Source organism: Candidatus Brocadia sp., from assembly GCA_021646415.1.
In the GTDB taxonomy this organism is placed as follows: Bacteria; Planctomycetota; Brocadiia; order Brocadiales; family Brocadiaceae; genus Brocadia.
Map to the genome: position 1 here is coordinate 57,672 of SOEU01000006.1, position 115,343 is coordinate 173,014.

Consider the following 115,343-nt stretch of genomic DNA (forward strand, 5'->3'; position numbering starts at 1 on the left):
ATCCCTTCTTTATTTACCAGATAAGCTTCTCCGGTCTTTCCCAGTACAACATTTTTCATGGCTTGATTCAGCATCGAGGTGTCCATCCATAACACAACGGCGCCAATTACATCGCGATTTTCACCTTTAATGGGATAAGATAAAAACAGGGAAGGTATTTCATGTTCTATGTTATCTTTGTTGCTGTTACTATAAGAATAGTGGATTACATCTGAATAATATGTTTTCCCATCATATAAGGTTTCCTGAATATTGCGAAATGCCTTTTCCTTCATAATATTTGTGCCGATCATAGATTTTTCAGTTTCTGTTGCCACGTGAATAATACCTGCACCATCGCAAATGAAAATTCCTCTATATCCATAATCCGCCTTTGTGCATTCCAACTGTGTTTCTAGTCTGAGATATTCATGCTCGTTTTTCCCATTTATGAGATTTACAAATTTTTCATCACCATGAATCAATAATGTGCTGAGAATGGAATCTGAAATGGCCCTGGCATGCGATTCCCTTTCGTATCGCAAGAGCATGAGCATATCTTTTTGCTTATTGAGTATACCCTCCAGATTATTTTTTATTCCGTATTTTAACTCTGTACTCGCCTTTGGAAATGCAAGCATTCTGAACAATACCAGCGGAAGCAGCCCAAAAAAGAGAAACGTAACAATGACTATGACAATTCTTTTTTTTAATATATTCATCATACTTGTGCCCTTTCGAAAGTAAAATTACATCCCAGGATAATTATTCATCTCTGGTAAATTATTTTCATAATTGATTATACCTTTCTATTCTATGTATACGATTATATACTTGACATATTATAATTCACAAAGTATCTTATGTCAATAGATAGTATACCATTGTTTACATAATATAGTGATGAGGTCTGAATACAAACGCACCGGAAGTAAGCAATCTCCCGGGAAAATTCGCCCGTTTGGCCTGAATATCCAGATATTATGACAGAGATGAATAAGGTGATATACCACACAGCGAGATGAGACCTTTCTCATCGGAGGGAATGTTATTTCATGAAAAAAATAGAGGCAATAATCCGGCCCGAAAAATTTGAAGTTGTGAAAGATGCTTTATTAAAGATGGGCTATCCGGGAATGACCGTTACGCAGGTTAATGGACACGGTAATCAAAAAGGTATAAGTCAGGTATGGCGTGGAAGGAGATTCCGGATTGATCTGCTCTTAAAGCTTAAAATTGAGATAACCGTTAAGGATATTGATGTAGAAAATATTGTAAATACTATTATCAGCGAATCTCAGACGGGAAGCATTGGCGACGGAAAGATATTCGTCTCTCAGGTGGAAAACGTTTACCGTGTTCGTACAAAGGAATCAGGCGAAGCCGCAATCTAGAATGAAAAGTATAGAAAGATTGCATTGGTATTTTCATTTTATTTATATCGCAGATAAATTTCGCTGGTTTTTTCATCAACAGTGACATGAAACTTTTCAGAAAGACGTTTTTTTTGTCTAACCCATGATGCCTTCAAAAAAGAAGGACACAGAACGGACGTAAACACAATTACCATAATAACCGAGGAAAATACAACATCGTCCAATATCCCAATATCCCTGCCTATCCCGGCAAGTATTAAGGTCCCCTCCAGTTTCATCGCCATCCCTATGCCTATGATTGTGCGGTTTATACGCCTTTCAATCGGGCAAACAGAACAAAACATCTTTCCAATAATGGCGGCGCCTGTTATAGCAAGACCGAGGAGGACTGCATTCAGATTCAAAAAGCTTTCCAGTTCAACCTGTGCCCCTACCCGAACAAAGAGTATTGGCACAAGGATCGTGTAATACGGTCGTATTATCCGTTCGATGGCGCCATATTCCATGTAATGGGAATCATTTAACTTTACATTCCGGAGTAATAAACCTGCAACAAAGGCTCCTATTACCGTATGGAGTCCGATTGACCCTGACATAAAGGCTAGCAAAAGAGCAGAAATTACCACAATCGGTATATTCAAACCCTCTGTTACTCTTTTTGTTAAAAAATTCCCGAATCCCTCACCATACCGCAGAATGATTACCAAAATAATGGCAAGGAATGATATAGCTATACCAATGGTAACCAATATGTGTGGTACAGAAGTCCCGCCCCGAACAACAAACCCACTGATCAGGCCAAAGGTTAGAATTACGATAATTTCGGTAATAACGGCTGCGCCTGTTAAAATCCTGCCCTCAGGGGTATTTATTATCTTTAGCTCACCCAGAACTGCCATTAATAATCCCATACCGGTATTACAAAGAAGAATGGCAATAAGAAGTTTTGTGCCGGTAGAGGCATCAGGGAGCAGAAAATGGCCCACGATAAGCCCAAGCCATGCAGGCACAATAATACCGCCGATGGCTACCAGAAAGGAAGAAGCACCCACCTTCAATAACGCCCTGATGTCAGTATGAAGACCGGCTGTGAAAAGAAGTAGCAACGTTCCGAAGTATGAAACCATTTTTAAGAACGGCATAGTCCTGAGAAAATGGAAAAAATCCCATCCGGTAAAGGTAAAGATGTTACCCAAAAGCATCCCTATGATCAGATTTCCAACTACAGCAGGAAGTCGCAACATCCTGGCGATCCATTCTGCTATCTTGGCAGCAATAAGAGTAATGGCAATGGCAAGGATCACACCGTGAGTTGGATCGTGATGCCATATGTCCCAGGCTGGTTTTGAATCTTCTGCCTCTTTTCCTGTCTCTGCTGCAGGCTCAGGTGAGGATATTCCTTTTTCAGGTTCTTTTGCCTCTTTAATCAATACGTCTGGACTCCCTTCCTTCGCAATATATGAAGATTCCTCTGCAGGAGTGAAAGTCGATCTGTTCTCATCTGTAGTCTGGTGGGATTTATCTTCCTTTACAAGTGTTTGAGTTCCCCTTGCCTCTACCGGCAGGGATTCCCTGCCAGCAATAGTTTCACTCTGATGTTCAGGTGTGGCTATTGCCATTGGTGCGCTTCCTTCTAAAGTTTCTTGCGGGGTCTCTGAAAAAGAGGCACCCGGCCGGTGGCCTTCGCCACGCAGATATTTTTCCAGATAACCCTTTTTCTCCGTAAAGGCAGGAAATAAGAATTCTTCCCCGGTCAAAGGCGGGATTGGCTTGTTATCCTCCAGGTACCTTTGAGCCAGGCTTTCATCAACTGCAGGAAACTGTTGTTCAGCGGTAAACGTGGTCGCAGAACCCGGCATAGTTGGTGTTGAACGGACATCTGTTTTTAGATTGTCAGCAGATATTTCCTTCTCTGTGGCCTTTGATTGGGAATCTTCGGCAACTAGGGTGTCCTCATGGACACCTATTTCCTCCACAACAGACGGAGGAGAAGGAGATTTCTGCCCTGTAACAGCCTGGAGAGATGCGTTATTCATAGCCGGGGTTTGTGTGCCCTTCGCCTCTCCGATGAGGGATTGTTCTTCGGTAACAGGCGTGGTGGTATCTCCCGCCGGGGAAACAGCCGGGTAGGCAACATTTTCTGCGTCGGTTGAGGGTATCTCTTTCTCCACGATAATTTGCGGATGTTCTTGATCTGGAGATTTTTCCGGGAGATATTCTTTCCTTGCAGTCTCCAAATATCTCATTATGTATTTCTTTGGAGAAAGTATTTCCTCAATAGTAAAAGACCCAGGTTCCTTTTTAATAACAACAGAAGATGGTTTGGAAACTTGAGAAAACGATGAAGTCTCTTTTTCTAATGGAGGTGATCCAATTACGACATGGCAATAAAAGGAAATGAAGATGATTCCGAAGATCAGGCTATAATTGAAAGTACGCATGATATATGAAAATTTAATGTTTTTAAAATGAACTTATTACAAATTAACCGCTATTATACACCACGACAAACCCTTTCACGCTATTCACAGATTTATTTATGATACTTTGCGATACCATCTTTAGTCAAATCATTTCAAACCCGAAAAGTGCTTGTGCATTATTTCTCTCTTTATCTCTGACTTCATATAAGTTAAACAAGAGTGACCTTTAATTGGTTCCTGATTTCGGAATTTTTTCCCATACCTTTTTTCTTTCAAGAAACCACTTTATAAACCATTCCGATTCTTTCATCATGATGCTGCCAAGAATTGCGCTGAGCAATACATAGACCCCGGTAAGTGACTGCAACGGGTAAGCATGGGAATTCATAGTAATGGCCCCTGCCAGGATAATGGAAAACTCTCCTCTTGGAACAAGACTAAATCCAAGTCTTAGCCCAGCTCTTTTGTTCAAATCGTATTTTTTTCCAATGAAATAACCGCAAATAATCTTACTGAAAGAAGAGATAATAAATATGATTATCCCTATGGGGACAAGACTTCCTAAATGCTTATAATCTATCGACATTCCGAATGCAACAAAGAAGATTGCTGTGGAAAATTGTTGAAAGGGTTTAATTGCATCTGAAATCCTGTGTTTTTGTTTTGTTTCTGACAATAAAAGTCCTGCTAGAAATGCACCAATCGCCTCAGAAAGTCCTATTCTGGATGCTGCGCCTGCTGAAAGTACGATAATTGAAAGAATCAATATCACGAATAATTCTGTGTGTTCAATATCAATGATCTTTTCGATGTATTTCTTTGAAGTTCTGGCAAGTATGATAAAAAACAGAAAAAATGCCGAGGTCTTTAGCATAACGAAGAAGGCGCCCATTGTATCCATGGAACCGTAATTAACAATGCCAATAATAAATGCAAGGAACACGGCAATAAACATGTCCTCGAAAAGAAGGACGTTAAGAATATATTCGGTTTCCGGATTTGCCGAACGTCTCAAATCAATGATAGATTTGGCCACAATTACTGAACTGGTCACGTAAATAATCCCTGCAAGTAAGATTGACTGTATTAAACCATATCCCAAAAACCAGCCTAAAACCAGACCAACCGGGAAATTAAACAACAAGTCATACATTCCTGTATTGAATAATTTTCTTTTACTATTAATCAAACTCCCGACTGAGAATTCAAGGCCGAACATAAATAACATAAAGATAATCCCTAGTTTGGCGATAAATTCTGTGATGATCGTAACAGGGAAAAAATTCTGAAGGATAATGCCGACTACGATAAAAATGGCAACGAGGGATTGGTTTATTTTGGCGCCTAAAAAGCCTGCTAAAAATAAGGCGATGAGGGAAATGCCCAGCGAGAATACGCTTTCATTGACGATCATTTTTCATCACCTTAAGGAATTAAAAAAACATTTACTTGCCGTATGTTATCGTCGACATACGTCTCTCCAGGTATCTGCTCTAATTCTGCCCGTATCGTATAAGTATCTTCCTTTAGCCCGCTGGTATCCCAGCCATAAACGATTTTTTTTGAAGACAGGCCGTCCAGCGTTTCAGCCTCACGCCCTATGAGTTGATTTGCTGTAGGACAATCTACTGTCAATATTGTCGTCACCTTTGTTGTCCTCTCGTTGCCTATAACAACTTCAACATTGATTCGATTCCCGATAGTTTCCAGCAAAGGGACATCCATAGATACAATCATTACCCCATGTACTATCGGTTCGTATTTTTTCTTCTCGTCAGCAAGACTATCCGGTACCCCACAGAATAATATATATCCAAAAAAATAAATCATACATAACTTCCAGCCATTTGTCTTGTATATCTTCATAACGGCCTTCCTTCCTTTTAACGAATACTTCATAAACAAATTCACTCTGCTTTAAAAGGCAATTTCGGCTCTCGAATGGTAGTCAGTGAGCTAACAAATGTGGGTATCCATCTGTTAGCTCACTTTTGACTTATCGAAGAGCTTAATCCTTCTCTATCTTTATTAATTCACCATTCAGGTACCTCCTCATGAAATCGTTCTCATTTCCTGCGGTATAACCCGTTTTAGCAGGATCCCATAATCCCTTTCCACCAATACCGCCATCTTCTGCCTTGGTAATCTTCACCAGGGTCTCCTTAGGAACTGTATTGATGCCATGATTATCAGCTTCATAACCAAAAACAAACTTCATGCTTGTCTTTGATTTGTGGAATAAGCTATCCAACTGATGCATCGGCATGGACCAGTCCCGCGTGATACTCTGCTGGGAACCATAACGGAAACTGGATTGATATCCCGTACCAGCCGACAGTGCTCTGCCATCCGGTCTTGTCTCATGAGCCTTTACACTTCTTTCCGTTGAAATCCATGCAGAATGTTTCATCATTGTTACTCCATATGGGTAAGCTGGATTATACTTGCACCGTAACATGAGCCTTGCCACCTTATAAAATGGATCGTTTGGTTTCCAGCCTTCATATGGTCTATCGGCTGGATTTGCATCGACGTAGACATAATCACCATCATTGATGCCTAAATCCTTAGCCGCCTGCGGGTTTATATTAATTTGATGCTCACCAACACCCGGCATCCTCTTGTCCATCCTATAGGGATCGCCAAAATTGTTATTCCAGATGAAGTTCCAGTCTGTTACCGCCCATTGTGAATGCACCGTATGTCTGGATTTCGGTGTCACGCAATAGAATTTATAGCCTTTTTCCCACAGGAAGTTCTTCGTCTGCTTAATTTCTTCCCATGACTTCTTGATATTCCTGACAGTTCTTTCATCCCAATGTTCTGCACTCTCAGGGATTCCATAATCATCAGGACGGATATAAGGATTAGTGCTGGCGATAACGTTCGGCAGATACGGAGTAGCCTCAGGTCCTTCGCGATGAACGATGAAATTCTCGCCATACTCAACGATCTCTGATTCATCATTGTAAGCCTGTAACCTTCCCGTTGGAGTATAGAATGGCAGACTCTCGTGTACCTGCTCCCAGAATGGATGCCTTGGGTAAGTCCTGTAGAGCAACAAGGCAACGCCCGGTTCCCCATATTTCCCATTCACAATATCCTCAAAAGTATAACCTTTTAAGGTCGTACTTCCATCCAGCAGTCTCTGGATATACACTTCGGGCCTGCCTTCTAAGGCAAACTTCCAGTAATCTCTAAACCTCATATCCCTGAGTACCCCCCCCAGCTTCGCTGCCATGCCCGCAAGGATCATCACATCGTCTTTTGAATCATTAACCGGCCTTATGCCGCCCTTCCATATCTGCACAAATGGATTAGAACATGAGCTTGTAATCTCATGGGTTTCAAACTCTGCCCAGGAATTTGCCGGGAATGCAAAGTCTGCATACTCAATAGAACCAGTCACCTCAATATCGGTGGACATAATTTGTTCGATATTTGGGTTCACGTTCTTCAGCATTTGGTACACATGCTTTGCGTTGTTGACCAGGTTCACGTTGGTAAACCACATGATCTTGGTTGGTGTCGGCATATGTGTTTTCCCCGTAAAGCATTTACGTCCGTACTTGGGTGTATTAACAATCAACGGCCTGTCATTATGATTCCAGTAAGCCACCTCTTCGTCATAGGCGCGACCTTTTACCTTCAGATCCATTGCAGGCGCGTCTGGATCAAGGTTTGGATTGAATACATCTTCCGCTACCCATCCATAAAATCCCGGACCACACCATTTTGCAGACTGAAAATTGCCGGCCTTGTAGTTACCTGACCAGGTATGGGAACCAGAACCTTTATAGCCTACATTGCCAGTTAGCATAAGAGGTAAATACGTCGACCTGTTAAATAACGTTGCATGAAACCAGTGATTGATGCCTTCACCATAATGAATCGCTACAGGTTTTATCGTGGCAATATCATGTGCCAGCCTTACGATTAATTCTTTTGGTGAATTGGTTATTTCAACAACTGTATCAAGATCATAATCTTTCAGATGGATCTTATACATCTCAAAGAGTGGCATGACCTCGACCTCTTTACCATCAACAGTTTTTACCTTAAAAGTACCATCGAGCACAGGATCAATTCCTTTAGCCACCAGTTTGTCACCTACATCATCTCTGGTAATTGGCTTCGGACTGTCGGTCTTTGCATCCCATACAACAAAGTCACCAATCATTTCTCTTTGATCATCATGCAAACCTTGAATCTTAAAGCTCGGACCATGAGAAATATCTTCCGGTTTATAATCCGGGAAGATGTCCTTCGCCTGTAATCTTTTCAGAGTATCCGTCCTGACAAGCAAGGGGAAATCAGTAAACTTCTTCACATAATCCGCGTCATACAGCTTCTCGTCCATCAATATTTTCGTTAAACCCAGGAAAAGCGCCGTATCGGTATTACACCTGATCGGTATCCAGTAATCAGCCTTTTGAGATGATGGACTGTATTCCGGTGTGATGACAACCAGTTTCCCGCCCCTTTCCATTACCTCCGTAAGCCAGTGTGCCTCTGGCATCTTGTTTTCGATGAGATTTTTCCCCGTTTGGATAACCAGCTTTGAAAACCGGATGTCGTTCATGTCAACATCTGATGTCTGCAGCCCGTGAACAAATGGATGGCCAGGGGCCTGATCTCCATGCCACGTATAGTTGGACCAGTTTCTTCCACCTAATGCCTTATCCGGGCCTACTCCTCTGTTGTGACTGTCAACTAAGGCGAGGGTATTGTTAAACCGGTACATGCCATACTTCCCTATGACACCCAAAAGACCCATCCCACCACGCCCCTTGAAGGTACGGGTGCCAGCACCCTTCATGGCATCCACCATCTCTTTCGGATAGCCTTGCTCTATAAGTTTCTTTGCACCTTCTTCTCCGCTGTACTTCTTGGTTATATGGATAATCCCCTTTGCCGCATATGTCCAGGCATCATCCCAGGACGCCTTTAAAAGCTCGTCCTGCCCGCGGGCATCAAACAGATATTTTGATTTATTTTCTGGTGTCAATTCCGGAAATCCGTCATCTGCCCATTGCTTCCACCCTTTTCTGATAAGCGGGTACCTTAACCGGTAAGGTCCGTACACCCTCCGATGGAAGGTATAACCCTTGAGGCACATCCTGGGGTTCCAGTTCCTTGTGGCCTTGTTTCCATACAGGTCTGAATAATTCTGGTGATCGTAGTTTTGCTCGACCCTCATAATCACTTCATTCCTTACAAATGCCCTTACCCTGCAGGCATGGGTATCATTCGGTGAACACGTATAGGTAAATGTGCGGTCGTACCTGTATTGATCCCGGTACACACTTTCCCATGCACGGTCAGGATAGGCGTCCAATGGATTTCCTACCTCAACAGCGGGTTTTAAGAGCCTAAATGCCATTGCTTTATTGGCAAGGGTAAAGGTCGCTCCCGTTGCACCTGCCACCTGCAGGAAAGTCCTTCTTGTAAGCTTCATATTTCCTACTCCTTTCTCAATTTAAAAACCATTTATATAAAAAGTATTGCCTAATTATTATAAAATATTAACAAACAGTTTTCCTAACTTTGTAAGCCTCGATGCATTGTCCACACACGCCATCTTCCGGTTCCCATCCGGGAAAATCCTTTTTTATTGCATTCACAAGATAAGCATCTTGTTCAATATTTTCTACCCAATGATACGTGCGAAATTGGCATAAGGGACATTGAGCACCAGGCAGGATGGTTTTTTTCTTCTTAAGAGTATGCTTTATGGGCAACCCTTCAGAAATTTTTATTACTTCATTCACATCTTTTGCCAGCCTCAGTATCTTATCATGCGTTAAATTCTCATCTTGCCACAGAAAATCAAAAATAGCGATTTTCACTTCATCGGGAATCTTTTTATAAAGAGCTTCAAATTCTCTATATCTTCCTTCTTTATCAGAAAGCGTTTCTTTCCCTTTCCTGATCAATCTGCTATCAACATAAACATCCCAAAAAGTACAATATCGCTCCTTGACTATACTTTCTTCCATAGGATTGCCGCCGAGGCGTTCATCACGATAGCCGTATGTTTCACTGAGCATATCGGAGGCATGCATCAATTCATGCCTGACTAACTTTCTTAAATAGGGAATTTCCCGGAAACGGTCTGGCATTAATTTAACAACTATCTTTTTTTGACCAGACTCCTGATTCATCCCTTTTGTAAGATAAGCACCTTCATCAAAATTATTCGCTGCCTTTGCAATCACCCCCCCGCAAGCCTTTTCTTCCAGCTCAGGAAATTCATCAAAAATCTCTTTTATTAGCTTCGGAATCTCAAGTTTTTTAAAGAAGTCCCACTCAATCTTTTTAAACTGCGAAGGCCTCTCATCCATGGGAAAATTTTCGTAAACCGGATCAATACAAGAATGATATTCGAGAGTAAAAGAAAAATCACCCTTTTCCTCCCTGGCCCTTAACTCTCCAAATATTACTTCCTCAATCAAACCTGGATCAAATTCCAACTTCATAATCATTCCTCACTAAAATCTTCAGAAGATGCGCAAGACAAACATTCATCCGCAACTCCAGCCACCGCCTCTTGATTGAGATCAGATTCCTTATACATCTCTGTTTTAACATCCATGAATTTCATTTCCAATCGCAAGAACTCTTTTGTCAAAGCAGATACGGCACAATAAAAACCTTCTCCTGCCTTCCTGCCAAAGAGAACCGAGAAAAGGGGCACCCATTTCCCTAGATGCTCTTTCAAGAATTTCTTTTGCGCATCTACGCATATCTGCGCTTTTTCATCTCCATGATTTTCCAAGGCGTAGGCCTGCTTGTACAACAGAAAGTGCATAAACTCCAACTCTACACTAATGTGGTCGCACCGTTCCTTCTCTAAGTCAGAAATATCAAGCCCAAAAGCTTTATAAAAACCTTGAATATCACCTAACTCATGCACTTGCTGATAAACATGAGCTGCACCATATTGAGTTTCGTACAAAGGACACTCTTTCGACATGGTGTGTCCGACAATGCGTTGATATATACCTTGCAAGGTTTCAATGTTTGTAACTCTAAACAAATCCTGAACCTCTTTCAAACATCTCCTTAACTCCACACCATCGTCTATACCTTCGTAACATAGTATCAGCTCGTTCTCGTGTTCCTGCAAATCAGGACTTTTCAGTATTGACAAATTCTTCTCTGTTGGGTAAAGAAAACAGGCAGACAAAACCTGATACATTGCACTCCGTACAAGCAAGCAACCCACTCTGGATGCAACTTGTTGATTTAAATGACTACTACTGTCGACTTCCATAATAAACCTCAATTCTAAATTGAATTGTAATGTTTTGGGTCTCTGATATGAACAGGCTCTTCTATTGTTGTTCTTACAATCTCCTGTCCATCCTCACCATATCCAATAACGGTATCATTGTACAACTCAAACTTCTTACCGTGAATCGTCGTTTCAAACACCTTCGGCCCTTCCTCAATCTTGTACTCAAATATAATTGATTGGGTCATCCTGAATAAAGACATCACCGCCAATCTTTCTCGGGAAGGTACCATAAATTTATCAATCGCCTCATCAACACCGGGACCAAACATCTGTCTCAGATAAGACCTTGGCGCCCACCTCGGTGGTATATAGTATATGTTAGGCTCCGTTCCAAACTGGGGATAAAGAGGTAATGCTAATTTGTCGTGCCTAATTAACCACGTGACTGGATTCTTCGGATTATCATCCAGGAATCCCTGCAAACGAATCTGCCCTACACACGCAGCCATACACCTCGTTTCCATCGGGCGCCCCTTCGTTAATGGATCTCTCCCTTCAACTCTGGGATAACAGGCGATGCACTTTTCACTTACCCTTGTTAAACCCCGGTACATGGGTTTTTTGTACGGGCATTGCTCTACGCATTTCCTGTATCCCCTACACCTTTTCTGGTCGATAAGAACTATTCCGTCTTCTTTCCTCTTATAAATAGCCTTTCTTGGACAGGCGGCCAGACAACCTGGATACGTGCAATGGTTACAAAGTCTTTGAATATAAAAGAACCAACGACTATGTTCCGGCAACGATGAATATTCGTCGGGCTTATTACTCTTTGCTACATCCTCACCAAAATTTGGCGCCCTCCATTCCTTATCCTCCGGAATGTATCCTACCGCCCACTGATTAATATTCTTCTTCGAGGCCGCCTCAAATATCGTGTCACCTTCATATACTCCATAGGGAGACAGCTTTTCATCTTTCTCATCGGTATACCAGGTATTTTCACCATTATCAATTAACTTTAACGTTTTAACGTCCCAGGATTGCGGATACCCACCATACGGTTTTGTTTCCACATTGTTCCACCACATGTGCTCCTGCCCTTTGTTATAAGTCCACGCACTCTTGCAGGCCATGGTACACGTCTGACAGGCAATACACCTGTTGATATTAAATACCGCAGCAAATTGTCTTTTTGGTCTGGATTCGAAATAGGGATACTCCATACGTCTCCCTAAATGCCAGTTATGTACTAACGTCATTTTTTAATCCTCCTTAAACTTTATATCCTGCAGAATATCCTACAAAGTAAATTATTGCCAGGCAACTCTTTCCAGCGTTGCGGGATGCCATTGAGAAGATATGTTCTTTTGTCCGTTCCTATCTTTTTCACCACCATTCCATACCGCCATGTTGAAATACGTAGTTCCACCAGGAACAAATTGCACATCATGGGGATCCTCTGTAATTAACGAACGATAGATAATCACTGTCCATACCCCATCCTCATATTTGCTGCATCCGTTCACGTCCTGATGAGCCTGCGTAGTAAGGGTACCAAAACCCTCTGCATTTAAATCTTCTACCGTTCTCCCCCTTCCTGGCTGAGAAAGCAAATTATTTGCAGCCCTTCCACCCGATAAAACCTCTACGCTGGTTATTAGTTCCCGATGATAATACGCACTGTAAGGATTCAAATTAAAATCGTCGTGCATATTTGGGTACTGTGCTTCGACATCTTCCAACTCGCCCTTTACCAGCAAATCCGCCTCCCAGTCTGCCTTCCAGTGCCAGAGGTTCGTGGGCTTTTCCCTGTCTCCCATCCTTGGACTAAAATGTTCCGCCGGTGTTATCTCAACCGCCCCCAGAGGAAACATCAAGGCCACCGCATCTCTGAACTCCTGCACGGCTATTGCCCTGGCATTCTTTGTTGGATCACTCCAGGTAATCTTGAAATAAATCGCAAGACCATCATGAATAGCCTTTACATCCGCACTCTTCACCGAGCCACCCCCATTGGGAAATGCCTTATCCTGCATATTAAGGGGCACCGTAACGGCCTGCGCATCGTTAAAAAAACCTTGCAATGATTCCACATCCATATGATACGGCTTGGCTACCTCTACATATTTCACTGTTAACACCTCTTTGGCCGGAGTAAATTCCTCTTCAGACATCCCTTTAACCCCTGGCGCCGTCTCCTCCGCTGCAAATAATGTAGCGCTAAGAAACGCACAGCTTAGGAGGGCAACACCATACCTTTTAAACAACACATAAGATTTCATCATTCTCCACTCCTCCTCATAATAACCATTACTCGTATAAAAATAGTTACAAAACAACCAAATTATATCATATAATATAACATTAACAAAAACAAATTAACCGCCACACCTTCCTATCACCGAATGTACATCTCTACCAACCAGAGAACTGTTTACGGCGCCACAAATTATCCCTTGCACACAACTCCCTTTCAGCAAATTCAATTCCATTTCCCAAAAACAATTCACACAAAAATATGCATGGCGTAGTGTTTTTATTTTCATTATATTACAAATATTACTAATTTTTGCCTCTGCATTTAGCAAAACATTATGACAACGAAGGCATTTCTTCCTTGAAATGAGTAGTGCGCAACTGAAATGGGCATTAAAGCATCGATACAAAAATGAAATGGATACTTAATATTTCTTAAGATAAAAAATGGTAAGACGGTACAATTTCTTCAGTTCTATACCTTTAGCAAGTTCAGAACAAGTTTGTATTCAAATATATAGTAATCTGATTATCAAATCCTATGAAACGAACCGTCATTCATAAATGCAGTTCTTGCTTCATTAACTATCTGTGTTGTGATTTCTCTATAACCCTTCCCAGAAGCATACTCCTCGATTTTTTTCCTAACCATGTCTCTAACAAAAGAAGGAATACGCTCTGTTTGTATCTGTGCCTCCTGCGTCCAAACAGGGATTTGTGTTCTTGTATGTGGTTTTTGGTCACTCTTAACAGTTCTCAAAAAACCATCTTGATTATGCGAGTGATCATGCGTGCTCTTTGCTATTTCTTTTTCCTTTCCCGATACCTTCAGATATTCTTGATTATCCACGGAAACATCAAGCATTGCGTCCTTGTTTCCCCCGGTAAGTAATACATTACAAGGCGCCAACCTCATTAAATTTTCTGTTGTACTGCCAAGATCCAATCCATTGGTGTTATGCACGCCCGTGCGTCCCATGATTACCGTTGTTGGTTTTTCGTTCTGTATGTATTTTAATATTTTATCATACGGTTTACCATCCATCAGAACGATATCCGTTTCCACCCCGGCATCTATTGCCATTCTGTTTACCCGATCCAGATGACCCTGATATATCTTTGCAAGACCTTTATCAATAATCTCCTCATGGAGCGTTTCTTGTTCCTTAAACCTGAAAATTTGCCCTGCTTCCTTAGAAAGGACATTTGCAATACTTTCAAAGGCGACTCGATGATAATGCGGATCAAATACAGATACTGCAGTAAGTTTTAAGTTAAACAATTTAGCGAAGGAAATGGCCGATTTAACCCCTGCGAAAGATGGTGCACTTCCATCTACTGCAATTACCACCTTTCCCTCTAAACGCCTATTTTTTGCCACAAGGACATCGGTCTTGATGCGCCTCACCACACGCTCACAAACACTCCCAATTATATTCTCATTTACAGCGGCCAAACCAAGCGCCCCCATAATCACAAGATCATATTGATTTCCCTGTACTTCCCTAATGATCTCGTAATAGTTTTTACCTTCTAACAAAAGACCTTCGTGTGGAATAGTTGCTTCATTGCACTTATTTTTAAACACATCCAGGTAAGATTCAGAAATCAACTTAAGCCCAAGGTTGATCAATGAACTATGAAGGTCACGCTGCCTTTGAAGAACACTTTCGTCCTGATATTGTGGTGGCAACCCCTTTTCCATATCGCGAAACCGTCTTTGATGCAACGATGCATCATAGACATGACATCCCACCAGCAGGGAGCCAAACTTTTTGGCGAGGTCAATACCAAGGTCAATACAAAAATTAGAGTGGCATGAATTATCAATAGCGATAAATATTTTTTTATACATAGGGACGTTTGATTAGTTATTCTCTAACTCTGAGACGATTCTTTCCTCAGTTTCTTCCATTCGTTAATTGCCCCTCCAGCTAATGCGAGGGTAATCACACCAATGAATAACCATCTCACCGATGATTTAAACACGCTGTCCTTTTTATCCTCAACGGTAGTTTCTTTTACCGCAACTACTGGCTTTGCAGTTTCCTGCACAGAAAAACTTCGTATATAGGCTACTAGCTCCTTGATCCTTTTCTCTGAAAGCGTCTTTCCCCATGGAGGACAAAGATTAGATTTATCAACCGCCTTCGAACCTTCGGTAATGGACTTCACAAGCTGATCATCCGTCCTCTTCTTCATGTATTCTACATCGGTAAAATTTCTAGGCTTCGGTTTTAAATCAATGGTAAAGAATGTACCATCTCCCTTTCCTTTCATACCATGACAAGGTGAACAATAATATTCAAAGGTCTTTTTGGGTGATAGTAAAAAAACTTGCTCCCTCGGAGAAACATCTAATCCCTTTGCCGTTGAATAGGCACACAAGATACTCACCACAACAAATGAGCTTATAATTAATTTTTTACCAGATAAAAAATATCCCATTATTTACCCTCTTTCTTCTGCACATGATCTACCAAGAAACCTACCAGTTGCTTCAACTCATCTTCCGACAAACCATAGTTTGGCTCTACACCCTGAGGGTTTACCAGCTGCGGATTTTTCAGATGGTAGAGAATATATGCAGGCTGAAGCCGATCACCCACAGTTGCAAGGTTAGGACCAACAACACCACCCCCTTTTGCAATACTTTCTGAATGGCAAGTATTACACCCCTTCTCATAAAAAACCTTCTCCCCGGCGGCAATTATTTCAGAGGATGGGGCCCCTTCCTTATAAATATCCGGAAGAGACTCTTTGGTAATAAGATTTTTTTCAATATAATCAGTAGCTGCCGTTGCTTCCTCTTCGGTCAAATTAAACTTCGGCATCTGCTGGCTAAGCGGCCGGATAATATCTGGTGCCTGCAAAAACTCACGCTCCCACCCCATCTTTATCTTACTACCCGCAATGGTCAGGTTGGGTGCATAGGTACCGCCCTTGTTTTGTATCCGATGACAAGTCAAACACCGAATATCATATAAAAGTTTTTCAAATCCAGCTAATCCCTCACGCTTTTTCTCTACCACAGGCATTAATTCGGGAATTCCTTTTATATCATGACAAACAAAACACCTTGCTTTTTCAACCACATCCCTTCCTTTTTCAATAAGGGCATTATCCTTTCTTATACTGCTAAATTCTTTTTCAGTCAGCACCTGAACTTCTGGTTCTGCGGGTTTGGCTTCCCCGCCCTCTTCCTCTTCCTCTTCTTCTGGCATGAATTGCGTATCCCGCAAGACAAACTCAACGATTCCCCTCACATCTGCATCGCTAAACCGGTACTGCGCCATCATTGTATCAGGAAAATGACTTTTCGTGTTGCTTAACCAGTCATAGAGCCAATTCCTGTTTATTTTTGTTGTAATCTCACCTAAATCTGGTCCGACCCCCACATTTCCGCCAATCCCTTTAATCGGGTGGCAAATCGTACAGCGGGCACGCCCCCATACACCTTTTCCATTATTGTAAATTTTATCCATCTTGTCATACTCATCATCCGAAAGCTCTTCCTCCCGCTTCAATAAAAAGTCATCCCATGAAACCTGGGGCACTTCTTTTTCGGCAATACTGCCAAGGTAAGCAATAACGGCCTTAATCTCCTCAAAATCCAATCCGAGATTTGGCATTTTCGCGTTGGGTACTACCGCTTTTGGATTAGCAATCCATCGCGAAAGCCACTCTATCTTTGCCTTGTAGATTATATTAACCAACGGAGGCCCATTTTTAATTCTCTTATAGGGATCTTCGAGTTCAAACGGCAGGACACTCCATTGTTCAGGAATACGATACTTTTTATCTAATTCCAAATAAAGGGCATCTATCTTTCGCTCCTGTCCAAAAGAAACCTTGTCAAACACTGGCAGAGATAGGCACACCATGGTGATTACAAACGTTACTTTCCGTAAGCTAACTATAGACCTTAACCTCATTCAAGACTCCTTAACAAGATATTTTTATTGTTCTTCTTCTAATTTTGGAGGGAATCTGCGCAGTCTGGCGATAAACCACATTTCAACACTTGCGCCCATGACAATGGCAACCAATACATACGCAAAAACCGTCTTAGGAACTTGTTTTTCAAGCATGATATAATACCATGCCGATATTGACTTCTGACCGGCAACATCGCTATTTGAACCATCCCATACCGCAAAGGCCACAGGAATTAGCTTCCCAATCTCAAATTGGATATCTCCCTTTGCATCTTCAGTCTTCAGTGTTCTCTTCAACACAACTTTCCATCTTCCGTTTTGGTATATTCCCCGTCCCGTAACATTCTGACTTTCTGGTGACTGTATCGTAACGCTTTTAAATCCCCTTGCATTCATTTCGCTTACTAGCCCAGGTTCCGTAACAGGAGCTTCCACAATCTGGCCAAAACCCTCTTGCCAGTGTGCCTTCCAAGACCATAGATTTACAGCCCCACCAGAGTCACCCATTGCAAAATATGGTTTCTTTAGAGATTCCGGAATCTTAGTCGGGAACTGAATGGAAACGGCATCTCTGAAGACATCCTCTTGTTTGTTAGTGGAATCATCCCATTCCACCAAGAAGGCAATTTCATCCTTGTTATACATCCCCCTAATCATGATTGCATCCACGGAAGGAGTCCAGTGTCGAGGACTTGCGATAATTTGACCTGCCAGTGGAATTTCCACAGGAGAAACCTTATTCCAATTCTCATCTAAAGGTTCAGACGGTAGTTGATCACCTTCAAGCAACTTTACTTTTACTACAACGTCTGATGCCATATCCTTTGCCAAACTTTTTACAAAGTGTACGATATGCCAGCGGTCTTCATCAGAAAGCTTTTCTAAATAAGAGCCCATAGGGGTTTCATTAAATCCTGTTGAAATCGTACGATAGATATCTCCCATCGTATTGCCACCTTTAAAATTCCATCCCTTTGTCAAATCCCGTGCTCGATAAGGCATGTTCCACTCAGTTTGCAAGGCAACCGTCAAAGGCCCATTTCCCCTGCCATCATCACCATGGCATTCAAAACATTTCATTTCCTGAAATAACTCCTTGCCCCTGTTTACACTTTCCGGGGTCGAAGCCACGCTTCCCACTGGGATTACTTTAGGCGCAACATCTTTTTTAAACTGCTCATTAAAGGTCTTGAGATAATAGAGCACCTGCCACCGTTCTGCCTCGCTGATTGTGCTCCAGAAAGGCATGGCCGTTCCTTCTATGCCGCTCGTAATAATTCTGAACAAATCTTCATCCGTCGGGACTGACCCAAAAGTAGTGGAACGAACCTTATATTCATTCCTGGTAAAGTTCCTTGGTTTTGGGAACATTGTTATAGAGGCTGGACCATCACCCCTTCCCTCAATTCCATGACAATACCAACATCTCTTTTCGTAAACTTTTTTTCCTTCAGCAATTGCTTCTGGCGTTTCTGGCAGCTTTTGAGGCACTTCATGTTTATACGTTCTAAATAAATGTGATGCTTGCGCAGATACCTCCTCGCATATCCAAAAGACACTTCCACATACGCCGATTAATCCAAAACCAATCAATCCTTTTTTAAACGATTTTATCATAGTATTACTTGCTCTTTTTCCTTGCTGTTTATAAATTAATCTTTAAAAACAGTGAAGACAAATCCTGTTTTTACACAAACACGCATTACTCAAGTTTTTCTCTTTGCCGTGGCATAACACCAGCTGTATCGTACTCACCCATGATAATCTTCCAGATCTCATCATCCTTCAGATCATCTTTCCACGCAGGCATCGCCGAATCCCAAGGCGTAGATTCCGAAGGAAGACCAGGTCCGCCTTCTTTAATTCGCCAGAAGAGATAATTATCCACCACCGTTGCAATCGTACCAGGATCCTGAAAATTTATCGGCCTTAGACGGAACGAATTCGCAAACGGCCCATTACCATCTGCCTTCGAACCGTGACAGGGACGACAATACGTTTGGAAAAGTATCTTTCCCTCTTCGATAGATTTCCGCTGGATATCTGCATCCGCCTGCCTGAATGGATTTTCAAGTTTCTCAAAATCTTGCGGTAATGTTGGGTGCTGAATCCTCAGCTCTACAGGTGAGGCAGCACCGGGAATCGACCATGTGTACACAAACCATCCGACAAGAACAGGAAAACCAACAAATAGCATCTTTTGTAATAAAAACTTAATCTTTGGTCCCTGATTGGGAAGCAAAAAACTTAAAAAATCTACAAACTTCTGATTGCTGGTAGTTGCATACACCAAGCCAGCCAAAACCCCCATAATCATATACCACATCATCAGGGTACTCGGGGTGGGCATGGGATGCCCTTTTCCCATTAAGACCTGAAAAATCTTTGGCGAAGCATATTTAAGAAGCAGAAACAAAAAGACAACGGCTGTTATTATCCAGATAAACAAAAAAGTCTTGCGTTTATTAGCCATTCATACACTCCTAACTATTGTTCAATCGCTATGCACCACATAATCTATTTCAAACTTTGCAAAAAGGACACGATACCATAAAAGTCCCTTACACTCAAAAGTTCACCAATATTGCCAGGCATGATGGACACCTCTTGTTTTTTCATTTCGGCGATATCAGACTTCGGAATTACGACTTCTTCGATCTCGCCGCTTTCTTCCTTTAACAATACAAGCTCTTCCTCTGTCTCACTTTTGATTAACCCATTGTAAGGTATGCCGTCAGAAGTTATCACATACATCGTCTCGTAGCCTTTCACAATCTTTGCACTGGGTTTAAGGATAGATTCCACAAAGTATTCAGGCGTTTGAATTGCACCAATTCCTGTAAGTTCCGGCCCCACCTTCTGCCCCTTACCGTTCACAACATGGCACTTACCACAGGTAACCGGACGCGTTTCATCAAAAAACACCTTTTCCCCTTCTTTTGCATCAACCACTATCGGAGGTACCCAAGGTTTTACCTTCTTCTTTGAGGCCTCAGGTATCTTATCTTTATATTTCATGAGTGCATTGATGTCAGGTTCTCCACCCAGCGTTTGAAGGTAAGCCAAGACCGCCAGTATCTTTTCACGCGACAACATAATGGGAGGGTCATACACCTTGGGCATAATTTTATCATAACCTTTCACAATATATTTTTCCGGTTCTACGATGGATTCCACGAGATAATCCAACCCGGAAGGCATACCCAACTCCTTTGCGCGCTCCTCAGCCCTGCCTGCCAATCCATCTTGATCAGGACCCCTTGTAGCACTCCCACTTGTCCCTATCTTGTGACAGGTACCACACTGCCCGTCTCCCCAGAATATCTTTTCACCAGCCTCCGGGCTGACACCTCCAGCAGTCTCACCCTCACCCGTGCCAGAAAGCCCCGCCACATATATTGTGATATAGATATAAAATCCTATAACTGCAATTCCAAAAGCTGTAATTTTTAACATGCTCTTATTCATAAGTTTTTCCAGGCCTTCATTTTACCATAGTAAAATTCAATCATATTAATTACTCCGCTAACTTACTTCTAATTTACGAACCACTCATCACAGTTTTCACAATGCGTTTCATCCTTCAGCTTTTTACTTATTGTTAATTCAGATTCCGCTTCGGTATTTAACCCTTATTATCAAGGTGCTACGTATAGTGCTCCGGATGCGGCTCTGTTAATTCAAACTCTTCTTTCAATACCCCTTTCTCCTTCTTTTCACCCAGGTTAGCCAGCCAGAATACGAAAGTAACCAATCCCAGGAAGAGCGCGACAATCAAACCAACAACCCTTCCCATAAATGACAAGGTTGGAGTGTATGCCCACTGCGAGGTATCCTGCAACACACCATAAATGTGCCAATCCATCCTCAGCCCAGAACGTATAAAGCCCATAAGCCCCATCAGTATAACGATAACCACGCAGAGGAGAAGCAATGCATATTGGGATCTCACCGGCATCTTTCCCCACACAATACCACCCACAAGTTTTGCTTTGCGGAACATAAAGATATCGATAACGGCATTCATGATCAGGCAGCTCATCACAATCGAAACCTGCGTTACCGACAAGTATCTCAGCACCAGGTTGGCCTTCTGCATAACCTCGAAACCATAATACCAGAAATAGAGCACGGCAATGCATGCAGTGACCGCAAATAGCAGCGCCTGCGCCAGCTTCCCTTTATTCTTAAACGTCAAGAAGGCCGCCAGACATACCGCAAATGACTGGATATAAAGTGCACGTATAAGCGGTTTCACGAAAACCTTTATATTTGCCTCTAATTCCACAAAATTGAGCGAAATTGCATAGGAAACCAACATTAACAAACAAAAGATCAGGACAGAAAATATTCCTATCTTGCCAGCCCGCCCCTGTTCAGAAAATGGCACGGTCTCCCCCTTGTTGCTCCTCCTGTAAATTAAAAAAGAGAAAAAGGTTGAAAGGATGATCAGATTGACCACTGCATTTTTCGCAGCCATAACTCCAAAATATTTGGAGAAAGGGTGGTACTGCTCGCCGATCATCGCCCTTTCTTCCCCGCTCAGTGGTAAATTATGAGGGGTAAGCCACACAGCAAAACACATGAAGATAACAAAAACAAGATATTTGATGAATTTCGTGTAGCGTTCAGACCCTTTAATCCTTCCCATTCCAAGCCACAGGTAATAATTAGCGCCAATAAAGAGCATACCAATCAGTATTGCCTGGATAATAAATGTCCAGGAGAACGCCCCACCCATCATGATATTACCCATTACAGGGCTGGCACTATACACTTCCCGCCCCAGCCAATATCCCGCAAAGGGCAGTGGTATCAGCGCCCCTACCCCAATGAAGTTTCCGACATAACCCATCCAGTCATAATGCGCCCTTTCTTCTTCCGTCTTTGCACCCAAGAATTTTACTGCCGCATAAGCACCAACTACAAAACCACCAAAACATACATTGGCAATCAACCTATGGATGTTTACAGGCATCCAGAGCGGATTATATATGGCATGATATAAACTGAGGACCTTTCCTGTCGCCGGCACAATTCCGGAAGGGCTCATCATGTATGTAGCCCAAGAGTTGGTCAAGAACATAAGCCCTGTTCCAAAGAGATTGAGGAGAACACCCAGAGTAATGTGGAACCATTTCTTTGCCGCTGTCCCCTTAAGGATTTCCCACGAATAATAGTAGCCATACAGGGTAAATGCCTCACCGAAGAACATCAGCGCATAAACATACATGGTCGGCGCAAAGACATTCGTCATATGACCCATAAACTCTGGATACAAACCGAACAAACAAAACCCAAGCAACCCCCCCAATGACGCAGTCGTGGCAAAGGCTGCGGACAACAGCTTGGTAAACTCCTTTGCCATCTTGTCATATTTGATGTCGCCACCTTTGAAACCTACAATCTCCACAATCACAGCAAAGATGGGAACTCCAAGCACAAAGGCAGCAAACATGAGGTGCAACTCCGACACTATCCAGACAACTGTCCGGGGATCCATGCCAAAAAATGTCCGATATTGAACCGGGGCCAACTCCTCCTCCTCTATCGCCGCAGTCGCGGTTCCTGCGCCCTCCGCAGGCTGCCCTTCGGCTGACTGAGGCGATCCCGATGACTGACCTGCCTCAAATTGAGGCAATTCCACCCCAGCCGCCGGGGTATCACCTTCTTTTGCCGCTTGTGCCGGTTCATCTGCTGCAATCACACCCCGAGAAGAGGAAAGGGATGAAACAAAAGCGAGAAAAAACAAGAAAACAACAACAAAAGCACTTTTTTTTGTAAATTCCAGCAATATCTTCAAATTATTCATTAGCGGTGCGCCTTTTTATTCGAGTAAGTTACACATTTTCGATAAAAGTATAATCACAGTTATTTCTTTGCATAGACAAAGTCTACCGTAGCTTCTTCTTTCGGCTTTACAGCCACCTCACTTGTCCTTTTCCCAAGCTTTTCCTGCCAGGCCTCAATCTTATATGTACCCGACGGCACATTCTCTATCTTAAAACGCCCATTCTCATCCGTAACAGCGAAATAAGGGTTGTCTTTCACTACTACAAACGAACTCATCCACTTGTGGACATCGCACGTTATCTTAACCACCTCAGGGATATCAAATTTTTTCGTAAGTTTTCCGCCGCCAGACACCCCTTCATTAAAGCCCGGATTTTTGATCGACCAGGAATGGAGATTATGCATTACATTATCACTATTCAACAGGTCTACACTGGTACCGGCAGATACAGCAAGCACATGAGGAATAAACACACACTCCTTCTGATCCAACACAGCAACTGCCGCTTCCGCTTTCTTACCCTCCGCAATATTAACCAAGGAAACTACAACATTTTTGACCCCATTGGTCTCTCCATTAATCACCAATTCTTCTGATTGTTTATTTTCATGACCACAGGTCTGCTCGTCTTTATTGACCTTTAGCATTTTTACAGCCGGGGCATCACCTTCATATTTAACCATCCCAACAATTGCTCCGCCATCCTTCACATCGATCTCTTTGTAAGCCTCCGCCTTTGCCGCATGACTTACCCACACCATATTGGTCATTACACCAATCGCCAAACCACCTATAATAGATACGTACCGCAAACTTTTCACCATTATTACCTCCATATTCATCTTTTAAAACACAAGAACTTTGCTTAGTATATCCAATTTAAAGAAGCGCATAATACATTTACGAAAAGACTTTGTCAACCGCAAATTTAGCCACAGAACAAACAGAAACCAGCGATTTAAGGTTATTTTGAAAAAATCTTAATATGGGATAAAGACATTAACAATATTCATTCCTTTTTGAAAAAAAACAAAAAAAACAAAAAAAAATCGCATAACTAATTAAATTTCAAATTGTTAGTTTTAAATATCACTGAACAAAAAAACAGTTCTTCAACCTTAATAGTCGAGACCTAATTTCAACAATGAAATAATGCTTTCAATAAAGTATTACAAAATTATTTATACTTACTAAAATATCTCTGTTTTTTTCAATAAAACCAAACCTATTAATTTATATATACTAATTTAATGTCCTCTTCAATGTTTCAATCTCTTTAGGATTTGTAAGCTTACCGGATTCCACAATTACATCTGGCTCCATCTTGAATCGCCTGACCCACGTAGTCTCTGACGGATGTTTCCAATATAACTTGTACAAACCAGGCGACACATTCATAAAATGATATATGCCATCTTTATCTGTTATAGTTTCAAGTTCAATGGCCCCTTCCACAGGACGATACCCTTTGGTTAACAACCCACCTTTTTCTAACATTTGCAACTTTACCAGACAATCCGGAAGGGGTTTTCCACTGTGCACTATCCTCCCTTCAACCTCACCAAGATTTGGGTCTTGAACAACAGGTTTTTCTTTCTTCAGGCCTTCTTCAACGGTATCTACGCTTCCCACGTCCGGCGATTCACTTGCCAGTTTTTGTTTCAGTTCAGACATTTCGGTTTCTGGCTCCTGTGTTTTTTCATCCACAAAAGATTCACCTTCATCTATACCCATAGTCTCACTTTCGGTTTCCGCCTTCGATAGATCACCTGCCACCGATGCACTTTCAACTTTTTTCTTTTTCGTCTTTAGACGATAGTATTTTCCCCCGTTTGTTTTTTCGGCAGAAGACGTCCTTATCTCATCTGCAATCTTACCTCCCCCTATATTTTCTATTTTAGATTCAAGACTCCGTTCTTCGGTTTGTTCCGTTTTTCCTTTTTTCACATCAATTGTCTTTTGCTTGCTTTCAACCTCATCGGAAACCGTTTTTCCCTGTTTCTCCCCTGGCTGAAAGGATATCTTAACCGAAGAAATCATAGCTGTAGGAATGAGTACCTGGATGGCATCTCCTGCAATCTCTTTGACCTTGCATTCTACAGCTACATTCCCAACATTCAAAAAAATTACATCAGGGTAATTTTTGGTATCCCGAAACTGCATGTTCAAAGATTTTAGATCTTTTTTTGCTATTATGGCACTGATATATTCCTCCATAACACCTGTTATCTTGAGATCGATATCTTTACAATCATTATCATTCCTCAAGGTTATTGTATCCCCATTCGCAATAGCATAGAAACCCACGAACATGCATAAAACAACTACCAAAATTTTTGTCATCAACAACTATTCCTGCGATAAATCTACATTAAATTTTTCAGTTCAATCGACCTTATCTGTTTACAGGGGCAGAGTCATATTTTATCGATAGTTCACCGTATACCGAGAACATTTGGATCAAGATCGGTTCCCTAAGCAATTGCAATAGTTTAACATCCGTTGGTCTTATATCAACTAAAAAAGAAGGGGTACCTCGCCTTTTGATGAGGCACCCCTGGCTTTTAAAAATTCTCCAAAAGCTAATGCTGTTACCTTACAACATTTACCGTTACCGTTGTTTTCACATTTTCATATCTGAATTTGACCTTTGCATTTCCTGTCTTCTTTTTGGCGGTAATGGTAAACGTGGCCTCGCCATGAGCATTTATAGTTGCACTTTGGGCGATACCGATACACGCTTCCTGCCAGCTGAGGTATGCTTTATGTAATTCCCTTTTCCGTCATCGCTTGAGAGCACATGGTGACAGGCAATCCGTACAGATACCCTCTTCCCATTCTTCTCTGACAAACTCCATCCAATCATCAGGGGTGTTACGGCAGGATAAACATATTCCGAGATCACAAAGTCCTTCGGTTGTACCGTCTGAATCCTTTATTGCCGCACCACAACATGCACATTGCCACGTAATCATGTCGCTACTTATATGACCACCAACGTCACACATGGGATTCTCCTTCTTACCTTAAACCTCATTTCCTCTTTCTGTTCTCATCCACAAAATATTGCAATACGTCAGTCTCGGTAATCAAACCAATCAACTTATTCTTGTCTTTTACCACCGGCAGCCCTCCCACCTTCTTGTCGATCATAATCTGGGCTGCTTCCTCGACCGTTGCATCGGGGGCAATGGTAATCACATTTTTCGTCATTACCTCTGAAACCTTAAGAGAATCCAGAAATTCCTTATTTTCCTTCCAGTTCGTAAGAATAGACGTCAGCGATGCACGATAGAGGTCTCTTTGTGTCAAGATGCCAACAACATTCTCTCCTTTCACAACGGGTAAATGCCGTATCCTCCCCAAATACATGATGTCATTTGCAAAGCCAAGCTTTGAATCAGCATTCAAGGTTACCAGTTGTGTCTTCATCACATCTTTTACAAGCATCTTTTTCCTCCATTTCTATGGCGTTTTTAAGTTTCTTTTCCCACTCTGGTCCATAATGATTTTCAAGATTTTTTTGTATCTTCTCTTGCCACTTATGATACGCCTGCTTTATCGTATTAATAGGTTGATGCTTTTCCGACAAATACAGGATATTATGCGTTTGTCTGGGTACAGGTATCAAAATATAGTCCGACTCTTCTGTGCCATCTGCTGATAACGCCACAAGGTGAACATCCTTTGTTTTTAATATTTTTTCTCTCACAATATTCGCTTCGTCATTGCTAACAAATATATTTCGGATCGCCTCCCCATCATCCCTAATTGCAAAAAAGGCTTGCCACTCCCTCTTGTATACAAGTTTCTTATATGCACTGGCAGCGGTATATTCATTAAATATACACGGGCCGCTCATTTTCTCATATAATGATTCACCCGCCACATCAGGATATCCCATACACTGCCTGGGACGATGTTTATAAATGCTACAGCGCAAGTCAATTTTCAAAGAGGAATCCATAGTTCCCGCACAAATAGTAAAATCCAAAAACTTGCAAGAATCGTACAATTCGTTATTGTATCCTTCGCTAGTCACCAATAACTTCACATAAGGATAACCGGTACCTTTTCTCCACAGAGACTTAAAAAAACCAAGATGTCCGTTGTTTGACGGGATAACACAGGTAAAACAGCACATCCCATCAGAACATTCATTTTCCACAAAAGTTATACTACCGTGATTTTTATGTACCGGGCAAATGGCACTCATAAAATTCTATACTGTTATCCTGGTTACCTTTTCATCAATTAATCCACTAACAACCTTATATCCCTCACTATTTTCTTCGTAATTATGGATTCTCTTTATAATATTTCTTGCAATATTCTGAAGATCTATTGGGTTGATGATACCGTTGATATTGGTAATCAAAACTCTCCCCAGTTGTTTTGAATATGCACCAACAAAGTCATAAACCCCACCAATAATCGTCAATTTGTTTTCCTTTACCCTGTCACCGTAATATTTTAATGTCTTTTCTATCTGATAGTCCACATTGATTTGACTCAGATAAGCCAGTTCCTTCATTTCATCTTGAATTTTTCTTAAATCAGGTATCCCCCGCTCAATGGGAATGGTTAAAGGAAGCATTTCGGACTTTATCGGGTGCGTAAGCGATGAATAATCCGTCTTGAAGAGGTTATCAAAAGACTTTGCCAAATTCATAATTTCTTTAGACTGCGTTATACAGGCATGGGTGGCAAATTTTACTGCACCACAATCGGTATGTCCCAAAACAAGCATAACCGGCGTTTTAAGAACAAAAAGCGAATATTCAATAGAACCCCTATTAATGGCCACCTGATTACCAGCATTTCGAATAATAAATACCTTATTAAAGATATCTATCCCCAGGATATTACCCTGCACCCGGGAATCAGCACACGTAAGGAGGGTAATGTACGGATTCTGGTGTGTGGCATATGCCAGAAACTTCGTCTCTTCAGTATTCTTTACAAACGCCTCATTGTGTACGAGCAGATGTCGAAAAATATTTCCAACTTCCATAATATCCTCCTTACCAAAATTAAACTATTCACATATATTAAAGTTTTATACATTTCAACCGCGTTGAGACCCAATTGTTCTCAATTTAAGCTGTTCTTAAAGATACGGTATCTGAAGTTAAAAAACGTATAACTTTAATATAGTATGTTTTAATTCTGTTATGTCGTCTCGAAATATTTTTTATGTTCCCACTCGGTTACCTGCATCCTGTACTCATCCCATTCGGCCATTTTTGCATGAATATACACTTGGTACGTATGAGAACCCAATGCAGCTTCCATCACTTTGCTTTTCTTTAATTCCTCAATTGCTTCACCAAGGGAACCCGGAAGCGTGGCGATATTGCGGTATGCCAATTCATCCTTATCAAACTCGTAGACATTCTCTTCTACGGGGCTAGGAGGCGTAAGACCTCTTCTAATACCATCAAGCCCTGCTTCCAGCATGACTGCGAGGGCAAGGTACGGATTATTGCTGGGATCCGGGCATCTCAACTCTGCCCTTATTGACTGTTCCCTCCCCTGAGAAAATCTTGGAATTCGTATCAAGGCAGAGCGATTCTTTTGTCCCCAGCAGATATACACCGGCGCCTCATACCCGGGCACCAGTCTTTTATAGGAATTTACTGTTGGAGATAAAATAGCGCTCATCGCACAGACATGCTGAAGTTGCCCTGCAACAAACTGTTTTGCCACCTTACTGAGTTTATATTCATCCTTTTCATCGAAGAATAGATTCTTTCGTGTCCTGATATCGAAAAAACTCTGATGACAATGCATTCCACTGCCACATAGCCCAAAGATGGGTTTTGGCATAAAAGTGGCATATAAATCGTGCTGATGCGCAATAGACTTCACTACCTGTTTAAAAGTCAAGGCATTTTCGGCAGTCTTCAGCGCCTCGGCATATCTGAAGTCAATCTCATGCTGCCCGGGGGCTACTTCATGGTGGCTCATCTCAACATTAAGACCCATTTTCTCCAGAGTAAAAATAATATCCCTTCTCACGTTTCCCGCAAGGTCTCTCGGAGAAAAGTCAAAATAACTCCCCACGTCGTGGGGTGTAGGCTCCACCTGACCATCGCTTTTGGGTTTAAATAAGAAAAATTCCAACTCGGGTCCCACATTATATTCAAAGTTCATTTCCCGCGCATTTTTAATTGCCCTTTTCAAAATATACCGGGGGTCTCCTTCGAAAGGGGAACCATCCGGCATATGGACATCACAAAAAAGTCTGGCCGTTATCTCCTCTGTCTCCCAGGGAAGCAAGGCATACGTACTCGTATCAGGCTTCAGATACATATCGCTTTCACAAATTCTTGTAAAACCCTCGATTGAAGAGCCATCAAACCAAATCCCCTTTTCGATGGATTCCGGGAATCTCTCCATAGGTATCGTAACGGCCTTGATATTTCCGTTTATATCAGTAAATTGCAGTTGGACAAGTTTTACATTGTCTTCTTTTGCCCGATTGATAACTGCCAAATCTGTATGCTCACTGGTCATGGAAATTTCACCTTTCTATAACATTTCGGAAGACAGAAAATCTATGTGGTTTGCTGCACTTTGGCCCAAACAAACACAGGCTGTTTAACTACAACAAGATTATCAATTTTAATCATATTGCTGTAAAAAAACAAGTAATTTATAACCAGGCCAGCACATGGTTCGTGCTTGACACCACAAATGCGTCATGCTAAACTTCAACTGAAATTATAAAATTTTACAACACTCTCTTTTTATCAGATTTGCGTTCAGCATTCGAATAAGAATGCTGAACAATTCTCAAAATAACCTCTTATGGAGACTATCATGGGAAAGGTTGTTGCCGTCTGCATAAGCGAAAGAAAAGGCACCCAAAAACGCGACGTCGGTACGTGTAAGTTAATCGAACATTTTGGCCTGAAAGGAGATGCCCATGCCGGTAAATGGCATCGTCAGGTCAGCCTGCTGGCCAGAGAAAGCGCAGATATCATGCGTAAAAAGGGATTAAATATCGAGGACGGCGATTTTGGGGAAAATATTGTAACGGAGGGCATCGAACTAAAATCCCTTCCTATTGGAACCGTTTTAAAAATTGGCGATGATGCCATTATTCGGGTGACTCAAATCGGCAAACTCTGTCATGACCGTTGCGCTATTTATTATAAAGCCGGCGATTGTATTATGCCGAGGGAAGGTATCTTTGCCGAAATTCTCACAGGCGGCACCATTAAAACAGGGGATGAAATTACAATCCTCGAAAAGGGTGCAGAAGTAGAAGTAAAAGTATGATACAAGCAGCCATATTAACATTAAGCGACAAAGGTTCACGAGGAGAACGTGAGGATAAGAGCGGCGAGGTTATCCGCAACATGCTTAAGGAGATTGATGCTACCATCACGGCCTATGAAGTCATCCCCGACGAAAAGGACCTTATTACCAAAAAACTCTTCGAATTCGCCGAAAAAGCCGACCTTATTGTTACAACAGGCGGAACGGGTGTAGGACCCAGAGACGTTACCCCTGAAGCCACACGGGCAGTTATAGAAAAGGAATTACCAGGCTTTGGTGAGGCCATGCGGACGGAAGGGCTCAAACATACCCCCAGGGCTATGGGCTCAAGGGCCGTTGCTGGTATTTACAAACAAACACTCATTATCAATCTTCCGGGCAGCCCTAAGGGTGTCGCCGAGAATCTGGCCGTTGTCCTCCCTGTCATTCCCCATACCATCGGCCTCATCAAGGGCGTGGTTACCGAATGTGCAAAAGATCGCGAAAAGCATGCGTAACCGTTGAAAAGGTGGATTCGGCGCAAAAACCAGCGCCTTAATCCACCCTACCAATCTACCAGACCCAGCAATTTAGGTTTGGACATATATTTAATTTTCGTTAAAAACATCTTGCAATTTTTGATCAAATTCCGGGGACACCATATTTGATTATTGACTCCACGCTGAAAAAAGGTTAAGATTCCGCTACATTCTGGATCATTTACGTGGTAGCTCCGGGAGTGCCGCACTGCTCAACCGCCTGAGATGTTTTCGGGGATAGTTGATTTACAATATGGTTGTGAATCGGATAGTCACAGAAAGAGGCCAGCTGAATTATCTTTTAAAACTGCACATTCGTTTTATTTATTCCTCAAAATTACCCGAGATTATCAAAGGGAGGTTAATAAATGAGTAACGAAATTGCGTATGCCATAATAAGACGTGCTGTTGTTGATAATACTTTTTTACAGGCTCTTACGAATAACCCAGACGATGTTATTAGGAAAGAAGGAATAACGGACTCTAAAGAAATATCGGAATTAAAGCAACTCTTATTTACATTACTTGGTGGTATGCAGCGGAATGTAACGTTGTATATGTTTATCGCTAATCAGCTCAAATCAACTTCAGAAATAGCAGATGCCTTTAAAGCCGGTCTCAAGCGGACGGTTGAGCAAATTGATATCGGTTTTCGTTCGACGATGATGATGTATATGGTAGCTTTCTATATGGGTATCGGCTTGATTGTTTCTTCAATAGCCTTTGCCGTCGTTCTGGATAAAACGCTGTTGTCGGTAATATTCGGTGTGTTTGGTGTTGTCGATGTTGTAGGATTTTTTGTTAAAAAACCATCGCAGCGTCTCCAAGGCAGCAGAGCCGATCTTGCTCAACTTCAGGCAGTCTATTTTAATTGGTTTGTTGACGTTTACAACTGGAATAGCTATCTCAGTATGTTAGGGCAAACAAAAGATCTCGATTATGAAAAGGTGAAACAAATTTCAACAACGCTATTGGAAAATACCGACAAGACCATGTCACTAGTTGAAAAATACTGTGAATTCGAGAAAAATAAATCTTATTCGCGCGAGGAATAAAAAAGAGCTAAAAATAGGTGGTCAAGAAAAATACGATTTTACGAGTACGAACCAACATATGTTTTATCGTTTAAGACAGCAAAGCCAGGTGCTCTTTAAAGACCGTAGCTGTTCCACTTTTTGAGGACGCACTTTGTCGCGCCATTGGTAAAGCGCATTGGTGCTACACGCATCGCATTTCCTAATCCTGGATATCCTGGTTCGTAAAAAACTATAGCGTCTTCAACCTCCACCTTGGCAAGGTTTGCTTTAATCCCCAAATATTGTTTGACTTATTCAATAATTTTGATTACATTGGTAACCATTTATTCCATACTTTTAATAAATATACGTATTTTATTAAGGTGGGAAGATTAACAATATTTTGGATAGTTTCGCAGTTAGAACAGAAGGACTTACTAAGGTCTACAAGGATTTCTGGAGACGGAAAAGTACCTCAGCCTTAACAAATCTTAATCTAACTATTGAGCGGGGAGAGATATTTGGATTACTTGGACCTAATGGCTCAGGTAAGACGACCACAGTAAAATTATTGCTCGGCCTCCTCTTTCCCACCTGCGGTAAATCCTGGTTGCTGGGATATCCTTCAAGCGATTTAAAGATTAAAAGCAAGATAGGTTTTTTACCAGAGGAATCGTATTTATATAAATTCCTCAATGCAGAAGAAATTCTGGATTTTTACGCAAAGCTCTTTGATATTCCAAAAAAAGAAAGAAAAAGACGGATCGATGATTTGCTCCACGATGTGGGACTGGATCCCTATCGCAAACGTCCTTTAAACCAATATTCAAAAGGGATGTTACGGAGAATTGGGCTAGCACAGGCCATTATCAACGACCCTGAGCTGGTGATACTGGACGAGCCTACAAGTGGTCTGGATCCCATCGGCGGCCGAGAGATGAAGGACCTTATCCTGGAATTTAAAAGGCAGGGAAAGACCGTTGTCCTCTGCTCGCACTTGTTGGCTGATGTGCAAGATATTTGCGACCGAATAGCCATCTTCAACAAGGGTATTGTGCAGGTAATGGGTAGCGTGAAAGAATTGTTGTCTCAGAAAGACGTCGTAGAATTTATGGTGAAAAATCTTTCAGACAATGACATCCAAGCGGTCGCTGCTTTTATTAAAAGCAAAAATGGCGATGTGCTATCGATCAATCACCCTTCCTCCACCTTGGAAGAGCTGTTTGTAAATATCATTCAACATCGTTCATAGACGGTTCTTTTCTTTAATTTATGATGATACTAACCATTGCCAGTCATACCTTTCAAGAGGCACTCCGGAAAAAAACACTACATATACTGATCGGACTTGGCATCCTCATCGTGACTGTTTTACCCGTTATCCCAACGACAGATGAGCCTGATGCCAGGATAAAAATGACTCTGGTAGTGTTTTTTCAGGTAGTGATACTTTTATGTATCCTGGGAGTGATTTTCCTTTCTGCCACATCGCTGCCTCACGAAATAGAAGACAGGACGATCTATGGCATTTTATCAAAACCCATATCGAGACTAAATATCATTGTGGGTAAAATCTTCGGTTTTGCCTTATTATCCGCCATTTTGATAATAATTTTGAGCCTGTTGAACATGGCATCCATTCTACGGATCGCGTCAGAATTACCGGAAGAATATAAAGGTATACTAAAGGCGAGGAAAGAGTTTAAGGCATCGCAGTTTTCCATCGAAGGTAAACCACACCATACCCGTGAGGGAATTCTATGGGTTGAAGGGGGGAGGACTGGAATTGCGTCTTGGAGTTTTCCCGAATTATACAAAAAACCTGAAAATAAATCTACCTTTGAAATAGAGTTAAATCTAAAGATCGAAAGTAGCGGGACGTTTATTGACACGGTACCGCTAGTTGTGGGGATAGAAAATACTATTTCTGGCCGATGTAAAACCGAGGTTTTATCAGCAACGGTAGATAAACCTTTAACAGTGAAGCTGGATCCTGAAATTGTGCAGGCGGGTGGCGCCATAAAAGTCACCGCTTTCCCTGTGCATATGACGGATTATGCCGGTGTAAGGCACGATGACGTTACGGTATTCTCCATACAAAAAGGTTTTGTATCTAATTATGCAAAGGCCATTTCAATAACTTTTTTAAAATTTTTGCTGATCATAATTATTGCAGTGATGGGATCCACCTATCTCTCTGCACCGGTGAGTATCGTTTCTGCCCTGGTTGTTTTCCTGTGCGGGCATATCCTGGAGTTTATCAGAGATTTCTCTTTACTGATGCAACACCAGGATGTACATGACCATGGCTTGCCGTCGGTGTTAAAAAAACCAAATATCCTTTTCGTATATATGGATTACCTTATGAAAAAGCCTTTGGAATGGCTTTCGTTTATTTTACCGGATTTCAAAAGATTCGACTGTTTGAAATTTCTCCTGAAAGGCATAAACATCCCTTTAGAAACCGTTGGGTATTCTTTAGGATATACAGCCATTTATGCAAGTATCTGCCTCTTTATATCCGTCATAATCTTTAAAAAGAGAGAGTTTTTTTAAACACCCGATGTATGGGAAGAGGAAGATTTTTTTAGTAGTGTTGCTTTGTGCTATTTTTTTTGTCAATATGCGCATTGTCTCATTCCGTGATACATCAACAACTAAGGCAATTCATTATGACCCAACAGAAAGTATCCCTCTGCTTTTATTGGGAAGTTTTCGGGGAATTGCTGTAGATTTTCTCTGGGCAAGGGCCATTGCCCGACACGAAGAAAAGAAATATTATGAATTATTAACGATCAACAATCTCATAGCTAAATTGCAGCCTAACTTTCCTGCCGTTTGGATTTTTCAGGCATGGAATATGGCATATAATATTGCTCATGAATGGGATGCGCCACAAAACAAATGGAAATGGATATACACCGGAATAAACTTTGCGAAGAAGGGGGCTATAAAAAACCCTAAGAGCGGTGACCTTTTCTTTGAACTGGGGTATATGTATCTGCATTTATTTGATCAACGCATTTTTAAATATGCCTCTTATTACAGGGAGCAATTGAAGAAAGAAGATGGTGAAGACAATTACGAGGCATCGATTTACTGGTTAAGGAGGTCCCTTACAAATGACCCTAAATTGCATAATATTTTAGCTATAGAAAGAACCATTTGTCACGCGTTATGGCATGCGGCACAGAGTGCTGAAAAAGAAGGAAATTTTGACAGGGCGCTTCACTATACGGAATCGGCTATACATGAATGGGAGACTTATCGTACAAATCATCCGGAGGATACTTCGACCAATGTGACTGAATTTATCAGTATGCTTGAAAAGAAAAGGGAATTTTTCCAAAGTTTATCAACGGAAAATACCTGGTAGTAAAATTACTGTAATATAACTGATACATAAAATAAACTAAGTTGGAAAACAGAAAGGAGATTAATTTAAGTCGATGAACAGTTTTTTGAGTAAGTGTAGACCTATTTTTAAAAATAACCGTGTTAGCATTGTAACGATACTCTTAATGCTAGCGATCCTGATCCTGGGGATATCAAAATCGGGATTATTTTTCCACAGCGCTCACGCGCAGAATACTGTAAAGAGCGCTGAGGAAAAGCCCGTGTTTGAACTTGGAGAACCCACTCAAAAAGAAAGACCTTTATTTGAATTGGAGGCTCCGGCACATAAGGTAGCCGAGGAAACATCGCATACAATACCCAACCTGTGGTGGATTGCGCCAATTGGCGCGTTGTTTGCGCTTTTTTATGCACGGAAATTCTACAAAGAAGTCATGCGGGCGCCTGAGGGTAACGAGAAAATGATCTCGATAGCCGGTCACGTCAGAGAAGGCGCTTATGCCTATCTGAAACAACAATACAAGGTCGTAGGTATATTCTTTGTCGGTGCCTTTCTTGTGCTCCTTTTGATCTCTTTCGGGTTACATGCCCAGTCAAAAGTAGTTCCTTTTGCATTCCTCTCCAGCGGTTTCTTATCCGGCCTTGCCGGCTTCCTGGGAATGAAGACCGCCACCAGCGCCAGTTCAAGGACGGCAGAAGGTGCGAGGAAATCCTTGAATCAAGGGTTGCAAGTCGCATTCAGAAGCGGTGCCGTCATGGGACTGATCGTGGTTGGTATGGGACTGCTCGATGTTTCCTTGTGGTTCTTTGTGTTCCGTAAATTCACAAATATCTCGTTGCTCGATATGGCAATGATGCTGCCGTGTTTTGGCATCGGTGCCAGCTCTCAGGCCTTGTTTGCAAGGGTAGGCGGTGGGATATTCACAAAGGCTGCCGACGTGGGAGCTGATTTGGTGGGTAAAGTGGAGGCAGGTATTCCCGAAGACGATCCAAGGAACCCTGCTACCATTGCTGATAACGTCGGAGATAACGTCGGTGACGTTGCGGGTATGGGCGCAGATCTGTACGAATCGTATTATAATTCCATGCTTGCCTGCGCGGCTCTGGGTGTAACTGCCGGTCTTGGTATTGCCGGAATGGTGGTGCCTATGATCCTAGCAGGGATAGGTATCATACTTTCCATTATCGGTATCTATGCCGTTAAAACAAAGGAAGAGGCATCGCAGAAAGAGCTCCTGAAGGCATTGGGAAAGGGAATCAATCTTAGTTCGATACTAATCTTGATCACCTCAGCCGTGGTTATCAAGTTCATGCTGCCTCAAAATTTTGGCATCTGGGGTTCGATTGTAACAGGATTGATAGCGGGTGTTATTATCGGTAAGGGTACAGAATACTATACCTCTTCCAATTATTCACCAACAAAGGGTATTGCCGGACATGCAAAGACAGGTCCCGCAACGGTGATTATTGATGGTATTGCCACGGGCATGATGTCTACAATTATACCCGTCATTACTATTTCTGCAGCGATCTTATTAAGTTATGCCTTTGCAGGTGGTTTTTCAAATATTTCACTCGGTCTTTACGGAATTGCCATTGCGGCAGTCGGTATGCTTTCCACATTGGGGTTAACACTGGCAACGGACGCCTATGGGCCCATTGCGGACAATGCCGGTGGTAATGCGGAAATGAGCGGCCTTGAGCCCTTCGTCAGGGAAAGAACAGATGCACTCGATGCATTGGGAAATACAACGGCAGCGACAGGAAAGGGCTTCGCCATTGGTTCTGCTGCATTAACTGCCATGGCGCTGATTGCCTCATTTGTCGAACAAATAAAGGTAGGATTGGAACGTGCAGGAGTACATACTATCCAGGTTGCAGGGACTTCTATTAATCTGGCCAATGCAAAATTATCTGATCTCATGCACTCACTGGATATTACCTTAATCAACCCAAAGGTGCTCATAGGCCTGTTCGTAGGGGGTCTGTCAGCGTTTATTTTCAGTGCTATGACGATGAAGGCTGTAGGACGCGCTGCAGGTAGTATGGTGGAAGAAGTCAGAAGGCAATTCAGAGAAATCGCAGGGATTATGGAAGGAACGGGAAAACCCGATTATGCTGCCTGTGTGGCAATCAGCACCAAGGGAGCGCAACGGGAAATGTTCGTCCCTTCTCTCCTAGCCTTGCTGGTACCTATTGTTTCTGGTTTGGTATTGGGCGTACCCGGTGTAGTAGGACTTTTGGCGGGAAGTTTGACGGTAGGTTTCTTGCTGGCAGTCTTTATGGCAAACGCAGGCGGAGCCTGGGATAATGCAAAAAAGTATATCGAAAGTGGCGTATTAGGTGGAAAGGGTTCACCTGCACACAAAGCGGCTGTCGTTGGAGATACAGTAGGCGACCCGTTCAAAGATACATCCGGCCCTTCTTTGAATATCCTGTTAAAACTTATGTCAATTGTATCGGTTGTCTTTGCTGGCATTATCATTAAATTTTCACCCAAGATAGGTGCCCTTTTGCACCTTCACTAATTAGTAAGAGGAAAAGACAAGCCACAGAGGATGCAGTGGAATTGTAGGGGCGAACGGCCGTTCGCCCCTACCTGCAGGGCTGTGGTTACGGTTTGAAAATACCCTTAAACATGGGAGGCAGTTATGTCCGGTAATATGATTACTGAAAGGGATGACAGGGTATGTCCTAATACAAATTGTCAATACGACAATCATGTAAAAGGTGCAAATTTCTGCATCCTGTGCGGCACGCTTTTGTACCATAGGTGTGAAAATTGTCTGGATGTGAACCCACGATACGCGAGATTTTGTTATTATTGCGGAAGCAGTCTGTCGGAAGTCAAGCCATCTGTACAATATGAGGCAGATTTTGGAGAAAATTTCGGAACACAACAACGACGGTAGGCTTTCAGGAGGGAACAGAAACGTTAGATCCGAAAGAGATTGCAATCCTGTGCGCAAGAATTGCCGACAGCAAGAAAGCTGAAGATATTTTGATCTTTGATGTTCAAGGGTTAACTTTTGTTACAGATTTCTTTGTTATTTGCAGCGGCTTCAATAAGCGGCAATTACAGAGCATTGCTAATGAAATAGAGACGAGGCTACATAGCTATGGTATCCATTGGGTAGGTATCGAGGGGTACTCGGAAGCCCGATGGATACTCATGGACTATGGTGATGTGGTCGTGCATCTTTTTGACAGAGACATGCGTCATTTTTATGATTTAGAACTCTTGTGGGGCGATGCGCGAAAGTTGCCGTGGAAAGACAATACCTAAAATGATGAATATTTAGAATAAGTATTCTTTTGATTACGTACAGGACTTGTCAGACCGGAAATGCCTAATTTTTGTGCCCTTTTAATATTTTTAATCCTTCGGCTTTCCTCACGGCGTCTTCTTTCCGAAGGTTTTTCGAAATAGGCTATACGCTTCGATTGATTAATGATACCTTCTTTATCGCACATTTTCTTAAATCTTCTCAATGCTTCTCGTATATTTTCGTCTGATGTTATTTGTATTTTCGCCATAAATAAATCACGAATCCTTTCTGTAAAATGTTCTCTTGTATTATTATCCTTCAAAATTTCAAAAAATCATTGTAATTTATATCTCGTTCTACGTCAAGGAAAAACTCTCATTTAATATACCTATGCCTATAAAAGAAGCCATATCCAAGTTAGTAAATAAACAAAATCTCAGTACTGAAGAAAGTCTGACTACAATGACACAAATAATGGAAGGGAATGCCACTGATGCACAGATTGCCTCTTTTATCACCGCCTTGCGCATGAAGGGTGAAACTGTTGAAGAAATTACCGGATGCACCATTGCCATGCGAAAAAAGGTCGTCAAGATAAAAGTTGGTGACAATACTGTAGTCGATACCTGCGGAACAGGGGGAGACGCTAAAAACACATTCAATATCTCAACGGCAGCCGCCTTTGTTGTTGCAGGTGCCGGTCTGAAAGTCGCCAAGCACGGCAACAAAGCATCTTCCGGCCAATGCGGGAGTGCAGATGCACTGAAACGGTTAGGCGTTAATATTGAAGCAGATGTTAAGGTTGTGGAAAAATGCATTGAGGTGGCCAATATTGGATTCCTTTACGCTCCTCTCTTACATCAGGCAATGAAATACGCTGTCGGTCCCCGAAAAGAAATTGGAATTCGTACCATATTCAACATCATTGGCCCTTTAGCTAATCCTGCCGGAGCCACCCACCGGATCCTTGGTGTATATAGTGAACATATGACACTCATTATGACAGAGGCATTGAAAATGCTGGGGGATCAACATGCATTTGTTGTGCATGGATTGGACGGTCTGGATGAAATCACCATATCAGACAAAACCAAGGTTTGTGAGCTCACTGGGAATGAGATAAAAAGTTATTATTTTGATCCGGGAGACTTTGGTATAAAAAAGTCAAAACTTTCTGACCTGACCGTAAATACCCCCGACGAAAGTGCTATGGCAATCAGAGAAGTATTGGATGGTATTCACAGTCCAAAGAGAGATGTGGTGCTTATCAATGCCGCGGCTGCAATCATTGCCGGAGGACTGGCAGAAGATTTTCAGGAAGGGCTACAAATCGCCGCACAATCCATCGATTCTGGTAATGCAAAAGGCGCGCTTAAAAAGTTAATGGAGATTAGTTGGCAATCCCTGTAAAAAGTATTGCATAAACTATATGGATTTACCGAAAATGTTAAAATATTTTGAAGTATTGCATGTATAAAAAATTTTGATTTTTAAACCAGCACCAATTTTAAAAATTGCGGAGCTTCATTTTTCAATGAAACGTAATTGTATTAGTTTCCTTTATGCACTTATCTAAGGAGGGGGCCATGTGTATAAAAAAATTGACATTTCTGATCACAATGATCCTGCCTTTTTTATTTACATACACCACAAATGCGGATGAAACTTGCTTGTCACCCTACATGGCCAAGATTACTGGACAAGAGGACTTTGTTTACGTTTGGACATTGGGCGCCGAGGGATTGGGAGACAGTTCAGACAAGCTTGTTACCATAGACGTACGTCCCGATTCGAAGGCTTACGGCATGGTAATTCATGTCGTATCTGTAAGTGGCCGTAACGAAGCCCATCACGGTGATTTTACCGACGATCGTCGCTACTTCTGGGCGGGGGGGCTTGACACCAGTCAAATATTCATCTTCGATATGTATTCAGACCCTGCAAAACCACGTCTTGTTAAAACCATAAACGATTTCGTGAAACGGTCCGGTGGTGTAGTGGGTCCGCACACGTTTTACGCCCTTCCAGGACGCATGCTAATCACTGGTCTCTCCAACGACACGGATCTTGGTGGCAGGACGGGTTTGGTGGAATACAGCAATGAGGGTGATTACATTACTACACATTGGTTACCGACTATCGATAATACGCGTGGAGCAATCATCGAGAAGCTTGCGGATGGATATGGCTATGATGTGCGGGTTTTGCCGCGCCGTAATGTGATGCTGACATCTTCATTTACAGGCTGGTCGAACTACATGACGGAATTTGAAAAGGTAACACAAGACCCCGATGCGATGAAGCGCTTCGGTCAGACTATGGTGGTGTGGGATTTTCACGCACGCAAACCGAAAAAAGTCTTGTATGTTCCTGGCGCACCGCTGGAGATCCGTTTTGCCTGGGGGCCATTTCAGGATTATGCCTTTACCAGCACCGCACTTACTGCAAAGATTTGGCTTATTTACGCAGATGACAAGAATGAGTGGCAGGCAAAGTCCGTAGCCGATATTGGCGACCCTTCAAATCCACCACTGCCTGTGGACATTAGCATAAGCGCTGATGGCCGGTATCTATGGGTTGCCTCTTTTATGGATGGCAAAGTACGCCTGTTCGATGTAAGTGACCCTTTTCATCCAAAACAGGTTTATGAGAAAGTTATCGGTTCTCAATTGAATATGATTTCGCAAAGCTGGGACGGCAAGCGGCTTTATTTTACCTCTTCACTGTTGTCGAAATGGGATAAAAAAGGCAAGGCAGACCAGCAGTTCCTTAAGGCATACGACTGGAATGGAAAGGAACTCATAGAAAAGTTCACTGTTGACTTCTACCAGCAAAAGCTGGGACGGCCTCATATTATGCGATTGGGCGCTTATGCGCTATACGACATTGAACCACCAAAGGCGGCATCAGCAGCCCAAGGACGCCAGCAAGAGAACTGACCATGCGGAAGCAAGTAATGTGCCTTAAGCGCCAGGTACCGGTAATTATTATTTTATGGGGGCTTTTGCTGGGAGCACCTTCATTTGCAAAAGACAATGGACTGGGCTACACGCCACCTGCACCCGGCAGTTATGAACTCCCCCCCATCAAACGGGCTGTCGACGGGATTGTGCTTGACACCAAAGGGAATCGGCAGCACCTGTTTGATTACATGGATGATAAGCTCGTGATATTGAGTTTTATCTATACTACCTGTAGCGATATTTGTCACATTGCGACATATGTGTTGCAGCAGGTAACGACCGAACTCAAACAAGATCCAGTGTTTTCAGACAAGGTGCGTCTCATTACTTTAAGTTTCGATCCTGACCACGACACGCCCGAAGTTATGCACCGCTATGCGCAGGAAATGGAGTGTGATACATCCGGATGGGTGTTTCTCACCACCTCTTCGCACACTGAATTGCAACCGATATTAGACGGCTATGGTCAGTATATCGTTCGGGAGCGTGATGCCGCCGGCAAGATAACAGGGGCGTTTATGCATGTCCTCAAGGTCTTTTTAATCGATCGTAAACGCAAGATTCGCAATATTTATAGTCTGAGCTTTTTGCATCCGACGCTTCTGTTGAATGACATCAGAACGTTATTGTTGGAAGAGGCGGCAAACCGATAGCAAGAAAAAAGGGGCAGGAAAGGGGTCATATACCATGTAACCTGCCGGAGTAACGAGCGGAAGGCAATATTCAGGGATAACCATGATAAGAACATTTTCCTTGAGTTGCTGAATGAGGCTGAAAACATATCATATCATCCTGTATTGTTACGTCCTCATGGATAATCATTTCCATCTGCTATTGATATAAAAGAAAAAGTTATTGGAGGAAGCATACTGGGGGAGTGATACGTTTATCAACTGGGTAAGAGACAAATTTTTACCAGTGAAATCACGTGAGATTTCAGCGGTACAGCGGTTAAAAAAATATACCACAAAAGAGTAAATCATTGATGCACTCTGCAAAGAGACGGATAAAAGTTTTGATGAAATAAAAAATGAACGAGGTATAATAAGGCAAATAGCTATGGACTTGTTATATCGGGTTGGTGGATTAATAAGTAGGAAAAGTGCACATTAAAGTTTTATAATATTGTCAATGCCCCGCATAAGGAGACATTATCAATAATTGGAGAAATACAATGTCTAAAACATCGCATGTTATCTTTGATGGAAAGGTATTACGACCTGAAGGGACGGTTGATTTGAAACCTAACACACGTTATAAGGTCTATTTGATTTGCTCGATTTTCGCGAATTTATGCGATAGGACAAACTGATGACGTTAGAAGAGATTAAGAAGGTTGCAGTTCCAGCTTGTATGGAGTTTAATGTTAAAAAATTGGATATCTTTGGATCACTTGTGCGTGGAGAAGTGACCGCGGGGAGCGATGTAGATTTGCTCGTTGAATTTGAGAACCCCACTTTGAATCTTACAAAAAGGTACTTTGGACTGCTTCATCGGCTTGAGGATACTTTGCATTGTGAAGTTGATCTGCTTACAATCAATGGGCTAAGGAATCCCTATTTTCGCCGCCATGTATTAAAGGAAAAGATTACCATCTATGAGGGATGAAATCCTAAAGTATCTCTTTGACATCAAAGAAGCATCTTTAGCTATTTTCCAATTTGTGCACGGGAAGAAGTTTGAAGATTACGAACAGGACGAATTACTTCGGAGTGGTGTTGAGAGAAAGTTTGAGATTATTGGAGAAGCGCTGAACAGAATCAAAAATGAAGATGCTGCCGTACTTGCTAAGATAAGAGATTATCGCAACATTGTATCTTTTAGGAACATTCTCGCACATGGTTACGATACCATTGACGACAGAATAGTGTAAGGAATTATTGAAGAGGACTTGGGTAATTTGCTCGAAGATATCGGGAGATTGAGTGGGCAGTAAGAATTAACCCCGAACTAATCAGAATAAAAACCTAAGTGATAAGATGGTAACTTTTAAAATGCACTTTCAGTCTTTCTAGAATTCTCGCGCTGAGGTGTTGAAGGAGCAATTCGTTGTTGAATAATGAAGGTTTGACCCTGACACTTTGTCTGACACTTTTCGTTTAGCCTGATTTTTGGCTTGCAGTTAAAATATGATTTAGACGTTGCTACCGATAAACTGAGCGATTGGCTGGAGCAGGAAGTAAAGGAATTTTCTAAAGTAAACTAATACACGTCATTTGAAATTATTTGTCATTTTAAAGTATTTGACCCTAACAATACCCCATGTGGTACGACCAGACATTGACGAGGCGGGGATGAGAGGTCCAAGAAATCGCAGTGGATGATATATTGAAAGAGGAATATAACTCGACTAAAGGCAAGACGACTTTGGTCGGCTGGGCATTCGAGAATGAATCCGAGTGCAAGAAGTACTTAGCCAATCGTGTGAAGGCGAAGATTCGGGAGTCGGACACCTCAGAACTGCTTCAGGAATATCTTGTCGAGATGGCCGACACGGGATTTGTACATCAGCCTTGCAATTTCGAGTTCAGAACCCACCCATGGCTAAGGATTGGGAGGTTGGAGAGGCATTTGCCGCAGTGATGTTGGAGGATCGATTTGAGGCTTCCTTCCCGTGGCCGACCTCTTGGGACAAGCGAACGCCAAAAGCCAGTCTGCCAGGACCAGATATGCCCGGTTTTCATCGGAAGGACAGTCCTCGGTTTTTGTTTGGTGAAGTGAAGGCGTCCTCAGAGGCAAAGTCTCCACCTCAGATCGCCAACTGTGGCGACGACTCCTTATGCAGCCAGATGAAACGTCTTTTGTTTTCCGACATGCACCGGCAGCAGTTAATAGAATGGCTGCTTGTCCGTGCACGGGATTCAGCGAGGTGGAAACCCATTTTTGATGAGGCTATCAAGCGATACGCCGCGGATAAAGCGTGCATCTGTGGTGTGCTGGTGCGGGGTGGAACCACGCCAAACACCGATGACTTGTCACAGGTACAAAATGAGCTGGCCGCTTTGACAAGCGCATATGACGTGATGCTACTGGCGTTTTATCTGCCATTCAATAAGTCTGAATGGGTTGAATTGGTTTACGGATCGGGGTCAAGAAATTGAGTACACACCCATCAGATTTTATCCTGCAAAAATTCGGCGGGATTGATGCCATAAAAAAGCAGGCTGAGACTGCACGAGTCTGGCTGGCTAAGACAGTATTAGCCCAGATTGCCGAAGGTGATAGTTTGGCAATAGCTAAGCTGACGCCATCTGAGCTATCCCAAGTGCAACAGGCCCTTCAGATTGTAGAATTGAGGGCGCTTGACTTGATGCAAGATTGGCGCCGCGATTTTCTTTCGAAGGAGGGACAGGAGTTTCGTCAATTCTGTTCACTTGCCTTCGATTTGCGCCGATCACTTCCTAAGCCAGAGAATGCAGATGATACCTTGAAGTCAAACTTGCTGCTTTCCTGCGTGGCAGTATTAGGTGACCGCTCCGCAGACATCCGTCGTCATTTCCGTGAGCATCCGTGGGTTATTCCGCACCCTCAATCCAAGAATTGGGGGCAGCGGTTGTTCTACACGACCGCGGATGCATTTCTGCGAGTGGTACGGAAGCAGAAATGGACTGACTTGGAGGAGGTAGCCACTGCGATCAAGAATCTGCGAGAACAGCAGAAAGATTTCGAGTCTGGTTACCTCGATAAAGAAAACGGCGTTCGCCAGACTGCGGCATTGGAATTAGTGGCCTTCTACCATTTGGCTAAGTCTATTGAGGTGTTGGGTCTTTACGTGGGGACTGGCGAACCAGCGACTGCGACGGACGAAGTGGAGTTCCATGTAAGTCGGGCAATACGTGCAACTGATTCTGCCGGGATTATAGAATTGGCACTGCTACTGCGATGGATTGGGGCAGCATCCAGGATGATGATTCGTACGACCATCTGGCACCAACTGGCGGCATATAACGATAAAATGACTGTGTTCAAAAAGTCGCTGGCCAGCCGAGATAGAACGCAGCCGATGTTCGATTTGTTGCCACCCCAACGAGATGCCATACAGGAACTGATGAGCATCGGTAATCGTGCCTTGGTGGTCGAGATGCCCACTTCTGGTGGGAAGACGTTACTGGCCGAGTTTCGAATCATCCAGACCAAGGTCAACGTTGCAGATTCGTGGATTGCTTACCTGGTACCTACGCGGGCACTGGTGAACCAAGTAACTGCCCGCTTGCGCCGCGATTTAGGATCGCTGGATTTAAAAGTCGAACTTGCATCGCCAGCTATAGAGATAGATGTGTTCGAGGATGAACTGCTTAAGGGCAAGGATGCGTTCGACGTATTAGTAACTACCCCAGAAAAATTAGACCTTCTGATTCGCAGCCAACGAATTGATTTAAAGCAACGGACGCTCGGCTTAGTAATTCTTGACGAGGCTCACAATTTGGGGGATGGCGAGCGTGGCTTGAAATCAGAATTGCTTCTGGCCACGATCAACCGAGAGTCGCCTGATACTCATTTCCTTCTGCTTACTCCGTTTGTGCCAAACTCTGAGGAGCTTGCTAAATGGTTGGATGATGAACGGTCTAAGAGCATTAAGCCGAGCTTTTCAGTCGATTGGCAGCCTAATGATCGCCTAATCGGGCTCACTTACATAGAAGGAAAAGGAAAGACATGGGGCATAAAGCTTCGCGCTTTACATACCAACAGACCAAGCATTCACTTTGAAGATGAAGCGGTATTGGAGCCGAATAAGGAGCGAAGTATTCCTATCAGCCAGACTAAGACTTCCAAGAAAAAAGTTGCCGCTGAAATTGCCCGAGTATTATCAGTTCGGGATTGCTCTGTTGTTCTTGCTTTCTCACCCGCTGACACATGGGATATTGCCCAGTACATTGCCGAACAGCAGCCATCACTGAGTCAACGATCCCAAAATCTGGAATTAGTGCGGCGACATGTTGAAGACGAATATGGGGAAGATTTCCCACTTGCCGGTTTTCTCGAAAAAGGAATCGGAGTGCATCATGCGGGCATTTCGCCCGACACTCGTTACTTGCTCGAATGGCTTATCGAGAAAGGCGAATTGAAGACTTTAGTGGCAACTTCAACACCGGCACAGGGTGTTAATTTCCCGATATCGAGTGTTGTTTTAGCTACACATCATAAGTCTAAGAAAGTTGGAAGCGGATATATTAAAGAGCCTCTTCGACCTGACGAGTTTTGGAATATTGCCGGTCGTGCAGGCCGTTTATTCCAAGACACACTTGGGCTGGTATTGTTCGCTTCAACAACCACACAAGATAAGGATATTGAGGTATTTGTCGATCAGAACGTTCAACACCTGGCCTCGGCTTTGGAAGAAATGATTGCCGATACGATGGAAAAGGGTTGGGAGTTGGATTTAAAAAAGCTGGTTAAGAATGACCTGAAATGGTCGAGTTTCGTTCAATTCCTTTCACACACGTATCGATTAATCAACGACCATTCTCGGTTCATTGCGGATACTGAGATGTTGCTTAAGCGCACCTATGCCTATCGCCGTCTGCTAACAAATCAGCCTGAGGTCGCTGAGCAATTACTGGAGTCTACCAGAGCTTATGCGGATCAACTGAAGAACCTTCCTGCTGGTGTCGCTTCGCTTGTGGACACCACGGGGTTTTCGCCGGAAACCGTAGTTGACCTCCTAATGAAAAGAAAGGAGATTCAACTATCGCCGTCTGAATGGAGTCCGAGTCAGTTATTCCGTATAGGCGGCGAAGGCCTAAAAAATGTGGTCGGTAAAATGCTCGAAGTTGGCGAGCTCAATATCGAAGGGCGAGGTCCTGGGGAACCAGGTACCATTGCGGAAATCATTAGCATGTGGGTAGGCGGCAAATCGTTAAAGGAGATAGCGTTAAAGCATTTCCCGACCGAGTCAAACGATGAAAAAAAGATTACCGAGTGTTGCAGACTTATTTTCCAGAAATTGGCTCAGAATGCATCTTGGGGTCTTGGAGCTATTCAGAGTTTGTCTGGTGTAGATATAGAGTCGTTATCATCAGAACAACAGGAAGCCTTCCGCACATTGCCTGCGATGATCTACTATGGTTGCAATTCGGTTGAGGGTGTGCTTATGCGTTCCTTAAGTGTCCCGCGTTCAATCTGCGTACCAATAGGTGAAGCATACAAAGCAGAGACTCCTGTGGATTACACTGAAGTAACACGAATCGGAAAGGCAAGACATTGGCTTAAAGATGCCGAACTTCAGGTATGGAACACAGCTGCTAAGTCCAAGAAGATGTCAGGCCAAGATTACCGAAATCTTTGGTTAATCCTGAACGGTCGTGAACCTGTGTTTTGAATTGAGAGAGGAGAAATGATGGGGGTAGACTATTGTACCGTGAGCGTGGGGAGAAAACAATTACGAGAAAAACTGAAAAACGACAAGCATCTTTCTCAGATTATCAAAAGAGTTGAAGCAGATTTGTAAACAATAAAGGGGGATTTCTTTGCCTCCCCGTTGAAATGCTTGAGCTGTATGAAGGGAAAATATCACGTACAGTTCTTAGGAGGAAATCAGGCAAAAATACCTGCAAACTATCCGGCGTAAATAATTTATTATTGATAGTAGTGTCTAATTGCAATAATACATTATATTTATTATTACCCTGAATATATTGAAAATACACGGATTTCAGATGAAAAATACTATCAATAATTTATGCAATCAGGCAGTAGCATGAGTTCCATGCTACTATGAATACGTGATTCAGTCATTTAAAGACAAGGGAACGGAAGATATTTTCAACGGTAAATGTGGTTCGCATACCAACACAGAGAGAGCCAACCCATCCTGGAGAGATGCTCATCGAAGAATTTTTAATCCCTATGAATATCACCCAACGGGAATTGGCGAAGGAAATTCATGTTCCATACCAGAGGATTAATGAAATTATCAACAAACGCCGTGGTGTGACACCTAGTACAGCTTTACGGCTTGCTAAATTCTTTAGGGTTTCAGAAGATTTTTGGATGAATCTGCAGCTTAGATGGGATATATATAAAGCGAAACTTCATGAGGCAAAAGAATTAAAGACAATCAGATCTCTCTGAATGGATGAGTCGTTGGCGCCTTCATAAATTTAAACATGATATGCCCAACAAGTCTGAGAGGAAGAAATGATGGGGGCAGACTATAGTCCCGTGAGCGTGGGGAGAAAACGATTACGGGAAAAACTGAAAAGCGACAAGCATCTTTCTCAGATTATCAAAAGAGTTGAAGCAGATTTGTCATTTTAAAAGATTTGATAACCCTGAGACCCTGCATATATTCTTATATATGTGATAGCAACCACTTAAAAGCCAAATGATTTCCAAGAATTAGGATAGAAAACAGGCACAAACTAACCAACACATGAATAATTAACTCAGAATGTTTTTTGTTCTCTCCAAGTCCCCTGACTATATAGCAACCTTCCACTATAAATGCTAAGGGAACATAAGAAATAATTGCTGCCTTATGTAACTTGTGGAGAAATTTCATTACATAATCCTCGGGTAGAAATAGTCCTATGACAAAATATGAAAAAAAAGATAGGATATACACCACTCCCAATATGATTACGAATATGCCCGCCCAGTTTCGAGGGAGGTCAGTGGCATAGTTGCGAAGATATTGAGTACCAACATGAGCCGCCTTTTTTATGCGACGTTCCAAGTCCAAGTTATAGTCTTCAAGCCGCTTGCGATACTGCTCTTCCTGATCATGCAGGTGCTTTTTCATCAAACAAGAGCCGATTCTCGCCTTGAGCAATACGGGATTAAAAGGTTTTGTTAAGTAGTCGTCAGCGCCTTTTTCAATACACCGTATGATACTTTTCATATCATCGATGGCTGAGATCATGATAACAGGAATGTGACTCCAAGAAGCGCTGTCTTTCAAATGACACAAAACCTCGTATCCATCCATTTCTGGCATCATTATATCAAGCAGGATGAGATCTGGAGGCTGTTCTCTGATTTTAGCCAATGCAGACAGTCCATTTTCCGCAAGGATAGAAATATGTCCAAGTGCATTAACCCTCTCGTTCAGCATATTGCGGCTAGACTCTTTATCCTCAACGATAAGAATTCTTGCCGGATTCGTCATGAAATTTCCCTCCGTAGTAATATGAATTTTTTAGGCTTTGATGCCTGTACTGGCAATTATGGCAATAATGGGATAATTAGCAACTTCTGACATTAGCATTCGACGCCCTTTCAGAGTGTAAATCCATTTCCTTGTGATTCGGAGGATGTAGAGGTAGTATAAATGTAAAAGTACTTCCTTTTCCATAAAAGCTCTCCACCCAAATGTCACCACCATGTAATTCAACTAAACGTTTTGTAAGCGCTAAACCAAGGCCAATCCCTTCATAATTCCGTGCTAATGAAGAATCCACTTGGCGAAATGCTTCAAATATTTTTTCTCTATCTTCTTGTTTTATACCAATTCCTGTATCTGCAATAGCAAATTGTATATAGTGATCTTTCAATGTTGTATCTATATACACAAAACCATTTTCATGGTTAAATTTTATTGCATTAGATAAAAGATTAAACAGTATTTGTTTTAATTTCAATTGATCTGCAACTAGAGTAGGTATATCGAACTGGATAGTATTCTTTATTGAAATATTTTTTTTGTTTGCAATTTCTGACACCGTATTTAATACTTCATCTATTGCTTCTTTCACACAAATTTCTTCGTACTTTAGCTCTAGTTTTCCTGCTTCAATCTTGGAAATGTCTAACACGTTGTTAATTATGCTGAGTAAATGTTTTCCGCTACTTTGAATATCGGCTACATATTCTTTTTGCTCATCATTTATAAGCCCAACCAATTCATCCCTTAAGACCTCTGCAAATCCAATAATTGCATTTAGCGGAGTACGAAGTTCATGCGACATTGTTGCCAAGAATTCAGATTTCAATCTGTTGGCCTTTTCTAGTGCAATATTTGTTCTTTGAAGATCACTGGTTTTTTCCTGTATTTTTTTTTCCAGCAGATGGCGATACTGTTCTTCCTGATCATGCAGGCGCTTTTTCATCAAACAAGAGCCAATTCTCGCCTTGAGCAATACGGGATTAAAAGGTTTTGTTAAGTAGTCGTCAGCGCCTTTTTCAATACACCGTATGATACTTTTCATATCATCGATGGCTGAGATCATGATAACAGGAATGTGACTCCAAGAAGCGCTGTCTTTCAAATGACACAAAACCTCGTATCCATCCATTTCTGGCATCATTATATCAAGCAGGATGAGATCTGGAGGCTGTTCTCTGATTTTAGCCAATGCAGACAGTCCATTTTCCGCAAGGATAGAAATATGTCCAAGTGCATTAACCCTCTCGTTCAGCATATTGCGGCTAGACTCTTTATCCTCAACGATAAGAATTCTTGCCGGATTCGTCATGAAATTTCCCTCTGCTAGTTTTCAACGCTTAAATACTTTTTAAGAACTGCATACAATTGCTTTACATGGATAGGTTTTGCCAAGTGAGCGGTGCAACCCATAGCTATATGAGTTTTTTCGGCTTCGGCGCCTGCACTGGCAGTCATGGCGATAATGGGAATATTAGCAAATTCTGGTATTGCTCGAAGCCTTTTAGTTGCCTCCAGGCCATCCATCACCGGCATCCGAATATCCATCAAAATCAATTCGGGTTTATGCTGCTTAGCCATCTCAATCGCCTCCTGTCCGTTTCTGGCAGTTACTACCTGGTGGTTATGGTCATCCAGCATTTCGATGACCATCTCCAAATTGTGCTCGTTATCCTCTGCTATTAGTATACGATGTCCTTTAGGAAGGATACCCTCTTCTTTTAAAACCTCCTCGCTCTCTTTCTGTTCTGAAGGTTCTTTTCGCGACAAATTTTTCATCGGTAAAGTAAACCAAAAGGTACTTCCTTGCCCTAATTTGCTCTCAACACCGATTTTCCCACTGTGTAGTTCCACAAGTCGACGTGTCAGGGCTAGCCCAATTCCTGTACCACCAAGCTGTTCATCGATTACATTCTCGGCTTGATAGAATTCGGAAAAAATCTTATCAATCTTGTCTTCTGCGATTCCAATTCCATTATCCCTGACTTCAATCCGAACTCCGGAGTCTCCGCCACTAATAGCACATATCTCAACTCGCCCATTATTTGGTGTAAACTTGAGTGCATTTGAAAGCAGGTTCATAAGTATCTGCTTACACTTCCTAAAATCAGCCGTTACAACCGGCAGATTCGGTTCAATTAACGTTTTTACAGTTATCTTTTTTTTCACAAACTGGCGACTCATCATGGATACCATGCCATCAATTAATTCATCGATAGAAACATCCTCTATTTCAAGTTCCATTGCTCCCGCGTCTATCTTGGACATATCAAGTAAATCGTTGATAAGAGACAACAGGAGTTCTGCACTACGGCTGATTTCTCTAGTGTATTTTAAGTGCTTTTCACTGAGCTTTCCAGTTAATTGCTCATTTAACAGATCGGTATAGCCAATGATGACGTTGAGTGGGGTACGAAATTCGTGACTCATAGTCGAGAGAAATTGAGTTTTGGCTCTATTGGCCTGTGCCTGTAAGAGCTCAGCAGCTTCAAGGTTTTTGAAAGACGTGCGCAATTCCTTCTCCACTTGCTTTCGTTCATTCATTTCTCGCGTCATTTCGAGGTTTGCATTTCTTAGTTGGGAAGGGCTCGGTAGTGCAATAGCCTTGGGAATAAGAGGCCAGATGGCTATAGCGGTAAATGCGGACGCCATTGCGGTAAAAAACTTTACGACACCTTCAAACCTATAAGCAGGACTCCATAGGGTCCAGACATTCAAAAGGTGTGTACTACCACATGAGAAAATGAATAAACCAAACATGACAAATATCCACTTGAACTCCAGGTCTTCCCGCTTCCGTACGAAGTGAAATAGTGCAATAGGAATAGAATAGTATGATATGGTAATAATACTGTCGGAGATAATGAAGAGCCATAAGACTTCAGGCCTCCAAAAGAGACAATGTCCATGAGGCATAAAATCCTGGGCAAAGAGCTTCTGAAAAAACTCCAACATAGTTTTTCTCCTACTATTTAATAGATTTTGTGCGAAATATCTTTTTAGTGGAAGGATAAACCAAAATGTGTTTTCCTTACCCAACTCGCTCACGATGCCTTTATTTTACATTTTGGAGTCAAGTTGCAAATAAGCATTTTATATGATTATCAAGTCTGCTGTTGTTTCAACGATAGCAAAAATCTTTTAAAATGACAAATGATTTATTACAATAAATTCGACAGGATAAGGTTGGTATTATAATCCCGAATCCCAAGATAGTGAGGTGAAAGGAAACGAAGACGTCAGACCTTGATTATTGAATATACTTCACAACGCTAAAACGACAGATGCTTCTTGGGTTACCTGTGAGAGAATTCATGTCAGGCAAAAATAATCCTCTACGAAGAATTATTTTTATCACACGCCTTTACCATGATAGCAATGTACCAAGTTTCTGCAATACCTCCGACACCACCCGAGGTGGTAAAGTACATATCCATTCTGCATCCCGGATGCGCCAGTCTAAACTCTTAATCTGATCAGCCAAAATTACTCCGCTCACAGGCAAGCCATCAGGCATGATCACTTCAAAGGGATAACCCTTGATTTGATTTGTAACAGGACAGAAAATGGCAAGTTCAACCTTTTCATTATATATCGCCGGTGAAAGCACCACCGCCGGACGACGTCCTGCCTGTTCATGACCTGATTGCGGATTCAAGGTAATCCATACGACATCGCCGCGTTGCGGGACGTAACCCTTTTTTACCATATTTCGCTACCTATGACATGTCCTGTATCAAATTCAGCATGTCGATTGTCTTTGGTAACTTGCGCAAGGAGTCGTCTGAGGGTCAACTTGGATTGAGGAACGGCCATGATAACAACCTTTCCGTCTTCCAGCGACACTTCAACCGGTGAATCCTGTTCCAGCCCTGCCTCATGAGCAAACGATTTTGGAATGCGCAATGCAAGGCTGTTTCCCCATTTTTGTATACGAGTTTTCATCTAAACACCTCCTTTCTTAGTATCTACAAAGAAGATACATACATTCCTGATGTTTGTCAAGGTTAATCTGACAGGATGGACTTGAAAGGAAATATTTGGGTTGAACATCAGGATGTCCATTCCGCTTATACCCAATCCCTAGCAGTACCATGTTTCCCTAAACTCAAAATTTTGACGAATTATTGACTTGGCTTCTTCTTACACCACCTATAAGATAAATTCGTAATTTAAACTTCGTATGGTTTCTTTTGCTTATGGAGCAATAATCACCGAGAGATTTTTTGCTGTTAATCTTCAAGGAGTAGAAAATGGAATTGTTATTTTTAGGGATCGTTCTGGTCCTTTTTGTACTTTCGGTAGCTTTTATCACTCTCTGCGACAGAGTATAAACGGAGGTATGATGTGGCAATTATTTATTGGATCGGTGGAATAATTTCTCTTCTTCTATTTATTTACCTGTTTTTAGCGCTTCTCAAGCCGGAGATTTTTTCATGAATTGGAATAATGTTATTCAGGGCTTAATTTTTCTCACCACGGTTGTTCTGTTAGCTAAACCGCTGGGGATATACATGGCGCGCGTATATGAAGGTAAGCCGGCAGGTCTTAATGTACTACTTGGACTTGTAGAGCGCTGGATATACCGGCTTTCAGGAATTTATCCGGAAACAAGCATGTCCTGGAAAGGATACGCCATGGCGATGATGCTGTTTAATGGTATCGGCATAGCGGTAGTGTATGCTCTTCAGCGTCTGCAGGCATATTTGCCTTTAAATCCCATGTCCATGCCAGGAGTTGCCCCGGATTTGGCTTTTAATATTGCCGTTAGTTTTGCAACAAATACCAATTGGCAAAGTTACGGTGGTGAAACGACATTAAGCTATCTTACCCAAATGGTCGGATTAACCGTGCAGAACTTCGTGTCCGCCGCGACTGGTATGGCTATTCTTGTGGCTTTGATTCGGGGATTTATCCAAAAACAGGCAGAAACCATAGGAAATTTTTGGGTGGACCTGGTGAGAACAACGCTTTATATCTTGCTACCTTTGTCAATGGTTTTGGCTATTCTTTTAGTTTCTCAGGGCGTGGTGCAGACTTTCAAGCCGTATGAGAAAGTGACACTTCTTCAGCCTGTAAAGGATGGCAATGGAGCAGAGGTGCAAGAGCAGGTACTCGCGCTTGGCCCTGCCGCTTCACAGATTACCATTAAAGAGTTGGGAACGAATGGTGGAGGGTTTTTTAATGTAAATTCTGCCCATCCGTTTGAGAACCCAACACCCCTATCTAATTTTTTAGAGGTTGTTGCAATACTTCTCATACCAGCCGCCTTATGTTATACCTTCGGTTACATGGTTAAAGACAAACGTCAGGGGTGGGTACTTTTGGCAGCAATGCTTATTATTTTTATTCCCTGTCTTTGGAGTTGCATATATTTTGAACAACACGGGAATCCCTTATTTAACAGTTTAGGTATTAATCAAAAAGCGACCGCTTTTCAGCCTGGTGGCAATATGGAAGGAAAAGAAGCACGTTTTGGCATTGTCAATTCTGCCATATGGGCGGTTGCTACAACCGCGGCTTCAAACGGGTCGGTTAACTCAATGCATGATTCTTACACGCCTCTCGGGGGCTTAATACCAATGTGGCTTATACAGCTGGGAGAGGTTGTTTTTGGCGGAGTGGGATCGGGCCTTTATGGCATGATTGCATTTGTAATTATCGCTGTATTTATAGCGGGGCTCATGATTGGACGGACACCGGAATATTTAGGAAAGAAAATCGAGACGTATGAGATGAAAATGGCGTCCCTTATGATTTTAATTCCACCTGCACTTGTTCTTGCCGGAACAGCGGTTGCCGTTATTTGGCCTCAGACAAAGGTATCGATTTTTAATCCGGGACCTCATGGTTTCAGCGAGGTGCTTTATGCTTTTTCATCCGCAGGAAACAATAACGGAAGCGCCTTTGGTGGATTGTCTGCTAATACTCCTTTTTACAATATAGCATTAGGATTGGCCATGTTTTTTGCTCGGTACTGGCTTGCTATACCGATACTTGCCATCGCGGGATCGCTGTCCAGGAAAAAAATTGTTCCCGTAAATCAGGGAACATTACCGACACATACGCCGCTTTTTGTCGTATTTTTAGTTATGGTTGTTTTGATTGTCGGAGCGCTTACTTTTTTCCCGGCACTGGTACTAGGTCCGATCGTTGAACATTTCATCCTACATCATAGTTAAAATTGGAGCTTCACATGAAGAAGTCACAGAAAGCTAAATCCTCGTTTAACCTGTCTATCATTGGCCCGGCAATTATTGATTCGCTCAAGAAGTTAGATCCCAGACACCAGATCAAAAATCCGGTAATGTTTGTGGTGCTGGTAGGAAGCATATTGACTACGGGATTGTATTTTCAGGCGCTTTCAGGACAGGGAGAAGCGCCGGCAGGATTTATTTTAGGTATATCGTCATGGCTGTGGTTCACATTAATTTTTGCAAACTTTGCCGAAGCAATGGCAGAAGGACGCGGAAAGGCGCAAGCCGCAAGTCTTCGTCGCACCCGAAGAGATACCATCGCAAAAAAACTTTCAACCCCCAGCTACGGCTCCAGTTATGAGAAGGTTTCAGCTACAACGCTTCGAAAAGGAGATGTCGTTCTTGTTGAGGCGGGGGATATTATCCCTATGGATGGCGAAGTCATCGAAGGCGTAGCGTCTATCGATGAGAGCGCAATTACTGGAGAAAGCGCTCCTGTTATACGCGAAAGCGGGGGAGACCGCAGTGCCGTTACCGGCGGTACGCGGGTGCTTTCAGACTGGCTTCTGGTGCGCATCAGCTCCAATCCCGGTGAAACATTTTTGGATCATATGATCGCTATGGTTGAAGGAGCGAAAAGACAAAAGACCCCCAATGAGATAGCGCTGAGCATTTTACTGGCAGTCTTTACCATCGTCTTTCTTTTAGCGACGGTAACGCTCTTACCTTTTTCGGTTCACAGCGTCATCGCGGCCGGGCACGGAGAACCGGTTACTGTAACCGTATTGGTTGCCCTGCTTGTATGTCTCATACCGACCACAATAGGGGGATTATTACCGGCTATAGGGATAGCGGGCATGGACAGGATGGTGCAGGCCAACGTTGTCGCCACTTCCGGCCGTGCAGTTGAGGCAGCGGGGGATGTCGATGTCCTGCTTCTGGACAAAACAGGTACGATAACGCTTGGAAACAGGCAGGCAGTGGCTTTTATACCAAACCAGGGTGTCAATATTAAATCATTAGCAGATGCGGCGCAGCTTGCCTCTCTGTCTGATGAGACTCCGGAAGGAAGAAGCATCGTAGTATTGGCCAAGAAGAAATACGGCATCAGAGGACGTCACATCCACGAACTTGAAGCAAAATTTATCCCCTTTACGGCACAAACACGGATGAGCGGGGTGGATTTGGGTGACGGCAGGCAAATCAGGAAGGGATCATCAGAAGCCATTGAAAATTATATAAAGAAGCTCGGCGGTTCTTTTCCCGAAGACCTGAAATCAAATATTGAAACGATATCAAAAAATGGAGGGACGCCGCTCGTTGTAGCAGAACATAAACAGTTGCTTGGTGTTGTTCAATTAAAGGATATCGTAAAGGGCGGTATAAGAGAACGTTTCGCCGAGCTCCGCAGAATGGGGATCAAGACCGTTATGATTACCGGGGATAATCCTTTAACCGCGGCGGCTATTGCTGCGGAAGCAGGCATGGATGATTTTTTGGCCCAGGCTACCCCGGAAACAAAGCTTAAACTTATCCGCGAAATGCAATCCGGTGGCAGGCTTGTTGCCATGACGGGTGACGGAACGAACGACGCGCCAGCCCTTGCGCAGGCGGATGTTGCCGTTGCCATGAATACAGGAACGCAGGCTGCAAAAGAGGCAGGTAACATGGTTGATCTCGACTCTAACCCTACAAAGCTTATCGAAATCGTTAAGATCGGAAAGCAACTTCTCATGACGCGGGGTTCACTGACTACATTCAGCGTAGCGAACGACGTATCGAAGTACTTTGCGATCATTCCGGCTGCGTTCATTGGAACCTATCCATCGCTTAAGGCGCTTAATATTATGCACCTGGAGACGCCGGCAAGCGCCGTGTTATCTGCGGTTATTTTTAACGCACTCATTATCATATTTCTTATCCCGCTTGCCTTGCGCGGTGTGCCTTATAAACCAATGACGGCAAACCGGTTTTTAAGAAATAACCTCCTGGTGTATGGGGCAGGTGGAATTGTGGCGCCGTTTATAGGTATTAAATTGATCGACATGATTTTAGCTGCTTTACGCTTAGTTTAACGTTAAGAAATTCAAAGTTTGTATCACAGCATATCAGACAACCCCCTGAATCCCCCTTTTCTAAGGGGGACTGAAAGAATTCCCCCTTAACAAAGGAGGCAAGGGGGTTGTTTATGCTGGACATCTACCGCATATCAAAAAAGTTGCTGCAAAGGTATCCTAGTTTAATGTATATGAATTTCAAAAAAAATTTCCTCCCCCTTAATTCCCCTCACTGAGGGGGACAACCAACTGTCCCCCGCTGGCGGGGGTGAAGGGGGTGGAATTTTGGCGTAAAAAGGTGTATGTGTAAGTCTCCGAAGGCATAATTTAAGAGGAGGGAAAAATGATCCGGGAACATATGAAACCAGCAATCGTATCTTTTTTGCTTTTAACGATTATAACAGGGATTCTTTACCCGCTCTCGGTGACCGGGATTGCTCAGGTATTATTCCGTGAACGGGCAAATGGCAGTTTGGTTTATAGGGACGGGAACCCCATTGGATCGTTGCTTATCGGCCAACATTTCGACGATCCCAAATATCTCTGGGGTCGCATTTCATCGACATCTCCCGTCCAGTTCAATGCCGCATCTTCTTCAGGCTCTAATTTAGGACCTACAAATTCCGTGCTTATCGATGTGGTAAAAGCACGTATCAAAGCGTTAAAAACCGCCGATCCGGATAATACAAGTCCTATCCCGGTAGACCTTGTCACTTCTTCCGCAGGCGGATTAGATCCGCACATCAGTCTGGCAGCTGCTTATTACCAGATTCCGCGTGTGGCGCGGTTGCGGGGATTATCGCAGGATACCGTTAAAGGCATTGTCCGTAAACATACCTATAACCGTTTCTTAGGATTAATCGGAGAACCAGTGGTAAACGTCTTGGAGGTAAATTTAGATTTGGACTCTTATAAAATAGAGTATAATACGAATATATGATGGAAGAGAAATCTGATATAGATCAAATTTTGGCGAGAATTAAAGCAGGAGAAAGCAAGCGGGGGAATCTCAAGATCTTCTTTGGAGCTGTCGCGGGCGTTGGGAAAACTTACACAATGCTGGAAGCTGCCCGATTGAGGAAAAAAGAGGGCATGGATGTCGTGATTGGTTATGTCGAAACCCACAAACGCGCAGAGACGGAGGCTCTCTTAGAAGGACTCGAGATCCTGCCTGCCCAAAAAATTATGTATAGAGGAATAGAACTGCGGGAATTCGACCTGGATGCAGCATTAAAAAGGAAGCCATCGCTTATTTTAGTAGATGAGTTTGCTCATACGAATGCGCCGGGTGTTCGCCATGCAAAACGCTACCAGGATATAGAAGAACTTCTCAATCATGGTATCAACGTTTACACCACGCTCAACGTTCAACACTGTGAGAGTGTTCATGACATTATTACACAGATCACCGGAGTGGTGGTTAAAGAGACAGTGCCAGACAGCTTTTTGGAAATGGCTGATGAAATCGAATTGATAGATCTGCCTTCTGAAGAGTTACTCAAGAGACTGAAAGAAGGCAAGGTGTATCTGGGACCTCAGGCTGAACGAGCCGCAATGAATTTTTTTAGGCCCGGAAATCTGATTGCACTGCGTCAACTTGCCCTTCGTTATACTGCAAGAAGTGTTGATGCCAAGATGCGTGCTTATAAAGAAATGTATTCAATTTCAAAAGTCTGGAAGGCAAGTGACAGATTTTTAGTTTGTATCAGCGGAGATCCCTCTGCAATAAGGCTGCTCCGCTCTGCCAAACGAATAGCTTCTGAGACGGGTGCTGACTGGATTGTTGCTTATGTTGAAACTCCTTCGTTAACCAGACGTCCTTATCGTCAGAATCAAGTTGATGCTTTGATCATATCTGCTGAAAAACTGGGTGCAGAAGCTATTATATTAAGCGGTCAAAGCATAAGCGAAACCCTCCTGGCTTATGCCCGATCAAAAAATATTGGGAAGATAATTGTTGGCAAACCAAAACGGTCGTGGTTGAGTGAACTTATCTCCGGTTCGGTGGTTAATGAGCTTGCCAGACAGAGTGGGGAAACAGATATTTATATCCTCAGCGGTGAGGTGGAAGAAAAGATACCAAAGCCTATATTCGTTTCTCAACGGCCACTGTCCTGGAAGGGCGCTTTATTGTCGGTTATGGTTGTCTTTCTATGCACCGTGGTAAATAACTTTTTGTTTCGTGTAGTAGAGCTGCCTAATCTTATTATGGTTTACTTGTTAGGCGTTATTTGTGTCGCTTTCTTTTTCGGGAAAAGGATATCTTTTTTTCTATCGCTTTTAAGTGTCTTGTGCTTCGATTATTTCTTTGTTCCCCCGTATTTTACGTTTGCAGTTGCGGACATTCAATATGTCATCACATTTATTGTCATGTTAATTACCGGATTATTAGTAAGCGCTTTGGCTGACAGGCTCAGGACACAAATGATATCAGCGAGACTCAGGGAAGAGCACAATCAGATTCTTTACGCATTGAACAAAGAATTATCAAAGACCTCAGATTCACAAGAATTAATAAAAATTGCTGTTAAACACCTGGAAGAGTTTTGTAAATGCCCTGTGGCTATCTTTAGTGTTGATCAAGAGAGATCTGCTCTCGTTGAAGCTAAAGGTAGTTTGTCTCTTCCTCTAACGCCAAATGAGGAAGGAGTCATTAACTGGGTTTATGAGCATGGCAAGATGGCAGGAAGAGGAACCGATACGCTCCCCGGTTCAAAAGGGATTTACTTGCCTCTTGTGGGTACCGAAAAAACCGTAGGAGTCTTTGGGGCTTTCCCGGGTGATTCGCAGCTCCTTTCCGATCCCAGGAAAATGCATTTTCTTGAAATGATGGTTGCTCAAACGGCGCTTGCCGTAGAAGGGGCACAGCTTGCTGCGGCGATGATTAGAGCGGAATATGCAATTGAGAATGAAAGGATAAGAAATCTTTTTTTAACAACTTTTTCTTATGATGTACCTCAGAAACTTAATACCGTATCTCGAACAATCTCACAGCTATTGAAAGATGACAAGATAGGGCAAGAAGAAAAGAAGAGACTTGCTGATCAAATACGTTTTGAAGCGGAACAGCTTAATATGCTCGCTGCCGAACTTCATCGAATACTTAAATCGACTGCAGGTATTGTACAAGATAAAAAATGATAAAGATATATTTAATATTTAATAACATAATATCTTAACCAGACATAGACAGTTGATAAGACAATCATTTCGATAGTAAGAGGTATTCCGTAGATAAGGTATTTTTTGAATGATATGGGGAATCCTGCCTTTTCTGCAAGGCCAAGGGTAACAATATTTGCAGATGCCCCGACAGGTGTTGCATTCCCTCCGAGGCAAGTCCCGAGTGCCAGAGACCACCACACGGGCATAAGGGTTGGATGCTGGACAATTGATTTCAAATCCAATCCAGGTGGAAAGACAAAGACTGCTTGTGCCATATCCGTAACAAGGGGAATTATGCTGGCGACTAAAATAGTATTTTCAACGACTGTTGAAGCAATGGCAGAAAACCACAGGATGATAATCGCTGTAGCAAACATATTTTCTGCATCGGGTTTTGTGAATGAAACCATGTAGTCCGAAAGCCTAGAGATCAATCCCACCTTAACAACACCAGATACAACAATAAAAAGTCCTATAAAATAAAAAAGAGTTGGCCATTCTAATTCTCTTAACACGTGCTGGAGATTTTCCCTTGAAACAATAAGCAAAATGGCAGCCCCTAAAATGGCAATTGTTGCAGGTTCCAGATGAATTCTTTTGTGGAAGATAAATCCCGGAATAACCAGTCCTAATACAATCAGTGACTTTATTAATAAACTATAGCTTTTAATCATCTCATATTCATTTATGGACAGTATTTTTTGCCTTACCTCCTCTTTAACCCGGAGTTTTTTACCAAAAAGGAATTTAATGGTGAGAAGAAAAGATGAAAAAACAAAGATGACCGCGGGTGTTAAATGATAGATAAAATCCATAAAGGTAAGTTGTACCTTGCTTGCGATCAATATATTGGGTGGCCCACCAATAAGTGTGGCCGTACCACCAAGGCTGGAGGCCATAATTTCTGACAGCAAGAATGGGAAAGGGTCGATCTGCAGTTCATCAGCGATAAGCAAGCTAACGGGAACAAGGATGAGAACTGTGGTTACATTATTAAGGAAAGAAGAAAAAACAGCCGTAATACTGGTGAAAAGAATAAGTATCCATACAGGTCTTCCTCTGACCAGTTTTGCAGATTTTATGGCAAGAAATTGGAATACACCGGTTTTGCTGAGGATATTGACGATAACCATCATGCCAAAAAGGAGAAATATAACGTTGTAATCAATAGCATATTTTTCGTCATAAAAGGCCTCACGTTGGGTTACTATATTGAGGGCCATTATCAAACCAGCACCAATCAATGCAACCTTTGTTTTGTCAAGTTTTTCAGAGATAATTAATCCAAAGGATACGATAAAAATGCCAGTGGCTATCCAGAAAATCATGCGTTAGTTTCCTCAATAACGAAAAGTATCTATGTTCAATCTTTGGTAAGAATTTTCATTATGTGCCTGATCAGGTTTATAAGGTGCACAATTCCAACGACTTTGCCATCCCTAACCACAGGAAGAGTATGTATTTTATTAACCGCCATGAGGGCGGCTGCTTTAATTACAGTATCATCTTCATGCACTGATAAAATTGTTTTTGTCATGATTTCCGTAATAACTAGATTTCTAGTTTCAATACATTTATTTTCTAAATAATTTTCATTCATTGCAGAAATAAGAAATTCATCAAAAGATAGATACTTAGGAACAAGTACTTTTACAATATCTGCCTCAGTTGCAATCCCCACCAGTTTATCTTCTTCGTCAACTACAAAAACAACGTGATATTTCACCTCATCAAGCATTCTTATAAGATGTTCAAACGTGTCTGAGGTTCGGGCGAGATTTGGAGTTGTGTCCATAATATCTTTTACTCTCATAATCCTACACTCCTTTTATAGTTGTGGTTTAGCATGAAAACTGGATTAAGTCTGTAAAAACAAGCATTTTATCATTTACCATGACAATTTACAGCAATTAAGTGGATTGATAAAAAAGATACTTTCAATAGCAAGAGTAAAGTCTTGACCTCAAACGTCATGTTTTGTTATATATTGAAGAATTATTATCTCGTTGTACTTATAAACACTTTTTGAAATGGCAAAATATTGCCGGATAATCATATGTCTCCTGAGAAAATAAAACTGTGCCCGGAATGCGGATCAGAGTATTATGCGCATATTTCAGAGTGCGCCGACTGTGGCGTCCCTTTGAAAATGCCGGAAGAGATCGAAAAAAAGAGGGATAATAAACTGGACGTTACCGCACATCTTCATGACGAATGGGTTGCAATCAGGGAAGAAGAGAAAGAGGGCATCCGGGAATTATCGGATTTACTTTCGAGAAACGGAATTTCTTCTAAAATTGCATTGGCTCCGGGTTGCAGTACGGGTAAATGTGGATGCCGGTATCTTCTTTTGGCACCAAAAAGAGATGCGCGCGCTGCACACGATTGCATTGAGGAATTCCACACACAAAAGTATCCAGAAATCAAAACCGCCCAGGAATGGGAATCACAGGGAAGGTGCCCTGCCTGTGGTTATTGTGTAAGTTCCGACACGAAAGAATGCCCTGACTGCGGTCTCTTGTTAATGAGTGAAAAGTAATCGCTCATTTGGACTGATCCATTGCCACAATCAAAACATGGACAATGTTCTCAAAAACCCAAAGATTCGACCCTTTTTGCCTTCTTTCTGATGAGGAGATATAGCGCTTGTCCATGATGCTGACACGGGTAGAGAGGGTATTTCGAGATGTAAAAGGCAATCTGGGGTTAAGGCCGTTCTGCCATCAAAAAAGAACAATTGTAGTGAAGAATGACTGAAAAAATCCTTGATTTTAGAAGCCTTTTTCACTTGATTTGCGAAAATTAGGTTAGCTCATGCAGGTTTAGGCGATGCCCGTTTGTATGCTGGCTCATGGAGCGAATGGATTACCAATCCTGATCATCCATCTCAAAGGGTAAAGTGTAAGAATTTTGGAACTGAAGAGAAACCTGATAGGTTTGCTCTCATGGGACTTAGGAATAACGAACCGGCCAGAAATTTTTGATTTGTGTTTGCTTCTCGAATCCGCAAGCTTGAATTTTATTTGTTGGCATAAAGAATATTTTGTTGAATTTTGTCCTTATTATTGATATTATCTCTTCTTCATTTTTATATACATGTCTTAACATTTTTGGAGGATTCTATGGCAAATGGTTTTGCCGGAAAAAAGAAGCATAGGTTAAACAGGAAAAAATATCTCTTAAAAAGACGCAGAAGGAAACACGAGAAAGTTTAATATGGAATTTATTTTTGGTTTTTGTATAGGAATTCCCGTTATGGATTTCAGGGTTACAGGCGAGCGCGTGTTGTTGTGATTATCATGAACTAACAGAAAAGAAGGTAAATGTATAATTCATACCAACCCATCAATAAACATGGGGCGGTAAAAGTCAGATCAGACAAACCACGTCTTTATATTTGCCAGCTTGTTCTTATCATCGTAGTTTCCTCACTCCTCTACTTGTATACTGTCGGAAACAATTTTGTCTATGATGATAAGTTTACCGTTGTAAATAATTATCTGATAAGGTCTTGGTACAAAGTGCCCATGATCTTTACCAGTGATTATTTCACGGCTGCCGGTGAACTCAGTTATCGCCCGCTCGTAACGTTATCCTATTTTGTTGATTACTCCTTTTGGCATCTCAATCCTGTCGGATATCATCTTACAAACCTATTCCTCCATAGCCTTAATGCCGCCCTTTTGTTCTTCTTACTCGCCCGTCTCCTGGGCATTCTCGGCGAAACACATAGAGAATCGATACCTGTTTTCCCCAGAAATTCAGAAGCATCGGTTTCAAGAACCGTGGCTATTAGAACCTCCATACCCTTTCTGGCGAGTCTTATCTTTTGTACTCATCCGCTCCTTGCAGAGGCTGTCAATGCCATCAGCTATCGCGAAGATCTCCTGGCCACCACTTTTTATTTTGCTGCCTTTCAGTTTTACCTCAAAACTTGTCAGCAAAGGTCTACGTTATGGTATTCAGTTTCTCTTCTATGCTATCTTGCGGGTCTATTTTCCAAGGAAACGACTATTACCTTTCCGGTACTCATCGGCTTGTATGATGTCCTGAGCCAAAGTAAGACCCGATTGCCTTACAAACTTATCCGCTACTACATTGGTTATGCCCTTGTAAGCATCTTTTATATTCTGATACGTTTTGTATTCTTACACAACCCTACAGAGTCTTACATTCCGTATCCACAAAACAGTCTTTGGGTAAACTTTCTGACCATGTCAAAAGTTCTTGCCTCTTATATCAAGCTCCTCTTTTTCCCTGTAAATCTTAATGCCGATTATGTCGTTCAGCATACTACGTCTCCTGTTGAAATATCCTTTATCTTATCCCTCCTTCTGATTGTTTCTGTAATGGTAATTGCTTACCGGTTATTTTTTTATTTCAGGATTTTGTTTTTTTCTGTGCTATGGTTTTTCATCACCTTACTTCCCGTCCTGAATATTATCCCCATAGAAAACATCATGGCAGAGCGTTATCTTTATCTCTCTCTTGTGGGATTCTGTGTCCTGGGAGGTTTTTTGCTCGATCAAATTCCGAACTTAGGCTTAAGACATCGTGTCTTAAATTCTTGTGGTTTTACCTTCATAATCACCCTCTTGTTGATTGGGTTTTCCTGGCAAACGTGTCAAATCTCTAAAATTTGGTTTGACGATCATTCGTTATGGTCAACGACAGCTGAAAGGTCGCCCCAAAGTTCACGGGCGCACAACAATTTGGGGGTTTTATACAAAAAAATGGGGTTTATGGATGCGGCAATCCGGGAATATACCATGGCTATTCAAATCAAGCCTGATTATTCTGAGGCACATGGTAATCTTGCCAATGTGTATATAAACAAAGGATTGAGTGTTTTGGATAAACAGACGCTGTCGAAGGCACATAACAACCTTTCCAAGGCCTATATCGATGAAGGAAATTTTAAAACCGCAATTACTGAATACAAAAAATCCCTTGAGATTAGTCCCTTCAATGAAACAGCCCATTTTAATCTGGGTGTAACGTATGGGAAGATGGGATTATTCAGCAACGCAGAGATCGAATACGGAAATGTGATTCGAATTAACAAGAACAATCCGCATGCACACAATAACCTGGGGAACATTTATGAGGATAAAGGTTTACTGGACAAAGCCATGGCAGCATACCAGGTTTCACTTTCCATTGACCCAAATAGTGCCATTACGCACAATAACATTGGAAATGTATATTTTAAAAAAGGCGTCTTTGATGCGGCTATTCTTGAATATAGGGCGGCCACAGAGAATGACCCGGAGGGTATTGTCTATCACGAAAATTTGGGCAATGCCTATGTGAAAAAAGGTCTTGTAGAAGAGGCGATTACTGAATTTGAATCAATCATTGGCATGTACCCGAAAAATGCTAACGCATATGGAAATCTTATTACGTTGTGTTGGAACTATAAAAAGGATAGCGAAAAGGCTATTTTGTATCTGCGGAAATTATCTGTCCTGGAACCAGAGCAAAGGGAAGCTATCAATAAGATGATAGAAAAAATTGGGATAAAAAAATAGGGGCTTCATGACTTGCACGAAGCCCCTTTTGGTCACTCTTGGGGGAGTTGTATTAATTTGTCATTACCCCTTCGAGAAATCCTTCTAATTTTCTGCTCCGCAGTGGATGTTGAAGTTTGCGAATGGCAACGGTTTCGATTTGTCGTATGCGTTCCCTTGTTATGTTAAACCGTTCCCCAATTTCTTCCAACGTGTGAGTGTACCCGTCACCGATGCCAAACCGCAGCTTGATCACCTCACGTTCCCGATGACTCAGTGTGTTAAGTACTTTTTGTAATTGATCCTTAAGTAAGGATTGGTGAACAGCGGAGATTGGCGATTCCATCTTTTTGTCCTGGATAAAATCCTCAAACATCGTTTCACCATCGTCCCCAATTGGATTCTCTAACGATATAGGCTGAGATGCGATTCGAAATACCCGGTAAACCTCTGAAACCGGGATTTTTGCCTCTTTTGCAATGGCCTCTAGTTTGGGTTTTTTATCAATGCCTTCCTGCGAGTTCCTCAACACCTTGTTCGTTTTGTTGATTACGTCCGTCATATGTACCGGGATGCGTACCATCCTTGCCTTGTCATCTATTGCCCTGATAATTGCCTGCTTAATCCACCACGTGGCATACGTACTAAATTTAAAACCCATACGATAATCATATTTATCAACAGCCCGCATCAGCCCTGTATTTCCTTCCTGAATAAGGTCGTGGAAGACCATGCCGCGCTTTCTGTACTTTTTTGCAATACTCACTACCAACCTCAGATTACCTTCGGAGAATCGATTCCTGGCAGATTCGTACTCATGGTAAATGGAATTCATAGAATGAATAGCCTTCTTTGTTGCTTCGGCGGTTTCCATTAACAAGGTTTTTGTTTCGTTAGAATCGTGCAAAAGTTTCTTATAGGCTTCTTTTTTATAAGGCGAACCTTGCGGGCTTTCTTTATACGATACTACTTCTGATAAAACGTTTAACAGCTCCCTCATAACCGGTAATATCGTTTCTGCACGGATGTGCATAGCCTCTAACTCTTTGATCACCTTCCTCTTCCTGGAAGCAGCTTTTTTCAAAACTCTGGATTTTAAATTTTTGGAAACAACTCCCTTGTTTATTTTTTCATAGTCTTTTAGATTTTTTTCAAGTGTATCTTTGATTTTTTCAGCAAGGCAATGAAGTTGCTCGACCGTCTCATTTTTGCTTTGTTCTTTTGTTACCGCTGTCTCGACAAACTGGACAAGATCCGATTCACTATCCAACTCCTCAAGTATACGTACATACTTTTCCAGGGCATAATCAAATCCCAGAACCCTCCGGTGAAGCAACCGGCTCATAATCTTTATCTTCTTTGCCAGATAGAGTTCTTCTTCCCGAGACAACAATGGTAAGGATGACATCTCTTTCAAGTAAAGACGAACCGGGTCGTAATCCTTATATTTTATCCTTTGTTCAATAGCTTCCCCTTCGTTGTTGTCCTCTTCGGCAACGTAATTTTCGTTAATTTCATCGGCGAGCTGATCTATTTTATATTCAAATTTATTCATATGTAAATCTTCCTGATTTGAATTAAGTTTTGTAAAATATCATATTTCCAATACATATAACACATATTTTGCGCAAAATGTTTACATAAAGTAAATATTTTCGAGATATGTCATAAGTGGTTGTTTTTTGATTGACTTATTGATAATATGTGTGTGTTTGCAAAGCCCACTGTAAAATTCTTTTGGTCTCTCTTTTGCCGATTGCAAATCTCAGCAAAAAAACGGGTTGGAGCCTGTCTTATGAGTAAAGACTGGTGGACTGTGTCCAAAGGACGCCGTCAGAACCATAAAGTAATGCCTGCATATTTATTTTTGAACCAAACAAGCCCTCCTGTCTGCCACTATATATTTTGTGGTATTAACCAAAATGAAATATTTTAAAGATCATTATCCAAAAAATCTATCATAAAATTAAAATTCTACACTTTTTTATTGACATGCATGAATTATTTACATAATATTCATAGGTTATTAACAATCATTTTTCATTTATAACTATGGTATATTATGGAGACTGTAGAAAAACTTACGAAAACACTGAGAAGCCACGGCATGAAGATCACCCCACAGAGGTTGATGATCTTCAAGATTTTAGAGAACAATACCTCCCATCCATCCGCAGAAGATGTCTATAAGAGGGTAAAGAAGATTTATCCTGCGGTATCGTTTACCACTATCTACAAGACTCTAGAAACGTTAAAGGAGTTAGGAGAAGTCAAAGAACTCACCATTGATGAAGACCGTAAACATTACGACCCCAACACCAATATCCACCATCACGTAATCTGCTCTGCCTGCAAAAAAATACTCGATATCTTTGAGGATTTCTCATCGCATGTCAAATTACCGGACTTCGTCAGTAAGGATTACACCGTTACCGGGTTCCAGATATCCTTCTACGGCACCTGCAAAAAGTGCAACTAAGAATCGCTTCATTCTGAAATACCTGAGCATCAAATCACGTTTGTACCACTCCGAGAGTATTATTTGGAAGCAGTAACAAGGGCACGAAACAATGCAGCGTGGCTAGGATGCTCTGTCATACGTTCAGGATGCCACTGGACGCCCACAAGAAATGGATAATCGTTGAGTTCGAATGCCTCTATTATATTGTCCGGGGTATGGGCCGTATCTCGTAAGCCCCTTCCCAATCTCTTAATAGCCTGATGATGAATACTGTTTGTTTCGATGTGTTTTGTTCCAACAATCTTATACAGGAGAGAGTCTCTTTCTATCGTTACAGGATGGGTATATTGCACATTTTGCGAATCTTTATGAATAATAGGTGATATGCCCATTGATGGAATATCTTGTACGAGTGAGCCGCCTAAGATGACGTTTACAAGCTGAGCACCATAGCATATGGCCAGAATGGGTTTTTTCATTTGCATGGTGACACATACCAGGATATGGTCGGAAATATCCTTGTCTAAATGAACACAAACAGTCTTTTTGTGTTGTTCCTCTCCATAGCGTAAAGGGGGTACGTCATTTCCCCCGGTAAGGAGCAATCCGTCCATCTTTTCCACAAGGAGCCTCACAGTATTTTTGTCTTTAACAACAGGCAATAATAGTGGGATACCATGTGCCGCAATGATAGCGTCGCTATAGTCTCTGTACGTGAAAGAGTACGGACGCTTACCTTCCTCTTCGTAATCGCAATTGATGCCAATGAGTGGTTGCATATCCGAAAAAGTCTTTTGTATTGAGAATCAGGTGATTGCCTAATGTACCCTATCCCACCATGAGAAATACATTCACTTGGATTGTGCTATGTTGGGGGAAATAGGGATTGTTTTAAACCGGTTGCTTGCATAGTGAAAGAGTTGAAATATCCAGATCTTTACCGGAAGGCTGAAAATATTAGGGTGTCAAATAGTCCTGGATAGTTATGATATTGCGTGCAACTATGGATTTTACAGGAAACAATCAGTTGCATCTTTGATTTTCTGAGTTTTGATTCTACAGAATATATCGGCTCAAATCCTCGTCTTTTGCTATAGCTTGTAATTTGTCCTCCACATACTTTGCATTGATAACTATCTCTGCGCCATCCATATCAGGGGCATCAAAAGAGGCATCTTCCACAAGCTTTTCCATTACGGTATGTAATCTTCGTGCACCAATGTTCTGGGTGCGTTTGTTAACCTGTACGGCAATCTCCGCAATTGCCTCAATGGCGTCATTCTCAAATCGTACCTTAATTCCTTCAGTTTCCAGAAGCGCCTTGTATTGTTTAACCAAGGCATTTTTGGGTTCAGTCAGGATGCGTAAAAACTCCTCTTTCCCAAGGTCTTCTAATTCCACCCGGATAGGGAATCGCCCCTGAAGCTCGGGAATTAAATCTGATGGTTTGGAAACATGGAATGCACCTGCGGCAATAAAAAGGATGCGGTCGGTCTTGACCATTCCGTATCGTGTGTTTACCGTAGCACCGTCCACAATCGGTAATAAATCCCTTTGTACGCCCTCGCGGGAGACGTCCGGACCATGTGCAGATTCACGGCCTGCGATCTTGTCAATCTCATCCACGAAGATAATTCCAAACTGTTCTGTCCTGCGAATTGCTTCCTGAATGACTTTTTCACGATCAATGAGCTTTTCAGCCTCTTCCTGGGTCAAAATCCTTTTTGCATCAGCTACGGGAACCTTTCGTACCTGTGTGCGGGGGGGAATCATCTTTTCCAGCATGTTTTGGAAATCCATGCCCATTTCCTCAACTCCCGCAACAAAACCCTGGAGTATATAAGGTTTTTCATGAATGGTAAGTTCTACTATACGGTTTGAAAGGTCTCCTTCCTGCAGTTTTTTGCGGAATTTCTCTCGTGTACTTAAACGTTGTTCCTCGGCTTCGACACTGGCCGGTTCCGTACTTTTTGGTACCGGCGGCAATAGCAAATCCAGGAGTCTCTCCTCGGCCATCTTTTCAGCCTTTTCCTGGACGGATTGTATCATTTCGGCTTTGACCATGTTCACGCCGATTTCGGTAATATCGCGCACCATAGACTCCACATCGCGTCCGTGGTAACCAACTTCCGTGTATTTTGATGCCTCGACCTTAAGAAAGGGGGCCTTGACAAGGGCTGCCATGCGCCTTGCAATCTCCGTTTTCCCTACACCTGTGGGGCCTATCATGATAATGTTTTTCGGTAAGACTTCTTCCCGCAATTCATCAGAAAGTTGGTGCCTGCGCCATCGGTTACGGATGGCAATTGCCACGGCACGTTTAGCATTTTTTTGTCCGATTATGTATTTGTCGAGTTCTTCTACGATCTTACGGGGCGTTAGTTCCTTCACTACCTGACCTCCTCCACCTTGATAATTTTATTGGTATATACACAAATATCTGCCGCAATGTTGAGGGCCTCTTCGACGATCTCTTTTGCAGACAATGAAGTGTGTTTCATCAATGCCCTTGCTGCTGCAATTGCATAAGAACCGCCGGAACCTATACCAATAATGCCGTCATCGGGCTCAATTACATCTCCACCACCCGAAATCAAAAACGAGTATTGTTTGTCCACCACAACAAGCAGGGATTCCAGTCTCCTGAGCACCTTATCCGTTCGCCACTCCTTGGCCAGTTCATGGGCACTGCGCAGGACATTTCCCTGATACTGTTCAAGCTTGGCATCAAATCTTTCCATGAGGGCAAAGGCGTCTGCAGATGAGCCGGCAAAACCTACGATGACCTTGTCATGGTAAAGCCGTCGAATCTTTTTGGCGTCATGCTTTACCACCGCGGCGTTCATGGTGACCTGACCATCGCCACCTATGGCGACATGCCCATCCTTTCGAACCGCTAAAATTGTTGTGGATACAATGACTGGTTTCAAATTCAAATCCTTTTTTTAATGATCGACTTAAGTTAATTACCGGGGAATTTCATTTTTTGAGCTAACCCATAAATAGTATCAATTTGCTTGAAAGTTATCAAGGGTTTTCTCATTTCTTAATGTTTGACAAACAGCGAATCGACCGTATAATTAAGTCGGAAACTATGATCTGATGAATAAGGATTGAGAATTATATATGCATGTTTGTTTCATTTGTTTTAAAAGGAGGTATGTGTCATGGTAGCCAGGGAAATTATGAATAAGATTGTTACCGCGGCGAAGCGGAAAACAATCGGAAGGGATTTGGCCGTAAAATTATTATCTGGTATGTATAGCGGATTGCCTGTTGTGGATGATGATGGGAAGGTTGTTGGGGTAGTAAGCGAATTTGATCTTTTAAAGGTAATAAGAACCGGAAGGGCATTGGAGCAGGTAACGGCTGGAGATATTATGTCAAAAAATCCAATCTGTGTATCCGAGGATACACCGGTTGAAGAGATTATAGACCTTATGACAAAACACAACATTGTTCGCGTTCCCGTAGTGAGAAATGATATCCTGGTGGGAGTTATCTCCAGATGTGATATCCTCAGCAGTATTGTGGAACCCGAGTTCGTAACAATTTACGCCGATTCATGAAAAAAATCTTCATACCTGTTCTTGTTATTTCCTGTGCCTGTATTTCGGCCTGTAACTCTTCGAAATACACGATTTATCAGGATTGTAGGCATATCGAAAGCACGCCCTCTTCCGTTACGGAGATATTGCATTATGACCTTGATGTTGTAAAAAGGATGATGCAGGTCTTGGAAAGTGCTTCAGATTGTCTTGATAGAGATAGACCTGTTTCTCAAGAGATTTTTGATGATATTGTGGAGGTCATTTCCGGATTTTCTGATAAACACCATCAGGAGAAGCAAGATAAAGTACTCTTCCCTGTACTAAAAGTAAAGGATGAAGGCAAAAAGAAGGATTTTTTAGGGCGGCTGCTTATGGAGCATGTATCGGCACGTGATGAAATAAGAAATCTGGCCAAAGCAGTCAATAATATCCATCACGGTACAAAGGCAAAAAAGAAGATTACCAAAATAGCTCGTTCCTATATCAAGCATATGGAAAAGCACATAGAAACAGAGGAAAGAATTCTATTCCCCTGGATAAACAAGACACTGTCCCCCGATGATCATGTAATGTTAATAAAGAAATTTGAAGCTATGGAAAAAGAAGATATTGAAGCCGGTGTACATGAAAAATATACCGTCATAATCGAAAGGCTTGAGCAACAATTGGTGCTTTGTTCAGATAGAGAAGAATAATTGGAGCATGTAATGATGAATGGTTTTTGGGAAAACATCTTTAAGAAGACAGGGGATAACGAAAACAACGTCCTCAATTTGCTCAGGGAAATTCCGGTTCTCGATGATCTTTCCAAAGAAGAACTAAAAGAATTTGAACGTATCGCCCATCACCGGTATTTTGAAGCCAACGAGCATATTTTTTGGGAAGGCGAACCGGGTGTTGGAATGTATGTTATCAAAAAGGGTGCGGTGAAAATTTACAAGGCATCGGCAGATGGGAAGAAAGATGTTCTGGCAATCCTGAAGGACGGCGACTTCTTTGGCGAGCTGGCGTTACTCGATGAATCACCGCGCAGCGCCTCTGCAATTGCCATGGAAGTATGCCATATTCTGGGGTTTCTCAGGCCAGAATTTTTTAGTATTCTTGAACGGAAGCCGCGACTCGGCTTCAAAGTGGCAATGAAACTTGCCAAAATTATCGGCAAGCGCTTGCGTGTTACCAGCACCGAACTGCAATCCATTACCACCAGATTGCATAAGCCAGAAAATCTGACGGAGATGATTCTAAACGGAATTGAACAATCAGGCACAAGTGGAACCAAAGAAATTCAAAAATAAATTTTTAGGGACGGTACGCTATTATGAAGTCCTCTCAACGTACTATTACCATCCACATAAACCGGCGTTTTTTCTCTCAGCTAATCAAGTGGTTTCTTGTTTTTCTGGCACTTGGGTTTGCCATCACATTTTTTATTGTAATGAAGCATTTGTCGGTCGCATTTATTGTCTCTATTTTGCTGGCATTCCTTCTGGAGCCGATCGTCCTGGCTATTGAAAACCATGATATCAATCGCACCTGGTCTGTTGTTATTGTCTTTGTCTCCATTGCTGCAATTACTGCGTTTGGAGTTATATTCCTGTTGCCGGGCATATCGGCTGAATTTCAATCCATATCAGCGTATCTGCAACTGAAGCCTCCTTCTGTTCTTACCGCTGAACTTGAGGCGACGATTGATAGCAAATTTCCTCTTATGAAACGGCACGGGTTGTCCCACGAAATAGCAGTATACCTCCAGCATGGTCTGGATGATTTGATCAAGGAAAGCATTGATATCCTTTTTGAATTTGTCCATATCGTTTCCATGATTTTTATCGTCCCTGTCTCCACTTTTTTCCTCCTCAAAGACGGTCGTCGAATCAAGAAAACTTTTATACAATGCGTGCCAAATCGTTATTTCGAGATGACTCTTAGTCTTGTTCACAAGATTAGTCAGCAAGTGGGTTCCTATATTCGCGGTCAGCTTCTTGATGCGCTCATTGTTGGCATTCTCTCAAGTATTACCCTGCACGTATTGCATGTCCCTTACGCTTTTCACATTGGCATTCTTGCAGGCTGCGCTAATATCATTCCGCACTTCGGACCAATCTTTGGTGCTGTTCCTGCCATATTCGTTGCATTCATGGACACGGGTTCGCCTGGACAAGTTATTGCGGTAACACTCTGCTTTGTGGGCATTCAACTATTCGACTATCTCTTCATCTCACATGTGGTTGTCTTTAAGAGTATCCACATACACCCCCTCATTGTCGTTGTTGTTGTTCTTGTTGGGGGCTATTTGATGGGGGTCATAGGGATGTTTGTATCCTTGCTGCTTTTCAGCATTTTGAAAGTTACCGTGACAGAATTCATGTGGAGTTTTAGGCATTATCATATCTTTGGACGTCCACAACGGTTCCTGTCAGAGAACCGCAGTGATTGACACCTTCCGCAGTAATGCATAGAACTACAAACCATTTTAAACATAACAAATCACGATCTCGTTTTAAGGATCTTCTTTAAAATAATTCTAGAATTTGACAAAAAATACTGCTAAACTGTGGGATATAAACCTTTGTATCATAAAGTCCGATTTGTGCTCCAATCGTCAGGATTCTGGCTGGAGTTATAAAAATCTCCAAGAATCCTGTCTTGAAGGGGATTCGTGGTTTTTGAAGCACACAATTATTTTCCCTTTTATCAGGGAGATTCAGAAGACCCAGTGCCTGAAGAAAAAACTCAAAAACGAAAAGGGATCGTGCATATTAATCATGAATACTGCAAGCGTTGCGGCATCTGTGTGAATTTCTGTCCTGTTAAAAATCTGGAGATTCGACAGCAGAAGTTGATGGAATTGGAGAGGTGTATCGCTTGCAGGATGTGCCAGCGATACTGCCCTGACATGGCTATTGAAATTGAGGAGATAGATGCCGAAACAGTTATTACAGGGAAATCAGGCCATCGCAACGGCAGCTGAGGTTGCTGGACTAAAATTTTTTGCAGGTTATCCCATTACGCCTGCTTCTGAGATTATTCATGAGATAGTCAACAAGAAGCACATTAAGGTACTCCAGATGGAGGACGAAATTGCCTCCATAAATGCTATTATCGGTGCATCGCTGGCTGGCCTCAAGGCAATGACAGCTACCTCCGGGCCGGGCTTTTCCCTGATGCAGGAAAGTATTGGGCTTGCACATATGATGGAGGTGCCGATCGTCATTGTTAATGTCCAAAGGGTAGGCCCCAGCACTGGCATGCCTACCTTACCTGCCCAGGGAGATATTATTCAATGCATACATGGCAGTCACGGAGATTACTTCCCTATTGTATTTTATCCCAATTCCGTTTTAGAACTCTACAAATACACTATTGCAGCATTTAATGCCGCAGAAGAATCTCAGAGTCCGGTCATCCTCCTGAGTGATGGATATATCAGCCACCTTTATGAAACGATCATTCTCCACAGGGATTTTGAGATCAAAAAACGTAGCCGTCCACCCTTGGGCACAGGCAACCGGCATTTTACTGGGCTATCTCATGAGAACTCTGTGCCAAAGACTTCAGACATTGATAATTACAGGCGACTTATTGCCCGGTTACACGAAAAACAGCAATTGACAGCCCGACGATACAACTACTATGAATTTCTTGCGTGTAGTAAAGAAACCGATACGCTTCTCATATCTTACGGGGCGCTTTCCCGTATAGCATATTATTTCAAAGATGATTTTGCGCTCTACAGACCCGTACGTCTATTTCCTGTTGTTGAAGAGATCAAGCTTATTGCATCCAGATACAAACGAATCCTTATTATGGAAATGAATACAGGACAATATGCCCATGAAATCGAGCGTATATTACATCGTGAAGTGGAGTTTATACCAATCCTGGGGGGCCGTATTGATCTGAAAGAAATAAACCAAAAAATATATGAACAAAGACAGTCATTTTAAACGTTATCTGAAGCTTGATTTGCTGCCCACACCGTGGTGTCCAGGCTGCGGGAATGGAATTGTTCTGAAGACTATATGCCAGGCCTTTGACGAACTTGGCCTGCCCAAAGATGGTACCGTAGTCATTTCCGGAATCGGTTGCTCAGGCAGGAGTGCAGGCTTCTTCGATCTGGATTCGGTTCACACCGCACATGGCAGAGCTATTCCTGTGGCTGAAGGCATTAAATATGCGAACGATGCCCTGAATGTCGTTGTGGTAAGCGGGGATGGCGACCTGCTTGGCATAGGTGGTAATCACTTGTTACATGCGATACGACGAAATACAAACATTACCGTTATCTGCTATGCCAATGAAATTTACGGTATGACAGGTGGCCAGGTTTCCCCTACCACACCCCATGGCACGAAGACCCTCACTACACCAAATGGCAATCCTGATTATCCTGCCGATGTGCAGTTTCTCTTTAAACATTATAATAGTTATTTCGCCCGTACCACGGCTTATCACCTGAATCACATGAAGAAATGCATTGTGGAGGCATTAAAATTCAAAGGTTTCTCTTTTGTAGAAGCAAGAACTATGTGCATTGTTAATTACGGTCGGCGCCTTGGTTACAAGAACTCCAACGAGATGCTTATGCATTATAAGGAATTTTACAAGGTTAATGACTATGCGGAAGAGTTGGCTCAAAATGAGATCGGGATTTTAAAAAGTACTCCGGTAGCTTGATTGTTATTACAAATTATATCTGTATTTCTTCAAAACCTTTTAGCCGATAATTAATCTCCCCCAATCCCTGTTCATGGGATTCCCTGATGTAGCCTACGTCCGTAGGTTGCATACCAAACAAGGAAGCTCCATAAGCGTCCGCAGCAACAGGGTCTGTACTTACGATAATGCGCCTTGCACGTTCTGCTGAATTATCAACGTCATCGAGCCGGCCCCCTGTAGGCCCGTGATTTTTAAGTATCCGAAAGGCATCGAGTACAGTCAGGTCTATCTTAAGGAATTTATTGAGATCGGCAATCTTAGGATGTATATCAGTATGGAGACTACCACGGTCACCACCAATCATACCAAAGACATTTTTGAGCCCCATGGAGAGCCTCGATGTCCCGTGTTGTTTTGCAATGGGTACATTGATAAGCACATCCACTTCATGAGCATATACCATTTCTTCGTAAAAAGACCACGATTTCAAAACCTTGCCATCGGAAATTGTAAAGTCCCGGAAACGATTTCTGTCAAGATAGATTACCTCCGCACCAGCCTGGCGTGCGGCAGTAGCAATACCGCTGTTATTATAGGAAGGTTCAGGATTCGCAGAACAGGTATGATCCATGACCTTAACCCGGCTCGCCCCAACCTCCCGACATAATTCTACTAGGGCTGCCACGACATAAGGATTGGTATTGGCAGCGAATTCCGGTCTTTGATTCCAGGCAATATTGGGTTTAATAATGACCCTGTTGCCTCTGGAAACGAGTTTGTCCATACCACCCAGGGCATTCATGGCGCGCTGTACCATCTCTTTTATGATGACGGGTTCATTGGCAGTATCAGAGACATTCCCATGTACTACGACCACGCCTGGTTTTAAGTGGTGTTCCTTGAGTTTTTTTATGGCAGGACTTCTCTTGATGGTACCCAGATAAGATAAACCATAGATACCAGCACCTACTGAAATACCAGTCTTTAGAAATGTTCGGCGTGAAATATTGTTGTTTTTATACATAATGCAAGAAGCTTTAATGCGATAAATTCGTCGTAAAAATTTGAAAAGTGATTAGTGTTAAAATTTACAAAGTACAATTGAAAAGTAACAGATTCTGTATAAATTTTTTTTATTATCTCAAACAGTATCGTAAAAAGCCAGATTTTTTAGTTTCTTGCAAACGGGGAGCAGACGGAAATAATTGTGGAATGCCACGTTAGAATCCAGAATATAGGTGCAAACCTCTTGAATCCGATGTTTACAATTCTGAAAAAGAATAGTGCCTTTTGTATTCTTTGCATCTATAGCATCCAGGCTGTCTTTGGAGATAGAGAATTGATGAAGTTGAATTGCGTTTTCATCATCGGGATATATCACACGGCGTATAAAAAAATATCACCGGAATTATTCATAATTAGAATTCTATTGACTCATAAAAACTGAGATGATATACTTTAAAGCCTGTTATGGGCGATTAGCTCAATTGGCTAGAGCACTTGCCTTACAAGCAAGGGGTCATAGGTTCGAGTCCTATATCGCCCACCATTATTGTCAACACAAATTGTCAATCGGCAAAAAATTTTGGGGCCGTAGCTCAATTGGTTAGAGTACCAGACTGTCGATCTGGATGTTGCGGGTTCGAGTCCCGTCGGCCTCGTTTTTTATATCCTTATATGCCATGACTTAGCGTTTTTGATACCCTTAAAAAACCGCCCCCCGATGTGTCCCCGGAATTAAAAAAGGCTGTTAACTCTATCAAGGATTAGGCCTTTTTTCTTGTCTCGAAAACATACCTTGAACTTAACCTAAAAGATAATTTCCATTGACTAAGTATGGACACCGTCTATTATTTTTGGTGTTTACCATAACGGATAAGATCAGGGTAATTTCTGCAAGAGAAGTGATATGAGTAAGAAGTAGAGGAAAATATATGAGCAAGCTGAAAAAGATACCGAAATTTAAAACAGAAGATGAGGAACGAGAGTTTTGGTCAAAGCATGATTCTACGGAATATGTAAATTATTCAAATGCCGAAAGGACATTATTTCCAGATTTGAAACCTTCCACCAAATCAATATCAATTAGATTGCCTGAATCACTTATTGAAAGGCTAAAGGTTTTGGCAAATGAAAGAGATGTTCCATATCAATCTTTATTAAAGATATTCCTGGCCAAACGATTAAAAAAGGAATTAGTACATAAAGAATAAACCGGGATCTTATTGTGAAGCGAATAGTGACATTTCTAATCCCATTGATATACATTGTCATCATAATACAGTTCGATCTTGTGTTTGTGTTTCAACTCTTCCTGGGCCAGCATTTTGCACAGCTTTTTCATATCCGGATTATCTGAAGACTTGGCCATACTGACATAAAAGTTATAGGATTTTTGTTCCTTTTTCATGGCAACAATCAGTACATCCTGAAAACTTTTGATTTCCGAAATATCTTTATCAACCAGGTACTCCGCTATATGAAGGTCTTGAATCTTGCCAGGTTTAAATCTTTTGATCTTGGAAGGATCAAAATTCTCCAATAATGCCTTATGTTTCAATTCTTCATCAGCAAGTTCCTTTAACCATATCCGTGACGGCTCATCTTTTACATAGTTTAATGCATCCATATAAAATTTATACGCTTTATCTTCTTGCAGTGCGGCCTGTTTAATAATTTCGTTCAAATCCATTGTTGCCATTAACTCCTCCTTCCACCATTTTTTAAAGTATTATCAAGAACGGACTACAGAGATCTTACAAAGAAACTTTTATGTATATCTTTTCAAAAGATACGGTTTATTTTTTTGCTTTGCCCAATGCTTTTAATTCGGCGAGCTTGTGTTCGGCCGCAATGGCTGCCGTAACTCCTTCTCCTACAGCAGTTGCAATTTGCCGGTAAGAATTCTTCCGAATATCACCAACTGCGTACAACCCCTCAATAGCAGTCTCCATATGGATGTTTGTTTCAATATGGCACCCCGCATCCACACATAACAAATTGCCTAAAAAATTAGTATTCGGTACACTTCCGATAAATATAAAAACCCCTTGACATGGGATTTCCTTTTTTTCCTTTGTCAAAACATTTTGGGCAACAACGCCTTCGACCTTTTCCTTTCCATGAATACTTTCAATTACCGTATCAAGTGTAACTTTTATTTTTGGATTTGAGAAGGCTTCATCCAGATAAATTTTTGTGGCCCTGAATTCATCCCTTCTGTGTATTATTTGTACCGTTCTGGCGTATTTCGTAAGAAAGATACCTTCGGTTATTGCAGAATCACCTCCTCCAACAACAACCACATCGTTGTCCTTAAAAAATGCCCCATCGCAGGTCGCACAATAACTAACGCCTTTACCATAAAACTCCTTTTCGCCAGGCACATCCAATTTTTTCGGGTCTGCGCCGGCAGCTAAAATGGCCACATGGGATGCATACGTATCTGTATCGGTCGTTACAACCTTTAAGCCGTTTTCTACCTCTAATTTCATGACCTCTTCATACCGAATCTCTGCACCGAACCGTTTCGCCTGTGACTCCATTCGTTGCGTTAAATCAACGCCGCTAATAACTTCAGGAAACCCCGGATAATTCTCAATCAATTCGGTACCGACTAACTGCCCGCCTAAATATTTTTTTTCAAAGATTACGGTTTTTAGTAAAGCACGGCAGGTATATACAGCCGCCGCAAGGGCAGCTGGACCGCCTCCGACAATGATTACATCGTAGTCTTTATTCACATTCCTTTTAATCCTTTTATAGCATTCAAGACTTGCCATCCATAAAAATTTAAGGCAAACTGTTTTTTCTCAATATGACACTCCAAACATTGCTTTGTTCCTTCAGTAGCCCATGCACGGGTTACAAAGGCAGTTTTGGACGTTTCCCCTTTTGGGGTAAGCTTGTCCTTTCCTGCATGACAGAAATTACATTCTGTCCCCATGATTTCACAAAGCTCGAACATTTTTCTCGCCTGCTGTTCATTTGCTTTATAGCGCTTCCGATCAATATGGCAGTAGTCACATTCAACGCCCAAGGCAACAGAGGCCTTCATCATTTCTTTTGATTTTTTCCCCTCTTCCGTAAAGACTGTTAAATCTTCATTATGGCAAAAAGCACATTCGACTCCAAAAAGGGACGTCATCCTTTTGATCTGTGCCTCTCTCTCTTCCTTCGTACCTTTGAAGTAAGGATTCGAATAAGTAACGCTCGGCGGGCTTTTCCCTACCTGGTCTGCATTCGCAAGAGCAGGGTTTTTGGGATAAAGAGATATCATACTGCAGAGAATAAATATGCCAAATTTCAAGTGCTGCTGTTGTCGCAATTTTAACACAAAATTAATTCCTTAAAATTATATCGGTATCAAACAAGTTTTTTAATCGAGCTTATCAAATAAGTCTTTACTTGCACCACAGGATGGGCAAACCCAATCTTCCGGTAAATTCTCAAAGGGTGTTCCTGGTTTTATGCCATTATCTGGATCGCCCTTTTCCGGATCGTATACATAACCGCATACACGACATTCCCACTTTGACATGATCGCCTCCTCAGCATCTTCATTCATAGACGATTAACTCTATCTCATAATCACACAGAGGGCAGGTAATAGAACATTGCACATCCCCGCCACAAGTGCCGCAACCCTTAACATCGATGGTATTTGCATTTAGGTCAAAACCTTTGACTCTTTTGTGACAAAAAAGGCATGTGAAATCAATTTCCAACCCTATGATCTGTTTTCTCTTTTTTTGCATTTTTCATGAAAATGCACAAATATTTTACACTACTTCATATAGCGTAATCAACTATTAAAATAGAAAGGAAAGCGCAGAATATTTCACTATTCCGCACTTTCTCTTTACTTATGAGAGATGATTGAAGTTCAGCGGTTTTCAATGGGTATCATTTTGTCACGGATCTCTTCGTGACATTCAAAACAGGTCTTTTCAATCATGCTGGTGAATGCTTTGAAAGTTGCTTTCTGATCGCTTGTATTAGCGGCTTTTTGAATTTCCAGCGCCGATGATGCTATTCCTTTTAGGTAGACATCAAATTCTTCTCTCAGTTTAGTAATTCTCTCTTTATCATTTGGGTCTATTTTGGCCCGTTTAAACCATAAGTTTTCTCTTGCTTCAGCAGGAAAGAATGTCTTGCTTATCATATAACTTTGATCTACGATAGCGCCCGCCTCTTGCGCAACATATTTAAAACTACCTGCCAATATTCCATCGAGTATATTGTCCATCCGATTCGCTATGTCATTCATTAACACCTTTGTAGGTTCCGTAACTTTTTCGTGGGAGAGTACCTTTTCTTCAGTTGCAATGGCTGAAGAAGTACAGATGGTATTCATTAATCCTACCATACTCACACCAAACAAACTAGCAATTAAAAATGCTGACCTTTTCACGTTCCACCTCTTTTCTCAAAACCATTTTCAAAAATAAATTACAAAAGTTGAAAACCCTTGTCGGTATTCATACTCTTTCGTATTATACAATCATAAGCTTAAGAGACAAGAAACAATTTATCTGGAAAATGCCTTATTCCAAAAACAAAAGAAAGTGCAGATTGTTTAATTATCTGCACTTTCTTTTAACTGATTTAATTTTTTCGGTTTAGAATCACCTTCACGTTCATTGATTTTCAGGAGGTTTTATTTCTTTACATCACGTTGTGTTCTGTGACAGTCGAAACACGCCTTTGTAAGCAAACCGCTAAAAGCCTGGTATGCTGCTTCAGTATTCTTTGCATCGGCGGCTTTTTGAATTTCCTTTACTGACGAATCTATTCTTTTCATGTAGGTATTAAATTCTTCTTTTAATTTGGTAATTTCTTCTATATTCTTTGGATCCAGATCTTTCGATCGCATATACCAATGATCAATAGCAGGGTTTCTGGGAAAGAAATTTTCGTTTATCTCACCTGCTTTTTCTGCAACAGCGGCCGCCTCCTGCTTTACATAGGGAAAATTACCCACCAAAATCCCTTCGAGCATATTATACACTCGTTTTTCAATTTCTATCATTAACCTCTTGGTAGGTAATTTAATGTCTTCGTGGGTGCCTCCTTCATGTGCGTGTGTAATAGGTTGTCCTTCTCCTGCAAAAACTTTGGTAGAATAAACAGTACTTATCGATCCCACCAGTCCTACTATACCTGATAAGACAATGCTTAAAGATAATTTCCTTCTCATATACTACTCCTTTCTTTTTTCATAAAATATAAAAACAAAAACAAATTGTAAACTATTTTTAGAGGTACCTCCTTTCTCACGCTTTTACGTAACAAGTTAAATTAGAAATTACAAATTTTTATGTCCCGGCCTTCCTTATACCAGGTTCAGTCATGGATATAGGCGACAATACAAGAGTGAGCTGTTCCTGGGAAAGGAAGCCTTTTTCCAGAATGATTTCTCTTACTGATCTGCCGGTACTTGTAGATTCCTTAACAACCTCGGATGCCTTTGAATAGCCTATAATGGGATTCAAAACAGTGACAATTCCGAGACTTCGCATGGCGTAATCCTGGCATCTTTTCTCATTCACCGTAATGCTACTGATACATTTTTCATTAAATATCTTTGCTGCATTGGTAAGGATGACGATAGAATCAAGCAATTTGTATTGGATCAAGGGCATCATGACATTAAGCTCAAATTGTCCAGCCTGGGCAGCCAGCGCTATCGATAAATCATTGCCTATAACTGAAAAACAGACCATATTCATCATTTCAGGAATAACAGGATTCACTTTCCCTGGCATGATAGAAGACCCTGGCTGGACTGCCGGAAGGTCAATCTCCGCAAATCCCGTATTTGGCCCGGAGTTCATTAATCTTAGGTCGTTAGCAATGCGAATAAGTTCCACAGACAATGTACGCATGGCACCGGAGAGCTCGACAAACGGCGAGTTACTTTGCATAGCCTCAAATCGATTCTTAGACTCCTTAATATCCAGATTTACGATCTTTCTCAGTTTTTCAACGACCCTACCGGCATATTCCGGATGGGTATTGATTCCTGTACCTACAGCACTTCCGCCAATTCCTAATTCCTTCAACGATTCACTTGCTCTTTCTATTCCCCTGGTTGCCTTCAGTAAAGAATCCATATAGCCGGAAAATTCCTGGCCTACACGGATAGGTACGGCATCATGAAGGTGGGTGCGGCCGGCTTTTACAACGGAATCAAAGGATTTTGCCTTCTGTTTCAAAGTCTCCACCAAGGCATATAAGTTCTTTATGAGTTTTTTAGATAACTGCAAGGCTGCAATACGCATGGCGGTAGGATAGACGTCATTCGTCGACTGTCCAAAATTAACATGATCGTTCGGATGTACAATGGAATAATCCCCTTTTATCCCACCTAACATCTCAATCCCAATATTGGCAATAATTTCATTTACGTTCATATGATGGGATGTCCCGGCTCCTGCCTGGTACACATCCACCAAAAATTGATCCTGAAATTCGCCATTCAATATACGATCGCATGCCAGAATAATCATGTTACCAATCTTACTGTCAAGACAACCGAGTTCTACGTTAACCATGGCCGCAGCCTTTTTTATGGAAACCATAGCCATCGTGAATACAGGCAGGGATGTTTGGCCACTGATGGGGAAATTCTCAATGGCCCTGGCAGTTTGAACCCCATAATAAGCCTCTGCAGGAACTTTCATCTCGCCCAGATAATCTTTTTCTACGCGGAATCTATCGGTCTTTTTATCGCTCATTATCTGATATATACCATGTCTGCCAAACTATTGAGACTTAACAAATAGCATGTTAAAATATGAAAAAGTCCATGTTTTTAACACACTACAGCCTTAGACCTCTTATGCTATTTTATTCACCATATTCATCCACATATCGTAGATACGACCCTCGTTTTCGGCTTCCCAAAGTTCTGTCTTTTCCAAAAACTCGAGAGTATTCTTTAGTATGCTAAAATGTGTTTTTTCCTCTCCGGCAAGGAAACGATAGATTTCACTATCCCTTATATCACTTGCTTCCCTGGAGGCCTGTTCGTAGAATTCAATCCCTTTTTCCTCAAGTCCCATGGCAAGCTTAACAGCTTCTATGTCATTCGTATCCATAGTAACTTTTCTCTTCAACTCTTCACCCATCTTCTGAAAGATAGTAATCAATCTTTCTTTGGGGTGCACTGTATCCTTTTCTTGTATTTGATCGTTTTTCTTCCGAATAGACAACAGAGACCGGAGCCTTTTTACATGCGATTTTTCATCTTCCACAAAGGATCTGAACATGGCCTTTCCCATAGGATGAAGGGTCTTGCTCGCCAGATCGCTATAAAATTTTATTCCATCCATTTCCATCTGGAGTGCAAGTGATTTTATATCCTTTAAAGTCTCGCCCATTTTATATTCCTAAGATCCATTCTTTAAACCGTATCCTAAGCCTGTCGTAATACTGTATAACTCTAAAATATCTTATTTCAGGAACAGTCATTATTGAGGAAGTGGCTTTATCTCATAATCATTATCCACGTCTACCAGCGCAAATTTCTGACAGCACAAAGAACAACGTTCTTCGTTTCCTACAGAGGGCATTTTTCCAAAACTGATCTCCCACCCGCACATGAGACAATAAAAACACACATCATGATTGTCCGATTCAATATCCCGAATAATTCTTCCAATAGCATCCTTGTGTCCTTTAGCCGCTCTCGCCAGATGTTGAAATGTTTCTTTTACCTTCACATCATTAGAAGTGGTGGCTAATTGGTTATATAAGTGTTCTTGTTCTTCTTCTATCTCAAAATCCGCTTCTAAGAATTCCAATACCGACCTATATCCCTCTCTCATAAATTTCTCCCTGGTTTTAGGATAATCTGTTGAAATGGTCTTCCAATTCTGCCTTATGCCGAACCTCATTATGCAAAATTCCTTCAAGCAAGGCATTGATTTTGGGATCGCTTAACACCTTGATCTGATCACTGTATCGTTCAATACCAAGTTCTTTCTTTTGTATTGCTAATTTTAGATTTTCGATGTCTTTGCTCATTACTCAACGTTCCTTTCATAATTATGATTATGAAGACAAACCTTTTCTGTTTTAGCCACTTACCTACGCGTGTCCTTATTGATCAATTATTATACCAAAGACACAATCTTTGGGGGAGGTGTATAAATATATCATAATTCCAATAATGGCAGGTTGTTATAAAAGCAACCACAAACAAAGAGTTTCCGTTATCGCGTATGTTTATCAAGAATCTTAGACCAGGAATCTATATATTTAGATTTTCAGTCACTGGTTTTTGGTAGGAATAGCGATTTTTCTTTTGTGGGAAACAACAAAGGGGAAATTTGCCAGCGTATTGTCGTTGTTACTGTGTGGCATTTTTCATTCACAAGCCACTAACTACTCGGTTTTTTCAACCAGTGGGAAACGCATCTGCGTAAAAGGCATTGGCATTTGCCACTGTGAATCACCTGGCATAACTGATTCCAGACGCTTGATAAAGTTGTGTACGTTTGTGGTTCGCAAAGCTTTTACTGGTCTTTTCTGATTTCTGAAAAAGTCTTCCCAGTGCCCTAAAAGGATGTTCTTCGGTCGAATCGCCCTGATTATTCCTTCCGGGTATTCTTTTACTTGCGTAAAGGACGCTACGCAAAGAATGGCCAAATCCACCCGCTTCAGGTCGTTTGCCGGTAAATCCGGTACAAAACCGAGTGGTGGCGTGCTTGCTGCATCCTGATAATGGACGCGGAATGCAATATTGCCCTGCTCATTAAGAAAATCGATAAGATAGGCGTACGTCCGACCTTCTACCCATCCAAACACCGTACGGGGAAGATGTTTCAGGTCCTTGTCGTAGGGTCCCTCTGGTAATAGCTTCATACCTGCAAAATGAGGGGCGTGTTCCGACTCAATAGGCATGAACCGGATAGTTCGGGACTTGTTATATATCCATTGCCCCGGAGTTTTGCCCTTTGCGGCATAGGTATCCACGGTAATAATACGGGATTTGTCAACTGCTGCAGCCATAATATGCCCCATGGTTTTGGAGCCATAAACTACTGAGTTCAATGCGTATTTCCGCATCACATACGGTACATCCAATAGATGATCATAATGAGAATGGCCGACCAGAATTATTTCCACATCGTCAACCGGGGGAAGCAGGAGATCCACAAGTTCCTCATTTGTCGTTAATTTGGTCATGGACAGTATTTTCAAGAGACTCGGATTGGTAATCGAGGGCGCCGTCATCAGGGCATTTTGGCCGTGCCGGAACAGATATCCGCCTACCCCAAGGTACTGAATGCTGATGATATTCTTTTCTTGCACTGGCATTTGAGATGTTTCTCGCCTTCCGTTATACATAGGCAAATGTCCGATCGAAGTATCACACCCGCTGAACACGATGTTAAGGCTAATCAGTATTACAAACGCACGGCATGTTATCTTAAAGCGAAATTCTTTCATCCACCCCCCACAACATCGAATTCAAATAAATAATGAAAATTCCCAACCCGAACGAGTCGGAAGTGTAAAATGAAAAATGCAAATTGCAAAGTTTATTTTGCATTTTTCAATTTACATTTTTCATTTTTCATTGAATTTTTGCTAAAAATGTCAAAATTATTTTTGGAAGATACTAAATCCTGCAACAAGACTTCACCTTGTTTTGCAGGATGTAAGTTATACTATAGGATTTCATATTCTTTTTTATAACTATAAGTCTTTTATCCCGCATCCTCAAGGCAAATCTCAACGTCTACTGAATTTGGACTACCCGGATGAATGAAATCTGACAATTTTACAGTTTTTATAAAATTAAAGAATGTTACATGGAGAAACACGTTTTTAAGGCCGGAGACAAAAAGTGGCCATCACATTTTGTCCTTGAAAAAAGATTTTGAAGCTGATATATATCGCTTACAGTTTGCAGTATACGGCAAAAATAGTGACGACTCTTGTGTATGCATGCCATCGATGATTTTTGTTGCCTGATTATTTTAACGTTAAGGAAGTTCAAACCAACTATGTAGCGGCAAGGCGCGCCTTGCCACTACGGGTATAAAAACCGCAAAAAGGCCCAATTTTAACAGCGTTAATTTGTATGCCGGTCGTGTACTAAACATTTGTTTAATCTGCGAAATACTTCTGACACAAATGTGGAAATGCATCAATGATAAGAAAATGCAAGTATTCGTTATCGACAAAGACATTCTTTGCGATTATCATTATACTCCTTCCGATATTTATCACTTTTTTCTGGCGGTACTATAAAAGCAAGTGTCGTTTAGAAGAACAAGTACTGAGCAATCTGACCGTTATTGCAGAAGCCTATGAAGGACAGGTCTATCAATTTCTGGAGATGTCAAAACGGCGCGTCCAGGACTTTGCCAGTGATGGCCTTGTAAAGGCAACGCTCCACAAGAAAATCTACGGGAAAAAAATTTCAACCACTATCCTCAATAAACACCTCCTTAAGAATAAACTCCCACTTGACAAGACCATACATACCATTCATGTCCTTTCCCTGGAAGGACGGGTTGTTGCTTCCACAAATCGTTTTGAAATTGGTAAGGATGTTTCTAACGAGCTCTACTTTGTACAAGGAAAGGGCCGCGTAACAATCATAGAAAGTTATCAGGGAGACGAAGGATTGCCTGTGATTGCGGTTTCAGCCCCTGTTTTAGCGAGAACTACAAATAAACCTATCGGAGTAATTGTCAACTTCATCCGGATTGCAGAGCTTAATAAAATTTTATCCGGAGAATATACCAGGGATATGGGTGCAATCTCCTGGAATAGAGGAAGATGGAGTACCATGGAGGTCTATTTGGTAGATAAAGAAAAACTCATGCTTACAGAATCCATATTTATTGAGTCCGCTGCTTTAAGACAAAGAGTCGATACCCCTCCCGTGAGAGCATGTTTGGAGTTAAACAAAGAGATGTCCGGGTTTTATAAGGATTACCGTGGTAAAGAGATTGCAGGTGCATCCATGTATATACCATCTATGAAATGGACACTCCTGGTTGAGATTGATAAGGCAGAGGTACTTGCTCCTATAAAAAATATTTTTGTGAATGCATGGATTACCGCGGTAGTTATTGTCGTGGTAATTGGCGTACTATTTATTGGTTTTGTAAAAAAGGTGGTAAGGCCCCTCCGTACAATTTCCGATGCTGCAAAGGATATCGCAGCGGGAAATTTTGGTAGTATCATTCCGGTTCAAGCGAGAGATGAGATCGGGCGGCTTTGCGAGTCGTTTAATACTATGTCCAGAGATATTAAAACCAGAACGATGGCGCTTGTGAAGAGCGAGGCCAGTCTTGCCGAGGCGCAAGGAATTGCTCACCTTGGAAACTGGGAGTGGAATATTGTGAAAAATGAGGTGTTCTGGAGTGACGAGATTTACCGAATCTATGGTTTCGCGCCACACGAATTTGCCGTTACCTATGAGTTTTTTTTCAATTGCGTTCACCCTGACGATCGGGAATTTGTAAAAAAATCCGTTGAAGATGCCTTGTCTGGAAAAAAATCTTACGACATTGACTTCCGCATAATTTGCAAAGATGGGGCAGTGCGCCATGTTCATAAAAAGGCTGTAGTTGTGCTTGACGAAACGGGAAAGGCCGTTCGGATGGTTGGAACGGTACAGGATATTACTGAGCGCAAGCAACTCGAAGAGGAAATGCATTTTTTGCAGACAATGGTTCTGGAAGTCAGCGCCTCCGGAGATTTACACGAAGCCCTGGTTGTTGCAATACAGAAGATATGTGACATGACCGGTTGGGTGTATGGCGAGGCGTGGATTTGCAATCCGGAAAATACCCTCTTGATGCGCAATCATGCATTTTATAGCAGAAGAGAAGAGTTAGAGAGGTTCAGTACCTTTTCCAATGGGGTTACTTTTCCAATGGGAGTAGGGCTTCCCGGTCGTGCATGGGCCATGAAACAGCCGATGTGGATACAGGATGTTACACGTGATCCAGACTACCAACGGGCGCAGATTGCAAGAGACGTTGGGCTGAAGATGGGGGTCGCCTTTCCTATCATTAGTGACAATGAAGTGATCACTGTTATTGTCTTCTATAAATTAGAGGCGGAAAAAAGGGATGAGCGGCTGGTTAGAATTGTTTTAACAGCGGTAACGCAATTGGGGCAGGTTATCAAACGCAAGCGGGCAGAAGATGCCCTTCGATTGAGTGAGGAAAGATTGCGATCTATCCTTGATAATACCTCTTCAATTGTCTATGTTAAGGACCTGTTTGGCCAATATGTCTTTGCCAATAAACGATTTAAGAGATTACATCTCATAGCAGGAGAAAAAGGCAAGACAGACTATGACTTATGGTCAAAGGAAATGGCTGATGCGTTTCGGACAAATGATAAAAAAGTACTTGAAGCGAAAATTCCTATGGAGTTTGATGAAACGGTGCCGCAAAAGGATGGGTTGCACACGTATATTTCTGTAAAGTTTCCGCTTTTCGATTCAACCGGGGCTATTTACGCAGTTTGTGGCATTTCCACGGATATCACAGAGCGTAAACATATGGAAGAACAACTACAAAAATTATCCTGTGCCGTTGAGCAAAGTCCAAGCACGGTTATTATTACTGACACAAAAGGAAACATTCAATACGTTAATCCGAAGTTTACCCAATTAACAGGTTATACACCTGAAGAAGTTATCGGGAAAAATCCCCGTATCTTAAAATCAGGTAAGGCATCACCCGATGAATACAAAGAGCTATGGGATGCGATTACCTCTGGACGCGAATGGTCGGGAGAGATTATAAATAAGAAAAAGGGTGGAGAATTTTACTGGGAACTCATGAGTATTTCACCCATAAAAGATGCGCGGGGAGTGATTACGAATTTTCTTAAAGTCGCTGAAGATATTACAGAAATTAAACAAGCGGATGAGGAGAAAGAAAAACTGAGAGAACAACTTTATCATGCCCAAAAAATGGAAGCCGTTGGTCAGCTTGCGGGAGGAATTGCCCACGACTTTAATAACATACTGACCGCAATTGTGGGATACGGAGAATTATTACAAATGGAAATGAAGGCCGATGGTCTATCAGGAGTTTATGTTCAAAAGATACTTACGTCAGCGAGAAGGGCCACGAAATTAACACAGGGACTCCTTACATTTAGCAGAAAAAATATAACCGATCAAAAACCGATAAAATTGCACAAGCTGATAAAAGATATAGAAAACCTCTTAATAAGGCTCATTCGGGAGAATATTGAACTCAGGGTAATTCTTTCCGATAAGGACATTACGATAATGGCAGACAGCGGTCAGCTCGAGCAAGTTTTTATGAATCTTACCACAAATGCAAGTGATGCCATGCCTGCTGGCGGCATCATAATCTTGAGCACGGATGTGCTGGAATTGGATAAAGAATTTATAAAGACGCACGGTTATGGCAAGCCAGGAATGTATGCCCTCATATCTTTTTCGGATACGGGCGTAGGTATGGATGAGACGACCAAAAAAAGGGCCTTTGAACCATTCTTTACCACCAAGGAAGTGGGAAAAGGCACAGGTCTTGGACTTGCGATTGTATATGGGATAATCAAACAACATAATGGCTACATAAATGTCTATAGCGAACCTGGCAAAGGCACAACGTTCCGGATATATTTGCCATTAATCGAATCTACCAATGAGGAGGCAAAATCAGAAATGACTGCTAGTGTATCTGGTGGCACGGAAACGATACTCATCGCAGAGGACGAAACAGAAGTAAGGGAACTCACCAAAACGTTGCTCATCGGGTTTGGTTATAAGGTCATAGATGCGGCAGACGGAGAAGATGCAATACGTAAATTTGTTGAAAACAAAGAAACCATCGATCTTATTGTATTAGATGCTATAATGCCAAAAAAGAATGGCAGAGAGGTATACGAGGCAATACGAAATGTAAAACCAGAGATTAAAACCATTTTCGTAAGTGGTTATGGCGGTGATATTATTCAGGAAAATGGCCTCTTTGAAAAGGGATTAATCTTTATCCCGAAACCTATTTCCCCAACAAAATTTTTGAAAAAGGTAAGACAAGTGCTGGATAAATAAATTGAGGGACTACGAAAAATGAAATCAGCATATGAAATCAATTTGCCAGTAACATATCATTCACAATCCACAATTCTCATTGTCGACGATGACCCTTACGTTCTTGACTCTCTCTCATTACTGATGAGTAAGCATGGCTATGCAGTTTTTTCTTGCCTGGATGTTAAAGAAGCTATGTATAAATTGCAGACAACTGGAATTGACGTGGTGTTAACGGACGTTAATATGCCGGAGGTTTCAGGGATTGAACTGCTTGAAATAGTCCATGACCGTTATCCGGCAATACCGGTAATTTTGATGACTGCATATGCTGAACTGGACATAGCAATTGACGCAATAAAAAAAGGCGTCTTTGACTTTATCATCAAGCCGTATAAAACTGATTATCTTCTCTATGCAATAGAAAAGGCAATTCGATACAGCAAACTTTTACAAATAGAAAAGAATTACCACCGGATGCTCGAAGATACAGTAAAGAAAAAGACGAAGGAATTATCGGATGCCCTGGTAACGATTAAAAGTATGAGCAAAGAGGTAATTCAGCGCTTGTCATCTGCGGCTGAATTCAAGGATACAGAGACTGGCGCCCACATTTCAAGGATCGGACGCTATTCGCAAAAGATTGCTCAGACCATGAATATGCCGATGGATTTCGTTGAAACAATAATATTTGCGAGTCCTATGCATGATATCGGTAAAATAGGCATACCCGATAGCATACTTTTAAAATCAGGCCCTCTTACCCCAGCAGAATTTGAGATTATGAAGACACATACAAGAATAGGAGAGAAAATACTTTCAGGTTCATCACATCACGATATCCAAATGTCGGCATCGATTGCCTTAAATCATCATGAGAAGTGGGATGGTACGGGATACCCGAGAGGATTGAAAGGAGACGAGATACCGGTCGAGGGCAGGATAGTAATGCTTTGTGACCAGTATGATGCATTGCGGAGTGAAAGGCCATACAAGCCGTCTTTAAGCCATAAGGAGGCTTTTGAAATAATAACCAAAGGAGACGGCAGGACAAAGCCAGAACACTTCGACCTAAAGGTATTGAGCGCATTTATTGCGGTTGCCCCAAGTTTTGAAGAGATATTCATAACCTGTGAGGGCAAACCTTAAACACCTAACCCGAACGAGTCGGAAAGGACAAAATCCGAAGCACGAAATTCGTGAGTCAATCCTGTCAGGATTTTAAACCCCGACAGGGTTAATTTGTCCATAATCTTTGCTCCTCTGAGGCTATTCTGAAAAACCTGACTCATTTGTGAAGATAAATTGCATATAAAGTATTTGATGAAGCTGATCCTTCATATCGACATGGATGCATTTTTTGCAGCAGTTGAGCAAAAGAGAAATCCGGAACTGATAGGGAAACCTCTTGTAATTGGAGGCAGCGGCGATCCCACCCAAAGGGGCGTAGTATCCACAGCGTCCTATGAAGCCAGAAAATATGGGATACATTCCGCAATGCCGTTAAGAATTGCATACAAACTCTGTCCCCATGCCGTTTTTCTCCCCGTGGATTATGAGGAGTATTCAAGGGTATCTGAAAGAATAAAAGACATCCTGAAAATATTCTGCCCAATAATGCAAGATGTCGGAATCGACGAAGCATTCCTTGATATATCCCAAATAGACAAGCCAGCAGAGGAGATTGCAAAAGAAATCAAAACGAAGATCAAACAGGAGACAGGTCTTACCTGTTCTATAGGAATAGCCCCCAATAAGCTCCTCTCAAAGATTGCCTCTGACATGCAAAAACCCGATGGGCTTACCATAATTACAGAGAATGATATAGAAAGCCGTATATGGCCATTACTTGTCAGAAAACTCTGGGGCGTGGGACCAAAAACAGAGGCCTATTTAAAGGAAATGGGTATTGAAACCATCGGACATCTAGCTTCATTACCAATGGATACCCTTGTTGAGAGATTTGGAAATTCTCACGGAACATATCTTTATGAGGCATCGAGGGGAATAGATGAGAGCCCTCTTATTACCCACTGGGAGCCAAAATCCACGAGCAGGGAAGTTACCTTTCAGAGTGATACGGACGATTGGCAGGTCATAGCCAGGACCCTTGCAGGACTCACGAGGGAGGTTGCGAACGATATGAAGCAGACTGGCTATAAGGGCAGGACTGTTACTGTGAAGGTGAGATTTAGTGATTTTGAAACCCACACTAGGGCAAAAACCCTTACAGAGCCCACAAACGCCGTAAATGAGATAAGAACGGCTGCCTTTGATTGTCTAAAGAGGTTTGAACTGAGAAAGAAGGTCAGGCTTATAGGCGTGAGGGTGGGAGGATTGGAAAAAGGTATAAATATGGACACGAATCCAAGTAACTGGCGCTGATTTCGGCCGGCAATTTTAAAATCGCACGGATGCGATCAGAAACACAAGGTCTAAACATCGCTTTTCTGATGATGGATATAAAGGTCATTTGCTTGTATTAAGAGCAGATAAAAATTACAAAATAATGTAATGTGCTCAAAACCCGCAAAACCACTGCCAGCAACTGTTGATTTTATTGGTAAAATTGTGAAGACACTTCTCCCTAACCCGCTCGCTATTTTCAATCTTCTTATTCTCCTTATTGACGGTACAGACGCGACTTTTTCTTGATCTTAAATTAATTCCGCAGTAATATTACATGAGGCACTTCCATTTAAACGTGTTCCTAACCGGTTCAGAAATGGGTTGTGGGTCCTGTTTCAAATACTTTCTGATAGATTTCTTTTTTCTCTCAGGAAATTGATAATAATTTCAATGCTGTCAGTTTACATTTTAAAAAATGAGTACTTATAAAAACAATGTCGTCTGGATTACGGGGGCTTCGTCGGGAATAGGTAAGGCTCTTGCGTACGAATTTTCGGGAGAAGGGGAGAAACTCGTTCTTTCTGCCAGAAGAGAATCTGAATTACAAAGGGTAAAACAAAACTGTGCCGATAACAAAGAAAACGTATTGGTTTTACCATTGGACCTAACAGACACAATTCAGGTACATAAAAAAGTGGAACACGTGTTACAGCATTTTGGGTAAGGTCGGTACGCCTCTGCGTTCAGCCTATTCTGCCTCCAAGCATGCACTTCATGGGTTCTTCGATTCCCTGAGAGCAGAAATTTGGAAAGACAATATTCACGTAACTATTATTTGCCTGGGCTATATCAGAACGAACGTATCCTTAAATGCACTAACGGAAAAAGGAGAAAAATATAATAAAATGGACGACGGGCAGTTAAAAGGAATGGATTCGAAACAATGCGCAAGACAAATTCTTAATGCTATCAAAAGTAAAAAAAAGGAAGTATTGATTGGCAAAAAAGAAATCCTGGCTGTTTATGTAAAACGCTTTTTCCCATCAACATTCTCAAAGATAATAAGAACTGCGAGCAGCAGAGGCAGGCAAAAGGAAGGAAAAACGTTGTGAAGGATCATGATATCAGAAAGATCGCCGTTGTCGGTGCTGGTTTGATGGGGCATGGGATTGCCCAGGAATTTGCTTTAGCGGGATATAAAGTCCATCTGAACGATCTCACGAAAGAAAAGCTCAAACAAGCCCTCAAACATATTCAAGAGAATCTCCAGATGCTCATGCGGATAGGGTTAGTGACCCGTGAACAGGTTGAGTTGGTTCAGACCAGGCTCCATACCAGCGTGGTACTTCAGGATGCTGTTAGAGATGCCGATGTGGTTATTGAATCGGTGTTGGAAGATCTGAAGCTCAAGCAAAAGATATTTCAGGAACTTGACACGATGTGTCCAGAACGCACTATTCTGGCAAGTAATACCTCTACCATGATGCCAGGTAAACTGGCATCGGTAACCAGGCGTCCAGGCAAGGTACTGGCGACACATTACATCAATCCCCCTTATTTAATGCCGCTTGTTGAAATCGTCCGCTGCCAGGCGACATCTGATGAAACGGTTACAACCATTTTTAATTTGCTTACGAAAATAGGAAAACGCCCCATCGTCCTCCAGAAAGAGGTGCCAGGTTTTGTCGTCAATCGCCTTCAGGGAGCGTTATTTCGTGAGGCGTTGTGGCTTGTGCAAAAGGGAATTGTTACTCCACAAGATGTAGATAGTGTCATGAAGACCAGTCTCGGCCTGCGCTGGGCAGCCGCTGGTGTCTTCGAGATATTTGAAATAGCGGGATGGGATTTTGTGTTGGCTGGCGCTTCTGAGCTTCTTCCCCATCTCGAATCTTCACCTGAGGTGCCACCGCTGTTACGGGAAAAGGTCGAACGGGGAGAGTTAGGAGTGAAGACCGGAAAGGGGTTTTATGAATGGACAGCAGAGTCTGCTGAGTTCCTGAAACAAAGAATCGCACAAGCTCTGGTCAAGATATCACAATGGACCTAAATAATTTGACGTCTGTAACACCATATATCGACTGGCAAGCAGAAACAGAATAAGAAACGAGAGGGGAAGAAGTTATGTCTAGGATAAAAATTACCCCTTCTTTATGCATAAAATGCGGCGCCTGTGTGCTGTCTTGCCCACGGACTATATTTATTCAGCATACAAAGGAATCCGTTCCTGATATTGCACAGGAAGAGTTGTGTAACCTTTGTGGTCACTGTGTTGCTATCTGTCCACAAGAAGCAATAAGCCACAGGGATTTTCCACAAGGCAGTATAAAGCCTGTTAATCAGGAAATCATTCCTTCAGCCGGGCAAATAATGGAGATAATCAAGGCACGGCGCTCCATACGGGCATTTAGGGAGAAGCCGGTTGAAAAGGAAATCATCGAAAAGATCATTGACGGTGCGCGTTTTGCTCCCAGTGCCCATAATACACAAAGTACCAAATTTGTTGTAATCCAGGACAAAGTTGTGTTGAATAGGATTGTAGAATTAACGGCATTTTCTTTTGCCAAAATCGTCAGGCAATTGCAAAATCCCGTAATAAAAATGTTATTTCTTGTACTTGCCAGAAAGAAAGTTAAAGGGCTACTTCATTCGCTACCAATTTTTCATAGGATTGTAAATGCCGTTCACAATGGGAAAGATCCTATCCTTCATAATGCCCCGGTTCTCCTTATCTTCCATGCAGACAAAAGCATTGTTTTTTCAGATGTAAATGCAACCCTTGCACTCAATAATGCCTCTTTGATTAGTCATGCACTGGGTTTAGGGAGCTTTTATGCAGGATATGTGGTTGCAGCATGTTGCCGGGATAACAGCATTCATGGACTTTTTTCTATACCAAAAAATCACCAAATTTATGGTGCTTTAGCCCTGGGTTATCCAAAATTCAAATATGAAAACTGGATAGAGAGAAAGCCGGCTCAAATAGAATGGCTGTAGTACATACCATTCTGGTTTACTACATTCCCTTTTGATACAAGCAGTTCGATAGAAATGTCGAAAATCGCGACTATTTAGCCAGGTGAAGTTTTGCCATGTGTAAGACTGGATGCTATAATAAATTCAGTATGACACGGCGATTTTATTTGTCGATCTGAATTTTTTTCAGCATCTCTTCGTGATTACTTCACCTGGCTAAATAGTTACCGAAAATCTCATGGCTGGTTTAGCCTTATAGATTGAACCCTATATTTTGAACCGGGCTAGGTCTTGAACTGTTGCCAACCATAAAAAATGCCAACTGTTTCGGTTCAGTCGAGGATGATTGAACCAGCAAAACGTATGAATGAAAACCTATACATTATTCCATACATCGTATATGAGAGAGGTTGAAGAAGGAATTGGCAAGGTTATGCCTGCTACGTTTTAACAAAATATCTCAGATAAACTAATGCCCCGAAATCATAGAAAAAATGTAAGAGAACGGGTGTAAGAATACTTTGATGCAGATGAAATAAGATTCCAATGTAAAATCCCATGATTGTAACAAAAATGCCATAAGCAGGTGTTATGAAGTGGAGAAGTCCAAAAATGATGCTTGCAGGCACAATACCAAATGTAACTTGAAGTACTCCCCTGAATAACAATTCCTCGGCAAAACCTGCAAAAAGAGAAATCAAATACAGATCAAAGAGATTTGCTTTATCAAATATTGATTTGACATCCGTTATTACCAGCTTCCTCAGTGAACCTATAAAAGGAATAGTCTCTCCCCTTTTTGAAAGCAGGAAAATAAATAGGGACAGTGGTATCCATGCCCCAAAAGTTCCTATTAAAAAGTCGTACAAAAGACTTTCTGTCTGGAAGAGTAGTTTAACGTCAAAATATTTGGCAAGAAATAAGGCGATAGCTAATACTGTTCCTTCTATCGCACAGGTTGCTGATAAAAGTTTGTATCTGGACAAATGGTATAGGGTCTCTTGAATTAGTGTTTATGTTTACAAAAATGCATTTTGCCCATTTTATTCACAAAATGATAGGGACGGCTTTATTTTATACTTCCTGTAAATACATAATCATTACCCGCTACCCCTACATGACAATTGATACACGCATCGACCTTACCCTCCTGGCGAGGTGTTGTCCTATTTCGTCTATCACCTTCTTAAATACATCAAAAGAACCCCTTTCTTGCGCTCTTATCCTATTGTCCTGTCGGACAGAAAGGGCAGTGCAGGTTGTACAGGTTTCCAGTCTCTGCAAGTATCTTTGTAGGATAATAGGGAAGCTTTATCCTTCCAGGGAATGCGTAAACATGAGGTATAAGGGAATTGGATATCTTTTTAATTGCGGACATTCTTTGTGTCACCATGATGCGTTCTTTCCCAGAGCTTTACATATTTTGCAAAAACGAAGAAGGCACTCGAAGCCGCAACAATAAATCCAGGCAAACCATCGAGGAAACCCATCTTTATGATATATATTTTGATAAACTTACCGAGTGGTCGAAAAATTAATTGGAACAGACTAAACCGTTTATTACGTTCGTTCACATCAGCGAAGATATTGGAATAGTTGTCGATTGTTCTTAATTGATGAGAAAAGTTTTTATAATTAAAATGGTTAATATCATGTTTCATGTATCGGGTTTTGCCGTCTACAATAACCCGCCCATGAGGATTTGTACCTTGCCACTGTCCGCTTCCCCTCTTGAAGAGTCGCAATTGATAATCAGGATACCAGTCCCCATGATAAATCCACCGTCCGAGATAAAAACAACGTCTGGGAAAAATGAATCCCACTATAGTACCAGGATTACGAACCGCCTCCTGGATTTCCCCGATAAGTCCCGGAGATAGCCGTTCATCGGCATCCAAACAAAGGATCCAATCGTTTTTTGCCAAACCAATAGTATAATTCTTCTGATCGATATTTCCTGGCCATGCTCTTTGATATACCCGTTCTGTGTATTCCTTACAAATATCCACCGTCTTATCCGTACTGAATGAATCTACCACAATAATCTCATCTACCCACTTTACACTTTCAAGGCAATCACGGATACGGGATTCTTCGTTGAAGGTGATAATGCAGGCTGATATGGGAAATTTTTGGTCCATTGCCACTTGGAATAAATTGTACCTCAATAATCTCTATCTATACTTTTCTAAAAGTTGTTTCATAATATTTGCATTGATCGATTTGTTCTTTTGTGCAGGATGTCGATTTATATGAAAACATGCGTAATTCCCCAAATAACATTTAACTTGATGTTTTTCATTCTTCTGAACAAGGATATCCTGGGTATCCAAACCCTTGCTAAAGACACCAAAGGGTGAAACTTGTTCCGCAAACCGTAAAAGAGGAAATAAATGATTTTCGTCGATGTAAAAATCTGAACACTGACTCAAGGAAATGCAGTTGTCGGGTATCTGCGAAATGAGAAACGCCTCTCTCTGTAACGTGGGGTGACGTCTTTTAAAAATACCGACAGGAACAGGCACATTGATTTTTAATGCAAATAAGGCATTTGCCTTCATCCATATTTGGGTAATGTAACGGTAATTAAACCCCGGATCAGTATCCTCTTTGAAATGCAAAATCTGAAAGTGGTTTCTATAAAAAACACTTCTGGTTGTTTCTTCAAGGGTATTTAACAGTGTTACCAACATTTCCGGTGTATATTTCTTCCGATAGTACCCCAAAAATGTATCAGATTTAAAAATGCCGAATGTTCTGTTTTCGTGAACACAAAGTCTGGAGGCCTTTTTGGCGTCTTTTTTCTGTATACGCACAGTTAACTCTTTAATTCGCCTTGCTAAGTTTTTGCACCGAATAAAATCCCCGTTTGTATAAGACCGGAGAAATCTGATTCGGTCAGAGTTCGTAAAGCCTTTTTCCCGATTCAATTTAGCAAAATACCACACCCGCAGCTTGTCCTTAAGCCCTTTTGTTTGTACTGAAACCATTTCAAAATCAATCAAGATTACCTTTTTGCCTCCGGTTCCGTCACTATATACTAAAAAATTATCCAACGAAAATGCATCCTGTATGATACCTGATTCATACATATTCTTTGCAAGTTCGCCAAATTTCTTTAAAACATCCCTTCTCTCTGTAAGAACCGTACTGCTCTGCAAATATTCTCTCATCGAGCAACTGTTTTCGATCTTTCTTATTATTAAATAAGACTCCTTCGTGAAAATGTGTTTTTGTTCCCCACAAGCAACAGGTACCTCTACCGGAATACCTTTTCGTGCAGCCAGGTAGGTTGTGTAAAATTCATTAAATCCCCTCGTGCGCCTGAAAAGTTGTTTCGTCTTTTGAAGTAGATGCGGGTAGTTGTATATTTTCACAAGGTAAGTCTCTTTTCTATTCTCATGGGTAATTTCAAATTCACCCATTTTCTTATACCGATGTCTTCTGAAAAGAGGATTTGTTAATAGGGCATCACCGGTAGTCCCTTTTATTTGTTCTAGAAATGGAATCAAAAAGGAATGATGAGTGCGGACAATCCAATGGACATGCCCAATTCTTTTTGATAGATACCCTTCAAATGTAAGAGGTTTTGGTATAGAAAAGGGGGAAGTAATGAAACTTAGCAAATGAGAAAAAAACTGCATCTGAAAAATGGTATTTTAATTATAAATTTTAATTTGGGAGTTTTTTCGTCTCTTTATTTTGCCCCCGTTCCCATAGCTTTACATATTTTGCAAAAACGTAGAAGGCACTCGAAGTCGCAATAATAAATCCAGACAAACCATCGAGGAAGCCCATCTTTAAGATATATAGTTGAATAAACTTCCAGAGTGGTCGAAAAATTAATTGGAACAGACTGAACCTTTTACCACGTTCGTTCACATCAGCGAAGATATCGGAATAGTTGTTGATTGTCCTTAATTGATGAGAAAAGTTTTCGTAGGTAAAGTGGTAAATGTCACATTTCAGATACCTGGTTTTCCCATTTACAAAAAATCTGTCATGAGGATTTATACCCTGAAATAGTCCAAATCCCTTTCTAAAGAGTCGCAATTGGTAATTAGGATACCAACCCCCATGGTAAATCCAGCGATTAAGATAAAAAGTACATCGGGGAAAAAGAAATCCTATGGTGTCTCCGGGATTACGAATGACCTCCTGAATCTCCGGAATAAGTCCCGGCGATAGCCTTTCATCGGCATCCAGAGAAAGAATCCAGTCATTCTTTGCCAAACCAATGGTGTAGTTCTTTTGGTCGATATGTCCCGGCCATGCACGTTGATAGACCCGTTCGGTATATTCTCTGCAAATATCTACCGTCTTATCCGTGCTGAATGAATCCACCACAATAATCTCATCTACCCACTTTACACTCCCAAGGCAATCACGGATGCGGGATTCTTCGTTAAGAGTGATAATGCAGGCAGATATGGGACATTTTTGGTCTACCATAAGTTATACATTTTTCGTGTTTCTATTGAATGAAACACAAATTGGAGTTTTCGTTTTAGGAAAGGTTGGCTCAATAAGAAACCAATACAACGATTTTCAGGCAGGGTTAGTTTGAATAAAAATATTTGTGATTCAGATATTTTCCTCTTCATTTTCCTCCTGAGCGCTTTTCTCCACGATTTTTTCTTCTGCCGCAGCCCCTCCTAAGGCTTTTTCTGTACCCTCTCCAGTTTTTGTTTCTTCTGGAACAACCCGCGCAACGGAGACCAGTTTATCTCCCCCTTCTATAGAAAAAAGCGTGACCCCTTGTGTATTCCTTCCGATGGCGCGAATGGTATTCACCGGTGTACGTATAACCTGTCCCCGTGCGGTAATCATTATTAGTTCGTCTTCGTCTCTCACATCAATCAGCGCCACGACCTTTCCGTTCCTGTCGGTGGTCTTAATATTTATAACACCCTGCCCGCCCCGATGATGGACGGGATATTCTGCAAAATCGGTACGTTTTCCGAAACCTTTTTCGCAAACGGTCAACAGAGAGGCATTCTCGTCAACAATCACGATATCCCTTACCTTGTCGTTCTCCTTGAGTGTGATCCCTTTTACCCCGTGGGTTACTCGTCCCATGGTTCTGACATCCTCTTCGGAGAAACGCATGGCCTTTCCCTGTTCGGTACCAAGGATGATGTCCTGTTTACCGTTCGTTAATTTAACACCGATCAACTTATCCCCCTCATCCAGGTTAATAGCAATAATACCACCCTTTTTTGGATTTCCATAGGCGTTTAACACGGTCTTTTTGATAATGCCGTTGCTGGTCGCCATGACCAATTGCCGTTCGTCAAAATCTCTCACGGGAATAAGAGAAGTTACCTTTTCGCCTTCTTTAAATTCCAGCAAATTGACGAGCGCCCGACCTTTGGACGTTCTGGCCATTTGCGGAATATCGTAAACCTTGAGCCAGTAAACCCGGCCCTGATCGGTAAAAAACAGGATATAGTCATGTGTCGATGCTACAAATAAATGTTCTATGAAATCTCCCTCTTTCATGTCGGCACCTGCAACTCCCTTACCGCCACGATGTTGTCTCCGGTAGGATGTGAGAGGTAACCGTTTTATATATCCTTCGTGAGTAATGATAACAGCATTGCTTTCCTCCGCAATCAGGTCTTCTATATTAAACTCAGTAGCAGCGCTGACAATCTCCGTACGGCGTTTATCACCAAAACGTTCTTTAATTTCCCCGATATCTTTTTTGATAATATCCAGCACCAACTTTTCATTGGCAAGGATAGCCTGATATTCTTTGATATCGGCGCATAATTTTTTATATTCTTCCTCGATCTTTCCCTGTTCGAGTCCCGTTAACCTCTGGAGTTTCATATCCAGGATGGCGTTGGCTTGAAGTTCTGAGAGGGAAAATTTACTGATAAGTCCCTGGCGTGCACTTTCTACAGAGTCGGAGGTCTTGATCAGCCGGATAATTTCATCGATATGCTGGAGTGCAATCCGTAATCCTTCCAGGATATGTGCCCTTGCCTGTGCCTTCTCCAGCAAATAGTTTGTTCTGCGTATGATAACAACCTTTCGGTGCTCGATATAGTAGCTCAACATCTGTTTCAGATTGAGCGTTTCCGGCCGGTTGTTGATCAGGGCAATCATGATGATACTAAAACTGTCCTGGAGTTTGGTGTGTTTGTAAAGCTGGTTTAAAACAACTTCTTCGTCCTCACCTTTCTTCAGATCAATAACCAGACGGCTCCCTTCCCGGTCACTTTCATTACGGATGTCTGCAATGCCTTTCAGTTGTTCTTCCCGTACTAATTCAGCAATTCGTTCCAGGATATTATCCCTGTTAAGCTGATAGGGTATCTCGGTCACGACAATGCTCTTTTTCCCGCTCTTGGATGTTTCGACGTGTGCACGTGCACGTACGGTAATTGTTCCGCGACCAGTCCGATAACCCTCTTTGATCCCCTCGGTACCACAGATGAGCGCCCCTGTGGGGAAATCAGGCCCTTTGATGATCTTCATTAATTCATCAATGGTGATTTCGGGGGTGTCAATAACCGCAATAATTCCATCACAAATTTCATTCACATTATGTGGCGGAATACTTGTAGCCATCCCGACTGCTATACCAGAGCAACCATTGCAGAGCAAATTGGGAAATTTCGAAGGAAGGACAACCGGCTCCGTCCGGGTATCGTCATAATTGGGTACATAATCAACGGTCTCCCTTTCCAGGTCTTCCATAATGACCATGGTGGCTTCTGTCATACGCGCTTCTGTGTAACGCATGGCGGCGGGCGGGTCTCCATCGATGGAACCGAAGTTCCCTTGCCCCTCTATCAGGGGATATCGGTAATTAAAATCCTGCGCCATCCGGACGAGGGTAGGATAGACTACCTGCTCTCCGTGGGGATGATAATTGCCTGTAGTATCGCCTGCAATCTTGGCACACTTTCTAAATTTAGAACGGGGACCGAGTCCGAGGTCATTCATGGCAACCAGGATACGTCTCTGTGATGGTTTCAGGCCATCCCTTACGTCGGGAAGTGCACGGCTCATGATAACGCTCATGGCGTAACTCAGATACGAATCCTTCATCTCTTCTTCGATAAATAATTCTTTTATATTTTCTCTTCTTTCAACCATGTATATTGCTACCTGATAAAATTTTGTTTTCTGATATCCTTCCTGGGTAAAAAGCGACAAATAACAATCACTGAATTTTGTTACTGGTTATTGTTTGTATCAGTAATAACAAACGGGTTATTTGTCTTCTCCTCTTGAATCGTCGTTGACGGGCCATGCCCGGGATATACTATCGTTTTTTCGTCCAGTATGAATAATCGTTCTTTAATGGCTCGAATAAGTCTTTCCTGGCTGCAGCCCGGAAAATCTGTCCTGCCAATACTTTCTTTGAAAAGGCTGTCACCGGAAAACAGCACGGGGGGGCTTCCATTTCCCTTGTTCCGGCTGTATAAACATATCCCGCCGGGTGTGTGTCCGGGGGTGTGAATTATTTCAAAGGTGCATCCACCAATCGTAATGGTATCTCCATCCTTTAGTAACCGGTCTGCCTGAGGAGACCGTACCGTTGTTCCGCCATAAAAAGCAGCAAGTATGGAAAGGTTTTTTGCCGGATAAGGGAGCATATCCTGGTCTTCTTCATGTACGCAAATTTGAATGTCAGGAAAAGACCCTTTCAGTTCAGCATTGGCACCAATATGATCCCCATGTCCATGGGTAATTGCAATAATTTTGGGCAGCAGATGTCTTTTTTTTAGAAACGTAATGATCGTATCTGCTTCCGCACCGGGATCGATGATCATTGCCTCGGCAGAATCCTTTTCACGAACAATGTAACAACATACCTGCAATGGCCCTACAGGTATCTTCTGTATAAGCATGCTTCCGTTCTCTACTTTGATCGTAAATAGTTTTCGATCGTTTCTTTCAGTTCACAGGGACTTTTATTGTCCCAGAGTCCAATAATCTTTCGTTCACGTTCGGCGTTTTCCACGGCATCCGAGGCGTGAGCCGCGTTCTTCATGATATCCTCCCCGTAAATCCTCCGTACCTTGCCGGGTTCTCCCTTCTTCGAATCGGTAGGGCCGAGAATATTTCGTATTTTGTAAATGGCATCCGGACCCCGATACAACAGTGCAAGGCAACGGGCTGTTCCTGGCTTTTTCTTATCAGCTGGACTTGTTTTTTCTGGGTCCAACCCCGTCATGTACTGCACGATCTTATTAAATTCATGCATGGCATTCATGTCTTTCAGTTGTTCAGACAGTTGTTCCGCATGACCAGTAACAATTGTATTTGGTACCTCAAAGGTAAATATGGATTTAAAACTTTCTTTCAATTTTTCAACGATCTTTTCAGGTTTGGGTTTTAATTTTTCCCGAAAGATGTTTATTAACGGGCCATAGAACTCCTCGGCCTGAGCGATACTCATCCTCAAAAGCTTCACCCCAACTATAAATAAACCCGTTCTCGAAAACATATCAATGATATTTCCCGGCAATGGACTTTGCTCCTCAAAGGGTTTCAGGATGACTAAGGTTGTTTCGGCCTTGACCCCTTCAGGAAATTTTACAATATCCTCTAAAACTCCTCCGTCAGTTGGTAAATATTCGGCAAACAGGGCTAATTGTTTGTCGTTCGTGTGCTGGTCTGCTGCGGATACGACAGCCGGTTCAAAATACTCTACAGTACCATCCGAACTCTCCACGTAATCTCCAAAGCTTCCGCGGATGGTATGTCCCTGAAAACTGGTAATAGGCCCGATCACATCGTCCTTTAACTTTTCGAGGGCGCGGGGGCCTTTAAAGAAAAGGAGTACCGTTCGATTGGTAATTCTAAATTTGTTTACCTTACGAAAGTTACTGTTAATATAATCAGTCATGACCTTTTTCCATGCAGGCTTGCAGTCTTGTTCTTCGATGGTTGCGCAATATTTATCGACAAAGGCATCGCTCGGCGCAAACATCGTTGCGCCTACAACCTCTAAGTTTGTCAATGAAAGCAACCGGCCTAAAATACCGCCGGTACGGCTTTTTAAAAGGCTATAAGGAGTAATCAATGCATACGTCAGTTCGTCCGCCATAGGTTTGTTTTTCTCCAAAAATCCCAAAACCAGTATAGGAAATAATAAAAATGAATTTTAAACAGATAATTTTAACAAAATGGATAGGGTAGGTCAAATACTTTTAAGGGATTCCATAGCGCAATAAAGCCGCAACAAATCCCAGCCATCAAAGGTAGAGGAGGCTTAGGAGTGTGAAAACTTCCTGAAGAAGAATCTGAATTTGATCGGAGTGTACGCCTCCGATTACTTGCGCGATGGGTGTTGCTTGCGGCTCCTTGCAGGCCGCATGGCGTTAAAAGTCTACATCATTCCGGATCAAATGTTCTCAAACCTGTCCTGAGTGTAACGAAGGGACCGCCGTTGCCAGATTGTGGATTCCTTCTGTTTTTGTCTCGATTCATTCAATATCGGCGCACACACAATACTGCTATCACGATATTTACTTACGTGCCGCTTTATGATCGCCCATCGGGCTGAGAAATTCGCATCTTCCTGAGGCAAGATCCAAATACTAATGGATGTGGTCAGACAACAATACCCATGCTTAAATTTTGAATGGCAACATTCGTCTTGCTCTGTCTCTACCTTCTCGTAATGCCTGCCTTATTAACATATCTGTAAAATTTGCTTACGAGGATAGGTGTTTATGGTAAAAAAATATGTGTCGCCATCTATTTTTGCCTTTGATATTCTAGCATCGTCCTTATGTTTCATATGAATTGGTGCGTGGGACGCACCCTATCGCTTGCTAAGACCATTTCATCAGAAAGAAACGTCAGGCGCAACTAATGAGAACCTTTTACACCATTGCAAGTATTTCTGATTGATTAATCTGGAGTGCATCGGGACCGAAAAGTTCTTTCGTACATGACAAAAAGTCATCTGTTACGGACACAAAATACTGACTGGAGGCTTTGATGTGAACGTTGCCCTGATTGGGTGTGGAAATTTCAAAGAAAAGAGGACATGTGCCACTGTGTCTCCTGATAGTTTCCCTGAGTTGAATGAATTTTGATTCGTCAAAATCAGATGTTTCAAACCGAATAGTTACGCATTTGACCAGGCGCTTAAATGAATCCTTTTCGGCAATAATCTCCTTTATCCGTAAGGACGGAGCCGTACTCTGGAAACCGATCTGGCCCTTTACAAAAACGACCTCGTCTCTGTTTAAGAGCGGCTGATACGTCTTCAATTCCTTGCTAAAGATGACGCATTCCGTAGCACCTTTCATGTCTTCTAAGGTGATATACATCATGGGGTCGCCCCGTTTGGTGGTGCTTGGCTTGAGGTTGGTAATAATGCCGCCGATAATCACATCTTCCCCTTCAGCATGTTCAGAGATTTCTGCAGAGGATACTGTGGATAGTTGCTTGATTTTTTCTTCGTAAGCATGTAAGGGATGCGAAGTCAAATAGAAACCCAGGCTTTCCTTTTCTGCCTGGCGTATCTCCTTCTCTGACCATCGTTCCACATCGGACTCTTCTGGAAAATCCTTTTTTCCTGACTGATCTAAGTTGCTGGGTATATCGAAGAGAGATTTTTGCCCTATCCGCCTGTCTTTATTTGCGATACTGCCAATCTGCATGGCCGTATCGAGCCCGGCGAGCAGTTTTGCCCGGTTGTCATGTAACGAATCAAAACATCCTGATTTGATCAAAGATTCGATGACCTGTTTGTTGACAACACGCAAATCAACCCGTTTGCACACATCCAGGATTGAGGTGTACCTACCCTCCCTATCCCTCGACTGGATTATGGACTCGATAGCCTTGTCACCTACATTTTTGATTGCACCCAATCCAAACCGTATCTTGTTCCCGCTGGAAATCGTAAAGTCGTTTTGACTTTCATTAATATCCGGGGGAAGTACATCGATACTCATGTGACGGCAGTCCTCGATATAGTCCACGATCTTATCCATGTTCTGCTTTTCACAGCTCAGCTGAGCGACCATGTACTGAACAGGATAATTTGCCTTCAGGTAGGCCGTTTGATACGTGATCACTGCATAGGCGGCAGAATGGGACTTGTTGAAGCCGTATCCGGCAAAGTACTCCATCAATTCGAATATGCTTATGGCGATTTCTTTCGGGATCCCATTTACCACAGCGCCATTGATAAATTGGTCTTTGAATTTTGCCATGATCTCGGGTTTCTTCTTTCCCATGGCCTTACGAAGGTTATCGGCCTGATTTAAGGTAAACCCGGCCAAACGATTAGCGATGCGCATGACCTGCTCTTGGTAGAGGATTACCCCATAGGTTTCTTTCAGGATAGGTTCAAGGGATGGGTGGAGATAGGTGACCTCCTCTTTTCCGTGCTTCCGGTTGATAAAGGAGTCCACCATGCCACTCTGCAGGGGGCCGGGTCTGTACAAGGCCACCAGCGGCAAGATATCTGCAAATTTGTCCGGTTTTAGTTTCTTTAGCAATTCCTTGAATCCGCGGCTGGTTTCTACCTGGAAGACACCCTTTACATCTCCGCGGGATAACAATTCATAAGTTTTCCTGTCATCCATGGGGATCTTTGTGAGATCGACGTCCTCCTCCCTGGTTTCCCGGATTAATTTGAGGGCTTTGTCAAGCACCGTCAACTTCCGGACGCCAAGAAAATCCGCCTTTAGCAGTCCAATCTTATCTACCAGTATTTCATCATAGAATTGCGTCGTGACCACGTCACCATTTTTTGCCAGCGGGACATATTCGGTTAACGGTTCATCCGAAATTACGATACCTGCCGCATGCACTGATGCGTGGCGGCACAGGCCTTCCAGCTTTTTTGAAATATCAAACAGTTCGTGGATGTGTTTTTCATTTTCATACAGCGTCTTTAATGCGGGTTCCTGCTCCATGGCCTGCTTTAAAGTAATATTAAGCGTGTTGGGAATTAGCTTAGCCACCTTGTCCACTTCAGAAAGAGGAATATTCATCACCCGTCCCACATCCCGGATAACAGCCTTTGCCTTCATTGTCCCAAAGGTAATAATCTGGGCAACGTTACTGTCGCCGCCGTATTTTCCCCGAACGTACTGGATGACCTTTTCACGGCCTTCCGCACAGAAATCAATATCCAGATCGGGCATGGAGATTCTTTCTGCATTCAAAAACCTCTCAAACAATAAATCGTTTTCTATGGGGTCAATATTGGTAATATTGAGCACATAAGCAACCATGCTGCCTGCCCCGGAGCCGCGTCCTGTGGCAGGGATGCGTTGTTGCACAGCGAAATGAATAAAGTCCCAGACAATCAGGAAATAGTCCACAAATCCCGTGCTTTCGATAACCTTAAGCTCGTAGTCCAGACGTTCACGGATACTCTGTGTAATGGAACCATATTTTTGAACTGCGCCCTCCTCACAGAGTTTTCTCAGGTAGGCGCTATTGGACATGCCGTTTGGCGCAATGAATTTAGGCAGGTGCATCTTCCCGAAGGTCATTTCCACGTTACAGCGTTCGGCAATTTTTAACGTATTTTCAATGGCTTCGGGTGTGTGCTGAAAGACCGTGTACATTTCCTGAAAATTTTTAAAGTAAAATTCATTTGTTCCGAAACGCAGTCTTTGAACGTCTGACAGGTGCTTTCCTGTATTGATGCAGAGGAGGGCATCGTGGGCGGTGGCATCATCCATATTCATATAGTGAATATCATTCGTCGCAACGAGGTGAATACCTAATTTCTTCCCAATTTCTGCCGCTTCTGAAACTAATCTTGCCTGCTGTTCGATTCCGTTATTTTGAACTTCCAGGTAAAAATGATCCGGACCAAAGATATCCTTATATTCCTTTGCCACTTTTATTGCCTCTTCCAGGCGATTATTTATTAAATAACGATTGATTTCCGAGGTCATACAACCGCTGAGACAAATAATCCCCTTGGAATGTGTCTTGAGAAGCGCCTTATCGATCCTTGGTTTATAGTAAAAGCCCTCCAGATATGCGGATGTGGTGAGCTTTAAAAGATTGCGATAGCCTTCGTTGTTTTCCGCAAGGAGGGTGATGTGACTGAGCGTTTCTTTTCCATTCTTCGATTCTTTGTCAAGACGGCTGCCCTGTGCCACATATGCCTCATAACCCAGAACAGGCTTTATTCCCCTGGACTTTGCAGCTTCGTAAAATTCCACGGCACCGAACATGTTGCCATGATCGGTGAGGGCGAGGGCAGACATCTTCAGTTGGGCGGCCTTATCTACGAGGTCATGAATTTTGCAGGCGCCGTCAAGGAGGCTGTACTCACTGTGGACGTGAAGGTGGATAAAATTATCTTTGCTCATGATTTTTCTTTCGAGTTAGAAAGTCCCCTCTTGGGAGGGGATTTAGGGGTGGGTAAGTCGGTAATTCGTGAAATATTCACTGAGATTTCACGCCCATGCGACCCACCCCTAACCCCTCCCAAGAGGGGAATAATTTATACCATTATAAAATATGCGGATTTAAGTTAAACACGGACAACCGAAGTTTGTCAATGTCTCCCCAAAAACTGCTTAAATAAAATGAAAATTCCTATACAATTAAATTAGGCCTTCGGCTGCTTTTTCAATGTAAAGCGAAGAGACTCTTCGCTCTACAACCGCAACTTTGAAATTCCTTAACATTAAATTATAAATTGTGATTTATCCTGCCACTTAATTATTGTAATATATTACCCGGAAAATCAAGTTCAATTTGATAACAATTTTACCGGAAAAAAATTTCTGATACGCCCGGTTGATATAAGCATCTTTTGGTAAACAGGTTGGAGTCAAAGGGGCTTACAATAGAAATGAAGATGGATATTTATGAATCAGAGACTTGTCCTGGGAAAATCACGTTTCAATGAATTTTTGATACGATATAATGACCTTCATAAATCCGGGTTTGAAGAGTGGATTTTTTATCCTGGTATGTTATTTCATGATCCTTGTAAATGGTGGGAAGATGGAGGGGTTCGTTATAAGCCCCATGAAGGGTTGGATTTCTGTTTTTACCGGGATAAAGCGGGTCAAAATCATAGCCTTGACGAGAAAACAGTTATACCGGTAATGTACGCTGGAGAAATTATCCATATTGACGACGATTTTCTGGGAAAATCCATCTATGTAACCCATGACATTTGTGATGATAGGGGGAATAGGCTGTATGTAATCTATGGCCACACGAATCCTTTTCACGGCATTGGCACAGGAAAAACCCTGAATGAAGGAGATACGATTGCTACGATTGCAGATACCGGAAAGAAAAGGGCAAAAATTCCTTCCCACTTGCACATATCTATGGTATGGTTACCTGAATCTTTCCCTTATGAAAAGCTTGACTGGGAAACGTTAGGTGATTGCAGTACTGTTACTTTTTGTAATCCTCTGGAGTTTATCGATTGTAAATATAAATGTAGAGGCATCTCGAATCTGTATAAAAAATAAAAAAACAAACCACAGCGGTTGCAGAGAGTTAATTAAAGATTCTCTGAGTTATCTGTGGTTGGGATAACATTCACAAATCATTGGAGGACAAGCATGAAAAAATCTTTAGGCGCAAAAACTATTGTATACCCCACCCCGGTTTTTATTGTGGGTACCTACGATAAGGCTGGAAAACCAAACGTGATGAATGTGGCATGGGGAGGTCTTTGTTGTTCCAGTCCGCCAGCGGTAGCAGTTTCTGTCCGGAAGGCCACGTATACATATGGAAATATTGTAGAGCGAAAGGCTTTTACGGTAAATATTCCTTCTGAAGTCTATGTTAAAGAGGCTGATTATTTTGGGATTGCATCAGGAGGAAAGGAGGACAAGCTTTCCGTTACTGGACTTACGCCCGTTAAGAGCGACCTTGTCGATGCCCCGTATATTAATGAGTTTCCGTTTGCTCTGGAGTGTAAATTGATTCACACCATTGAAATAGGATTGCATACCCAGTTTATTGGGGAGATCGTGGATGTCAAGGCTGAAGAATTTGTGCTTGGAGAAAATGGTACCCTTGATATAGAAAAAGTTCATCCGGTTTTATATGCCCCGGAGAATCGGGCGTATTACGGTGTTGGTGCGTGTCTTGGCAAGGCATTCTCTATAGGCAAACAGATGAAAAGTCATTGAAAAATGCAAATTGCACGTAGGGGCTGGGTTACCCCGCTCCTACCATTTTCATTGAATTTTTTTATGTGTTTCGGTGTGTCCTCTCACCGAGACAAAATAACGTGGTAAGGTATATATGTTTCGGTGTGGGATACACCGAAACATCACGGCGTCGATCAATAAAGAATTTTCGAACCAGATGCATTATGTCAGGAAGGAGGTTCCTGTGCCAGTGAAAAGATTAAAAGAATTTTTGGACAGTCAGAACATTAAGTACGTCACTATTAGCCATTCCCGTGCCTTTATGGCCAAGGAAACTGCAACATCTGCCCATATTCCATGGAAGGAATTGGCTAAGACAGTCATGGTGAAAATCGATGGAAAAATGGCTATGGCCGTTCTTCCGGCTTCCTGTAAAGTAGATTTTGACCTTTTGAGAAAGGCAACGGGATCGGGTAAGATTGAAATCGCCGATGAGAAGGAATTTAAGGATCTGTTTCCCGGGTGTGAAGTTGGCGCCATGCCGCCTTTTGGTAATCTTTATGGAATGGACGTTTTTGTGGCAAGAAGTTTGACAGAAGACAAAGAGATAGCGTTCAACGCAGGTTCACACAGGGAACTGGTCAGGATGGCATACAAGGATTTCGAACGGCTGGTGAAACCGAAGGTAATGGAGTTTTCAATTGAAACCTGAAACCTAAAAACTGAAAACCACAGAAGCACAGAGGTTTTTTATTACATAACGCAGCGAAGCCGCAACCAAAATTACCGTCCCTCTTTCCCCTCCTTCGCAAAAAGGGGACTTCGTCGCGAGCTCCGTCGAACGATGAAGGGGAGGTAAAAAACTTACACAAAAAAGAAGTTTTCACAAAGTACTACTATAAAAAGTAACATCTTAGACGTTTGAAAATTGCCTTTAAATAAATCGCCACTGTTTGTTCCTAAACCATGTGCTGAACTTGTTGAAGCATCTGTTTAGGAACCCAATTGCAAAGAAACTGAGTTTCTCGTCCAGTACACTCCCAAACCATGTCCTCATGAAACCTGTCCTCACGGAAGTGGGGAATGAGGAAGGAGTTTGGGCGCGAGCAGTTGAAAGATACCTATCAAAAAGATAAATTGTTACAAAAGTTGTCATTCCTGCGAAAGCAGGAATCCAGGTTTCTATTCTATTTTACTGGATTCCCACTCCCCGATTTCACGAGGACAAGTTTCGTGGGAATGACACATGGGTATTATTTTGTCTATTTATTTATGATGTTCACTATATACTCTGATTTACACTGATGTTTTCAATAAGGTGAAATTACATGGTGATGAACGATATCAAAAGCATTTTAGAAACGGCCATTTCAGAAGAAGTGAAGGCAAGTCGATTTTACTCCAATTTTGCATCCCAGATGGAGGATAGGGGGGCGCGCTTAAAATTTGAGGTCATGGCCGCCATTGAGTTAAGGCACTACGAATATCTTTTGTCGTATTATCAGGAGAAATTCCAGCAAACACCAGTTGTGCAAAAATGCGGGGAATGGAAGATTGTCCGGCCTGAAACGCCGCATAAGACGGCATCATTTGGGGAGGCCATTAAGGTTATTATGGACACAGAATGGCGGGCGTATGAATTTTACAAAAAGGCCTTAGAAATCTCGGCTGATGAGAATGACCGAAAGATTTTTAAAACGCTCGCTGATATGGAATTGTCCCATTATGAACAGTTCAGGACAGAATATAATTATCTGACAGAAAGCACAATCCGTTTTGCCAGTGAAGATATTCCGTGGATGATGGAGGTGTACTAACCTACATTAAAAAATTGGGAAAATTTTTAAATGAGATAAGATAAAACGGAATATGTCAATGGAAATTAGACACATTTTTAAATAATTTAGACTCTAAAGATAGAGTCGAATTTTGTTTTGGTGGATTAATCCAGGCAGCCACAGGCATACTTGGTGGTTTAGGCGAAATTCCTTTGAATCGTTCAGGATGATTTTCAAAGGCGGTTTTTAGGACAAGACAACGTTCTTTCATAATTTGATCCGTACGTCCATAGTGGACATCTTCTGGTTTTAGCAGACCGATGCCGGAATGATGATGTTCTCCGTTGTACCAGGTAAAAAAGCTTTTGCAGAATACCCTGGCGTCCTCAATTGAACCGAAATTACCCGGGAAATCCGGTCTGTACTTGAGGGTTTTAAGCTGTGCCTCCGAATAGGGATTGTCGTTACTGACGTAAGGACGAGAATGGCTTTTTGTTATTCCCAGATCAGACAGAAGAAACGCCACAGGTTTCGATGTCATGCTTGAGCCGCGATCAGCGTGGATCACCAGTTGTTCTGGCTTGATAGCCTGTTTTTTACAGCTATCAGCAATAAGCCGTTGTGCCAATATGGCCTGTTCACGGTGCGCAACCATCCATCCGACGACATAACGGCTGAAGATGTCGAGAATAACATACAGATAGAAATATGTCCACTTTGCCGGTCCCCTGAGTTTTGTTATATCCCATGACCATACCTGATTAGAAGTCGTTGCCAGAAGCTCCGGTTTCTGGTAATGGGGTCTGAGCACCTGGTTTCTTCTTTCTCGTACTTCGCCATGTTTTTTCAGGATACGGTACATGGTTCTCGTGGAACAGAGGTAGGTTCCTTCATCAAGCAATGTTGCATAAATCTCATGCGGGGCCTTATCAAGAAAGCGTTCGCTATGTAAGATATCAAGAACCGATTGCTGTTCCTGCTCTGACAATGCCAGGGG

Annotated in this window: 98 protein-coding genes, 2 tRNA genes and 2 pseudogenes (2 of these 102 cut by a window edge); 46 read left to right on the top strand and 56 right to left on the bottom strand. The window is 42.0% G+C overall.

Features of this window, described 5'->3' with window-relative positions:
* On the bottom strand, positions 1 to 704 hold the 5' portion of the coding sequence (locus tag E3K36_06695) for a hypothetical protein (protein MCF6154931.1). Its footprint begins 709 nt before the window's first position; 704 of the gene's 1,413 nt are visible here — the first part of the coding sequence; the start codon lies at positions 702 to 704; its stop codon lies off the left edge, out of view.
* A gap of 330 nt (positions 705 to 1,034) precedes the next feature.
* On the opposite strand from E3K36_06695, the gene E3K36_06700 reads away from it, so the two are divergent.
* Positions 1,035 to 1,373: a P-II family nitrogen regulator gene (locus tag E3K36_06700; protein MCF6154932.1), complete on the top strand. Its 339-nt coding sequence runs from the start codon at positions 1,035 to 1,037 to the stop codon at positions 1,371 to 1,373.
* A 38-nt stretch (positions 1,374 to 1,411) separates the two neighbouring features.
* Here E3K36_06700 and E3K36_06705 read toward each other — a convergent pair whose 3' ends face one another.
* From E3K36_06705 to glnA, 22 genes are all read right to left on the bottom strand, one after another.
* Positions 1,412 to 3,796, bottom strand: a complete 2,385-nt coding sequence (locus E3K36_06705) for a cation:proton antiporter (GenBank protein MCF6154933.1) — start codon at positions 3,794 to 3,796, stop codon at positions 1,412 to 1,414.
* A gap of 208 nt (positions 3,797 to 4,004) precedes the next feature.
* Entirely contained in the window at positions 4,005 to 5,192 is a 1,188-nt protein-coding gene (locus E3K36_06710; protein MCF6154934.1) for a cation:proton antiporter, read from the bottom strand.
* Positions 5,193 to 5,203: 11 nt separating this feature from the next.
* Positions 5,204 to 5,644 carry a hypothetical protein gene (locus E3K36_06715; protein MCF6154935.1) on the bottom strand — a complete coding sequence of 147 codons (441 nt, stop codon included), beginning with the start codon at positions 5,642 to 5,644 and terminating at the stop codon, positions 5,204 to 5,206.
* Positions 5,645 to 5,786: 142 nt separating this feature from the next.
* Entirely contained in the window at positions 5,787 to 9,236 is a 3,450-nt protein-coding gene (locus E3K36_06720; protein MCF6154936.1) for a nitrate oxidoreductase subunit alpha, read from the bottom strand.
* 67 nt (positions 9,237 to 9,303) lie between these two features.
* Positions 9,304 to 10,257 (bottom strand): hypothetical protein, encoded by a 954-nt coding sequence (locus E3K36_06725; GenBank protein ID MCF6154937.1) that lies wholly within the window; start codon positions 10,255 to 10,257, stop codon positions 9,304 to 9,306.
* A gap of 2 nt (positions 10,258 to 10,259) precedes the next feature.
* Positions 10,260 to 11,054 (bottom strand): hypothetical protein, encoded by a 795-nt coding sequence (locus tag E3K36_06730; protein MCF6154938.1) that lies wholly within the window; start codon positions 11,052 to 11,054, stop codon positions 10,260 to 10,262.
* A gap of 14 nt (positions 11,055 to 11,068) precedes the next feature.
* Entirely contained in the window at positions 11,069 to 12,280 is a 1,212-nt protein-coding gene (locus tag E3K36_06735) for a 4Fe-4S dicluster domain-containing protein (GenBank protein ID MCF6154939.1), read from the bottom strand.
* Between the two features lie 51 nt (positions 12,281 to 12,331).
* Positions 12,332 to 13,306 (bottom strand): hypothetical protein, encoded by a 975-nt coding sequence (locus E3K36_06740; GenBank protein ID MCF6154940.1) that lies wholly within the window; start codon positions 13,304 to 13,306, stop codon positions 12,332 to 12,334.
* Between the two features lie 503 nt (positions 13,307 to 13,809).
* Entirely contained in the window at positions 13,810 to 15,132 is a 1,323-nt protein-coding gene (locus E3K36_06745) for a hypothetical protein (GenBank protein ID MCF6154941.1), read from the bottom strand.
* A gap of 23 nt (positions 15,133 to 15,155) precedes the next feature.
* Positions 15,156 to 15,725: a cytochrome c gene (locus E3K36_06750; GenBank protein ID MCF6154942.1), complete on the bottom strand. Its 570-nt coding sequence runs from the start codon at positions 15,723 to 15,725 to the stop codon at positions 15,156 to 15,158.
* Positions 15,725 to 17,212, bottom strand: a complete 1,488-nt coding sequence (locus E3K36_06755; GenBank protein MCF6154943.1) for a c-type cytochrome — start codon at positions 17,210 to 17,212, stop codon at positions 15,725 to 15,727. Before E3K36_06755 ends, E3K36_06750 begins: the two co-directional genes overlap by 1 nt.
* A gap of 24 nt (positions 17,213 to 17,236) precedes the next feature.
* The gene (locus E3K36_06760; GenBank protein MCF6154944.1) at positions 17,237 to 18,832 is read right to left on the bottom strand and encodes a c-type cytochrome; all 1,596 of its coding nucleotides are present in this window, start codon (positions 18,830 to 18,832) and stop codon (positions 17,237 to 17,239) included.
* An 85-nt stretch (positions 18,833 to 18,917) separates the two neighbouring features.
* Positions 18,918 to 19,688 (bottom strand): cytochrome c, encoded by a 771-nt coding sequence (locus E3K36_06765; protein ID MCF6154945.1) that lies wholly within the window; start codon positions 19,686 to 19,688, stop codon positions 18,918 to 18,920.
* A gap of 44 nt (positions 19,689 to 19,732) precedes the next feature.
* A complete protein-coding gene (locus tag E3K36_06770) occupies positions 19,733 to 20,683 on the bottom strand; it encodes a c-type cytochrome (protein ID MCF6154946.1) in 951 nt (316 codons plus the stop codon).
* Positions 20,684 to 20,861: 178 nt separating this feature from the next.
* Entirely contained in the window at positions 20,862 to 23,027 is a 2,166-nt protein-coding gene (locus E3K36_06775) for a hypothetical protein (protein ID MCF6154947.1), read from the bottom strand.
* A gap of 59 nt (positions 23,028 to 23,086) precedes the next feature.
* Positions 23,087 to 23,851, bottom strand: coding sequence for a hypothetical protein (locus tag E3K36_06780; protein ID MCF6154948.1), 765 nt, complete (start codon positions 23,849 to 23,851; stop codon positions 23,087 to 23,089).
* 400 nt (positions 23,852 to 24,251) lie between these two features.
* Positions 24,252 to 25,352: a hypothetical protein gene (locus E3K36_06785; protein MCF6154949.1), complete on the bottom strand. Its 1,101-nt coding sequence runs from the start codon at positions 25,350 to 25,352 to the stop codon at positions 24,252 to 24,254.
* Between the two features lie 440 nt (positions 25,353 to 25,792).
* Positions 25,793 to 26,017 (bottom strand): hypothetical protein, encoded by a 225-nt coding sequence (locus E3K36_06790; protein ID MCF6154950.1) that lies wholly within the window; start codon positions 26,015 to 26,017, stop codon positions 25,793 to 25,795.
* A 25-nt stretch (positions 26,018 to 26,042) separates the two neighbouring features.
* Positions 26,043 to 26,459 (bottom strand): CBS domain-containing protein, encoded by a 417-nt coding sequence (locus tag E3K36_06795; GenBank protein ID MCF6154951.1) that lies wholly within the window; start codon positions 26,457 to 26,459, stop codon positions 26,043 to 26,045.
* The gene (locus E3K36_06800) at positions 26,410 to 27,225 is read right to left on the bottom strand and encodes a hypothetical protein (protein MCF6154952.1); all 816 of its coding nucleotides are present in this window, start codon (positions 27,223 to 27,225) and stop codon (positions 26,410 to 26,412) included. The genes E3K36_06795 and E3K36_06800 overlap by 50 nt, the downstream gene beginning before the upstream one ends.
* A gap of 6 nt (positions 27,226 to 27,231) precedes the next feature.
* The gene (locus E3K36_06805) at positions 27,232 to 28,023 is read right to left on the bottom strand and encodes a hypothetical protein (protein ID MCF6154953.1); all 792 of its coding nucleotides are present in this window, start codon (positions 28,021 to 28,023) and stop codon (positions 27,232 to 27,234) included.
* A 158-nt stretch (positions 28,024 to 28,181) separates the two neighbouring features.
* The gene (glnA, locus tag E3K36_06810; GenBank protein ID MCF6154954.1) at positions 28,182 to 29,528 is read right to left on the bottom strand and encodes a type I glutamate--ammonia ligase; all 1,347 of its coding nucleotides are present in this window, start codon (positions 29,526 to 29,528) and stop codon (positions 28,182 to 28,184) included.
* Between the two features lie 306 nt (positions 29,529 to 29,834).
* On the opposite strand from glnA, the gene E3K36_06815 reads away from it, so the two are divergent.
* The 9 genes from E3K36_06815 to rsfS all read left to right on the top strand — a co-directional run bounded on the left by E3K36_06815 (position 29,835) and on the right by rsfS (position 38,470).
* Positions 29,835 to 30,296 carry an MOSC domain-containing protein gene (locus E3K36_06815; GenBank protein MCF6154955.1) on the top strand — a complete coding sequence of 154 codons (462 nt, stop codon included), beginning with the start codon at positions 29,835 to 29,837 and terminating at the stop codon, positions 30,294 to 30,296.
* Positions 30,293 to 30,793, top strand: a complete 501-nt coding sequence (locus E3K36_06820; GenBank protein MCF6154956.1) for a MogA/MoaB family molybdenum cofactor biosynthesis protein — start codon at positions 30,293 to 30,295, stop codon at positions 30,791 to 30,793. Before E3K36_06815 ends, E3K36_06820 begins: the two co-directional genes overlap by 4 nt.
* A gap of 389 nt (positions 30,794 to 31,182) precedes the next feature.
* Positions 31,183 to 31,869 carry a hypothetical protein gene (locus E3K36_06825; GenBank protein MCF6154957.1) on the top strand — a complete coding sequence of 229 codons (687 nt, stop codon included), beginning with the start codon at positions 31,183 to 31,185 and terminating at the stop codon, positions 31,867 to 31,869.
* 364 nt (positions 31,870 to 32,233) lie between these two features.
* Positions 32,234 to 33,082: an ABC transporter ATP-binding protein gene (locus tag E3K36_06830; GenBank protein ID MCF6154958.1), complete on the top strand. Its 849-nt coding sequence runs from the start codon at positions 32,234 to 32,236 to the stop codon at positions 33,080 to 33,082.
* Between the two features lie 20 nt (positions 33,083 to 33,102).
* On the top strand, positions 33,103 to 34,386 hold the full coding sequence (locus E3K36_06835; GenBank protein MCF6154959.1) for an ABC transporter permease: 1,284 nt from the start codon (positions 33,103 to 33,105) through the stop codon (positions 34,384 to 34,386).
* Positions 34,387 to 34,423: 37 nt separating this feature from the next.
* On the top strand, positions 34,424 to 35,206 hold the full coding sequence (locus tag E3K36_06840; GenBank protein ID MCF6154960.1) for a hypothetical protein: 783 nt from the start codon (positions 34,424 to 34,426) through the stop codon (positions 35,204 to 35,206).
* 334 nt (positions 35,207 to 35,540) lie between these two features.
* Positions 35,541 to 37,712: a sodium-translocating pyrophosphatase gene (locus E3K36_06845; GenBank protein ID MCF6154961.1), complete on the top strand. Its 2,172-nt coding sequence runs from the start codon at positions 35,541 to 35,543 to the stop codon at positions 37,710 to 37,712.
* Positions 37,713 to 37,835: 123 nt separating this feature from the next.
* Positions 37,836 to 38,096 (top strand): zinc ribbon domain-containing protein, encoded by a 261-nt coding sequence (locus tag E3K36_06850; protein MCF6154962.1) that lies wholly within the window; start codon positions 37,836 to 37,838, stop codon positions 38,094 to 38,096.
* Between the two features lie 59 nt (positions 38,097 to 38,155).
* Positions 38,156 to 38,470: a ribosome silencing factor gene (gene rsfS, locus E3K36_06855; GenBank protein MCF6154963.1), complete on the top strand. Its 315-nt coding sequence runs from the start codon at positions 38,156 to 38,158 to the stop codon at positions 38,468 to 38,470.
* On the opposite strand, the gene E3K36_06860 is transcribed toward rsfS, so the two are convergent.
* Positions 38,467 to 38,721, bottom strand: coding sequence for a 30S ribosomal protein S21 (locus tag E3K36_06860; protein ID MCF6154964.1), 255 nt, complete (start codon positions 38,719 to 38,721; stop codon positions 38,467 to 38,469). The two genes, rsfS and E3K36_06860, sit on opposite strands and share 4 nt — an antisense overlap.
* 122 nt (positions 38,722 to 38,843) lie before the next feature.
* Between E3K36_06860 and trpD the strand changes: the two genes are divergently transcribed.
* The 8 genes from trpD (at position 38,844) to higA (ending at position 48,487) form a co-directional block, all read left to right on the top strand.
* Positions 38,844 to 39,863 carry an anthranilate phosphoribosyltransferase gene (gene trpD, locus E3K36_06865; GenBank protein MCF6154965.1) on the top strand — a complete coding sequence of 340 codons (1,020 nt, stop codon included), beginning with the start codon at positions 38,844 to 38,846 and terminating at the stop codon, positions 39,861 to 39,863.
* A gap of 176 nt (positions 39,864 to 40,039) precedes the next feature.
* Positions 40,040 to 41,392 (top strand): selenium-binding protein, encoded by a 1,353-nt coding sequence (locus E3K36_06870; GenBank protein MCF6154966.1) that lies wholly within the window; start codon positions 40,040 to 40,042, stop codon positions 41,390 to 41,392.
* A gap of 2 nt (positions 41,393 to 41,394) precedes the next feature.
* The gene (locus tag E3K36_06875) at positions 41,395 to 42,069 is read left to right on the top strand and encodes an SCO family protein (protein MCF6154967.1); all 675 of its coding nucleotides are present in this window, start codon (positions 41,395 to 41,397) and stop codon (positions 42,067 to 42,069) included.
* A 658-nt stretch (positions 42,070 to 42,727) separates the two neighbouring features.
* A complete protein-coding gene (locus E3K36_06880) occupies positions 42,728 to 43,024 on the top strand; it encodes a hypothetical protein (GenBank protein MCF6154968.1) in 297 nt (98 codons plus the stop codon).
* Positions 43,014 to 43,289, top strand: coding sequence for a DUF86 domain-containing protein (locus tag E3K36_06885; GenBank protein ID MCF6154969.1), 276 nt, complete (start codon positions 43,014 to 43,016; stop codon positions 43,287 to 43,289). The genes E3K36_06880 and E3K36_06885 overlap by 11 nt, the downstream gene beginning before the upstream one ends.
* A gap of 667 nt (positions 43,290 to 43,956) precedes the next feature.
* Positions 43,957 to 44,517 (top strand): hypothetical protein, encoded by a 561-nt coding sequence (locus tag E3K36_06890; protein ID MCF6154970.1) that lies wholly within the window; start codon positions 43,957 to 43,959, stop codon positions 44,515 to 44,517.
* Entirely contained in the window at positions 44,514 to 47,735 is a 3,222-nt protein-coding gene (locus E3K36_06895; protein ID MCF6154971.1) for a DEAD/DEAH box helicase, read from the top strand. The genes E3K36_06890 and E3K36_06895 overlap by 4 nt, the downstream gene beginning before the upstream one ends.
* Positions 47,736 to 48,190: 455 nt before the next feature.
* Entirely contained in the window at positions 48,191 to 48,487 is a 297-nt protein-coding gene (gene higA / locus E3K36_06900; GenBank protein MCF6154972.1) for an addiction module antidote protein, HigA family, read from the top strand.
* Positions 48,488 to 48,707: 220 nt separating this feature from the next.
* Here higA and E3K36_06905 read toward each other — a convergent pair whose 3' ends face one another.
* The 5 genes from E3K36_06905 to E3K36_06925 form a co-directional block, all read right to left on the bottom strand.
* Entirely contained in the window at positions 48,708 to 49,523 is an 816-nt protein-coding gene (locus E3K36_06905) for a response regulator (protein ID MCF6154973.1), read from the bottom strand.
* A 76-nt stretch (positions 49,524 to 49,599) separates the two neighbouring features.
* Positions 49,600 to 50,583: a hypothetical protein gene (locus tag E3K36_06910; protein ID MCF6154974.1), complete on the bottom strand. Its 984-nt coding sequence runs from the start codon at positions 50,581 to 50,583 to the stop codon at positions 49,600 to 49,602.
* A 260-nt stretch (positions 50,584 to 50,843) separates the two neighbouring features.
* Positions 50,844 to 52,472, bottom strand: a complete 1,629-nt coding sequence (locus tag E3K36_06915) for a response regulator (GenBank protein ID MCF6154975.1) — start codon at positions 52,470 to 52,472, stop codon at positions 50,844 to 50,846.
* 409 nt (positions 52,473 to 52,881) lie between these two features.
* Positions 52,882 to 53,226, bottom strand: coding sequence for an endoribonuclease MazF (gene mazF / locus E3K36_06920; GenBank protein MCF6154976.1), 345 nt, complete (start codon positions 53,224 to 53,226; stop codon positions 52,882 to 52,884).
* Complete coding sequence (locus E3K36_06925) at positions 53,220 to 53,462, bottom strand: AbrB/MazE/SpoVT family DNA-binding domain-containing protein (GenBank protein MCF6154977.1); 243 nt, start codon at positions 53,460 to 53,462, stop codon at positions 53,220 to 53,222. Before E3K36_06925 ends, mazF begins: the two co-directional genes overlap by 7 nt.
* Before the next feature lie 402 nt (positions 53,463 to 53,864).
* On the opposite strand from E3K36_06925, the gene kdpF reads away from it, so the two are divergent.
* From kdpF to E3K36_06950, 5 genes are all read left to right on the top strand, one after another.
* Complete coding sequence (gene kdpF, locus E3K36_06930; protein MCF6154978.1) at positions 53,865 to 53,957, top strand: K(+)-transporting ATPase subunit F; 93 nt, start codon at positions 53,865 to 53,867, stop codon at positions 53,955 to 53,957.
* On the top strand, positions 53,954 to 55,699 hold the full coding sequence (gene kdpA / locus E3K36_06935; GenBank protein ID MCF6154979.1) for a potassium-transporting ATPase subunit KdpA: 1,746 nt from the start codon (positions 53,954 to 53,956) through the stop codon (positions 55,697 to 55,699). Before kdpF ends, kdpA begins: the two co-directional genes overlap by 4 nt.
* Positions 55,700 to 55,713: 14 nt before the next feature.
* On the top strand, positions 55,714 to 57,789 hold the full coding sequence (gene kdpB / locus E3K36_06940) for a potassium-transporting ATPase subunit KdpB (GenBank protein MCF6154980.1): 2,076 nt from the start codon (positions 55,714 to 55,716) through the stop codon (positions 57,787 to 57,789).
* A gap of 325 nt (positions 57,790 to 58,114) precedes the next feature.
* The gene (gene kdpC / locus E3K36_06945; protein MCF6154981.1) at positions 58,115 to 58,711 is read left to right on the top strand and encodes a potassium-transporting ATPase subunit KdpC; all 597 of its coding nucleotides are present in this window, start codon (positions 58,115 to 58,117) and stop codon (positions 58,709 to 58,711) included.
* On the top strand, positions 58,708 to 60,912 hold the full coding sequence (locus E3K36_06950) for a sensor histidine kinase KdpD (protein ID MCF6154982.1): 2,205 nt from the start codon (positions 58,708 to 58,710) through the stop codon (positions 60,910 to 60,912). Before kdpC ends, E3K36_06950 begins: the two co-directional genes overlap by 4 nt.
* 11 nt (positions 60,913 to 60,923) lie before the next feature.
* On the opposite strand, the gene E3K36_06955 is transcribed toward E3K36_06950, so the two are convergent.
* Entirely contained in the window at positions 60,924 to 62,264 is a 1,341-nt protein-coding gene (locus E3K36_06955) for a hypothetical protein (protein ID MCF6154983.1), read from the bottom strand.
* Between the two features lie 35 nt (positions 62,265 to 62,299).
* On the bottom strand, positions 62,300 to 62,749 hold the full coding sequence (locus E3K36_06960; GenBank protein ID MCF6154984.1) for a CBS domain-containing protein: 450 nt from the start codon (positions 62,747 to 62,749) through the stop codon (positions 62,300 to 62,302).
* Positions 62,750 to 62,992: 243 nt separating this feature from the next.
* Here E3K36_06960 and E3K36_06965 point away from each other — a divergent pair, with 243 nt between their 5' ends.
* Positions 62,993 to 63,475 carry a hypothetical protein gene (locus E3K36_06965; GenBank protein MCF6154985.1) on the top strand — a complete coding sequence of 161 codons (483 nt, stop codon included), beginning with the start codon at positions 62,993 to 62,995 and terminating at the stop codon, positions 63,473 to 63,475.
* Between the two features lie 784 nt (positions 63,476 to 64,259).
* Complete coding sequence (locus E3K36_06970) at positions 64,260 to 66,467, top strand: tetratricopeptide repeat protein (GenBank protein ID MCF6154986.1); 2,208 nt, start codon at positions 64,260 to 64,262, stop codon at positions 66,465 to 66,467.
* 52 nt (positions 66,468 to 66,519) lie between these two features.
* Here the strand turns inward: E3K36_06970 and E3K36_06975 are convergent, their stop codons facing one another.
* Positions 66,520 to 68,001 (bottom strand): RNA polymerase sigma factor RpoD/SigA, encoded by a 1,482-nt coding sequence (locus tag E3K36_06975; GenBank protein MCF6154987.1) that lies wholly within the window; start codon positions 67,999 to 68,001, stop codon positions 66,520 to 66,522.
* Between the two features lie 507 nt (positions 68,002 to 68,508).
* On the opposite strand from E3K36_06975, the gene E3K36_06980 reads away from it, so the two are divergent.
* A complete protein-coding gene (locus E3K36_06980; GenBank protein ID MCF6154988.1) occupies positions 68,509 to 68,925 on the top strand; it encodes a transcriptional repressor in 417 nt (138 codons plus the stop codon).
* Between the two features lie 59 nt (positions 68,926 to 68,984).
* Here the strand turns inward: E3K36_06980 and E3K36_06985 are convergent, their stop codons facing one another.
* The 3 genes from E3K36_06985 to hslV form a co-directional block, all read right to left on the bottom strand.
* A complete protein-coding gene (locus E3K36_06985; protein ID MCF6154989.1) occupies positions 68,985 to 69,686 on the bottom strand; it encodes a gamma-glutamyl-gamma-aminobutyrate hydrolase family protein in 702 nt (233 codons plus the stop codon).
* 277 nt (positions 69,687 to 69,963) lie between these two features.
* Positions 69,964 to 71,298, bottom strand: coding sequence for an ATP-dependent protease ATPase subunit HslU (hslU, locus tag E3K36_06990; GenBank protein MCF6154990.1), 1,335 nt, complete (start codon positions 71,296 to 71,298; stop codon positions 69,964 to 69,966).
* Positions 71,298 to 71,837, bottom strand: a complete 540-nt coding sequence (hslV, locus tag E3K36_06995; GenBank protein MCF6154991.1) for an ATP-dependent protease subunit HslV — start codon at positions 71,835 to 71,837, stop codon at positions 71,298 to 71,300. Before hslV ends, hslU begins: the two co-directional genes overlap by 1 nt.
* A gap of 237 nt (positions 71,838 to 72,074) precedes the next feature.
* On the opposite strand from hslV, the gene E3K36_07000 reads away from it, so the two are divergent.
* The 7 genes from E3K36_07000 (at position 72,075) to E3K36_07030 (ending at position 77,135) form a co-directional block, all read left to right on the top strand.
* On the top strand, positions 72,075 to 72,476 hold the full coding sequence (locus E3K36_07000) for a CBS domain-containing protein (protein MCF6154992.1): 402 nt from the start codon (positions 72,075 to 72,077) through the stop codon (positions 72,474 to 72,476).
* Positions 72,473 to 73,153 carry a hypothetical protein gene (locus tag E3K36_07005; protein MCF6154993.1) on the top strand — a complete coding sequence of 227 codons (681 nt, stop codon included), beginning with the start codon at positions 72,473 to 72,475 and terminating at the stop codon, positions 73,151 to 73,153. Before E3K36_07000 ends, E3K36_07005 begins: the two co-directional genes overlap by 4 nt.
* A 12-nt stretch (positions 73,154 to 73,165) precedes the next feature.
* A complete protein-coding gene (locus tag E3K36_07010) occupies positions 73,166 to 73,753 on the top strand; it encodes a cyclic nucleotide-binding domain-containing protein (protein ID MCF6154994.1) in 588 nt (195 codons plus the stop codon).
* Between the two features lie 23 nt (positions 73,754 to 73,776).
* Positions 73,777 to 74,895 carry an AI-2E family transporter gene (locus E3K36_07015; GenBank protein ID MCF6154995.1) on the top strand — a complete coding sequence of 373 codons (1,119 nt, stop codon included), beginning with the start codon at positions 73,777 to 73,779 and terminating at the stop codon, positions 74,893 to 74,895.
* Positions 74,896 to 75,174: 279 nt separating this feature from the next.
* On the top strand, positions 75,175 to 75,429 hold the full coding sequence (locus E3K36_07020; protein MCF6154996.1) for a 4Fe-4S dicluster domain-containing protein: 255 nt from the start codon (positions 75,175 to 75,177) through the stop codon (positions 75,427 to 75,429).
* Positions 75,380 to 76,405 carry a 2-oxoacid:acceptor oxidoreductase subunit alpha gene (locus tag E3K36_07025; protein ID MCF6154997.1) on the top strand — a complete coding sequence of 342 codons (1,026 nt, stop codon included), beginning with the start codon at positions 75,380 to 75,382 and terminating at the stop codon, positions 76,403 to 76,405. Before E3K36_07020 ends, E3K36_07025 begins: the two co-directional genes overlap by 50 nt.
* Positions 76,383 to 77,135: a 2-oxoglutarate ferredoxin oxidoreductase subunit beta gene (locus E3K36_07030; protein ID MCF6154998.1), complete on the top strand. Its 753-nt coding sequence runs from the start codon at positions 76,383 to 76,385 to the stop codon at positions 77,133 to 77,135. Before E3K36_07025 ends, E3K36_07030 begins: the two co-directional genes overlap by 23 nt.
* A 13-nt stretch (positions 77,136 to 77,148) precedes the next feature.
* Here E3K36_07030 and E3K36_07035 read toward each other — a convergent pair whose 3' ends face one another.
* A complete protein-coding gene (locus E3K36_07035) occupies positions 77,149 to 78,141 on the bottom strand; it encodes a DUF362 domain-containing protein (protein ID MCF6154999.1) in 993 nt (330 codons plus the stop codon).
* 448 nt (positions 78,142 to 78,589) lie between these two features.
* Between E3K36_07035 and E3K36_07040 the strand changes: the two genes are divergently transcribed.
* From E3K36_07040 to E3K36_07050, 3 genes and pseudogenes are all read left to right on the top strand, one after another.
* Positions 78,590 to 78,666: transfer RNA gene (locus tag E3K36_07040), tRNA-Val, on the top strand.
* 38 nt (positions 78,667 to 78,704) lie between these two features.
* Positions 78,705 to 78,778: transfer RNA gene (locus tag E3K36_07045), tRNA-Asp, on the top strand.
* A gap of 273 nt (positions 78,779 to 79,051) precedes the next feature.
* A pseudogene (locus E3K36_07050) lies at positions 79,052 to 79,493 on the top strand (hypothetical protein).
* Here the strand turns inward: E3K36_07050 and E3K36_07055 are convergent.
* The 11 genes from E3K36_07055 to E3K36_07105 form a co-directional block, all read right to left on the bottom strand.
* The gene (locus tag E3K36_07055; protein MCF6155000.1) at positions 79,366 to 79,818 is read right to left on the bottom strand and encodes a hypothetical protein; all 453 of its coding nucleotides are present in this window, start codon (positions 79,816 to 79,818) and stop codon (positions 79,366 to 79,368) included. The pseudogene E3K36_07050 and the gene E3K36_07055 overlap by 128 nt on opposite strands.
* A 97-nt stretch (positions 79,819 to 79,915) precedes the next feature.
* Positions 79,916 to 80,860, bottom strand: coding sequence for a thioredoxin-disulfide reductase (trxB, locus tag E3K36_07060; protein MCF6155001.1), 945 nt, complete (start codon positions 80,858 to 80,860; stop codon positions 79,916 to 79,918).
* Positions 80,857 to 81,453, bottom strand: coding sequence for a hypothetical protein (locus E3K36_07065; GenBank protein ID MCF6155002.1), 597 nt, complete (start codon positions 81,451 to 81,453; stop codon positions 80,857 to 80,859). The genes trxB and E3K36_07065 overlap by 4 nt, the downstream gene beginning before the upstream one ends.
* A 42-nt stretch (positions 81,454 to 81,495) precedes the next feature.
* Complete coding sequence (locus E3K36_07070) at positions 81,496 to 81,657, bottom strand: rubredoxin (GenBank protein MCF6155003.1); 162 nt, start codon at positions 81,655 to 81,657, stop codon at positions 81,496 to 81,498.
* A 19-nt stretch (positions 81,658 to 81,676) separates the two neighbouring features.
* A complete protein-coding gene (locus E3K36_07075) occupies positions 81,677 to 81,874 on the bottom strand; it encodes a hypothetical protein (GenBank protein ID MCF6155004.1) in 198 nt (65 codons plus the stop codon).
* Between the two features lie 128 nt (positions 81,875 to 82,002).
* Entirely contained in the window at positions 82,003 to 82,530 is a 528-nt protein-coding gene (locus E3K36_07080; GenBank protein MCF6155005.1) for a hypothetical protein, read from the bottom strand.
* A 246-nt stretch (positions 82,531 to 82,776) separates the two neighbouring features.
* Positions 82,777 to 83,316 (bottom strand): hypothetical protein, encoded by a 540-nt coding sequence (locus E3K36_07085; protein MCF6155006.1) that lies wholly within the window; start codon positions 83,314 to 83,316, stop codon positions 82,777 to 82,779.
* Positions 83,317 to 83,434: 118 nt separating this feature from the next.
* On the bottom strand, positions 83,435 to 84,856 hold the full coding sequence (locus E3K36_07090; protein ID MCF6155007.1) for an aspartate ammonia-lyase: 1,422 nt from the start codon (positions 84,854 to 84,856) through the stop codon (positions 83,435 to 83,437).
* Between the two features lie 102 nt (positions 84,857 to 84,958).
* Positions 84,959 to 85,501 carry a hypothetical protein gene (locus E3K36_07095; protein ID MCF6155008.1) on the bottom strand — a complete coding sequence of 181 codons (543 nt, stop codon included), beginning with the start codon at positions 85,499 to 85,501 and terminating at the stop codon, positions 84,959 to 84,961.
* Positions 85,502 to 85,591: 90 nt separating this feature from the next.
* A complete protein-coding gene (locus E3K36_07100) occupies positions 85,592 to 86,044 on the bottom strand; it encodes a hypothetical protein (protein MCF6155009.1) in 453 nt (150 codons plus the stop codon).
* 463 nt (positions 86,045 to 86,507) lie between these two features.
* Complete coding sequence (locus E3K36_07105) at positions 86,508 to 87,575, bottom strand: hypothetical protein (GenBank protein ID MCF6155010.1); 1,068 nt, start codon at positions 87,573 to 87,575, stop codon at positions 86,508 to 86,510.
* 706 nt (positions 87,576 to 88,281) lie between these two features.
* On the opposite strand from E3K36_07105, the gene E3K36_07110 reads away from it, so the two are divergent.
* The 6 genes and pseudogenes from E3K36_07110 to E3K36_07135 all read left to right on the top strand — a co-directional run bounded on the left by E3K36_07110 (position 88,282) and on the right by E3K36_07135 (position 97,512).
* Complete coding sequence (locus tag E3K36_07110) at positions 88,282 to 92,190, top strand: PAS domain S-box protein (protein MCF6155011.1); 3,909 nt, start codon at positions 88,282 to 88,284, stop codon at positions 92,188 to 92,190.
* An 18-nt stretch (positions 92,191 to 92,208) separates the two neighbouring features.
* Positions 92,209 to 93,318, top strand: coding sequence for a response regulator (locus E3K36_07115; protein MCF6155012.1), 1,110 nt, complete (start codon positions 92,209 to 92,211; stop codon positions 93,316 to 93,318).
* A 174-nt stretch (positions 93,319 to 93,492) separates the two neighbouring features.
* Positions 93,493 to 94,554 (top strand): DNA polymerase IV, encoded by a 1,062-nt coding sequence (locus E3K36_07120; GenBank protein MCF6155013.1) that lies wholly within the window; start codon positions 93,493 to 93,495, stop codon positions 94,552 to 94,554.
* 439 nt (positions 94,555 to 94,993) lie between these two features.
* Positions 94,994 to 95,630 (top strand): annotated as a pseudogene (locus E3K36_07125) (SDR family NAD(P)-dependent oxidoreductase).
* Complete coding sequence (locus tag E3K36_07130; GenBank protein ID MCF6155014.1) at positions 95,627 to 96,565, top strand: 3-hydroxyacyl-CoA dehydrogenase family protein; 939 nt, start codon at positions 95,627 to 95,629, stop codon at positions 96,563 to 96,565. The pseudogene E3K36_07125 and the gene E3K36_07130 overlap by 4 nt, the downstream one beginning before the upstream one ends.
* 74 nt (positions 96,566 to 96,639) lie before the next feature.
* Positions 96,640 to 97,512 (top strand): nitroreductase, encoded by an 873-nt coding sequence (locus tag E3K36_07135; protein MCF6155015.1) that lies wholly within the window; start codon positions 96,640 to 96,642, stop codon positions 97,510 to 97,512.
* Between the two features lie 419 nt (positions 97,513 to 97,931).
* Here E3K36_07135 and E3K36_07140 read toward each other — a convergent pair whose 3' ends face one another.
* The 8 genes from E3K36_07140 to E3K36_07175 form a co-directional block, all read right to left on the bottom strand.
* Entirely contained in the window at positions 97,932 to 98,498 is a 567-nt protein-coding gene (locus tag E3K36_07140) for a CPBP family intramembrane metalloprotease (protein ID MCF6155016.1), read from the bottom strand.
* A gap of 357 nt (positions 98,499 to 98,855) precedes the next feature.
* On the bottom strand, positions 98,856 to 99,632 hold the full coding sequence (locus E3K36_07145) for a glycosyltransferase family 2 protein (GenBank protein ID MCF6155017.1): 777 nt from the start codon (positions 99,630 to 99,632) through the stop codon (positions 98,856 to 98,858).
* Between the two features lie 33 nt (positions 99,633 to 99,665).
* Positions 99,666 to 101,135: a hypothetical protein gene (locus E3K36_07150; protein ID MCF6155018.1), complete on the bottom strand. Its 1,470-nt coding sequence runs from the start codon at positions 101,133 to 101,135 to the stop codon at positions 99,666 to 99,668.
* Positions 101,136 to 101,163: 28 nt separating this feature from the next.
* Complete coding sequence (locus E3K36_07155; protein MCF6155019.1) at positions 101,164 to 101,943, bottom strand: glycosyltransferase family 2 protein; 780 nt, start codon at positions 101,941 to 101,943, stop codon at positions 101,164 to 101,166.
* A gap of 132 nt (positions 101,944 to 102,075) precedes the next feature.
* Positions 102,076 to 104,601, bottom strand: a complete 2,526-nt coding sequence (gyrA, locus tag E3K36_07160) for a DNA gyrase subunit A (GenBank protein ID MCF6155020.1) — start codon at positions 104,599 to 104,601, stop codon at positions 102,076 to 102,078.
* 80 nt (positions 104,602 to 104,681) lie between these two features.
* Positions 104,682 to 105,359 (bottom strand): MBL fold metallo-hydrolase, encoded by a 678-nt coding sequence (locus E3K36_07165; protein ID MCF6155021.1) that lies wholly within the window; start codon positions 105,357 to 105,359, stop codon positions 104,682 to 104,684.
* Between the two features lie 11 nt (positions 105,360 to 105,370).
* Positions 105,371 to 106,561: a nucleoside-diphosphate kinase gene (locus tag E3K36_07170; protein MCF6155022.1), complete on the bottom strand. Its 1,191-nt coding sequence runs from the start codon at positions 106,559 to 106,561 to the stop codon at positions 105,371 to 105,373.
* A 781-nt stretch (positions 106,562 to 107,342) separates the two neighbouring features.
* Positions 107,343 to 110,813, bottom strand: coding sequence for a DNA polymerase III subunit alpha (locus E3K36_07175; GenBank protein ID MCF6155023.1), 3,471 nt, complete (start codon positions 110,811 to 110,813; stop codon positions 107,343 to 107,345).
* A 504-nt stretch (positions 110,814 to 111,317) separates the two neighbouring features.
* Between E3K36_07175 and E3K36_07180 the strand changes: the two genes are divergently transcribed.
* The 4 genes from E3K36_07180 (at position 111,318) to E3K36_07195 (ending at position 114,385) form a co-directional block, all read left to right on the top strand.
* Positions 111,318 to 111,938 (top strand): hypothetical protein, encoded by a 621-nt coding sequence (locus tag E3K36_07180; protein MCF6155024.1) that lies wholly within the window; start codon positions 111,318 to 111,320, stop codon positions 111,936 to 111,938.
* A 93-nt stretch (positions 111,939 to 112,031) separates the two neighbouring features.
* Positions 112,032 to 112,607, top strand: a complete 576-nt coding sequence (locus E3K36_07185) for a flavin reductase family protein (GenBank protein ID MCF6155025.1) — start codon at positions 112,032 to 112,034, stop codon at positions 112,605 to 112,607.
* A gap of 205 nt (positions 112,608 to 112,812) precedes the next feature.
* Positions 112,813 to 113,280: a YbaK/EbsC family protein gene (locus tag E3K36_07190; GenBank protein ID MCF6155026.1), complete on the top strand. Its 468-nt coding sequence runs from the start codon at positions 112,813 to 112,815 to the stop codon at positions 113,278 to 113,280.
* 616 nt (positions 113,281 to 113,896) lie between these two features.
* Positions 113,897 to 114,385: a hypothetical protein gene (locus E3K36_07195; GenBank protein MCF6155027.1), complete on the top strand. Its 489-nt coding sequence runs from the start codon at positions 113,897 to 113,899 to the stop codon at positions 114,383 to 114,385.
* Between the two features lie 55 nt (positions 114,386 to 114,440).
* Here the strand turns inward: E3K36_07195 and E3K36_07200 are convergent.
* Positions 114,441 to 115,343 carry part of the coding region annotated (locus E3K36_07200) for a transposase (GenBank protein ID MCF6155028.1) on the bottom strand (this coding region is incomplete at its 5' end). The annotated region continues 32 nt past the right edge of the window, so 903 of the 935 annotated nt are shown.

Coding starts and splice junctions, on each gene's coding strand:
- E3K36_06700 (MCF6154932.1), top strand. CDS start 1,035: ATGAAAAAAATAGAGGCAATAATCCGGCCCGAAAAATTTGAAGTTGTG.
- E3K36_06705 (MCF6154933.1), bottom strand. CDS start 3,796: ATGCGTACTTTCAATTATAGCCTGATCTTCGGAATCATCTTCATTTCC.
- E3K36_06710 (MCF6154934.1), bottom strand. CDS start 5,192: ATGATCGTCAATGAAAGCGTATTCTCGCTGGGCATTTCCCTCATCGCC.
- E3K36_06715 (MCF6154935.1), bottom strand. CDS start 5,644: ATGAAGATATACAAGACAAATGGCTGGAAGTTATGTATGATTTATTTT.
- E3K36_06720 (MCF6154936.1), bottom strand. CDS start 9,236: ATGAAGCTTACAAGAAGGACTTTCCTGCAGGTGGCAGGTGCAACGGGA.
- E3K36_06725 (MCF6154937.1), bottom strand. CDS start 10,257: ATGAAGTTGGAATTTGATCCAGGTTTGATTGAGGAAGTAATATTTGGA.
- E3K36_06730 (MCF6154938.1), bottom strand. CDS start 11,054: ATGGAAGTCGACAGTAGTAGTCATTTAAATCAACAAGTTGCATCCAGA.
- E3K36_06735 (MCF6154939.1), bottom strand. CDS start 12,280: ATGACGTTAGTACATAACTGGCATTTAGGGAGACGTATGGAGTATCCC.
- E3K36_06740 (MCF6154940.1), bottom strand. CDS start 13,306: ATGATGAAATCTTATGTGTTGTTTAAAAGGTATGGTGTTGCCCTCCTA.
- E3K36_06745 (MCF6154941.1), bottom strand. CDS start 15,132: ATGTATAAAAAAATATTTATCGCTATTGATAATTCATGCCACTCTAAT.
- E3K36_06750 (MCF6154942.1), bottom strand. CDS start 15,725: ATGGGATATTTTTTATCTGGTAAAAAATTAATTATAAGCTCATTTGTT.
- E3K36_06755 (MCF6154943.1), bottom strand. CDS start 17,212: ATGAGGTTAAGGTCTATAGTTAGCTTACGGAAAGTAACGTTTGTAATC.
- E3K36_06760 (MCF6154944.1), bottom strand. CDS start 18,832: ATGATAAAATCGTTTAAAAAAGGATTGATTGGTTTTGGATTAATCGGC.
- E3K36_06765 (MCF6154945.1), bottom strand. CDS start 19,688: ATGGCTAATAAACGCAAGACTTTTTTGTTTATCTGGATAATAACAGCC.
- E3K36_06770 (MCF6154946.1), bottom strand. CDS start 20,683: ATGAATAAGAGCATGTTAAAAATTACAGCTTTTGGAATTGCAGTTATA.
- E3K36_06775 (MCF6154947.1), bottom strand. CDS start 23,027: ATGAATAATTTGAAGATATTGCTGGAATTTACAAAAAAAAGTGCTTTT.
- E3K36_06780 (MCF6154948.1), bottom strand. CDS start 23,851: ATGAATATGGAGGTAATAATGGTGAAAAGTTTGCGGTACGTATCTATT.
- E3K36_06785 (MCF6154949.1), bottom strand. CDS start 25,352: ATGACAAAAATTTTGGTAGTTGTTTTATGCATGTTCGTGGGTTTCTAT.
- E3K36_06790 (MCF6154950.1), bottom strand. CDS start 26,017: ATGTGTGACGTTGGTGGTCATATAAGTAGCGACATGATTACGTGGCAA.
- E3K36_06795 (MCF6154951.1), bottom strand. CDS start 26,459: ATGCTTGTAAAAGATGTGATGAAGACACAACTGGTAACCTTGAATGCT.
- E3K36_06800 (MCF6154952.1), bottom strand. CDS start 27,225: ATGAGTGCCATTTGCCCGGTACATAAAAATCACGGTAGTATAACTTTT.
- E3K36_06805 (MCF6154953.1), bottom strand. CDS start 28,023: ATGGAAGTTGGAAATATTTTTCGACATCTGCTCGTACACAATGAGGCG.
- glnA (MCF6154954.1), bottom strand. CDS start 29,528: ATGACCAGTGAGCATACAGATTTGGCAGTTATCAATCGGGCAAAAGAA.
- E3K36_06815 (MCF6154955.1), top strand. CDS start 29,835: ATGGGAAAGGTTGTTGCCGTCTGCATAAGCGAAAGAAAAGGCACCCAA.
- E3K36_06820 (MCF6154956.1), top strand. CDS start 30,293: ATGATACAAGCAGCCATATTAACATTAAGCGACAAAGGTTCACGAGGA.
- E3K36_06825 (MCF6154957.1), top strand. CDS start 31,183: ATGAGTAACGAAATTGCGTATGCCATAATAAGACGTGCTGTTGTTGAT.
- E3K36_06835 (MCF6154959.1), top strand. CDS start 33,103: ATGATGATACTAACCATTGCCAGTCATACCTTTCAAGAGGCACTCCGG.
- E3K36_06850 (MCF6154962.1), top strand. CDS start 37,836: ATGTCCGGTAATATGATTACTGAAAGGGATGACAGGGTATGTCCTAAT.
- E3K36_06860 (MCF6154964.1), bottom strand. CDS start 38,721: ATGGCGAAAATACAAATAACATCAGACGAAAATATACGAGAAGCATTG.
- trpD (MCF6154965.1), top strand. CDS start 38,844: ATGCCTATAAAAGAAGCCATATCCAAGTTAGTAAATAAACAAAATCTC.
- E3K36_06870 (MCF6154966.1), top strand. CDS start 40,040: ATGTGTATAAAAAAATTGACATTTCTGATCACAATGATCCTGCCTTTT.
- E3K36_06875 (MCF6154967.1), top strand. CDS start 41,395: ATGCGGAAGCAAGTAATGTGCCTTAAGCGCCAGGTACCGGTAATTATT.
- E3K36_06880 (MCF6154968.1), top strand. CDS start 42,728: ATGACGTTAGAAGAGATTAAGAAGGTTGCAGTTCCAGCTTGTATGGAG.
- E3K36_06885 (MCF6154969.1), top strand. CDS start 43,014: ATGAGGGATGAAATCCTAAAGTATCTCTTTGACATCAAAGAAGCATCT.
- E3K36_06890 (MCF6154970.1), top strand. CDS start 43,957: ATGGCTAAGGATTGGGAGGTTGGAGAGGCATTTGCCGCAGTGATGTTG.
- E3K36_06905 (MCF6154973.1), bottom strand. CDS start 49,523: ATGACGAATCCGGCAAGAATTCTTATCGTTGAGGATAAAGAGTCTAGC.
- E3K36_06910 (MCF6154974.1), bottom strand. CDS start 50,583: ATGATCTCAGCCATCGATGATATGAAAAGTATCATACGGTGTATTGAA.
- E3K36_06915 (MCF6154975.1), bottom strand. CDS start 52,472: ATGTTGGAGTTTTTTCAGAAGCTCTTTGCCCAGGATTTTATGCCTCAT.
- mazF (MCF6154976.1), bottom strand. CDS start 53,226: ATGGTAAAAAAGGGTTACGTCCCGCAACGCGGCGATGTCGTATGGATT.
- E3K36_06925 (MCF6154977.1), bottom strand. CDS start 53,462: ATGAAAACTCGTATACAAAAATGGGGAAACAGCCTTGCATTGCGCATT.
- kdpA (MCF6154979.1), top strand. CDS start 53,954: ATGAATTGGAATAATGTTATTCAGGGCTTAATTTTTCTCACCACGGTT.
- kdpB (MCF6154980.1), top strand. CDS start 55,714: ATGAAGAAGTCACAGAAAGCTAAATCCTCGTTTAACCTGTCTATCATT.
- kdpC (MCF6154981.1), top strand. CDS start 58,115: ATGATCCGGGAACATATGAAACCAGCAATCGTATCTTTTTTGCTTTTA.
- E3K36_06950 (MCF6154982.1), top strand. CDS start 58,708: ATGATGGAAGAGAAATCTGATATAGATCAAATTTTGGCGAGAATTAAA.
- E3K36_06955 (MCF6154983.1), bottom strand. CDS start 62,264: ATGATTTTCTGGATAGCCACTGGCATTTTTATCGTATCCTTTGGATTA.
- E3K36_06960 (MCF6154984.1), bottom strand. CDS start 62,749: ATGAGAGTAAAAGATATTATGGACACAACTCCAAATCTCGCCCGAACC.
- E3K36_06965 (MCF6154985.1), top strand. CDS start 62,993: ATGTCTCCTGAGAAAATAAAACTGTGCCCGGAATGCGGATCAGAGTAT.
- E3K36_06970 (MCF6154986.1), top strand. CDS start 64,260: ATGTATAATTCATACCAACCCATCAATAAACATGGGGCGGTAAAAGTC.
- E3K36_06975 (MCF6154987.1), bottom strand. CDS start 68,001: ATGAATAAATTTGAATATAAAATAGATCAGCTCGCCGATGAAATTAAC.
- E3K36_06980 (MCF6154988.1), top strand. CDS start 68,509: ATGGAGACTGTAGAAAAACTTACGAAAACACTGAGAAGCCACGGCATG.
- E3K36_06985 (MCF6154989.1), bottom strand. CDS start 69,686: ATGCAACCACTCATTGGCATCAATTGCGATTACGAAGAGGAAGGTAAG.
- E3K36_07000 (MCF6154992.1), top strand. CDS start 72,075: ATGGTAGCCAGGGAAATTATGAATAAGATTGTTACCGCGGCGAAGCGG.
- E3K36_07005 (MCF6154993.1), top strand. CDS start 72,473: ATGAAAAAAATCTTCATACCTGTTCTTGTTATTTCCTGTGCCTGTATT.
- E3K36_07010 (MCF6154994.1), top strand. CDS start 73,166: ATGATGAATGGTTTTTGGGAAAACATCTTTAAGAAGACAGGGGATAAC.
- E3K36_07015 (MCF6154995.1), top strand. CDS start 73,777: ATGAAGTCCTCTCAACGTACTATTACCATCCACATAAACCGGCGTTTT.
- E3K36_07025 (MCF6154997.1), top strand. CDS start 75,380: ATGCCGAAACAGTTATTACAGGGAAATCAGGCCATCGCAACGGCAGCT.
- E3K36_07030 (MCF6154998.1), top strand. CDS start 76,383: ATGAACAAAGACAGTCATTTTAAACGTTATCTGAAGCTTGATTTGCTG.
- E3K36_07035 (MCF6154999.1), bottom strand. CDS start 78,141: ATGTATAAAAACAACAATATTTCACGCCGAACATTTCTAAAGACTGGT.
- E3K36_07055 (MCF6155000.1), bottom strand. CDS start 79,818: ATGGCAACAATGGATTTGAACGAAATTATTAAACAGGCCGCACTGCAA.
- E3K36_07070 (MCF6155003.1), bottom strand. CDS start 81,657: ATGTCAAAGTGGGAATGTCGTGTATGCGGTTATGTATACGATCCGGAA.
- E3K36_07075 (MCF6155004.1), bottom strand. CDS start 81,874: ATGCAAAAAAAGAGAAAACAGATCATAGGGTTGGAAATTGATTTCACA.
- E3K36_07085 (MCF6155006.1), bottom strand. CDS start 83,316: ATGAGAAGGAAATTATCTTTAAGCATTGTCTTATCAGGTATAGTAGGA.
- E3K36_07090 (MCF6155007.1), bottom strand. CDS start 84,856: ATGAGCGATAAAAAGACCGATAGATTCCGCGTAGAAAAAGATTATCTG.
- E3K36_07095 (MCF6155008.1), bottom strand. CDS start 85,501: ATGGGCGAGACTTTAAAGGATATAAAATCACTTGCACTCCAGATGGAA.
- E3K36_07100 (MCF6155009.1), bottom strand. CDS start 86,044: ATGCCTTGCTTGAAGGAATTTTGCATAATGAGGTTCGGCATAAGGCAG.
- E3K36_07105 (MCF6155010.1), bottom strand. CDS start 87,575: ATGAAAGAATTTCGCTTTAAGATAACATGCCGTGCGTTTGTAATACTG.
- E3K36_07110 (MCF6155011.1), top strand. CDS start 88,282: ATGATAAGAAAATGCAAGTATTCGTTATCGACAAAGACATTCTTTGCG.
- E3K36_07115 (MCF6155012.1), top strand. CDS start 92,209: ATGAAATCAGCATATGAAATCAATTTGCCAGTAACATATCATTCACAA.
- E3K36_07120 (MCF6155013.1), top strand. CDS start 93,493: ATGAAGCTGATCCTTCATATCGACATGGATGCATTTTTTGCAGCAGTT.
- E3K36_07135 (MCF6155015.1), top strand. CDS start 96,640: ATGTCTAGGATAAAAATTACCCCTTCTTTATGCATAAAATGCGGCGCC.
- E3K36_07145 (MCF6155017.1), bottom strand. CDS start 99,632: ATGGACCAAAAATTTCCCATATCAGCCTGCATTATCACCTTCAACGAA.
- E3K36_07150 (MCF6155018.1), bottom strand. CDS start 101,135: ATGCAGTTTTTTTCTCATTTGCTAAGTTTCATTACTTCCCCCTTTTCT.
- E3K36_07155 (MCF6155019.1), bottom strand. CDS start 101,943: ATGGTAGACCAAAAATGTCCCATATCTGCCTGCATTATCACTCTTAAC.
- gyrA (MCF6155020.1), bottom strand. CDS start 104,601: ATGGTTGAAAGAAGAGAAAATATAAAAGAATTATTTATCGAAGAAGAG.
- E3K36_07165 (MCF6155021.1), bottom strand. CDS start 105,359: ATGCTTATACAGAAGATACCTGTAGGGCCATTGCAGGTATGTTGTTAC.
- E3K36_07170 (MCF6155022.1), bottom strand. CDS start 106,561: ATGGCGGACGAACTGACGTATGCATTGATTACTCCTTATAGCCTTTTA.
- E3K36_07175 (MCF6155023.1), bottom strand. CDS start 110,813: ATGAGCAAAGATAATTTTATCCACCTTCACGTCCACAGTGAGTACAGC.
- E3K36_07180 (MCF6155024.1), top strand. CDS start 111,318: ATGAATCAGAGACTTGTCCTGGGAAAATCACGTTTCAATGAATTTTTG.
- E3K36_07185 (MCF6155025.1), top strand. CDS start 112,032: ATGAAAAAATCTTTAGGCGCAAAAACTATTGTATACCCCACCCCGGTT.
- E3K36_07195 (MCF6155027.1), top strand. CDS start 113,897: ATGGTGATGAACGATATCAAAAGCATTTTAGAAACGGCCATTTCAGAA.